Source organism: Halorussus sp. MSC15.2 (assembly GCF_010747475.1).
Classification (GTDB): domain Archaea; phylum Halobacteriota; class Halobacteria; order Halobacteriales; family Haladaptataceae; genus Halorussus.
Map to the genome: position 1 here is coordinate 1 of NZ_VSLZ01000005.1, position 113033 is coordinate 113033.

The 113033-nt window shown below is 66.8% G+C and carries 104 protein-coding genes, 2 tRNA genes and 9 pseudogenes (1 of these 115 running past the window's edge); 64 read left to right on the forward strand and 51 right to left on the reverse strand.

Features of this window, described 5'->3' with window-relative positions; translation table 11 throughout:
• A pseudogene (locus FXF75_RS16840) lies at positions 1-650 on the forward strand (hypothetical protein); the annotation flags it as partial.
• Positions 651-669: 19 nt separating this feature from the next.
• Here the strand turns inward: FXF75_RS16840 and FXF75_RS16845 are convergent.
• Positions 670-1364, reverse strand: a pseudogene (locus tag FXF75_RS16845) (SOUL family heme-binding protein).
• Between the two features lie 161 nt (positions 1365-1525).
• Here FXF75_RS16845 and FXF75_RS16850 point away from each other — a divergent pair.
• From FXF75_RS16850 to FXF75_RS16860, 3 genes are all read left to right on the forward strand, one after another.
• Positions 1526-1930 carry a 30S ribosomal protein S6e gene (locus FXF75_RS16850; RefSeq protein ID WP_163523021.1) on the forward strand — a complete coding sequence of 135 codons (405 nt, stop codon included), beginning with the start codon at positions 1526-1528 and terminating at the stop codon, positions 1928-1930.
• A gap of 60 nt (positions 1931-1990) precedes the next feature.
• On the forward strand, positions 1991-2437 hold the full coding sequence (locus tag FXF75_RS16855) for a hypothetical protein (RefSeq protein ID WP_163523022.1): 447 nt from the start codon (positions 1991-1993) through the stop codon (positions 2435-2437).
• 146 nt (positions 2438-2583) lie between these two features.
• Positions 2584-3210 (forward strand): hypothetical protein, encoded by a 627-nt coding sequence (locus FXF75_RS16860; RefSeq protein WP_205427796.1) that lies wholly within the window; start codon positions 2584-2586, stop codon positions 3208-3210.
• A 21-nt stretch (positions 3211-3231) separates the two neighbouring features.
• Here the strand turns inward: FXF75_RS16860 and FXF75_RS16865 are convergent, their stop codons facing one another.
• The gene (locus tag FXF75_RS16865; protein ID WP_163523023.1) at positions 3232-4182 is read right to left on the reverse strand and encodes an FAD-dependent oxidoreductase; all 951 of its coding nucleotides are present in this window, start codon (positions 4180-4182) and stop codon (positions 3232-3234) included.
• A 221-nt stretch (positions 4183-4403) separates the two neighbouring features.
• The gene (locus FXF75_RS16870; RefSeq protein ID WP_163523024.1) at positions 4404-5243 is read right to left on the reverse strand and encodes a DUF5806 family protein; all 840 of its coding nucleotides are present in this window, start codon (positions 5241-5243) and stop codon (positions 4404-4406) included.
• A gap of 105 nt (positions 5244-5348) precedes the next feature.
• Here FXF75_RS16870 and FXF75_RS16875 point away from each other — a divergent pair, with 105 nt between their 5' ends.
• Positions 5349-5717 carry a universal stress protein gene (locus tag FXF75_RS16875; protein ID WP_163523025.1) on the forward strand — a complete coding sequence of 123 codons (369 nt, stop codon included), beginning with the start codon at positions 5349-5351 and terminating at the stop codon, positions 5715-5717.
• Positions 5714-6235: a GNAT family N-acetyltransferase gene (locus FXF75_RS16880; RefSeq protein WP_163523026.1), complete on the forward strand. Its 522-nt coding sequence runs from the start codon at positions 5714-5716 to the stop codon at positions 6233-6235. Before FXF75_RS16875 ends, FXF75_RS16880 begins: the two co-directional genes overlap by 4 nt.
• A gap of 78 nt (positions 6236-6313) precedes the next feature.
• Here FXF75_RS16880 and FXF75_RS16885 read toward each other — a convergent pair whose 3' ends face one another.
• Positions 6314-6769: a universal stress protein gene (locus tag FXF75_RS16885; RefSeq protein WP_163523027.1), complete on the reverse strand. Its 456-nt coding sequence runs from the start codon at positions 6767-6769 to the stop codon at positions 6314-6316.
• A gap of 161 nt (positions 6770-6930) precedes the next feature.
• Between FXF75_RS16885 and FXF75_RS16890 the strand changes: the two genes are divergently transcribed.
• Positions 6931-9288: an ATP-dependent DNA helicase gene (locus FXF75_RS16890; protein WP_309221853.1), complete on the forward strand. Its 2358-nt coding sequence runs from the start codon at positions 6931-6933 to the stop codon at positions 9286-9288.
• Between the two features lie 25 nt (positions 9289-9313).
• Here the strand turns inward: FXF75_RS16890 and FXF75_RS16895 are convergent, their stop codons facing one another.
• Positions 9314-10126: a class I SAM-dependent methyltransferase gene (locus FXF75_RS16895; protein ID WP_163523028.1), complete on the reverse strand. Its 813-nt coding sequence runs from the start codon at positions 10124-10126 to the stop codon at positions 9314-9316.
• 170 nt (positions 10127-10296) lie between these two features.
• Here FXF75_RS16895 and FXF75_RS16900 point away from each other — a divergent pair, with 170 nt between their 5' ends.
• Both FXF75_RS16900 and FXF75_RS16905 read left to right on the forward strand, forming a co-directional pair.
• Positions 10297-10467 carry a hypothetical protein gene (locus tag FXF75_RS16900; RefSeq protein ID WP_163523029.1) on the forward strand — a complete coding sequence of 57 codons (171 nt, stop codon included), beginning with the start codon at positions 10297-10299 and terminating at the stop codon, positions 10465-10467.
• Entirely contained in the window at positions 10464-10694 is a 231-nt protein-coding gene (locus tag FXF75_RS16905; RefSeq protein ID WP_163523030.1) for a hypothetical protein, read from the forward strand. The genes FXF75_RS16900 and FXF75_RS16905 overlap by 4 nt, the downstream gene beginning before the upstream one ends.
• A gap of 4 nt (positions 10695-10698) precedes the next feature.
• Here FXF75_RS16905 and FXF75_RS16910 read toward each other — a convergent pair whose 3' ends face one another.
• From FXF75_RS16910 to FXF75_RS16920, 3 genes and pseudogenes are all read right to left on the reverse strand, one after another.
• Positions 10699-11751 (reverse strand): ABC transporter ATP-binding protein, encoded by a 1053-nt coding sequence (locus tag FXF75_RS16910; protein ID WP_163523031.1) that lies wholly within the window; start codon positions 11749-11751, stop codon positions 10699-10701.
• A gap of 61 nt (positions 11752-11812) precedes the next feature.
• Positions 11813-13539 (reverse strand): annotated as a pseudogene (locus tag FXF75_RS16915) (ABC transporter permease).
• 223 nt (positions 13540-13762) lie between these two features.
• Positions 13763-14908 (reverse strand): thiamine ABC transporter substrate binding subunit, encoded by a 1146-nt coding sequence (locus FXF75_RS16920; RefSeq protein ID WP_163523032.1) that lies wholly within the window; start codon positions 14906-14908, stop codon positions 13763-13765.
• Positions 14909-15011: 103 nt separating this feature from the next.
• On the opposite strand from FXF75_RS16920, the gene FXF75_RS16925 reads away from it, so the two are divergent.
• A complete protein-coding gene (locus FXF75_RS16925) occupies positions 15012-16016 on the forward strand; it encodes an AI-2E family transporter (RefSeq protein ID WP_163523033.1) in 1005 nt (334 codons plus the stop codon).
• Positions 16017-16197: 181 nt separating this feature from the next.
• Here FXF75_RS16925 and FXF75_RS16930 read toward each other — a convergent pair whose 3' ends face one another.
• A complete protein-coding gene (locus FXF75_RS16930; protein ID WP_163523034.1) occupies positions 16198-16980 on the reverse strand; it encodes a sulfurtransferase in 783 nt (260 codons plus the stop codon).
• A 253-nt stretch (positions 16981-17233) separates the two neighbouring features.
• On the opposite strand from FXF75_RS16930, the gene FXF75_RS16935 reads away from it, so the two are divergent.
• The 5 genes from FXF75_RS16935 (at position 17234) to uvrB (ending at position 22779) form a co-directional block, all read left to right on the forward strand.
• Positions 17234-18100 carry a sulfurtransferase gene (locus FXF75_RS16935; RefSeq protein WP_163523035.1) on the forward strand — a complete coding sequence of 289 codons (867 nt, stop codon included), beginning with the start codon at positions 17234-17236 and terminating at the stop codon, positions 18098-18100.
• 523 nt (positions 18101-18623) lie between these two features.
• Complete coding sequence (locus tag FXF75_RS16940) at positions 18624-19136, forward strand: hypothetical protein (RefSeq protein ID WP_163523036.1); 513 nt, start codon at positions 18624-18626, stop codon at positions 19134-19136.
• 345 nt (positions 19137-19481) lie between these two features.
• A complete protein-coding gene (locus FXF75_RS16945; protein ID WP_163523252.1) occupies positions 19482-20114 on the forward strand; it encodes a rubrerythrin family protein in 633 nt (210 codons plus the stop codon).
• Positions 20115-20244: 130 nt separating this feature from the next.
• Positions 20245-20610 (forward strand): hypothetical protein, encoded by a 366-nt coding sequence (locus tag FXF75_RS16950; protein WP_163523037.1) that lies wholly within the window; start codon positions 20245-20247, stop codon positions 20608-20610.
• A 105-nt stretch (positions 20611-20715) separates the two neighbouring features.
• Positions 20716-22779 (forward strand): excinuclease ABC subunit UvrB, encoded by a 2064-nt coding sequence (gene uvrB / locus FXF75_RS16955; protein ID WP_163523038.1) that lies wholly within the window; start codon positions 20716-20718, stop codon positions 22777-22779.
• Between the two features lie 76 nt (positions 22780-22855).
• Here the strand turns inward: uvrB and FXF75_RS16960 are convergent, their stop codons facing one another.
• On the reverse strand, positions 22856-24022 hold the full coding sequence (locus tag FXF75_RS16960) for an SPFH domain-containing protein (protein ID WP_163523039.1): 1167 nt from the start codon (positions 24020-24022) through the stop codon (positions 22856-22858).
• Positions 24023-24089: 67 nt separating this feature from the next.
• On the opposite strand from FXF75_RS16960, the gene FXF75_RS16965 reads away from it, so the two are divergent.
• A complete protein-coding gene (locus tag FXF75_RS16965) occupies positions 24090-24416 on the forward strand; it encodes a hypothetical protein (protein ID WP_163523040.1) in 327 nt (108 codons plus the stop codon).
• 12 nt (positions 24417-24428) lie between these two features.
• Here FXF75_RS16965 and FXF75_RS16970 read toward each other — a convergent pair whose 3' ends face one another.
• Positions 24429-26243: an excinuclease ABC subunit C gene (locus tag FXF75_RS16970; protein WP_163523041.1), complete on the reverse strand. Its 1815-nt coding sequence runs from the start codon at positions 26241-26243 to the stop codon at positions 24429-24431.
• Positions 26244-26252: 9 nt separating this feature from the next.
• A complete protein-coding gene (locus FXF75_RS16975) occupies positions 26253-26861 on the reverse strand; it encodes a hypothetical protein (RefSeq protein WP_163523042.1) in 609 nt (202 codons plus the stop codon).
• Between the two features lie 210 nt (positions 26862-27071).
• Between FXF75_RS16975 and FXF75_RS16980 the strand changes: the two genes are divergently transcribed.
• Positions 27072-27335 carry a hypothetical protein gene (locus FXF75_RS16980; RefSeq protein ID WP_163523043.1) on the forward strand — a complete coding sequence of 88 codons (264 nt, stop codon included), beginning with the start codon at positions 27072-27074 and terminating at the stop codon, positions 27333-27335.
• 51 nt (positions 27336-27386) lie between these two features.
• Here the strand turns inward: FXF75_RS16980 and FXF75_RS16985 are convergent, their stop codons facing one another.
• The gene (locus FXF75_RS16985; RefSeq protein WP_309221854.1) at positions 27387-28313 is read right to left on the reverse strand and encodes a lamin tail domain-containing protein; all 927 of its coding nucleotides are present in this window, start codon (positions 28311-28313) and stop codon (positions 27387-27389) included.
• Positions 28314-28467: 154 nt separating this feature from the next.
• On the opposite strand from FXF75_RS16985, the gene FXF75_RS16990 reads away from it, so the two are divergent.
• Both FXF75_RS16990 and FXF75_RS16995 read left to right on the forward strand, forming a co-directional pair.
• Positions 28468-29394, forward strand: a complete 927-nt coding sequence (locus FXF75_RS16990) for an ABC transporter ATP-binding protein (protein ID WP_163523044.1) — start codon at positions 28468-28470, stop codon at positions 29392-29394.
• Positions 29391-30275 carry an ABC transporter permease subunit gene (locus tag FXF75_RS16995; RefSeq protein WP_163523045.1) on the forward strand — a complete coding sequence of 295 codons (885 nt, stop codon included), beginning with the start codon at positions 29391-29393 and terminating at the stop codon, positions 30273-30275. The genes FXF75_RS16990 and FXF75_RS16995 overlap by 4 nt, the downstream gene beginning before the upstream one ends.
• A gap of 32 nt (positions 30276-30307) precedes the next feature.
• On the opposite strand, the pseudogene ligA reads toward FXF75_RS16995, so the two are convergent.
• Positions 30308-32381: pseudogene (ligA, locus tag FXF75_RS17000) on the reverse strand (NAD-dependent DNA ligase LigA).
• Positions 32382-32499: 118 nt separating this feature from the next.
• On the opposite strand from ligA, the gene FXF75_RS17005 reads away from it, so the two are divergent.
• Complete coding sequence (locus tag FXF75_RS17005; RefSeq protein ID WP_205427798.1) at positions 32500-33321, forward strand: hypothetical protein; 822 nt, start codon at positions 32500-32502, stop codon at positions 33319-33321.
• A 15-nt stretch (positions 33322-33336) separates the two neighbouring features.
• On the opposite strand, the gene FXF75_RS17010 is transcribed toward FXF75_RS17005, so the two are convergent.
• A complete protein-coding gene (locus FXF75_RS17010; protein WP_163523046.1) occupies positions 33337-33573 on the reverse strand; it encodes a PRC-barrel domain containing protein in 237 nt (78 codons plus the stop codon).
• Between the two features lie 97 nt (positions 33574-33670).
• On the opposite strand from FXF75_RS17010, the gene FXF75_RS17015 reads away from it, so the two are divergent.
• A complete protein-coding gene (locus FXF75_RS17015; RefSeq protein ID WP_163523047.1) occupies positions 33671-34840 on the forward strand; it encodes an alanine--glyoxylate aminotransferase family protein in 1170 nt (389 codons plus the stop codon).
• 59 nt (positions 34841-34899) lie between these two features.
• Positions 34900-35073: a hypothetical protein gene (locus FXF75_RS17020; protein ID WP_163523048.1), complete on the forward strand. Its 174-nt coding sequence runs from the start codon at positions 34900-34902 to the stop codon at positions 35071-35073.
• A 55-nt stretch (positions 35074-35128) separates the two neighbouring features.
• On the opposite strand, the gene FXF75_RS17025 is transcribed toward FXF75_RS17020, so the two are convergent.
• Together FXF75_RS17025 and FXF75_RS17030 are read right to left on the reverse strand one after the other, a co-directional pair.
• Complete coding sequence (locus FXF75_RS17025; protein ID WP_163523049.1) at positions 35129-36337, reverse strand: MFS transporter; 1209 nt, start codon at positions 36335-36337, stop codon at positions 35129-35131.
• A gap of 55 nt (positions 36338-36392) precedes the next feature.
• Positions 36393-37457: a S66 peptidase family protein gene (locus FXF75_RS17030; protein WP_163523050.1), complete on the reverse strand. Its 1065-nt coding sequence runs from the start codon at positions 37455-37457 to the stop codon at positions 36393-36395.
• 92 nt (positions 37458-37549) lie between these two features.
• Between FXF75_RS17030 and FXF75_RS17035 the strand changes: the two genes are divergently transcribed.
• Entirely contained in the window at positions 37550-37786 is a 237-nt protein-coding gene (locus tag FXF75_RS17035) for a hypothetical protein (RefSeq protein ID WP_163523051.1), read from the forward strand.
• 3 nt (positions 37787-37789) lie between these two features.
• Positions 37790-37996: a hypothetical protein gene (locus FXF75_RS17040; protein ID WP_163523052.1), complete on the forward strand. Its 207-nt coding sequence runs from the start codon at positions 37790-37792 to the stop codon at positions 37994-37996.
• Positions 37997-37998: 2 nt separating this feature from the next.
• On the opposite strand, the pseudogene FXF75_RS17045 reads toward FXF75_RS17040, so the two are convergent.
• Positions 37999-38925: pseudogene (locus tag FXF75_RS17045) on the reverse strand (family 43 glycosylhydrolase); the annotation flags it as partial.
• A 633-nt stretch (positions 38926-39558) separates the two neighbouring features.
• On the opposite strand from FXF75_RS17045, the gene FXF75_RS17050 reads away from it, so the two are divergent.
• Positions 39559-40875, forward strand: coding sequence for an O-acetylhomoserine aminocarboxypropyltransferase/cysteine synthase family protein (locus FXF75_RS17050; RefSeq protein WP_163523053.1), 1317 nt, complete (start codon positions 39559-39561; stop codon positions 40873-40875).
• Entirely contained in the window at positions 40872-42119 is a 1248-nt protein-coding gene (metX, locus tag FXF75_RS17055; protein ID WP_163523054.1) for a homoserine O-acetyltransferase, read from the forward strand. The genes FXF75_RS17050 and metX overlap by 4 nt, the downstream gene beginning before the upstream one ends.
• Before the next feature lie 2 nt (positions 42120-42121).
• Here the strand turns inward: metX and FXF75_RS17060 are convergent, their stop codons facing one another.
• Positions 42122-42517: a hypothetical protein gene (locus tag FXF75_RS17060; RefSeq protein WP_163523055.1), complete on the reverse strand. Its 396-nt coding sequence runs from the start codon at positions 42515-42517 to the stop codon at positions 42122-42124.
• Positions 42518-42687: 170 nt separating this feature from the next.
• Here FXF75_RS17060 and FXF75_RS17065 point away from each other — a divergent pair, with 170 nt between their 5' ends.
• Positions 42688-44040: a S1C family serine protease gene (locus tag FXF75_RS17065; RefSeq protein WP_163523056.1), complete on the forward strand. Its 1353-nt coding sequence runs from the start codon at positions 42688-42690 to the stop codon at positions 44038-44040.
• A gap of 21 nt (positions 44041-44061) precedes the next feature.
• On the opposite strand, the gene FXF75_RS17070 is transcribed toward FXF75_RS17065, so the two are convergent.
• The 3 genes from FXF75_RS17070 to serB form a co-directional block, all read right to left on the reverse strand.
• Positions 44062-44343, reverse strand: coding sequence for a hypothetical protein (locus FXF75_RS17070; RefSeq protein WP_163523057.1), 282 nt, complete (start codon positions 44341-44343; stop codon positions 44062-44064).
• An 80-nt stretch (positions 44344-44423) separates the two neighbouring features.
• Complete coding sequence (locus tag FXF75_RS17075; protein WP_163523058.1) at positions 44424-45461, reverse strand: NAD(P)/FAD-dependent oxidoreductase; 1038 nt, start codon at positions 45459-45461, stop codon at positions 44424-44426.
• A gap of 69 nt (positions 45462-45530) precedes the next feature.
• Positions 45531-46169, reverse strand: a complete 639-nt coding sequence (gene serB, locus FXF75_RS17080; RefSeq protein WP_163523059.1) for a phosphoserine phosphatase SerB — start codon at positions 46167-46169, stop codon at positions 45531-45533.
• 142 nt (positions 46170-46311) lie between these two features.
• Between serB and hisA the strand changes: the two genes are divergently transcribed.
• Complete coding sequence (gene hisA, locus FXF75_RS17085) at positions 46312-47040, forward strand: 1-(5-phosphoribosyl)-5-[(5-phosphoribosylamino)methylideneamino]imidazole-4-carboxamide isomerase (RefSeq protein ID WP_163523060.1); 729 nt, start codon at positions 46312-46314, stop codon at positions 47038-47040.
• On the opposite strand, the gene FXF75_RS17090 is transcribed toward hisA, so the two are convergent.
• Positions 47037-47216 (reverse strand): hypothetical protein, encoded by a 180-nt coding sequence (locus FXF75_RS17090; RefSeq protein ID WP_163523061.1) that lies wholly within the window; start codon positions 47214-47216, stop codon positions 47037-47039. The two genes, hisA and FXF75_RS17090, sit on opposite strands and share 4 nt — an antisense overlap.
• 110 nt (positions 47217-47326) lie before the next feature.
• On the opposite strand from FXF75_RS17090, the gene hisB reads away from it, so the two are divergent.
• The 5 genes from hisB (at position 47327) to FXF75_RS17115 (ending at position 52366) form a co-directional block, all read left to right on the forward strand.
• Positions 47327-47914, forward strand: a complete 588-nt coding sequence (gene hisB / locus FXF75_RS17095) for an imidazoleglycerol-phosphate dehydratase HisB (RefSeq protein ID WP_163523062.1) — start codon at positions 47327-47329, stop codon at positions 47912-47914.
• A 293-nt stretch (positions 47915-48207) separates the two neighbouring features.
• Entirely contained in the window at positions 48208-48711 is a 504-nt protein-coding gene (locus FXF75_RS17100) for an ACT domain-containing protein (RefSeq protein ID WP_163523063.1), read from the forward strand.
• 363 nt (positions 48712-49074) lie between these two features.
• Complete coding sequence (locus FXF75_RS17105) at positions 49075-50427, forward strand: sorbosone dehydrogenase family protein (RefSeq protein ID WP_163523064.1); 1353 nt, start codon at positions 49075-49077, stop codon at positions 50425-50427.
• Between the two features lie 123 nt (positions 50428-50550).
• Positions 50551-51732 (forward strand): AI-2E family transporter, encoded by a 1182-nt coding sequence (locus tag FXF75_RS17110; protein WP_163523065.1) that lies wholly within the window; start codon positions 50551-50553, stop codon positions 51730-51732.
• Positions 51725-52366: a YigZ family protein gene (locus FXF75_RS17115; RefSeq protein ID WP_163523066.1), complete on the forward strand. Its 642-nt coding sequence runs from the start codon at positions 51725-51727 to the stop codon at positions 52364-52366. Before FXF75_RS17110 ends, FXF75_RS17115 begins: the two co-directional genes overlap by 8 nt.
• Before the next feature lie 13 nt (positions 52367-52379).
• Here the strand turns inward: FXF75_RS17115 and FXF75_RS17120 are convergent, their stop codons facing one another.
• Positions 52380-53639, reverse strand: a complete 1260-nt coding sequence (locus tag FXF75_RS17120; RefSeq protein ID WP_163523067.1) for a sodium:calcium antiporter — start codon at positions 53637-53639, stop codon at positions 52380-52382.
• 160 nt (positions 53640-53799) lie between these two features.
• Between FXF75_RS17120 and hisI the strand changes: the two genes are divergently transcribed.
• The gene (gene hisI, locus FXF75_RS17125; RefSeq protein WP_163523068.1) at positions 53800-54237 is read left to right on the forward strand and encodes a phosphoribosyl-AMP cyclohydrolase; all 438 of its coding nucleotides are present in this window, start codon (positions 53800-53802) and stop codon (positions 54235-54237) included.
• A 28-nt stretch (positions 54238-54265) separates the two neighbouring features.
• Positions 54266-55414 carry a hypothetical protein gene (locus tag FXF75_RS17130; protein WP_163523069.1) on the forward strand — a complete coding sequence of 383 codons (1149 nt, stop codon included), beginning with the start codon at positions 54266-54268 and terminating at the stop codon, positions 55412-55414.
• Positions 55415-55419: 5 nt separating this feature from the next.
• Here FXF75_RS17130 and glmM read toward each other — a convergent pair whose 3' ends face one another.
• Positions 55420-56784 (reverse strand): phosphoglucosamine mutase, encoded by a 1365-nt coding sequence (glmM, locus tag FXF75_RS17135; protein WP_163523070.1) that lies wholly within the window; start codon positions 56782-56784, stop codon positions 55420-55422.
• A 662-nt stretch (positions 56785-57446) separates the two neighbouring features.
• Here glmM and FXF75_RS17140 point away from each other — a divergent pair.
• From FXF75_RS17140 to FXF75_RS17150, 4 genes are all read left to right on the forward strand, one after another.
• Positions 57447-58229 (forward strand): hypothetical protein, encoded by a 783-nt coding sequence (locus FXF75_RS17140; protein WP_240334754.1) that lies wholly within the window; start codon positions 57447-57449, stop codon positions 58227-58229.
• A 107-nt stretch (positions 58230-58336) separates the two neighbouring features.
• Positions 58337-59194, forward strand: a complete 858-nt coding sequence (locus FXF75_RS17145) for a ribose-phosphate diphosphokinase (RefSeq protein ID WP_163523071.1) — start codon at positions 58337-58339, stop codon at positions 59192-59194.
• A 182-nt stretch (positions 59195-59376) separates the two neighbouring features.
• The gene (locus FXF75_RS22220) at positions 59377-59526 is read left to right on the forward strand and encodes a hypothetical protein (protein WP_205427800.1); all 150 of its coding nucleotides are present in this window, start codon (positions 59377-59379) and stop codon (positions 59524-59526) included.
• Between the two features lie 159 nt (positions 59527-59685).
• Positions 59686-60120, forward strand: a complete 435-nt coding sequence (locus FXF75_RS17150) for a hypothetical protein (RefSeq protein WP_163523072.1) — start codon at positions 59686-59688, stop codon at positions 60118-60120.
• Between the two features lie 193 nt (positions 60121-60313).
• On the opposite strand, the gene ileS is transcribed toward FXF75_RS17150, so the two are convergent.
• Positions 60314-63511, reverse strand: coding sequence for an isoleucine--tRNA ligase (gene ileS, locus FXF75_RS17155; RefSeq protein ID WP_163523073.1), 3198 nt, complete (start codon positions 63509-63511; stop codon positions 60314-60316).
• A gap of 122 nt (positions 63512-63633) precedes the next feature.
• A complete protein-coding gene (locus tag FXF75_RS17160) occupies positions 63634-65304 on the reverse strand; it encodes an alpha-amylase family protein (RefSeq protein WP_163523074.1) in 1671 nt (556 codons plus the stop codon).
• A 105-nt stretch (positions 65305-65409) separates the two neighbouring features.
• Here FXF75_RS17160 and FXF75_RS17165 point away from each other — a divergent pair, with 105 nt between their 5' ends.
• Both FXF75_RS17165 and FXF75_RS17170 read left to right on the forward strand, forming a co-directional pair.
• Positions 65410-65778, forward strand: a complete 369-nt coding sequence (locus FXF75_RS17165) for a sensory rhodopsin transducer (protein WP_163523075.1) — start codon at positions 65410-65412, stop codon at positions 65776-65778.
• Positions 65779-65793: 15 nt separating this feature from the next.
• On the forward strand, positions 65794-66753 hold the full coding sequence (locus FXF75_RS17170) for a TIGR03885 family FMN-dependent LLM class oxidoreductase (protein ID WP_163523076.1): 960 nt from the start codon (positions 65794-65796) through the stop codon (positions 66751-66753).
• 40 nt (positions 66754-66793) lie between these two features.
• On the opposite strand, the gene FXF75_RS17175 is transcribed toward FXF75_RS17170, so the two are convergent.
• Positions 66794-67444: an HAD family hydrolase gene (locus FXF75_RS17175; RefSeq protein ID WP_163523077.1), complete on the reverse strand. Its 651-nt coding sequence runs from the start codon at positions 67442-67444 to the stop codon at positions 66794-66796.
• A 130-nt stretch (positions 67445-67574) separates the two neighbouring features.
• Between FXF75_RS17175 and FXF75_RS17180 the strand changes: the two genes are divergently transcribed.
• The 5 genes from FXF75_RS17180 to FXF75_RS17200 all read left to right on the forward strand — a co-directional run bounded on the left by FXF75_RS17180 (position 67575) and on the right by FXF75_RS17200 (position 71326).
• On the forward strand, positions 67575-68357 hold the full coding sequence (locus FXF75_RS17180; RefSeq protein ID WP_163523078.1) for a winged helix-turn-helix domain-containing protein: 783 nt from the start codon (positions 67575-67577) through the stop codon (positions 68355-68357).
• A gap of 85 nt (positions 68358-68442) precedes the next feature.
• A complete protein-coding gene (locus FXF75_RS17185; protein WP_163523079.1) occupies positions 68443-68874 on the forward strand; it encodes an HIT family protein in 432 nt (143 codons plus the stop codon).
• 92 nt (positions 68875-68966) lie between these two features.
• Entirely contained in the window at positions 68967-69755 is a 789-nt protein-coding gene (locus FXF75_RS17190; RefSeq protein ID WP_163523080.1) for an AAA family ATPase, read from the forward strand.
• A gap of 223 nt (positions 69756-69978) precedes the next feature.
• Positions 69979-70818, forward strand: coding sequence for a hypothetical protein (locus tag FXF75_RS17195; RefSeq protein ID WP_163523081.1), 840 nt, complete (start codon positions 69979-69981; stop codon positions 70816-70818).
• A gap of 82 nt (positions 70819-70900) precedes the next feature.
• Positions 70901-71326: a hypothetical protein gene (locus FXF75_RS17200; RefSeq protein WP_163523082.1), complete on the forward strand. Its 426-nt coding sequence runs from the start codon at positions 70901-70903 to the stop codon at positions 71324-71326.
• A 15-nt stretch (positions 71327-71341) separates the two neighbouring features.
• On the opposite strand, the gene FXF75_RS17205 is transcribed toward FXF75_RS17200, so the two are convergent.
• The gene (locus tag FXF75_RS17205; RefSeq protein ID WP_163523083.1) at positions 71342-71866 is read right to left on the reverse strand and encodes a hypothetical protein; all 525 of its coding nucleotides are present in this window, start codon (positions 71864-71866) and stop codon (positions 71342-71344) included.
• 172 nt (positions 71867-72038) lie between these two features.
• Between FXF75_RS17205 and FXF75_RS17210 the strand changes: the two genes are divergently transcribed.
• Entirely contained in the window at positions 72039-72914 is an 876-nt protein-coding gene (locus FXF75_RS17210) for a transcription initiation factor IIB family protein (RefSeq protein ID WP_163523084.1), read from the forward strand.
• Here the strand turns inward: FXF75_RS17210 and FXF75_RS17215 are convergent.
• Positions 72903-73583 carry an AAA family ATPase gene (locus tag FXF75_RS17215; protein ID WP_163523085.1) on the reverse strand — a complete coding sequence of 227 codons (681 nt, stop codon included), beginning with the start codon at positions 73581-73583 and terminating at the stop codon, positions 72903-72905. The two genes, FXF75_RS17210 and FXF75_RS17215, sit on opposite strands and share 12 nt — an antisense overlap.
• Here FXF75_RS17215 and FXF75_RS17220 point away from each other — a divergent pair.
• Positions 73543-74256 (forward strand): hypothetical protein, encoded by a 714-nt coding sequence (locus tag FXF75_RS17220; RefSeq protein ID WP_163523086.1) that lies wholly within the window; start codon positions 73543-73545, stop codon positions 74254-74256. The genes FXF75_RS17215 and FXF75_RS17220 overlap by 41 nt on opposite strands.
• A gap of 21 nt (positions 74257-74277) precedes the next feature.
• Here the strand turns inward: FXF75_RS17220 and FXF75_RS17225 are convergent, their stop codons facing one another.
• The 10 genes and pseudogenes from FXF75_RS17225 to FXF75_RS23525 form a co-directional block, all read right to left on the reverse strand.
• Positions 74278-75183, reverse strand: coding sequence for a hypothetical protein (locus tag FXF75_RS17225; protein ID WP_163523087.1), 906 nt, complete (start codon positions 75181-75183; stop codon positions 74278-74280).
• Positions 75180-75518, reverse strand: coding sequence for a hypothetical protein (locus FXF75_RS17230; RefSeq protein ID WP_163523088.1), 339 nt, complete (start codon positions 75516-75518; stop codon positions 75180-75182). Before FXF75_RS17230 ends, FXF75_RS17225 begins: the two co-directional genes overlap by 4 nt.
• 93 nt (positions 75519-75611) lie before the next feature.
• Positions 75612-76247 (reverse strand): DUF835 domain-containing protein, encoded by a 636-nt coding sequence (locus FXF75_RS17235; protein WP_240334755.1) that lies wholly within the window; start codon positions 76245-76247, stop codon positions 75612-75614.
• Positions 76248-76365: 118 nt separating this feature from the next.
• Entirely contained in the window at positions 76366-76644 is a 279-nt protein-coding gene (locus tag FXF75_RS17240) for a hypothetical protein (RefSeq protein ID WP_163523089.1), read from the reverse strand.
• 5 nt (positions 76645-76649) lie between these two features.
• On the reverse strand, positions 76650-78746 hold the full coding sequence (locus FXF75_RS17245; RefSeq protein WP_163523090.1) for a minichromosome maintenance protein MCM: 2097 nt from the start codon (positions 78744-78746) through the stop codon (positions 76650-76652).
• Between the two features lie 109 nt (positions 78747-78855).
• Entirely contained in the window at positions 78856-79566 is a 711-nt protein-coding gene (locus tag FXF75_RS17250) for an ABC transporter ATP-binding protein (RefSeq protein ID WP_163523091.1), read from the reverse strand.
• Complete coding sequence (locus FXF75_RS17255) at positions 79563-80381, reverse strand: ABC transporter ATP-binding protein (RefSeq protein WP_309221855.1); 819 nt, start codon at positions 80379-80381, stop codon at positions 79563-79565. The genes FXF75_RS17250 and FXF75_RS17255 overlap by 4 nt, the downstream gene beginning before the upstream one ends.
• A complete protein-coding gene (locus FXF75_RS17260; protein ID WP_163523092.1) occupies positions 80374-81549 on the reverse strand; it encodes a branched-chain amino acid ABC transporter permease in 1176 nt (391 codons plus the stop codon). The genes FXF75_RS17255 and FXF75_RS17260 overlap by 8 nt, the downstream gene beginning before the upstream one ends.
• Position 81550: 1 nt before the next feature.
• Positions 81551-82447 carry a branched-chain amino acid ABC transporter permease gene (locus FXF75_RS17265; RefSeq protein ID WP_163523093.1) on the reverse strand — a complete coding sequence of 299 codons (897 nt, stop codon included), beginning with the start codon at positions 82445-82447 and terminating at the stop codon, positions 81551-81553.
• A 6-nt stretch (positions 82448-82453) separates the two neighbouring features.
• Positions 82454-83745, reverse strand: a pseudogene (locus FXF75_RS23525) (ABC transporter substrate-binding protein).
• A 194-nt stretch (positions 83746-83939) separates the two neighbouring features.
• On the opposite strand from FXF75_RS23525, the gene FXF75_RS17275 reads away from it, so the two are divergent.
• On the forward strand, positions 83940-84767 hold the full coding sequence (locus FXF75_RS17275) for a proline dehydrogenase family protein (RefSeq protein ID WP_163523094.1): 828 nt from the start codon (positions 83940-83942) through the stop codon (positions 84765-84767).
• A 29-nt stretch (positions 84768-84796) separates the two neighbouring features.
• Here FXF75_RS17275 and FXF75_RS17280 read toward each other — a convergent pair whose 3' ends face one another.
• Positions 84797-85516 (reverse strand): helix-turn-helix domain-containing protein, encoded by a 720-nt coding sequence (locus FXF75_RS17280; protein WP_163523095.1) that lies wholly within the window; start codon positions 85514-85516, stop codon positions 84797-84799.
• 185 nt (positions 85517-85701) lie between these two features.
• Here FXF75_RS17280 and FXF75_RS17285 point away from each other — a divergent pair.
• Positions 85702-87221: pseudogene (locus FXF75_RS17285) on the forward strand (aldehyde dehydrogenase family protein).
• A 376-nt stretch (positions 87222-87597) separates the two neighbouring features.
• Here the strand turns inward: FXF75_RS17285 and FXF75_RS17290 are convergent.
• The 4 genes from FXF75_RS17290 to FXF75_RS17305 all read right to left on the reverse strand — a co-directional run bounded on the left by FXF75_RS17290 (position 87598) and on the right by FXF75_RS17305 (position 92140).
• Positions 87598-87670: transfer RNA gene (locus FXF75_RS17290), tRNA-Pro, on the reverse strand.
• Positions 87671-87735: 65 nt separating this feature from the next.
• A complete protein-coding gene (locus FXF75_RS17295) occupies positions 87736-89577 on the reverse strand; it encodes an SLC13 family permease (protein WP_375335548.1) in 1842 nt (613 codons plus the stop codon).
• A 58-nt stretch (positions 89578-89635) separates the two neighbouring features.
• Entirely contained in the window at positions 89636-89935 is a 300-nt protein-coding gene (locus FXF75_RS17300; protein ID WP_163523096.1) for a HalOD1 output domain-containing protein, read from the reverse strand.
• A gap of 150 nt (positions 89936-90085) precedes the next feature.
• Complete coding sequence (locus tag FXF75_RS17305) at positions 90086-92140, reverse strand: DEAD/DEAH box helicase (protein ID WP_163523097.1); 2055 nt, start codon at positions 92138-92140, stop codon at positions 90086-90088.
• Between the two features lie 301 nt (positions 92141-92441).
• Between FXF75_RS17305 and FXF75_RS17310 the strand changes: the two genes are divergently transcribed.
• Positions 92442-92612 carry a hypothetical protein gene (locus FXF75_RS17310; protein ID WP_163523098.1) on the forward strand — a complete coding sequence of 57 codons (171 nt, stop codon included), beginning with the start codon at positions 92442-92444 and terminating at the stop codon, positions 92610-92612.
• A 71-nt stretch (positions 92613-92683) separates the two neighbouring features.
• Here the strand turns inward: FXF75_RS17310 and FXF75_RS17315 are convergent, their stop codons facing one another.
• Both FXF75_RS17315 and FXF75_RS17320 read right to left on the reverse strand, forming a co-directional pair.
• Positions 92684-93058, reverse strand: a complete 375-nt coding sequence (locus FXF75_RS17315; RefSeq protein WP_163523099.1) for a cupin domain-containing protein — start codon at positions 93056-93058, stop codon at positions 92684-92686.
• Positions 93059-93140: 82 nt separating this feature from the next.
• Complete coding sequence (locus tag FXF75_RS17320; RefSeq protein ID WP_163523100.1) at positions 93141-94352, reverse strand: RNA-guided endonuclease TnpB family protein; 1212 nt, start codon at positions 94350-94352, stop codon at positions 93141-93143.
• A gap of 144 nt (positions 94353-94496) precedes the next feature.
• On the opposite strand from FXF75_RS17320, the gene FXF75_RS17325 reads away from it, so the two are divergent.
• The 4 genes and pseudogenes from FXF75_RS17325 (at position 94497) to FXF75_RS17340 (ending at position 102130) form a co-directional block, all read left to right on the forward strand.
• A complete protein-coding gene (locus FXF75_RS17325; RefSeq protein WP_163523101.1) occupies positions 94497-95684 on the forward strand; it encodes a CBS domain-containing protein in 1188 nt (395 codons plus the stop codon).
• Positions 95685-96012: 328 nt separating this feature from the next.
• Complete coding sequence (locus FXF75_RS17330) at positions 96013-96402, forward strand: hypothetical protein (protein WP_163523102.1); 390 nt, start codon at positions 96013-96015, stop codon at positions 96400-96402.
• On the forward strand, positions 96383-101380 hold the full coding sequence (locus tag FXF75_RS17335; protein WP_163523103.1) for a choice-of-anchor D domain-containing protein: 4998 nt from the start codon (positions 96383-96385) through the stop codon (positions 101378-101380). The genes FXF75_RS17330 and FXF75_RS17335 overlap by 20 nt, the downstream gene beginning before the upstream one ends.
• 52 nt (positions 101381-101432) lie before the next feature.
• Positions 101433-102130: pseudogene (locus tag FXF75_RS17340) on the forward strand (SOS response-associated peptidase).
• 426 nt (positions 102131-102556) lie between these two features.
• Here FXF75_RS17340 and FXF75_RS17345 read toward each other — a convergent pair.
• A tRNA-His gene (locus tag FXF75_RS17345) sits at positions 102557-102629 on the reverse strand.
• Between the two features lie 153 nt (positions 102630-102782).
• Between FXF75_RS17345 and FXF75_RS17350 the strand changes: the two genes are divergently transcribed.
• Complete coding sequence (locus FXF75_RS17350; RefSeq protein ID WP_163523104.1) at positions 102783-103238, forward strand: DUF5814 domain-containing protein; 456 nt, start codon at positions 102783-102785, stop codon at positions 103236-103238.
• 7 nt (positions 103239-103245) lie between these two features.
• Here FXF75_RS17350 and FXF75_RS17355 read toward each other — a convergent pair whose 3' ends face one another.
• Positions 103246-104526, reverse strand: a complete 1281-nt coding sequence (locus FXF75_RS17355) for a trypsin-like serine protease (protein ID WP_163523105.1) — start codon at positions 104524-104526, stop codon at positions 103246-103248.
• 218 nt (positions 104527-104744) lie between these two features.
• On the opposite strand from FXF75_RS17355, the gene FXF75_RS17360 reads away from it, so the two are divergent.
• Positions 104745-105167: a hypothetical protein gene (locus tag FXF75_RS17360; RefSeq protein ID WP_163523106.1), complete on the forward strand. Its 423-nt coding sequence runs from the start codon at positions 104745-104747 to the stop codon at positions 105165-105167.
• A gap of 31 nt (positions 105168-105198) precedes the next feature.
• Here FXF75_RS17360 and FXF75_RS17365 read toward each other — a convergent pair whose 3' ends face one another.
• Positions 105199-105606, reverse strand: a complete 408-nt coding sequence (locus FXF75_RS17365) for a ribbon-helix-helix protein, CopG family (RefSeq protein ID WP_163523107.1) — start codon at positions 105604-105606, stop codon at positions 105199-105201.
• A 241-nt stretch (positions 105607-105847) separates the two neighbouring features.
• Here FXF75_RS17365 and FXF75_RS17370 point away from each other — a divergent pair, with 241 nt between their 5' ends.
• The 4 genes and pseudogenes from FXF75_RS17370 (at position 105848) to FXF75_RS23390 (ending at position 109138) form a co-directional block, all read left to right on the forward strand.
• Positions 105848-107296, forward strand: coding sequence for a cytochrome ubiquinol oxidase subunit I (locus FXF75_RS17370; protein WP_163523108.1), 1449 nt, complete (start codon positions 105848-105850; stop codon positions 107294-107296).
• A complete protein-coding gene (locus tag FXF75_RS17375; RefSeq protein ID WP_163523109.1) occupies positions 107289-108281 on the forward strand; it encodes a cytochrome d ubiquinol oxidase subunit II in 993 nt (330 codons plus the stop codon). Before FXF75_RS17370 ends, FXF75_RS17375 begins: the two co-directional genes overlap by 8 nt.
• Before the next feature lie 285 nt (positions 108282-108566).
• Positions 108567-108833: pseudogene (locus FXF75_RS23530) on the forward strand (mechanosensitive ion channel domain-containing protein); the annotation flags it as partial.
• Between the two features lie 119 nt (positions 108834-108952).
• Entirely contained in the window at positions 108953-109138 is a 186-nt protein-coding gene (locus tag FXF75_RS23390; RefSeq protein ID WP_375335549.1) for a hypothetical protein, read from the forward strand.
• Positions 109139-109216: 78 nt separating this feature from the next.
• On the opposite strand, the gene FXF75_RS17385 is transcribed toward FXF75_RS23390, so the two are convergent.
• The gene (locus FXF75_RS17385; protein WP_163523111.1) at positions 109217-109861 is read right to left on the reverse strand and encodes a helix-turn-helix domain-containing protein; all 645 of its coding nucleotides are present in this window, start codon (positions 109859-109861) and stop codon (positions 109217-109219) included.
• A gap of 88 nt (positions 109862-109949) precedes the next feature.
• Here FXF75_RS17385 and hutU point away from each other — a divergent pair, with 88 nt between their 5' ends.
• The 3 genes in view from hutU to hutI are tightly spaced (each overlapping or abutting the next) and all read left to right on the forward strand, a layout consistent with a single transcriptional unit that may run on beyond the window.
• A complete protein-coding gene (gene hutU, locus FXF75_RS17390) occupies positions 109950-111803 on the forward strand; it encodes a urocanate hydratase (RefSeq protein WP_163523112.1) in 1854 nt (617 codons plus the stop codon).
• Positions 111800-112780 carry a formimidoylglutamase gene (hutG, locus tag FXF75_RS17395; RefSeq protein ID WP_163523113.1) on the forward strand — a complete coding sequence of 327 codons (981 nt, stop codon included), beginning with the start codon at positions 111800-111802 and terminating at the stop codon, positions 112778-112780. Before hutU ends, hutG begins: the two co-directional genes overlap by 4 nt.
• Positions 112777-113033 carry the start of an imidazolonepropionase gene (gene hutI / locus FXF75_RS17400; RefSeq protein WP_163523114.1) on the forward strand. The gene runs 1012 nt beyond the window's last position, so 257 of the gene's 1269 nt are visible here — the first part of the coding sequence; the start codon lies at positions 112777-112779; its stop codon lies off the right edge, out of view. Before hutG ends, hutI begins: the two co-directional genes overlap by 4 nt.

Consider the following 113033-nt stretch of genomic DNA (forward strand, 5'->3'; position numbering starts at 1 on the left):
CGTTCGACTCCGAGACCGACGCCCACCGCCGGGCCAGAGAACTCTCGGACGACGGCGACTCGCCGGTCAAGGTCCAGCGGGCCGCGCCGCAGGACCCCGACGACGTGGACGGCTATCTGGTCGCGTGGCCGGAGCGCCGGACGCGGACCCCGGAGGGGTCGCCGACCGAGGGACTGACGTTCGACACCGAGGCCAACCAATACGGTGCGCTCGGCGAGGCGCTCGTCTGCACGCCCGCGGTGAACCCGCCGCTGTTGACCCACTTCGCGCAGGTAGACGCCGACCTCGCCGAGAGCGAATTCGACGCCGAGGACCTGCGGGTCGAACTCGACACCGACCCCGACCCGGTGTCGGTCCGGTCGGACCGGCGGTGGGAACCCGACTGCCGCGCGGTCGTCCGGACGGGTCCCGGCCGGCCGGTCCTCACCGAGTACTGGTGCGAGGTCAAGGCCGGGGACGGGTCGTTCGAGCGGAGTCAGCGCGAGGCCATGCGGGCGAAGGCCCGCGAGGCGACCGTCCTCAAGATTCGCGTGGAGTTGGACGACCTGCCCGACAGGTACACCGCGTGGGTCAGGAAAGTGAGTCCCGAAGGCGGCGAGGCAGACGAGAGCGAGCGGTATCGCGTCAACGCCAGTCTGGACAGTTTCTGAGCGTCGGTCGCCCGCGGACTCACTGGCGCTCCTCGCCGAGTTCCACCTCGACCGCGACCTCGTTGCGGCGCATGAACGGCGGGGTCCACGGGTCGTCGTACTGGAAGACCACGGCGCCGTGGGGTTCGACCTCGCGGCCGTCGAGCGCGTCGCGCATCTCCCGGAGGTTCCGCTCGACGCGGTCGTCGGTCGCGTACCACGAGAACCGCCGGACCGCGAGCGTTCGGGGCGGTTCGACCACGAGTCGGACACGGGGGTCGGTGGGCGTCGGCGCGCTCCCGGGCGTGTACTCGGCCGGGAGGTAGAACGCCATGGTGACGCCGCCGTCCGGCCCGTCCGACCCGGCGGACGTGCGGACCGGCGCGGTCATCGGCACGTTCTCGCCGCCGGTCAGCGCGGTGCGGACCGGGGCCGTCGTCGGCACGTCGGTGCCCGCCGCGTCGGTCGCCACGGGCGCGGTCATCGAGAGTTCCTCGTCGGCCGCGTTCTCGCCGGAGATGTACCGGAAGAGGCGACCGAAGGCGGTGGACTGGTCGTCGGCCGTCGTCTCCACGAGGACCGTCCGGGGGTATCGACGGAGTTCCACGCCGTCGAACGTGTCGATGGTCTCGGCGGGCACGCGCTCGGTCGTGCGACGACGTAGGCTCCCCAACCGACCCACGCGGCGAGGAGTCCGCCGGCGCCCGCCAGCAGCGCCTTGGTTCTGGTGCGCATACGTCGGGTACGACCGAGAGGGTGAAAAGTTCGCGCGACGAGTTCACGCCGACCGAAGCGAAATCTACGCGCCGAGTCGCCCGACGCCCTCCGCGTCCGGCCCGGGGACGGACCCGTGGCACTTCGACGTATTTTTAGGTAGCGTCCTCTTTCTGACCCGTATGGCAGACTTTCAGGTCGTCGTCGCGGACCCCGACTCCGGGGCGACCTACCAGCGCGACGTGGACGGACAGGACGCGAACCGATTCCTCGGCAAATCCATCGGCGAGGAAGTCGACGGCGGCGCGGTCGGTCTCGACGGCTACACGGTCGAGATTACCGGCGGCTCCGACGACGCGGGTCGTCCGATGCGCGGCGACGTCGCGGGTCCGGACCTCAAGGAAGTCCTCCTCGACGGCGGCGTCGGCTACGAACCCAAGCGCGACGGCGAGCGCAAGCGCGTGACCGTCCGCGGCGCGGAAGCCAGCGACGCGACGGCCCAGCTCAACGTCAAAATCACCGAGCGCGGCGACGAGTCCGTCGAGGACCTCTTCGGCGAAGGCGGCGACGAGGAAGACGACGAGTAGAGCGCAGTTCGACCGTAGCGGTTTTCTCTCTCACGCTCAAATTCTCAGTCAGCACTTGCTATGGCCGACCGCATCTCCAGCGACCACTCCTCGCTGACGACAGTCCGCGCGACGCTCGTCCGAAGCGGCGGACTCGACCGCCCGAAAGTCGAGATTCCCGCGGAGCACGCCGCCGACGACCGATTTCCGGACGGCGAACTCGTCCGCGTCGTCGCCGACGACACCGAGTACCGCGCCCACATCGAGTCGCCGCTGACCGACGACGGCCGCGAGATTCGCGGTCTCTACGAGTCGCCGACCCTCGCGCGCAACCCCGAAGACGGCGAGAACCACCTCTCGACGTGGGCCGAGGGGACCGGCGTCGAGTTCGGCCAGTCCGTCCTCGTGGACGTCATCGAACCCGGATTCAAGTACGGCCTGCGCGAACCCGGCGAGCGAACGTTCTACGAGGCCACCGAGTCGCCCGACGAGAGTCTGAGCGACATCGCAGAGCAACTCGACGGATGAGCGAGGAGCGTTGGGCGAGGAGAAGCGGCGACCGACGAGACACGCCGGATTCTCACTGATTCTGATTCTCCTGCGTACTCCGTCCCGTATCCTCGTCCCGACACCGAGTACCAAGACTTTTAGCCCGTAACGTCCCGTGTGAAACCATGAGCGACGACGCCGAGGACCACGCGGAGTTGGAGGACGACGGGCCGGTTTCCGAGGACCTGACCGACGAGGAACTCGAAGCACTCGCCGAGGAGGACCCGGCCGCGGCGTTCGAGCAGACGGGCGACGTTCCCGGCACGCACCTCCGCGCGGCGGAGTTCTGGGACGACATCCTCGCGGACATGGAGGCGACTGCCGGAGAGTACGAGAGCGACGGGTGGGACACCCTGCAACTCCACCCCGGCGACGTGACCGCGCTCGTGCCAGACGAGGACGACGAGCGGTTCGGTATCGACGTGCTGGTCCCGGACGACGAGTTCGGGGAACTCGAAACGCTGCTCGAAGACGAGGTGACCTTCGACGCCTACGAGGTGTTTCAAGCGACGGGAGACGGACTCGTGTTGTTCGTGGTCGCCATGGAGGACTCCGACGCGGAGACGGCCGTCCTCTATCCGGCCTACTACGACGCCCAGAACGCGCAGGGGATGCTCGCGGCCGCCCGGACCGCCGGAGAGATGCGGACCTACGTTCGGACGCTGACGAACGAGCAAATCGAGTTCACCCACGACGAACCCGGGAACTTCGGACCGCCGACGGGCGAGGGCGACGACGCCGTCGAGCAGTGACGCTCCGGCAGCGACCCGCGTTCAGTTTTCCGCGGTCGAAGGCTCCGATAACTGTTCTGCGCGCCGACGGATTACCTCGTCGTCGAGTGCGGCGAGGAGCGCGTCGTCGTCCAGATGCTCGGCGAGTCGCCGCTGGCCGCGCGCTCGGCGGGTCGCTATCTCGTCGGAGTCGAGGTACGTCTCCAGCGAGCGGTCGATGACCTCCTCGCGGACGCGTTCCACCGTCGCCTCGTCGCGGTCGAGGTCGTCGGGGACTCGGTGGTCGTGGAACCACTCCACCCACCGGTCTCGGTCGTCCCACTCGGCGTCGAGTTCGGCGGCCCGACGCCGCCAGTCGTACGGTTCGAGCGCCTCGTCCCAGTATCCCCGCTCTCGGCGGACGTCCCTGATGACGTTCTGGCCGACCGCCGCCCCGTGGCCGGCGGCGATAATCGCTTGGTCGGTGCGGTCCGCGAGTACCCCGGCGACGTAGAGGTTCGGGACGGGCGTCCGCCCGTCGTCGTCCGGGTAGTCGCGGGCGAACCGTTCGCGCTCCTCGCCGTGGTGTTCGTCCTTCTCGAACAGCGCGGCGTCGTCGTCCAGACCGCGGAGGTACTCGCCGTCGTACTTCGTCGCGGCGACGACTCGACGCGCCGTCATGTCGCGTCCTTCCGCCGTCTCGACGCGAAAGCCAGCGGCGTCCGAATCGACGCGACCGACGGTCGTGACGCGTTCGGAGACGAGAGTGCAACCGACCTCCCGGACGTGGTCGTGCATCAGCGCGTACAGCGTCTCGACGTCGATACCCGCTGGGAATCCGAGGTAGTTCTCCAGATGCGCGCAACTGGCGATGGACGACCGACCGCGGTCGAAGAGGACCGTGTCGAGTCCGTACCGCGCCGTGAACACGCCCGCGGAGCAACCGGTCGGGCCGCCGCCGACGATGGCCACGTCGTACTCGAAGTCCGCGTCTGAGCCTACGGAATCTGTCATACGATGTAGGTGGGCCGAAGAACCACTTAGATATTTTGGTCGGCCTAAAAATCGGCGCGTCTGCGCTTCGCGGTCTCGACACGGCGGCCGCTCCGCTATCAGGTTCGTCAGTAACGGTCCCGAGTGCGGACGAACGGAAGCAATCGCTCAGCGGGAGAATACCGTCGAGAGAGCGTCGCCAAGAGGAGTTGGGTCACTCCCGTTCACAGGTTCGGCGGCGCTCAGTCGTCGGCCTGCGCGCTCGCGTCGGCGTCGTCTTTGGCCTCCATCTCGTGGCCGCAGTTCGGGCACGCTAGTTCGTCGTGACGGAGTTCCTCGCTGGCCGACCGGACTTCGCGCATCACGTCGGAGATGCGGTCTTCGGCCTCTAGTTCCTCCTCGACCGAGAGGTCCACGCCCTCGACTTCGAGCAGGAACTTGGCGACTTCGGTCACTTCGTACATCATGTCGTCGAGTTCCTCGGCCGTGAAGAATCCCGACATCGCGCCGTAGAGGAACGTCGCACCGGCCTGCCGCACCTTGTCCTCGAACGAGGACCGGGCCTGATTGACCGCCTGCGGGGTGTAGGTGTCGGTCATGAACGGGACGAGTTCCGGCAGGTTCTCGCCGATTTTGGTCATCTCGACGCCGGTCTCGGTCCGGAAGTCGGCGCAGAGGCGGGCGATGGCCCACTCGCGGGCGGTGATGTACGTCCGGTCGCGCAGGAACTCGTTGACCCGGTCGTACTGCGCGCCGTCCATCTTCTGGAACCTCGCGTACTTCTGGACGTCGGCGGGGACGTCCGCGGACGGCGTCTCGGCGGACTCGTCGCGCTCCTGCTCGGGCCGAGTGGTCTCGGACTCGTCGGTCACGGCGTCGGTGTCGGGGTCGTCGCGCTCCTGCTCGGCGTCGGCGGTCTCAGCGTCGTCGGTCGCGGCGTCGGCCGGTTCGGTCTCCGAGTCGGTCGCGGAAGAATCGTCGTCGGACCGTCGGACCTCGCTGTCGGTTTCCGGGGTGCGAGGCGTTTCACCGCGGGCGTCCTGGTTGTCGTTTTCGGTCGGACGCGGTTGGTCGTCTGCCATGAATCGGGGTTACGAGTGGAGGTGGAAAAGCGTGTCGTCTGGCGGTTGTTCACACACTGTAGCGTCCACACAACTGTTTTGACGCCGGGGCCGGTTGGGGCAGGTATGAACGTCTTACTCGGCATCGGCGGCAGCGAAGACTCCCTCCGCGCGCTCGACGAGACCATAGAGCGCGCGAAGGCCACGGGCGACGACCTGACGGTAGTCATCCTCGAAAACCCCGAGAGCGACCGCGATACCGAAGACATCGAGTCGGCGGTGTTCGAGGCGCTGGAATCCGCCGAGTTCACCGCCGGGGTCCGGCACCTCTCGGGCGACCCCGGAAGCCAACTCGTGGACCTCGCCGAACGCGAAGGGTTCGACCAGATTGTCCTCGGCGGCGGCCAGCGCAGTCCGATGGGGAAGATACAGCTGGGCCACATCTCGGAGTTCGTCCTGCTGAACTCCCCGGTCAGCGTCAAACTGGTACGATGACTCGCGACGACCGCGAGTACCCCGACGGGGAGGCCGACTCCTTCCGGGAACCGCCGGTGTCGTTCACCGACAAGGAGGACCGCGAGATAGAGATTCGACCGTACGAGGACGGGGACTTCGAGGCCCTCGTGGAGATGTACACCGACTTCGACCCCGCGGACCGCGCGCAGGGCATCCCGCCGGCCACCGAGTCGCAGGTCCGCGACTGGTTCGAGAACCTGCTGGAGGGCCTGAACGTCGTCGCGTGGCACGACGACCGAGCGGTCGGCCACGCCACGCTGGTCCCCGACGAGGAGTCCTACGAACTCGCCATCTTCGTGCATCAGGAGTACCAGCGCGCTGGCACCGGGTCGAGACTCATCCGAGCGCTGTTGGGTCACGGACAGGCCAACGGCGTGGAGCAGGTCTGGCTGACGGTCGAACGCTGGAACCACGCCGCCGTCAACCTCTACGAGTCGGTCGGGTTCGAGACCCACGGCACCGAGAGCTTCGAGTTGGAGATGGTGCTGCGGTTGTAAGACGGTCTCTCGCTCGCGCTGCTCGTTCCAGTCCTCTCAGTCCGCTCGCTCACGTTCGTTCACTCGCGGTAGAACAGTTCACACCGACAGCACGGGCTGGCTCGCGTACAGCAGGACGTACTCGGCGGCCTTCTCCAGCACTTCGCCGGGTTCACCGCTGAGGGGTTCGCGGGGGATGACGAGGAAGTCCGCGTCGATGTCCTCGGCGGTGTCGAGGACCGCGCTTCCGGGATGCTGGGTCTTTCTGACGGTCGAGAACCCGTACGCGTTCGAAGTGGAGACGCTCACGTCGGAGTCCGCCGCGAGGTCCCGCACTCGGTCCAGAAACGTCTCGGTCTCCGAGACGACGTCCTCCTCGGCGACCGCTCCGCTCTCGATGCTCCGGACGAGTTCCTCGCCGAGGACGTACATCGCGTGGACCGAAGCGCCGTACTGTTCGGCGATGGCGACGGCGTACTCGACGGCGTCGGCCGACTCGTCGCTCCCGTCGACTGGGACGAGGACGCTATCGACTTCGAGCGGCGGTTCGGTCATGTGCGTACGTGTGAGGCCGCCCGGCAAAAATCCTCGCTTCGCAACGCGGCCGAGGAGCGACTCGGTTTCCCCGGAACCGACGCGCGTTCCGGCCGGCCGCGTCGGCGCTTCGATTCCGCGATTCCAAACGTTCAAACCCGAAGACGACCAACCTCGCCCCAGTGACGTCCAGCGATTCGTGGCTCGACGTGTTCGGTCACCCGGAACCCTACGACGAGCAGGTGGACGGCATCGAGACGGCCATCGACACCGCCGGGGAGGGCGGGTTCACGGTCGTGGAGGGTGCCTGCGGAACTGGCAAGACCATGCTGGCGCTGACCGCGGGCATCCACCTCGTCCGCGACCCCGACAGCGACTACGAGCGCGTGGTCGTCCTCACCAGCGTCAAGCAGCAACTCCGGCAGTTCGAGACGGACCTCCGGACCATCAACTCGAACCTGCCGACCGACTGGGACCCCGTGACCGGACTCACCCTCGTCGGGAAGGCCGACGTTTGCCCCTACAACCGCGAGAACGCGGGCGGCATCGACGACGGCAACGTCTACGAGCGGTGCGAGTCGCTCCGGGAGGACACCCGCGCGATAACCGGGGAGGGTGGCTCGACCACCGCGGAGAACCTCGTCTCGCGCGCCCAGAGCCAGCAGACCGGACTGGCCGACTCCGGCGCGCAGGGCCGGGCCGCGGCGTCGTACCTCGAAACGGCGGGTGAACCGACGCCCTACCCGCCGGAGATGCCCGAGTACGACGACGTGGAGTACTGCCCGTTCTACGCCCAGTTCCTCGAAGACGTGCCCGAGGACGGCGACCCCGTGGAGGCCGTCCCCTTCGACTTCGACGGGATGGGACACATCGACACCGAGGAGTTGGTCTCGCTCTCGGTCCAGCACGGCACCTGCCCTCACTCGATGATGGGCGCGATACTGGGCCACGCGGAGGTGGTCGTTGGGAATTACTACCACGCATTCGACCCCGTAACGACCGGCGGATTCACGGGCGCGCTGCTGGACGACTCCACCTTCGTCGTCTGCGACGAGGCCCACATGCTCGAACCCCGCGTCCGGGACCTCGTGAGCGACGCGGTGGGCGACAAGACGCTGCGGGACGCCGAGTCGGAACTCACGCGGGTCGTTCAGCCGCTCAAGTTCGACGGCGACAAGGAGACCCACACGACCGCCGACGCCGACCTCGTCCGGGGCGAACTCGAAGACAGCGACGTGTCGCTGTCGGACATCGAGGCGACCCGCGACTTCTTCCGGGACCTCCGCGAGGAACTGGACCGCCGGGTCACGGCCCACCTCGAACGCGAGCACCGGGGCTGGAAGTCGAACCTCCACGACCTGCCCGACGACGAGATTCCCCTGCGCGACCCTACGGAGCCCCAACCCGACGAAATTTCGGAGTGGGCCGAGTCGGCGGGCCACCACGACGGCGTCTGGGTCAAGGCCGAAGCCGTGGGCGCAGTGGTCGCGCGCATCCTGAACGAGGCCGAGGACGAGGAGAAGGAGCGCGCCGCCCCCGCCGCGGGCAGGGTTCTCGGCGAGTGGTACCGCAACGACCACGAGCGCTACTTCCGGGAGATAGAACTCGAACGGACGTGGAACGAGAAGGAACCCGACACCTCGTGGCGGCGGGCGTACAACGCCAGCCTCGCCATGCAGAACTGCGTGCCCAGCGACGCCATCGGCGAGCAGCTCGCGGAGTTCGGCGGCGGCGTCCTGATGAGCGCGACCCTCGAACCCATCGACGTGTTCGAGGAGGTGACGGGCCTGAATCATATGGCGGGCGAGGAAGGTCGTCCGGTCGTCGAGCGGACCTACGGGCTGAACTTCCCCGAGGAGAACCGCGAGAGCTTCGCGGTGGACGCCCCGAAGTTCACCTACGACAATCGAGGGGCACCGGGAGAAGAGACCCAAGCCCGGCGGATGTACGCCGACGCGCTCCGCGAGGTGGCGACCGAGACGCCGGGCAACGTCCTCGTCGGGATGCCCAACTACGCCGAGGCCGAGTGGGCCGCCGAGACCCTCCGGGAGAACTCGCGCGTCGAGAAAGCGGTCCTGCTCGACGCGAGCACCGACGACGACGTGACCGAGGACCTCAAGGCCGAGTTCTTCGGGGGCGACGGCAAGGTCCTCGTGACGAGTCTCCGGGGGACGCTCACCGAGGGCGTCGATTACGAGGGCGACAAACTCAGCGCCGCGGTGGTCTGCGGAGTCCCCATCATCAACACCGCCAGCCCCCGGACCAAGGCGGTTCGCACGGCCTACGACCGCGCGTTCGGCGACGGCTTCGAGTACGCGCTCACGGTCCCCGCCGTCAGGAAGGCCCGGCAGGCGCTCGGCCGGGTGATTCGCGGCCCGGAGGAGGTCGGCGTTCGCGTCCTCGTGGACTCGCGCTACGCCCGCGACTCGTGGGACAGCGTCCGGAAGTACTTCCCCGAGACCGAGCGCGAGGAGTTCCAGCCCGTGAGTCCCGACATGCTGTCGCTCGGACTGGAGCGGTTCTGGCGCGGGCAGGAGTAGGTGTTCTCGGTCGGGAGCGCTCCGACTACGCCCGCCCCGAGGTCACGTCGATTTCAGCGGTCTGCGAGAACGTCCTGTCGTCACGTTCGTCGCGGCGTTCGCGCAGACGCTCGCGGAGGTCGGCCTCGAACGCGTCCTTCTCGTCGCCGAACCGCTCCGGCGAGCAGAACGACAGCGAGAAGACGTAGCCCACGGCTTCGTCTATCGTCCACTCGCGCTCGACCCGGAGCGTTCGGACCTCCACGTCGGCGAACCCGCGGGCTTCGAGCAGTTCGTCCCACGGGTCGTCATACTCCTCGACCGGACCGGTTCGCTCAGGCAGGTCGTCGAGGTACTCGTCGGCGACGTCGTACGCCGCCGCCTCCCAATCCTCCACTCCCCTCGTGAGCCACTCGGTGTCGGCGACAGTGGCTACGCCGCCGCCCGGTTCGGTCATCCGATGGACGCAGTCGAGGGTCGCGCCCTGCTGCATCCAGTGGAACGACCGGCCCATCGTCGTGAGTCGGACGGTCCCGAGGTCGCTCCAGAGGCCCTCGCGCAGGTCGGCGTCGGACCCGACGACCCACTCGACGTTCTCCACCCCGGCCTCTCTGGCCTTCCGGCGGGCCTCTCGAAGCATCTCCTCGTTCGGGTCCATCCCGACCACCTCGCCGACGCGGGCCGCGAGGGGGATAGCGAGCTGGCCCGTCCCACACCCGAGGTCGAGGACGCTGGCGGACTCGTCTAACTCGAATCGGTCTTCGAGGTACCGGACGACGCGCTCGCCGTAGTCGGGGCGATACTCGGCGTAGTACTCCTCGGTCCCGTCGAACCGAGAGGTCGAATCGTCGTCGCTCATAGTTCGCCTTCGTGACCGCGCTCGGAGAAAGCGTCGCTCGATGACGGTTCTCGCGTCGCACCGCTACCGCGCCCTCGGCCACCTCGTCCACTTTCACTTTCACCGCGCCCATGGCTCGCGTTTAACCCCGTCAGGCGACTATCCTGTATCACCCAACGGGAGGCAATTAAATGAAACAACCAGCCACCCCACCCGCCGACGAAGCGGCCGTCCGAATCGAGTCGTACGAGCGTACCAACAGCGACGGGAACCCGGAACTCGTCCTCTACAACCCCGACGAGAGCCACGAGTGGATAAACGCCGCACCGGCGAGTACCGTCGAACTGGAGGACTGGCGATGAGCGCGGAACGCGACGCGGCGGAGAGCGACGCGCCCGAACGCACCGCGGAGTACTACGTCGTCAGTCCGTCGCCGACCACGAAGAAGCGCCACCGACCGGACGAGACCGGCGACGAACCTGCGTGTCGGGCGTTCCTCCACCGGGACGACGCCGAGTGGCGGAAACTCACGCCCCGCCAGACGGTCTTCTACGACGACTGCACGAACTGCTTCCCTCGCGAGTCGTAGTCCGTCACCGCTCCTCGACGACCTCGCGCTCCCGCCCGCCACCGGACACGACGTGCGCGTCCTCGGGGGCGAACCCGACCAACAGGCGTTCGGTCTCGGGTCGCTCGGCCATCCGGAGGGTCACGTCCCGGCCCTGCCACTCCAGATGCACGCGGAACGACTCGCCGAGGAACTCCACCGTCTCCACGCTCGCCTCGAAGGCGTTTCGATTGGCGTCGCGGACCAGATGCTCCGGGCGGACGCAGAAGACGACCTCGCTCCCGTCCGGGGCGTCGAGGGCGAGGTGGAAGGAGGTCCCGCCGACGCGGACCGCCCCGTCGTCGGCCTCGCCCGCGAAGACGTTGTTCTCGCCGAGGAACTCCGCGACGAACCGGGTGTTCGGGCGGCGGTACACGTCCTCCGGCCGACCGACCTGCTCGACGCGGCCGTCGCTCATCACCGCCACCCTGTCGCTCACCGCGAGGGCCTCCTCTTGGTCGTGGGTGACGTAGACGGTCGTAATCCCCAACTCGGACTGGATGGCCTTGACCTGCGTCCGGAGGGTCTGGCGGAGTCTGGCGTCGAGCGCGCTCATGGGTTCGTCGAGCAGGAGCACGTCCGGGCCGGGCGCGAGCGCCCGCGCCAGCGCGACGCGCTGGCGCTGTCCGCCCGAGAGTTCGCCCGGAGCGCGGTCCTCGAAGCCCGGTAGGTCCACCAGTTCGAGCAGGTCGGCCACGCGGGCCGCCTTCGACTGACCGCCGGGCGGGTCCCGGAATCGTAGGCCGTAGCCGACGTTCTCGCCCACGGTCATGTGCGAGAACAGCGCGTAGTTCTGGAAGACGATGCCCACGTCGCGGTCCTCCGGGGGAACCCCGGTCATCTCCCGACCGCCGAATCGAACCGTCCCCGAGTCCGGCGACTCGAACCCGGCGATGGCTCTGAGTGTGGTCGTCTTCCCGCACCCCGAGGGACCGACGAGCGTGAAGAACTCGCCGTCGTCCACGTCGAGGCTCACGTCCCGCAGGGCGGTCACACCGTCGAACGACTTCGAGATGCCGTCCAACCGCAGGTCACTCACGCCTCCCACCTCCGGCGGCGTTCGTGGCTTGCGCCGCCTCGCCTCGGGAGGCGTTCGTCCCTCACGCCTCCCACCTCCCACCGAGTCGGTCCACGACGACGAAACTGAGGCTGGTGACGACCAGCAGGACCGTCCCCATCGCGGTCGCGGGACCGAGCGTGCGGTTGCCGATATAGCGCTCGACGGCGACTGGCATCGTGTAGCTACTGCTTCCGGTGGCCAAAATCACCGTCGAATCGAACTCGCCGATGCTGATGGCGAAGGCGAAGGCGGCCCCGGCCGCGACGCCCGACGCCACGAGCGGGAGTTCCACGTCGAGCAACGCCCGGACGCGGGTCGCGCCGAGCGCCCGCGCCGACTCCACGACCGAGCGGTCCACCCCCGCCAGCAGGGGCGAGACGTTCCGGACCACGAAGGGGTAGGCCGCGACGGCGTGGGCCGCGACGATGGCGACCGGTCCCGTGACCTGCAGGCGGTGACCGAACAGTTCGACCCCGAAGACTAGTCCCCGGAGCATGCCGAGACCGACGACGACGCCGCTGACCGCGAGCGGGGCCATCGCCGCGGCGTCCGCGAGTCTGCCGCGCTCGCCGCCCCGCGAGGTGAGGACCGAGACGGTGACGCCCATCGGGAGCGCGACCAGCAGGGCGGCGACGCCGAACAGGAGGGAGTTGCGGACCGCGACGCCGGGCTTGGTCTGAAACGACGCCCCTTCGACCTGTCGCTGGACGAGGAACTGGTAGTACTGGAGGGTGACGCCGTTGGGTCCGGTCAGGCTCTCGGTCACCATGGTCGCTATCGGACCGACGAACACCACGGCGACCACGAGCGCGTAGGTGACGACGCCTGCGCGTTCGAGCGCGGCGAGCGCCGAGGGCGACTCGGGGAGGAGTCGCTTGCGGGGCGGCGGGTTCGCGGCCCGGCCGCCGCCCGACTGGCGCGCCTCGTACCGGAGGTAGCCGTAGGTCAGCGCGAGCGAGACGACGGTCTCGGCCACCGCGAGCGTCGCGGCCTCCGCGTACTCCAACTCCTGCACAAGCGAGTAGACCCACACCTCGACCGTGGCGAGTCGGAACCCGCCGAGCGCCAGCACGATGGGGAACGACATGAACGTGAAGACGAACGTCAGGAGCGCGCCCGTCAGAACCGCGGGCAGGAGTTGGGGTGCCAGCACGTCCCGGAACGCGCGCCACGGGTTCGCGCCGAGCGACCGAGCGGTCTCGACCATCCGGGCGTCCACGCTCTCCCACGCCGCCGTCGTGACGCGGGCGACCAGCGGCGCGTTGTAGAAGGCGTGGGCGACCACGATGGCTTCGAGCGTGAACAGCAGGTTCACGCGGCCGACCCCGAGCGCCGCGAGCAGGTCGTTCAGCGGGCCGTTCGTGCCGAAGAAGGCGACGAAACCGATGGCGACCATGATGGAGGGCATCACGAACGGGAGGATGGTCAGCGACCGGAGCGTCCGCCTGCCGGGGAACTCGTAGCGCGAGAGGACGTAGGCACCGGGCAGGCCGAGCAGGACGCTCGCAATCGTCGAGAGGAGCGCCTGATACGCGGTGAACCCGAACAGGCCGAGGGGCGAGTCGGCGGCGACCGACGCCACGTCGCCGAACTCCCCGGCGAAAACCGGGGCGAGCGCGCCGAAGTAGAACGGGTCGGTCAGCACGTCGGCGACCACGTCGGGGGTCCACTCGCCGCGACCCGAACCGCGTCGGCGAACACCGTGAGGACCGGGTAGTAGAAGACGACCGCGAGAACGACGGCAGTCGCGACTCCGAGGAGACCGATGGCGTGGCGTTCGAACCATCGGGCAGACCCACCGCGCCGCGTCGGTGCGCGCGGTTCGCCGGAGCGGGGCGTTCCGGAGGGGTCGGCGCGCTCGGCGGCGTCGCCGCGCCCGTCGGTGAGCACCCGACGACTTCCGTCTGAAGTCGTGTCCCCGCCGACCTCATCTCCGGATGTGTTCCCGCCGACCCCGTCTCCGGGTCCGTCGCCTCGGGTCACGCGCCGCTTACGACCCGCCCGCTATCTGGCGCGCCCACTCGTCCACCCACTGGTCCACGTTCCCCTGCAGTTCCTCGTAGGTGAAGGTGACGGGGTTCTCGGGCACCTTGGCGTACTTCTCGAACTCGTCGCTGAGCGGTGCCCAGTCGGTCGCGGGGAACTGGACGTTGAGTTGCGCTATTTTCTTCTGGGCCTGCTTCGAGAGCAGGAAGTTCATGAACGCTTCGGCGAGTTCCGGGTTGTCGGTGTCCGCGAACTTCGCCATCCCTTCGGGGTTGGCGTACCCCTGATTGTTCAGGAAGCCGACCTGATGCTTCGACAGGTCCTTGTCCTGCCGGTTCGCGTACACTTGGTCGGTCGAGTACGAGACCACCATCGGAGCCTCGCCGTTCTCGTAGGCGGTGTAGGCGTCGCTCCACGACCCCAGAATCGTGATGCCGTTGTCGTCGAGTTTCTTCCAGTAGTCGAGGTACTGGTCCTCGCCGATGGTGTTGACCGTCCACAGGAGGAACGCCCGGCCCGTGGCGGCGGTCTTGGCGTTCTGGACGATGAGGTCGCCCTGATAGCGGTCCTTCAGCAGGTCCTGAAACGTCTCGGGGGGTTTCTGTATCTCGTTGCCGTTGTAGACGAGACTGATGTATCCCGTGTCGTAGGGAATCGCCCGGTTCTCGGGGTCGAACTTGAGACCCTCCTTCACGTGGCCGTAGTGCGAGAGACCGTCGGCCACCGGTTCGAACAGACGCTTCTGGCCGAGTTTCTCGTCGATGCGGATGAGGTGGTCCACGTTGAGTCCGACGTACACGTCGGTGTCGATATCGACGCCCTGTGAGGCCTGCTGGATGTAGTGGTTGAGTTCGTTCTCGGGCGTCTCCCACTCGACGGTCACGTCGGGGTGGCGCTCCTCGAAGGTGTTCTTGAGCCACGCGCCCGGCGAGGAACTCGGCGCGTCCACGAACGAACTGTAGGTCGCGACCTTCAGCGTCCCGCTCAGACTGTCCTGCGTCGTGGTCTCGGCGGTCGTCTCCTCGGTAGTCGTCTGGGTCTCCGTCTCCGTGGTGGTCGTCGCCTGCTCGCTCTCGCCGCCACCCACGCATCCGGCGAGACCGAGAAGCGTCGTCGTCGCGCCGCTCTTCAGCACCGTGCGTCGTTTCATTACCGGGTGGTTACAGCCGGTGATACTTAATTGGCGTCATCCGCGCCGAGGGCGCGCGGTCGATAGCCGAAAGACTTTGACATGGGGGTTCGACGTGCGGAGTATGTCCGCTCGGCGACAATGGGTGTTAGCAGGTGTCCTCGTGCTGCTGGGCCTGCTCTCTGCCGCAGTGCTGTTCGACGTTCTCGGCACCGTCTTCTTCGCCGTTACGGTGGCGTACGTCCTCGTACCGCTTCACCAGCGTTTCGTCGAGCGAGGGATGCCGTCGTGGTGGGCCAGCGCCGCCTCGACGGTCGTCGCGTTCGTCGGCGTCCTCCTGTTCTTCGCGTCGTTCGGCTTTCTGGTCTACCGGCGACGAGACGACCTGCTCCGATTCCTCGTCGGACTCCCCGAGAGTTTCACCGTCGAACTACTCGGCGCGGCGTACACCATCGACGCCGGGGTCCTGACGGAACTCGCCCGCACGTACCTCGGGGCCGGAGTGATAGCACTGGCGCGACTCGCTCCGGTGCTGGCCCTCAAGGGGACGCTGTTCGCGCTGTTGGTGTTCGCACTGCTGGTACGGCGTCGAGAGGCGCGTCGTGCCCTGCTCGCGCCGATTCCCCACGCCTACAGGGACGTCGTGGCCGCGCTACACGAGCGCACCCGAGAGACGCTCTCGGCCATCTACGTACTGCAGGCCGCGACCGCCGTGGGCACCTTCCTCGTCGCGCTTCCGGTGTTCTACGTGCTGGGTTACGAATTCGTCTTCACGCTCGCGCTCGTGGCGGGGTTCCTCCAGTTCCTGCCCATCGTCGGCCCGTCGTTTCTGGTCGTCCTGCTGGCAGTTTACCGCCTGACCGCCAACGACGTGGTCGGGGCGGCGCTGGTCCTCGTCCTCGGCGGGGTCGTCGTCGGATGGCTCCCCGACGCGGTCATCCGGACGCGTCTGGCGCGCCAGACGGCCAACCTCCCGGGGAGTCTCTACTTCATCGGATTCACCGGCGGTCTGCTCAGTGTCGGTCCAATCGGGTTCATCGCGGGACCGCTGGTGGTCGCGCTCCTCGCTGAGGCCACCGAGTTGCTCGCCGCCGAGGTCAACGGGTACGACCGCGCGCAGACCGAGTAGGACACGCCGAAGTGGGAGAGTTCGTCGAGGGGAGTTCTCCGCTGTCGCAGTCCGCCAGATTCGAGTAGTAGATGGCTTCCCCGGTATCGCCGCGTTCGGGTCACGGCGGATGGAAGCGGGGTATCCCACCGCGCGGAACGCTCCGCAACTCGGAGGTGACTACCTCGACACCGCCGACGCTTCACGACCCCGTCTCGATGGGTCCGCCGACCGTCTCCCACTCGGTCAAACTCCCCTCGTAGAACCCCACGTCATCGTAGCCCAGCGACGAGAGGACGACGTAGGTGTGGCTGATTCGCCGGGCGGTGTTGCAGTAGAGGACCACCCGCTTGTCCGGCGTGATGCCGTGGGCGGCCAGAATCTCCGCCAGTTCGTCACGGGGTTTCAGCCCACGGGTCTCGTCGTCTACGAGTTCCTTCCAGTCGAGGTTGACCGCGCCGGGGACGTGGCCCTCCTCGTACTCCCAGTCGTCGCGGGTGTCCACGATAACGCTGTCCGGGTCCTCGATGGCCGCCTCGACGTCCTCGTGGTCCACGAGCGGCGAGTCGGTCGGGTCCCGAACCTCGTAGTCGGCGGGTTCGACCGCGGGTGGTTCGCTGCTCGTCTCGTACTCGCGCATCCACGAACTGAAGTCGCCGTCGAGCAGTCGGAGGTCGGTGTGTCCGTACAGTTCCGCGGTCACGAGGAACCGCGCGGCGAACACGCCGTGGGTGTCGTCGTAGGCGACGATGGTATCGTCGGCGGTGATGCCTGCCGCGCCCAGCAGGTCAGCCCACGCGTCCGCGCCGGGCAACATCCCCTCGCTCTCGTCGGTGTCGCTCCGGAACTCGTCGAAGGGGATGCTGACCGCGCCGGGGACGTGGCCGATGCCGTCGTACTCCCACCCGTCGCGCACGTCCACCACCGTCACGTCGTCGAGGTGGTCCGCGAGCCACTCGGCGCTCACTACGACGTTCTCGTTCATGCCCGGGACGTAGACGTGCGGGGAGTAAATGCGCCCGGGTTCGGTCGTCTCTCGCCCGAACTCACAGGTACCGGAAGGAATTGCGGGTTCCGGACGCGGCGGTTCGGAGCGTTCGCGCCCGGGACTGTATCAGTTCGGGGATACTTCTCGGACAGGAGAGACAACCGGCAACAGTTTCCGGTAGGGCCGACAGAAGGCGTTACCTACCGTTAGTAAAGAGGATATAACGTGAGGGCGTCTACGTCTAGACGTAATGAGCGACACCGAGTACGCAAACGACGTTCTCGTCTCCGCCGACTGGGTGGAGAATCACCTCGACGAGTTCCAGAGCGACGACCCCGAGTACCGACTCGTGGAAGTCGACGTAGACACCGAAGCCTACGACGAGGACCACGCACCGGGCGCTATCGGCTTCAACTGGGAGACCCAACTGCAGGACCAGACCCAGCGCGACATCCTCGAGAAGGGCGACTTCGAGGACCTGCTCGGGAGCCACGGCATCACCGAGGACTCGACGGTCGTCCTCTACGGCGATAACTCGAACTGGTTCGCGGCCTACGCCTACTGGCAGTTCAAGTACTACGGCCACGACGACGTGCGCCTCCTCGACGGCGGCCGCGAGTACTGGCTCGACAACGACTACCCGACCACCGACGAGGTGCCGGAGTTCTCCGAACAGAGCTACGACGCCGGTGGCCCCCGCGAGTCCATCCGCGCGTACCGCGACGACGTCGAGAAGGCCATCGACCGCGGCGTCCCGCTCGTGGACGTCCGGTCGCCCGAGGAGTACAGCGGCGAGGTCCTCGCCCCGCCGGGACTCCAAGAGACCGCCCAGCGCGGCGGCCACATCCCCGGCGCGAAGAACATCTCGTGGGCCGCGGTCACCAACGAGGACGGCACGTTCAAGACCCGCGACGAACTCGCGGACCTCTACAGCGAGGAGGGCATCGACGGCGAGGGCACCACCGTCGCCTACTGCCGCATCGGCGAGCGCTCCTCGGTCGCGTGGTTCGCGCTCCACGAACTGCTCGGCTACGACGACACCGTCAACTACGACGGGTCGTGGACCGAGTGGGGGAACCTCGTGGACGCCCCCATCGAGACCGGTAGCGGAGAATAAGGTCGGGTTTCGGGACAAAAGACGTGCCGCTGGCGGTTCATCTGCTCCGACCGCTCAATACCAAATGGATTTCTTTAGACGCACCGGAGATTCGACAGTACTGTAGTCGCCTTTTCGTCGGTTCCGGACCGTTCCTGTTCGTGAACCTCGGCGAAAATTGACCCGCTAATAACCTGCGTATAAATACATATAAACAAGGACTGGGAATCGACACGATACGATGCGAAGAACGGTATTAGCAGTCTGTTTGTTCGGCATACTCGTTCTCTCAGGATGTGCGGGTTCGCTGAGCGGAACCACCGATTCGAGAACGTCAGTCCCGCTCGAGAAGGTGAGTTTCCCGGAAGGGACGAACGAATCCGGAATCGAAAATCGGCAGACAGTCGTCAACAATCACGACGACTTTCTCGCCGACAAGAACTACGAAGCGACGTTCGAGATTCGAAGGGACCGAGGCGGAAACACTACCGTCATTCGTTCGGTCACGGAGAGCAATCTCGATACGAGACGGCTCAGAGTTCGGATGGAACGAGGAGACGGGACCGCGCCCGCCCTCTTCGTCAACGAAACGACCGTGTTTCGGAAACAGGACATGAGCGGGACGTCCCCGTTGTACATCGTCAAACCTCGGAAGGAGGCCGGTTTCGACGACGCGAGCCACCGAGAGTGGCACCGGAAAAACACGTGGGCCAACGACACCGTTTCCATCTTGCCGACTTCCGCGACAGAACTCCTTCGGACGGTGAACTACACGGAAGCAGAAGCCTACCGCCGGGACGGCCGAACGTTCATCGAGTACCGATTCCACCAAGAGAACTACACGTGGTTCCCGGTAGACGCGACAAACTTCACCAGTACGGCGGTAATCGACGAGCGAGGTCTCATTCATCGAATCACCCACCGATACACCCTGTCGAAGGGGAACGAGACGGTGAGCGTTCGCCGACAGTATCGGGTCGAAGTAGGTGGCAACGTGACGGTGGAACAGCCGGACTGGCTCGGGGAAGCGTACGAACAGTCGAAGGGCAGGTCGTAGCGTCGGCGTCCGCAAGTCCCGAGTCGCAGACAGGGAGCGCGCCGGAGGCGAGACCGAGCGAACGCTCTCGACGGGTCACACCGTCGAACTTCCCCTGAAAGTCGAGTTCGCGACGGCGGGTGGCCTGTTTCCGGCCTCGGCCCGGCGACTCTCGGCGCGGCGTTTCTACTCCCGCACGTGTTCGGGCCAAGGACGAAGGAATTTACGCGACATCTGCCAGATGGGCGACACGCCCGGCTTCTACCATTCCCTTCCATCGTCCGCGGAGCAGGACGTACTCCTCGACCGCTCCGACGTTTCGCCGCAGACGCTACTTACAAGCGACTGGTGTCCGTAGACCCGGACATGAACGCCGACGAGTTCCTCGACACCGTTCGTGACGAGAACGAGACTGCGCTCTCGCGGCTCGGGTCCTCGAAGTCGCTCTACGCCGAGACCGAGGGCGAGATGGAACCGGAGACCGTGTTCCGCGCCGCCGCGGAGGCCGAGTACGCCGCCAGCGAGACGTTCCAGCAGTGGGCCGACGACGAGGAGAGCGACCAGCGAGTTCGCGACGCCTTCGAGGAGTTCGCCGAGCAAGAGCGCGACCACTACGAGCAGGTCGTGGCGAAACTCGACGAGGACCACGAACCGAGCGAGGTGCCCGCGATTCACGAGTACCTCCGCGGCGTCGAGGGCGACCCCGGCCGCGTCGGTGGGTTCTTGGGGCGGACGCTCGCCAGCGAGAAGTCCAAAGAGCAGATGGTCGGGTTCTTCGTCGGGCAGGCCGACCCCCAGACCGCCCAACTGTTCCGCGATTTGGGCGACGACTTAGACGGGCAACTGGAGCACGGAAGGGAGCTTCTGGAGTCGGTCTGCGAGAGCGACGAGGACCGTGACGCCGCGCTAGAGGCCGCCAACGGCGCGATTCAGGTCGCCTACGAGGAGTACACCGAGACGTTGGAAGGGATGGGCGTGAATCCGAAACCGGTCTGTTGACGCACTCCTATCGGTCAGCGTCCGATTTACTCTAGCAATACTTTGACATTTTCCCGTTCGGCGCCCGATTTACTAGAGAAACGTGCCGGAATACGAGACTTAATCAGGATACCCGCGTCTCGGTCGTAACGTGACAGGTTCAGACTGGGAGCTATACACCCAAGAGAACGTCTTGGTCGCGAAGTTTCCCGAAGGGATGCCAGCGGACGAGGAGGAGTTCGCAAAGGTCAACGAACGCTTCGAAGAACTTGCCGCGAGAGACGGCGTGACGTCGCACATCTCGTTCGTCCAGATGGACGACGCGTTACACGAGGGCGTGTACGAGAAGGCGGCCGAGGCCGCACGCGTCGGCAAAACCTACGGTATCACGAAGTGGGCGATGGTCTCGGAGGGCATCAAGAAGATGGCCATCGCGAGTTCCATCAAGGAGATAGATGGGGTCGAGACGACGACGACGTCGAGTTTCGACGACGCGATGGAGTGGGCGCGGGAGTGACGGCGGTCTCTCGGTAACCCTGCGTGAACGGTCCTCTCGCAGGACGTCACCCCCCGAAGTTGCGACGAGAGGGTAAAGTAGCTTCAATCCCTACCTCGCGTTACAATGAGCGACGCCGACTCCGGGCCGCTTTCGCCGGACAGACCCGAGGCCGAGAGCGACTTCCGGGTCGATGCCCCCTTCGACCCCGCGGGCGACCAACCCGACGCCATCGAGCAGTTGGCCGAGGGGTTCCAATCGGGCATGGACAAGCAGACGCTGCTGGGGGTGACGGGGTCCGGGAAGACCAACACCGTTTCGTGGGTGGTCGAGGAGATTCAGAAGCCCACGCTGGTCATCGCACACAACAAGACGCTGGCGGCGCAGTTGTACGAGGAGTTCCGCAACCTCTTCCCGGACAACGCCGTCGAGTACTTCGTCTCCTACTACGACTACTACCAACCGGAGGCCTACGTCGAGCAGACCGACAAGTACATCGAGAAAGACGCCTCCATCAACGAGGAAATCGACCGCCTCAGACACTCCGCGACCCGGTCGCTGCTGACCCGCGACGACGTCATCGTGGTGGCCTCCGTCTCGGCCATCTACGGGCTGGGCGACCCGCGCAACTACGAGGAGATGAGCCTCCGCCTCGAAGTGGGCGACGAAATCGGCCGCGACGAACTCCTCGCGCGACTCGTGGACCTGAACTACGAGCGCAACGACGTGGACTTCACGCAGGGCACCTTCCGGGTTCGGGGCGACACCATCGAAATCTTCCCGATGTACGGCCGGTACGCCGTGCGCGTGGAGTTGTGGGGCGACGAGATAGACCGCATGATGAAAGTGGACCCCCTCGAAGGGGAGGTCCAATCGCAGGAGTCGGCGGTCCTCGTCCACCCCGGTGAGCACTACTCGATTCCGGAGCAGACGATGGCCGACGCCATCGCCGAAATCGAGTCGGACCTCGACGACCGCATCCGGTACTTCGAGCGGAACAACGACCTCGTCGCGGCCCAGCGCATCGAGGAGCGCACGACCTTCGACTTGGAGATGATGAAGGAGGCCGGCTACTGCTCGGGCATCGAGAACTACTCGGTCTACCTCTCGGACCGCGAACCCGGAGACGCGCCGTTCACCCTGCTCGACTACTTCCCCGACGACTTCCTCACGGTCATCGACGAGTCCCACCAGACCGTGCCCCAGATAAAGGGCCAGTTCGCGGGCGACAAGTCGCGCAAGGACAGCCTCGTGGAGAACGGCTTCCGCCTGCCGACCGCCTACGACAACCGGCCGCTCACGTTCGAGGAGTTCGAGAAGAAGACCGACAAGACCCTCTACGTCTCGGCGACCCCCGCCGACTACGAGCGCGAGCAGAGCGACCAGATAGTCGAGCAAATCGTTCGGCCCACGCACCTCGTGGACCCGAAGGTGGAGGTGTCGGACGCCGAGGGCCAGATAGACGACCTGATGGACCGCATCGAACACCGGACCGCGAACGACGAGCGCGTCCTCGTGACGACCCTGACCAAGCGCATGGCCGAGGACCTGACGGAGTATCTGGAGGAGGCGGGCGTGGCGGTCGAGTACATGCACGACGAGACCGACACGCTCGAACGCCACGAACTCGTCCGGGGCCTCCGACTCGGCGAGTTCGACGTGTTGGTCGGCATCAACCTCCTGCGCGAGGGCCTCGACATCCCCGAGGTCAGCCTCGTGGCCATCCTCGACGCCGACCAGCAGGGGTTCCTGCGCTCGGAGACCTCGCTCGTCCAGACGATGGGTCGGGCCGCCCGGAACGTCAACGGCGAGGTGGTCCTCTACGCCGACGAGGTCACGGACGCGATGGAGGCCGCCATCGGCGAGACCCAGCGCCGCCGCCGCATCCAGCAGGAGTACAACGAGGAACACGGCTTCGAGGCGACGACCATCGAGAAGGAGGTCTCGGACGCCAACCTGCCGGGAAGCAAGACCGACACCTCCGGCGTCACCGACGGCGAACCCGAGACCGACGACGAGGCCGAGCGCAAAATCGAGCAACTGGAGGAGCGCATGGAGGAAGCCGCGAACAATCTGGAGTTCGAGTTGGCGGCGGACATCCGCGACCGCATCCGGGAACTCCGCGAGGAGTTCGAGGTAGACGTGGACGTGGAGGGCGACGGGGTACCGGAACCGACCGACGGGTTCTGAGAGTTTTCCCGGCTAACGTCGGTCAGACTGGTTTTGGAGTTGTCGAAGAGAGGCAGCCCGGTCGCCCGACACGAACTCACTCCGTCTCGGATTCGGGCGCGTTGGTCAGTTTCTCGCCCGCGTCGTCCGCGTCCGCGCCGTCCAGGTCCATCTCGCCGTCCCCGTCCGCATCATCGAACTCCGCCAGCATCTCGTCCATGTCGTCCAGTCCGAGCAGTTCCGCCGTCTCGGCGTCGAAGTCGAGGCTCTCCAGCGATTCGCCGTCGCCGACGGGACTTACGTCGCTCCCGGTCAGGTGCTTGCCGTACCGACCCACGAGCGATGTGAGTTCCTGCGGCAGGACGAAACTCGTCGAGTCGCCCTGTCCGATGGCGTCCAGCGTCTCCATCCCCTTGTCGATGACCGCGCGCTCGCCCATCGACTCGGCGGACTTCGCGCGGAGCACGGTCGAAATCGAGTCGCCCTGCGCCTCCAGAATCTGGCTCTGCTTCTCGCCCTGCGCGCGGATGACGTTCGACGCTCTCTCGCCTTGGGCCTTCTCGACCGCGCTCCGGCGCTCGCCCTGCGCTTCGAGAATCATCGCCCGGCGGCGGCGCTCGGCCGCAGTCTGTTGCTCCATCGCGCTCACGACGGTCGGCGTGGGCATCACCGACTGCACCTCCACCGCCTCGACACGGACGCCCCAGTCGTCGGTCGGCCGGTCGAGTTGGTCGTGGATGCGGGAGTTTATCTCCTTCTGCTCTCGCAACGTGTCGTCGAGTTCCATGTCGCCGACCACCGCACGGAGCGTGGTCTGGGCGAGGTCCGAGACCGCCTTCTCGTAGTTATCGACCTCCAGATACGCCTTCTCGGCGTCCATCACGCGGATGTAGATGACCGCGTCGGCGGTCACGGGCGAGTTGTCCTCCGTGATGGCCTCCTGCTGGGGCACGTCGAGCGTCTGGGTCCGCATGTCGAAGGTGTGGGTCTCGCTGACGAGCGGCGGAATCACGTTCAGACCGGGACCCAACAGTCCCCGGTACTCGCCGAACACCGTCAGCGCGCGCTTCTCGTAGGGACCGACGATTTCGACAGCGCTGGCGAGGACCGCGAGGACGAGTCCCAGCGCGAGGAGTCCCAGTACGGTCACGAGATTCAGGGACGGGAGGAGGAAGAGGACCGCGAGGACCGCGAGGACGCCCGCCAGCGCGCGAGAGAGGTTCGCGCCCGCGGTGAGTCGCCCCAGTTCGTAGAAGGGATTCATGTTTCTCAGTCGATGCTATAGGGGCTTAACGTTTGACGTTTATGTTGCTCGCCGGACAATGGGACGTATGGCGAACACGCGCGTCGCTGTCGCGAAGGGGTTCTCGGTCGCGGTGGTGGTCCTGCTCGCGGTCATCGGAGCGTACGTCCTCCTCGCGCTCGGCGGCTTCTCGGACTCGGGACTGCTGGTCTACCTGCTGACGCTCTCGTTCGCGCTCACCGGCACCCGGGGCGTCTGGACCGGCCGGTACAAGGTCGCGGCCGTCGGCGCCGTCGGGATGGCGGTCGCGGCGGCACTGCAGGCCGCGTTTCTGGTCGGTCTGGCGGCGATGCTGGTGGTGGCGGTGGTGCTGGGGTACTCCGGACGGGCGCGGGAGCATCTCGACTCGGAGTAGTCCGGGAGCGACCTACAACTGCGTCTCGATGGTCTCGGCGGTCTTCTCGCCGACGCCCTCCACTTCCCGCAACTCCGCGGCCGACGCGGCCCGAATCCCCTCGACGCTCCCGAACCGCCGGAGGAGTTTCCGGCGGGTCTCCGGGCCGATGCCCGGCACGTTGTCGAGTTCGGTCGAGACGTCGTCGCGCAGGGTCTGGTGGTACTGGACCGCGAACCGGTGGGCCTCGTCGCGGACGCGCTGGAGGACGTGGAGGTGGTCGGCGTCGCTCGGCCAGTCGAAGGTGCCGTCCGGCGTAATCACGACCTCCTCGTCCTTGGCGAGCGCGATTGCGGGCACGTCCCAACCGGCCTCGGCCAGCGCCTCTCTAGCCGCGGCGAGTTGCCCCTCGCCGCCGTCGATGAGCAGGAGGTCGGGGTCCGGTCTATCGTCGCGGCCCTCGACCGCGCGAGTGGCCCGCCAGCGCACGAGGTCGTACATGTTGGCGTAGTCGTCGTTCTCGTCGGTGAGTTTCTTCCGGCGGTAGCCCGACTTGTCGGCCGACCCGTCCTCGAACACCACGTCGCTCCCGACCGCGTGCTTGCCCTGCGCGTGACTCACGTCGAAGCCCTCGATGCGTCGCGGAACCCGGTCGAGGTCGAGAGCGTCGCGGAGCGCCGCGAGGGCGTCGGGTTCGCTCGCGCCGCGTCGAGCGTTCTTCAGCGCGAGGTCCACCAGCGTCGCCTCTCGACCGGCACCGGGGACGCGGGCCGCGACGCCCTCGCGTTCGAGCCAGTCGAGGACGTCCGCGTCGTCCGGTCGGTCGGAGAACAGGAGCGCGTCGGGCAACTCGCGCTCGGTGTAGTACTGGGTCACGAACGCCGAGAGGACCGCGCCCGGCCGGGTGTCGGCGTCGGGCGCGTCGGTCTCCGCGTCGCCCTCGGGGACCGTCACGGCGTGGCGCTCGCGGGCGACGAGTTGGCCCGACTCGCTGTGGAGGCGCGCCACGGTCGCGGTGTCGCCCTCCAGCGCGACGCCCAGCACGTCCACGGTGCGCTCGTCGCTCTCGCTGGCGACCACTTGGCCCGCGCCGCCGTGGAACCCCTCGACGGCCTCCAGTTTGTCCCGGAGGTTGGCCGCGCGCTCGAACTCCTGATTCGCGGCGGCCTCCTCCATCTCCCTGCGGAGCGGGTCGGCGAGGACGCCGGTCTCGCCCTCGAAGAACCGGACGACCGACTCCACGTCGGCGACGTAGGAGTCCCGGTCGATTTCGGCGGTACAGGGACCCGTACAGAGACCGATGTCGTAGTCGAGACAGGGTCGGTCGCGGTTGGCGAACTTGTGGTCCGAACACCCCCGGACGCCGTAGGTCTCCCGGAGCGCCTTCACGACCGTCTCGACCCGCGTCTTCTGGGTGAACGGACCGAAGACTCGCGGACCCGCGGCGTCCGGACCGCGGACGCCGCCCCCGTCGCTCCGGGCGCGGGCCTCCGGGTCGGGGTCGCGGGTTATCTCGATGCGGGGGAACTCGTGGTCGGTGAGTTGGACCAGCGGGTAGGACTTGTCGTCCTTCAGTCGGACGTTGTACTTCGGCTGGAACCGCTTGATGAGGTTGGCCTCCAGCAGGAGCGCCTGCGTCTCGGTGTCGGTGACCGAGTAGTCGATGCTGTCTGCGCGCTGGACCATCCGGCGGATTCGCTCGCCCCGCGGGTCGGCGTACGACCGAACCCGGTCGCGGAGGTCCACGGCCTTGCCGACGTAGACCACCGTCTCACCGTCCTCGAACTGGTAGACCCCCGGTTCGCGTGGCAACTCCGCCGCGCGCTCGCGGACCGCGTCCCCGTCCATCGAGCGCGGCTAGTCGCTACGTGGCTTTGAACCTGTTCCTACCGCCGCCCGAAGCCGTCGGGCGACGTCCTCGGCGTCGTCGTCGCGGACCGGCACTCGCATCGGGTCGTCGCCGGCGCGTTCGATGACGAGTTCGCGCTCGCGGGAACTGAGGTAGAGCGCGACGAGCGCGAGGGCCGCGAGGACGAGTAACGCGCCGCCGACGAGCAGGCCGGTCGTGAGGGTGCCGAGCGCCTTCGGGAGAAGAGAGACGAGTTCCGTGACGCCGGTCTCCGGCGTGTTTTCGGGCGGGTTCGCGGCTCCGAGTTGGTCGAGGATACCGCTTGTCTTCAGGAGGAAGCCGCCGCCGAACAGGACCGCACCGTAGACGCCGGTCCGGACGCCCCACTCGACGTAGGAGTCCTGTCCGGTGGTCTCGACGTTCGCGTCGAGGACGTTGGGCCGGTCGGCGTGGTCGAACCGCCGCCCGTCGCCGTCGGGGGTGAACACGAGGACCCGGTGGGTCGTGACCGCGACGCGTGCGCCTTCGACGGTGAACTCGTCTTCGACCTCCTCCCCTTGGAACAGCATCTCGGAGAGGCGGTCGTCCGTCGCCTCGGACAGCGGAGACTGACTCATCTTCATTACGTCGCCGAGAGAGAACTACGACGGTCGTGGCCGATACTTCGTACTCCGTGTCCCCAGCGTTCCTGCCACCCGTAGTCCATCATTCACAGACTAATACGCCGCTTTCCGTCTTAACACTACTGGCACGTCAGGAGCAAAAAGTAGAGACTGGTCGGGGCGTGAACCCGGTGGATTCAACTCGCTCGCCGAGAAGGTGTGGACATGGACGACGAGCGACTCTGGCTCGTAGAGCGCACGTACACCGACAAAGGACTCGTCTCGCTGGTGTACGCCACGACCGACGGCGAATACAGCGTGCAGCGCCAGCGCTCGATGAACATGCTCCGGCAAGGGGCGGGCGTGACCGCCGCCACCGACGCCGACCCCGAGAGCCTGAACCCCGTCGAGGACGACGAGACTCGCGACCGATACGCCGACGAAGCGACCCGGATGGCCGAGAAGCACGACCCCGACGAGACGGTGTGAGAACCGACGCTCCGAACGACTGCAAAGAAAGAGACTGCGGCAGGGAATCGGTCAGTACGACCGACTATCGACTTCGTTTCCGTTCTCGTCGTAGAGGTGCGCGGTGTCGCCGTAGTCGTTCCAGATTTCGTGACCGAACGCGGCGTAGAGGTCGTCGGCGTCGTCGGAACCGCTTCCGGAATGGACCCAGACGGACGCGCCGGACGCGAGGGTGAAACCGCTCGGGAACGTGTAGCTGTTCCCGGCCTCGTCCACGAGAGTGTAGCCCGAGAGGTCGAGTTCGCCGCTTCCGGTGTTCTTGATTTGGACGCGCTCGTCGTTCGTGCTGCTGGCCTCGGCGTAGACCCACTCGATGGAGGCCGTTCCGCTGTCGCTACCACCGTCACCGCCGTCACCGCCGTCGTCGACGGTCCGACAGTGCCAGAGGCCGCGGAGGTTGGCCTGCGACTCGTTCTCGGCGCTGTAGAACGACTCGCTCTGGCTGAACGTACTGTCGTAGACGCGGGCGTGGCCCTTCTCCACGAGACCGAGGTTGAAGTTCTGGCCGTCCACGTAGACGTACGCGAGCAGGCGACCGTAGTCGCCGCGTCGGTCGGACTGACTGTCGAACTTCAGCGTGACCGTCCGTCCGACCAGCGTGTTCTTGGTGTACTTACTCGCGTTCTCGCCCGCACTGCGGAGACAGTCCTTACCCGCCTGCGTGTTCGGGACGCCCTCGAACTCGCCGGGCGTGTTCTCGACGTTTACTTCCGGGGTATCCACGCCGAGGAGTCTGACCGTCTCGGTGGTGCCGTTCTCGTAGCGGACGTCCACCGTGTCGCCGTCCGCTACGCCGGTGACGGTCACGGTCACTGAGCCACTGATACTACTCGTCGTCGCGTCTTCGGTCGTCGAAACGACCGCCGCACCCGCGGGAAACGCCATGCTCCCGACGAGCGCGACGACCAACATCGCCGTAAGGAATCGTTTTCGTGCCACGTCCTCCAGATTAGACTATTAATTGAAAGTCTTTTCTAATAAATTTAGTTCCCTTACGTTCGAGTATAGTTCGCAAACCGACGCGTCACCGAATCGCGTCTCGCCTCGTGAGATAAGACAAGGGTTTACGTAGGGGAACGCAAAAAGCGCGACTATGGCTGCCATCGAAATCGACGGCGTAACAAAGCGGTACGGCGACGTGGTCGCCGTCCGCGACCTCTCCTTCGAGGTCGAAGAAGGCGAGGTGTTTGGCTTCCTCGGCCCGAACGGCGCGGGCAAGTCCACGACTATCAATATGCTGTTGGACTTCGTACGCCCGACCGAAGGAGAGATACGGGTACTCGGGAAGGACGTCCACGACGAGAGCGTCGCGGTCCGCGAACACCTCGGCGTCCTCCCCGAGGGGTTCTCGGTGTACGACCGACTGACCGGGAGACAGCACCTCGAATTCGCCATCGAGTCGAAGGAGGCCGACGAGGACCCCGACGCCATCTTGGAGCGCGTCGGTCTCGACGGCGACGGCGACCGGAAGGCCGGTGGCTACTCCAAGGGGATGGCCCAGCGCCTCGTCCTCGGGATGGCGCTGGTCGGCGACCCCGACCTGCTCGTCCTCGACGAACCCTCCACGGGACTCGACCCGCAGGGCGCGCGCCAGATGCGCGACATCGTCCGCGAGGAGGCCGACCGGGGTGCGACCGTCTTCTTCTCCAGTCACATCCTCGGACAGGTCGAGTCCGTCTGTGACCGCGTGGGTATCCTCCGCGACGGGCAACTCGTCGCCGAGGACTCCATCGAGGGTCTCCGCGAGACGACCAGCGCCGACACCGTCCTCCGGATTACGGTTGGCGACGTGCCCCAGCAGGCCATCGCCGACGTGGGCGCGCTCGACGGCGTCTCGGAGGTCGAACGCAACGAGAGCGGCGACCGCCTGACCGTCTCCTGCCAGAGCGACGTGAAGACCACCGTCCTCTCGACGCTGGAGGAGGCGGGTGCAGAGGTAATCGACTTCGAGACCGAAGAGGCCTCGCTGGAGGACCTGTTCATGGCCTACACCACCGACGGACAGGAGGTGACAGCATGACGTGGCAGGCCATCGCCCGGAAGGACTTCCGGGACGCGGTGCGCTCGAAGTGGCTGTGGGGCCTGTCGGCCGTCTTCTTCGGCCTGTTCGTCGGGAGCGCCTACCTCATCGGGTCGGGCGTCCAGTCGAACGGCAACCAACCGCTCACCTCAGAGGTGTTCGTCCCGACGCTCGGCAACCGCGTCGTCGCGCTCGTGGTGCCGATAGTCGCCATCGTCGTCGCCTACAGTTCCATCATCGGCGAGCGCGAGTCCGGGTCGCTGAAGTTGCTGCTCTCGCTGCCCCACTCCCGACAGGACGTCGTCGCCGGGAAGGCGACCGGACGGAGTACGGTCCTCGCGCTCCCGGTGCTCGTCTCGATGCTGCTCGCGGCCGTCGTCCTCGCCATCTACGGCATCGACGTGGAACCGCTGAAGTATCTGGCGTTCGTCGGCCTGACGCTGCTGCTCGGGGTCGTGTTCGTCAACCTCGCGGTGGGCGTCTCCGCCGCGGCGTCCTCGAACCGCCGCGCCATGCTCGGCACGGTCGGTCTCTACGTCGTCCTGACGATGCTCTGGACGCAAGTACGACGCGTCCTGCTCGTGTTCAACGACAAACTCGGTCTCGGGTGGGAGCAGATGACGCTCGTGAAGTACGGCCTGTTCATCAAGTACTTCAACCCGGTCCGGGCCTACGAGAGCCTCGTCACCCGCCTGTACACCGACAGCGTCCTCGGCGCGCGACTCTACGGTGTTCCCAGAATGCAACAGCAGATAATCTCCCAGCGACTCGGCGAAGCGCCGTTCTACCTCTCGGACTGGGTCGTACTCGCCCAGTTCCTGCTGTGGTTGCTCGTCCCCGTCGCGCTGGGCTATCTGGTGTTCCGGGAGTCGGACCTCTAACCCGGACGTAACTCCCCACCGGCGACGGACCGCTATTTCTCGATGCCGCGCTCCGCCAACAGTCGGTCGAACTCTTCGCCGTCCAGCACCGGCACGTTGTTCTCCTCGGCCGCGTCGAGTTTGGTCTGGCCCGGACTGTCGCCCGCGACGAGGTAGTCCGTGTTGCCAGAGACGCTGCTGGTGGCGTTCCCCCCCGTGGTCTTCGACCAGTTCCTGCGCCTCGCTCCGGGTGTAGCCGTCGAGCGACCCCGTGAACACGAACGTCAGACCCTCCAACTCGTCGCCGGTCTCGGTCTCGCTCGGGGTTTCGAGGGGTCCGACGGCGTCGAGCAGGTCGTCGATGACGCGCTCGTTCTCCGGCGAGTCGAAGAACTCCGCAATCTGGTCGGCGACCTTCGGGCCGATGCCGTCGACCGACTCCAGTCGCTCGCGGGACGCGGACTGGACGGCGTCCAACTCGCCGAACTCGCGGGCGAGGTCGGCCGCCGTCGCCGGGCCGACCTTCGGGATGCCGATGGCCGAGAGGAACTCCCGCAGGCGAGGGTGCTTCGAGTCCTCGAGTTCGCGCAGGAGGTTCTCGGCGCTGGTCTCGCCCCAGCCTTCGAGGTCGGTCAGGTCGGACTCCTCGATTCGGTAGAGGTCCGCGAGACTGTCCTCGATTAGCCCGGCGTCGATGAGTTGGTCCACGCGCTCGCCGCCGAGACCTTCGATGTCCAGTCCGTCCTCGCTGGCGTAGTACTCGACCGCGCGCCGCAACTGGGCGTCGCAGGCCAGTCCGCCGGTGCAGTAGGCCATCGGACCGTCGAACTCTACCGCGCTCTCGCAGACCGGGCACTCCTCGGGGAACTCGTAGTGACCCTCGGCGCGCTTCTCGACCACCTCGGCGACGTAGGGAATCACGTCGCCCGCGCGCTCGACTCTCACCTCGTCGCCGACGCCGACGTTCATCTCCGCGATTTCCTCCGGGTTGTGGAGGCTGGCGCGCGAGACGGTGACGCCGCCGACGTCCACGGGGTCGAGGAGCGCGACAGGGGTAAGGCGGCCGGTCCGGCCGACCTGTACCGTGATGTCGGTGATGGTCGTGACCTCCGAGCGCGCGGGGAACTTGTAGGCGTACGCCCAGCGGTAGTGGCGCTCGGTGGTCCCCAGTTGCGCGCAGGTGTCGAGGTCGTCCACCTTGATGACGACGCCGTCTATCTCGTAGTTGAGTTCGGGCCGGTCGTCCATCAGGCGGTCGCGGTAGTCGAGCGCGTCCTCGATGTCGTCGGTGCGCTCCGACCGGTCGTTGACCCGTAGCCCCCACTCGGGCAGGGTCTCGTGTTGCTCCCAGTGGGAGTCGAAGTCGTAACTAGAGTCGAGGACGTCGAAGAAGAACACGTCGAGCGGTCGCCCGGCGGTCACGGAGGGGTCCAACTGCCGGAGGGTTCCGGCCGCCGCGTTCCGGGGGTTGGCGAAGGGGTCCTCGCCGCGCTCGACGCGCTCGCGGTTGAGTCGCTGGAACGCGTCCTCGGGGATGTGGACCTCGCCCCGGAGGACCAGATAATCGGGGTAGTCGCCCCGGAGTCGGTGGGGCACGCTGGCGATGGTCCGGACGTTCTCGGTCACGTCGTCGCCCTCGTAGCCGTCGCCGCGCGTGGCGGCCCGGACGTACTCGCCGTCCTCGTAGACCACTTCGACCGAGAGGCCGTCGAACTTGGGTTCGCAGACGTAGGTCACGCCGTCGCCGACCGACCGGCGAACCCGCCGGTCGAACTCCCGCACGTCCTCGGCCTCGCCGCCGGAGTCGATGGAGAGCATCGGCGCGACGTGTTCGACCGTGTCGAGTTCGTCCAGCGGTTCGCCGCCGACCCGACGGGTCGGACTGTCCTCGGTCCGAACGTCGAAGGCGTCTTCGAGGTCCTGCAGGCGGGTGAACAGCGCGTCGTAGGTCCGGTCGGCGATTGCGGGGTCGTTCTCGACGTAGTAGCGGTAGTCGTGGTACCGAATCGCCTCCCGGAGCAGGCGGGCCTCCTCGGCGGCCTCGGTCTCACTGAGTTGCTCGACGGGGTCGAAGTCGGTCGGCGGGTCCTCGACGTAGGGGTTCTCGTCGGCGCTGACGGTGGTCATTACCGGGAGTTTGTCGGGTATCCCGTAAAAGTTCCAGTCTTCGACCACCGGTGGACGGCGCGAGTTCTCTCGGTCGGATTCCCAACCCCGCCGAATCCAAAAGGACTATCAGTGGTGCGTGAAAGCACCATCCAAGCCGATGCCCTCCCCGGATTCGACCGACTCCGCGAACCCCTCCGACGACCGACCTGACTCCGCAGACGACCGAACAGAATCGCCAGACGACCGGCCCGACTCCGCCGACCCCCGGATGAACGACGAGTACGTCCGCAGACTTCCCCACGTGGGCGTAACTCTCGTCGGCGTCGTCCACGACCACCCCGCGAGCGTCCACCGCGCCCGCGAGGTCGTCCGCGAGCGCGACCCCGCGGTCGTCGCGCTCGAATCGCCGCCGCTGGCGACGCCGCTCTACGAGACCTACGCCCGCGAGTCGCGGACGCCGCCCTCGTTCGGCGGCGAGATGAGCGCCGCGGCGCAGGCCGCCCACGAGTGCGACGCCGAGGTGGTCGGCATCGACGCGCCGACCGGCAGTTTCTTCGTCCGACTCGCCCGCAACTGCTGGCGCGACGGCGCGTCGCTCGGGACGCTCCGGAAGGTCGCCTCGGGCGTCACCTCGGTGACCTGCCACGCGCTGGTCTGCCGGGTCGCGGCCGCCGTCGCCGACCGGACGTCACTCCGAGTCGAGGTGGACCACCCCGTCGAACACGACTGCGACGTGACCGACCCGCCCGCGATGCAGGCCCGCGACGAGGTGTCGCAGGCCCGGCGCTCCCAGTCGCTCCTCCGGGCGTTCGACCCGCCCCGTCCGGTCCGCCTCCGCGACGAGACCCGCGAGGAGTGCATGGCCGCGAATCTGAACTCGCTCCGGCGTCGGGGCGAGACGGTCGCCGTCGTCGGTCTCGACCACCTCGACGGAATCGCCGAACAGTTGGACGAGTGAGCACCCCGCCGAGGCCTACAGGTCGGTGCGAAGCAGCACCTCGTCGTCGGTTATCGCGTCGATTTCGGTCTCGTCGAGGGGGTAGAGTCGGTCGTCGCGGTCGCCCCAGTCGAGTTTCGCCAGCACGCGGTCCGGCGCGTCGGCGCTCGGGTCGACGTAGGCCGTGTCGTCGTCGCCGATGACGACCGTGCCGACGGTCTCGCCGTCGAGCGTGACGGGCTTCCCCTCGTCCTGCGTCGTGAAGTCAGCCATCGCCGTGCGCTACGGTCGCGGGGGCAATCACCGCTGGGGCCGGCGGGAATTGTGAAGACCCCGCTTATTTAAGCCGAATCCGACGTAGTGTGTAGGTATGCGCGAGGACTTCCTCCTCCTGAACCCCGGACCCGTCCCCGTGACCCGCGACGTACGGCAGGCGATGAACGAACCGATGGTCTCGCACCGCTCGGCCGAGTTCGAGGCGGTGTACGAGCGAGCGCAGGACGCGCTCGACTACGTCTTCACCGAGTCCACGCTCGACGGGTCGTCCACCGCGAGCGACGGTACAAGCCTCATCTTCAACGGGACCGCGACGATGGCGATGGAGGCCGCGGTGGCGAATCTGGTCGGCGACGGCGGGAACGTCGTCCCGCTGGTCAACGGCAAGTTCGGGCGGCGGTTCAAGCGAATCGCCGACCGGTACGCCTCGGTGGACCCCGTCGAGACGACGTGGGGCCAGTCCATCGACCTCAACGCGGTCGAAGAGGCCGTGGACGACGACACCGACGTGGTGACGATGGTCCACAACGAGACCAGCACCGGCCTGCTGAACCCCGTCGAGGAAGTCGGCGGAATCGCCGCGGAGTACGACGCCACCTTCGTCGTGGACGGCGTGACCTCCATCGGCGGCGACGAGTTCCGCATCGACGACTGGAACGTGGACGTGGCGGTCACCGACGCCCAGAAGTGCCTCGCGGCACCGCCGGGCACCTCGGCGATGTACGCCACCGAGGCCGCACAGGAGCGGTTCGACGGGGACGCCGCGCCGTTCTACGAGGACCTCGACTGGCACCTCCGGAAGGCCGACTCCCACCAGACCCCCTTCACGAGCGCGGTGCCGCTGTTCCGGGCGCTCGCGGTGGCGGTCGAGAACATCGAGGAGGAGGGGATGGCCGAGCGAATCGAGCGCCACCGCCGCCAGTCGCGGGCGTTCCGCGAGGCGTTCACCGCGATGGGACTCGACCTGTTCGCCGAGCGCAACGAGGCGACCGAGTACTCCAACACCCTGACCGGGGTGTCGCTCCCGACCCACACGCGCGAGAACCCCGACGCCTTCTTCGAGGCCATCGAGGAGCGCGGCGTCTCCATCTCGGGCGGACAGGCCCACCTCGGCGGCGAAATCTTCCGCGTGAGCAACATGGGGAACCTCTCCAGCGAGCAGATTCTCCGCGGCGTGCGCACTATCGGCGAGGCCTTTGAGGAGACCGGCGAGGACGTGGATACCGAGGCGGGCGTCGAGGCGGCCCGCGCGGAACTGCGGTAAGCCCGCGATTGCGGGCCGAAGAACGGCTTTTTTCAACGCGGTCTGTGAATCGTATGCCGATGTCCCGAGACGGGTCCCCGGACCTCGCCGCGAAACTCGACCGCATAACCTACCTGCTGGTCGTCGTCGTCGTCCTCCAACTCGTGAACGCACTCGACCTCGGCGTGAACGGACTCGCTCTGCTCGCCGTCGTCGGGTTCTTCTTCGGCATGCTGTACAACGCCGACCTGTAGCCGAGAGAGCGGGAGTCCCGGACCGTCGTTCGACTCCCCACCGAGTGGCGTTCGATTACCCGCCGAACACGCTCGCCCCGCCGGTGTCGATTCGGAAGAACGCCGGAATCGAGACCAGCGCGATGGCGGTCTCCAGCGCACCGGCGACGAGGAACGCTGCGAGGAAGCCGAACTCGTCGGCGACCGTCCCGCCGACGAGGATGCCCGCGAGGAAGCCCAGACTCCCGAAGACGTTGAACCCTGCCATCGCGGTCCCGCGGGCGGAGTCGTCGGCGAGATCGGTCACGAGCGCCATCGTCGCGGGGGCCATCAGCGCGCCGATGACGCCCACGAGGACCATCGCGCCGCCCGCGATTTCGACGGTGGGCGAGAGACCGACGCCGACCACCGCGAGACCGTAGAGCGCCGACCCGGCCGCGATGGGAATCGCTCGTCCGATGCGGTCCGAGAGGACGCCGAAGGGGTACTGCAGCAGGGCGAACGGACCGAAGAACAGGCCGAGCATCAGCCCCGTCGCCGCGGCGTCGAGACCGAACGCCTCTCGGAAGTAGACCGTGCCGACGAGCGCGAAGAAGCCCGCGGTGAATCGGTCGAGGAATCCAAACGCGTACGGAATCCCGAGCGACGGCCGGTCCGAGAGGGTGGCGAGCGCACGGGAGACGCGCCCGCGGCGGTCCGAAGACGCGCCGTCGGCGGGCGCGCGGTCGGGAATCAGAAGCGCCAGTCCCGCGGCGCAGACCAGCAGGCCGCCAGCCGCGTACAGCGGAACGAACGGTCCGAATCCGTAGAGTTGACCGCCGAGCGGCGCGCCGACGGCGGTGCCGAGACCGATGGCGATGCCCGCCGCCCCCATGTTCTTGCCGTGGCCGCCCTCCAAGTCCATCAGCATCGTCATCGACAGCGAGAACGCGCCGATGGTGGTCGCGCCCTGAAGCACGCGAATCGCCAGCACCGCCGGGAACGACAGCGACAGCGCCGCGGGCAGCAGCGCCAGCGCGAAGTATCCGACGGCACCGCCGAGCGCGCCCGCGACGACGAACGGGACGCGGCGTCCGGCGGTGTCGCTGACCGCGCCCCAGAGACCCGCGCAGACGACGAACGCCGCGAACTCCGCGGCGAGGAACCACATGCTCGCGTCGAGGGCGGTGGTCGCGCCGACCGCCGCGACGAGGTCCGGGACGCCGGGATAGAGCAGTACCTGCGCGAGCAGGACGGCGAACACCACGGCGGCGAGTATCGGTCGGTCGCGTCGAGCGAGCGTCACGGTGAGACGGTCGGAGATGGGGACCGCTCGGCCTTATATGCCGGTGAATCCGGACTCACCCGCCGACAGTGACGGTCTCGTCGGTCGGGTCGAGTTCGACGTGTCCGCCGACGGGAATCGGCGCTATCGGCGCGGTGTGGCCGAACTCCGCGTCGAAGACGACCGGCGCGTCCGGGTTGTACTCCGCCAGCACGTCCGCGATGGTCTCGCGCTGGTCCTCGCGGTAGTCGGCGCGGCCCTCCGGGCCGGGGTCCTCGAAGAGGCTACGGGCCTTGGCGCGACCGACCAGCACGCCCGCGAACCGCTCCAGCAGGCCGCGCTCGCCCATCCCGATGAGGAACTGTCGAACGTCCATCGCGGAGGGGAGTTCCTCGGAGGTCTCCAGCAGGAGGATTCGACCGTCGAGGTCCTCGGCCGGAGGGAGGTACCGGTCGGTGCGCAACTGCATGTCGAGCGTGCTGACGCACCCGCCCCACGTCCGGCCCGAGACGGCGCGGTCGCCGCCCCGCCACGTCCGCCCCGGACTCGGTTCCGTCTCGCGGTGGCGGTCCAGATTGTCGGGGTCCGCCCAGTCGAGGTCCTCGTCGGTGAACTCGTCGGCGGGGCGAATCTCGCCGAACGCGTCGAGGTCCTCCGCGAAGAACGCCGTTTCGAGGTACTCGACGGTGTAGTCGTGCATCGACCCCTGCATGGCGAGGTCGGTCATCACGGTGCCGCCGTAGAACGAGACGACGCCGAGGTTCCAGAGGTAGCACGCGAGGTTGGTGTTGTCGCTGATGCCGTAGAATCTGGTGGGGTTCTCCCGGAGGACTTCGGGGTCGAGGTGCTTCAGGATGCGAACCTGTTCGAAGCCCCCGATGACGGTCACGACGCCCGAAATCTCGGGGTCGGCAAAGGCGTCCATCACGTCCCGGGCGCGTTCCTCGGAATGGTCGTAGAGGTAGTCGGTGTCCTTCGTCGCGGTCGGGAACTCGACCGGTTCGAGGTCGAACACCTCCCGCAGGCGCTTCAGGCCGAGTTCGTAGACGTGCGGGTACTCGGTCGCTCGATTGGACCCGGGCGCGACGACCGCCACCCTGTCGCCGCGGTCCAGCGCGGGCGGGACGACGAAGTCGTTCATGGTTGGGAGTTGGGTGTCGGGCATGCTATGATTTTCGGAGGGGAGAGAGCGAACCCCACACGTTGATGTTGAGTCGCTGCCAGCACTCGCGCATGGCCGACCCCGAACTGCTCGCCTCGCTCACGGTTTCATCGTTCGCATTTCGAGACGCGAAGCGTCTCGCCCGCCTCGACAGAATCGCCCTCCTCCTCGTCGCCCTCCTCGCGGTCGAACTGCTCGAACTGCTGAACGTGGACGCCCTGCTGGCCAGTGTCGCGGTGTTCGTCTTCGGCTTCGCGTACCTCTGGGGCAGGTCGGTCGTCGGACTGCTGTCCGGGGAGGGTATCTGACCGATGACCGATTCGGACGAGCTCGCGGCCGAACTCGACGCGCTCGGCGACAGACTCGACCGCGTCACGGCCCTGCTGGTGGTGGTACTGGTGGTCCAACTCTTCCACGTTCTCGGCGACGTGATGGTCGACCTCACGCTGGTCGCGCTCGGCGTCGGGTTCGTCGGTCTCGTCGCCGTCTTCCTCGTCGCCCTCGGCGAAGGACTGTAGAGTCACTCCTCGACCGGCGGGACTCTCCCCGTCGCGCTCGGCGTGCCGTCCTCGCCGACCACGGGCCACCCGTTCTCCCACCGAATCCGGTCGAGCATCAGCAGTCGTCTCGGGGTGTCGCCGACCCACGCGTTCCCGGCGACGTAGGCGTGGTAGAGCATCCACCACCCGCCGTTTCGGTCGCGGACCACCGCACAGTGACCCGGCGCGAGGAACCGCTCGCCGCCCTCCAGTATCGTCGTCCCGGTCGCGTCGGCGAGCGTGAGTCGCTCCCCGGCGCGGTTGCGGTACGGTCCCCGGAGATTCTCGGACCGGCCGACGACGACGTAGTAGGTGCTCTTCGCGCCCGCACAGCAGGTGCCCCGGGAGCCGAAGAAGTAGAAGTAGCCGCCGCGCTCGACGACGTAGGGCGCTTCGACGCCGCGGGCCGCTATCTGGAACTTCTCGCCCGCCACGGAGAGTCCGTCCCCGGCGAGTCGAATCCCGTAGATTCCGCGGTGGCTCCCCCAGAACAGGTACGGCGTCCCGTCGCGGACGAACAGCATCGGGTCGATGGAGTTGGGCACCCCGATTCGCTCGCTCCGGAAGAGACCGCCCCGCGGTTCGAAGGGTCCCGTGGGGTCGGGCGCGGTGGCGACCCCGATTCCGGGGTTGTCGGCCCCGAACTCGGAGTCGGAATAGTAGAGCGCGGTCCGGCCGTCGAGTCGCCCCACGCCGGGTGCCCAGAGGCCGCGGTACTGCGACCACGGTGGTTCCTCCTCGAAGGCCGGACCGACCGGCGTCCAGTCCACGAGGTTCGGCGACCGCAGGATGGGGACGAGTTCACGCTCGGGACCCTCGTCCGGTTTCCACGGGTGGTACGTTCCGTAGGCGTAGTAGGTGCCATCGACGTGAAGCACGTCGGGGTCCGGGAAGACGTGCTCGTAGACCGGGTTGCGGTAGGTGTCCTGCGACTGCCCTCGGGAGTAGTTTCGGTCGCGGTGGTCGTCGTGGTCGCGGAGTCATCTGTCTCGAAACGGGGGACGTCGCTGAAAGGAGCGACGCCGCCGAGACAGGCGACCCCCGCGCTGGCGAGGAGTTCGCGCCGGTTCACGCCGGGGGTACACCGACGTCGTGGAAAAGTGTTCTTGCGCAATGGTTCTGGTCGGTCGAATCGGTGGTGGATGCCGGAATTGGCGGAGTCGATGGCAGAATTGGGGACGGAACAGGACGGCTAATAGTCGAAGTGAGAGACAGAATGGGAAAGGACGGCTAGCTACTGCTTGAGCCACGGAGTCACCGCAACCGCACCGCGACAGCCTCACACCTCCCCAACCTCCTCGCTCACTTCGTTCGCTCGTCCCTCGCACGCCTCGGCGGACCACGCGGGTCCGCCGGAAGACAACCCGCGTCTTCCGAGCAATCGCGCCACGGCGCGATGACGCCAGCACGCGCCGAGCAGAAGGTACTCCGAGGTCAGCAAACGACGAACAGCGGGTGACAAATCACCGTCATCCCCTCCGTCTTGCAAGCCTTGCCGTAACTCTCGGTTATAACTCTCCGTAGAAATATGAGTGTAGTACATGACCTCCGAGGACGACCAGCCGCGCTTCGACACGCGAAGCCTCCACGCGGGGTACGGGGCCGACCCCGCGACCGGGGCGCGAGCGCCGCCCATCTACCAGACGACCTCCTACCAGTTCGGCGACGCCGACCACGCCGCGGACCTCTACGCGCTCGACGCCGAGGGCGACGTCTACTCGCGCATCTCGAACCCGACGACTCGCGCGCTCGAAGACCGCGTCGCCTCGCTGGAGGGCGGCGCTGGGGCGGTCGCCACCGCGAGCGGGATGGCCGCCTTCGACTCGCTGGTCCTCGTCCTCGCCGGGCAGGGCGACAACGTGGTCTGCTCGACAGACACCTACGGCGGGACCACCGCACACCTCAGACACACTGCCAGCAGGCGCGGGGTCGAACCCCGATTCGTGGACACGCTGGACTACGAGGCCTACGAGGAGGCCGTGGACGAGGACACCGCGTTCGTCCACGTCGAGACCATCGGCAACCCCTCGCTGGTGACGCCGGACTTCGAGCGCGTCGCCGCCATCGCCCACGACGCCGGAGCGCCTCTCGTCGTGGACAACACCTTCGCCACGCCCGCGCTCTGTCGGCCCCTCGAACACGGCGCAGATGCGGTCTGGGAGTCCACCACGAAGTGGCTCCACGGGAGCGGCACCACGGTCGGCGGCGTACTGGTGGACGGCGGAAGCTTCGACTGGCAGGCCCACGCCGACGACTACCCCGAACTCGCGGGGGAGAATCCGGCCTACCACGACACCGACTTCTCGGCGGACTTCCCCGACGCGCCGCTCGCGGCCGCGGTCCGGTTCCGCGCGCTCCGGAGTCTGGGCAACCAGCAGTCGCCGTTCGACGCGTGGCAGACCATGCAGGGCATCGAGTCGTTCCCGCTCCGGATAGAGCGCCACTGCGAGAACGCCGCGATTCTGGCGGAGTACCTCGCGGACCGCGACGACGTGGCGTGGGTCGCCTACCCCGGACTGGAGGGCCACGAGACTCACGACAACGCCAGCGAGTATCTGGAGGGCGGCTACGGCGGCATGATAGCGTTCGGACTGGAGGAGGGGTTCGAGGCGGGCAAGCGGTTCTGCGAGAACGTCGAACTCGCCAGTTTCCTCGCCAACGTCGGCGACGCCAAGACCCTCGTCATCCACCCCGCCAGCACGACCCACGCCCAACTGTCGCGCGAGGAACAGCGCGACGCCGGGGTCTCGCCCGACCTGATTCGGCTCTCGGTCGGCATCGAGGACCCGGCCGACCTGCTGGCCGACGTGGAGCGCGCCATCGAGCAATCGACGAGCGACGCGACGGGCGGAACATGAACCGCGTCCGCGACACCGCCGACCTCGGGGCATTCGAGTTCGAGTGCGGCCGGTCGGTCCCGCTGGAGGTCGCCTACGAGACCTACGGCGAGTACGACGGGAACAACGCGGTGCTGGTCTGTCACGCCCTGACCGGGAGTCAGCACGTCACGGGACCGGCCCGCGACGACGCGACCGACGGGCAGGCCGCGGCGTGGTGGAGCGACGTGGTCGGCCCGGGCAAGGCCATCGACACCCGCGAGTACTACGTCGTCTGCGCGAACGTGCCGGGGTCGTGCTACGGGACGACCGGTCCCGCCAGCATCGACCCCGAGACCGGCGACCCGTACGGCACCGACTTCCCGGCCGTGACGGTCGGCGACTGGACCGAGGCGCAGGCCCGCCTGCTCGACCACCTCGGGGTCGGCCCGCTCCATGCCGTCGTGGGCGGGAGCGTCGGCGGGATGAACGTCTTGGAGTGGGCCAAGCGCTACCCCGAGCGCGTGGACCGCGTGATTCCGGTCGCCACCGCGGCGCGACTCGACCCCCAGATGCTCGCCATCGACGCCATCGCGCGCCGGGCCATCACGACCGACCCCAACTGGAACGGCGGCGACTACTACGGGACCTCCGAGGACGAAGCGACCGGGGACTCCTCGGACGAGTCCGCGGCCGATGGACGGGGCGAACCCGACGACGGTCTCGCAGTCGCCCGTCAGTTGGGACACGTCAGCTACCTCTCGAAGGAGTCGATGGACCGGAAGTTCGGCAGGCGGTCTGCGGGCCGTGCCGCGATGGCCGACGCCTTCGCGCCGGACGACCCCGCGGGCGACTTCTTCCCCTACCGCGAAGTCGAGTCGTACCTCGACTATCAGGCCGAGAAGTTCGTGGAACGGTTCGACGCCAACAGTTACCTCTACCTGACACGGGCGATGGACGACTACGACCTCTCGTCGGGCTACGACTCGGACGCCGACGCGCTCGCCGGGTTCTCCGGCGAGGCGCTGGTTATCAGTTTCACCGGCGACTGGCACTTCACCGTCGAACAGGCCGAGCGCCTCTCGGCGGCGTTCGAGACGGCGGGCGTGGACGTCGCCAACCACGTCGTCGAGAGCGACCACGGCCACGACGCCTTCCTCGTGGAACCCGAGGAGGTCGGCCCGCCGATTCGGGACTTCCTCGCGGCGGGCGTCGAGGGCCGGGCGGTCAGCGACGCCGACGAGCGCGAGTTCGCGCCGGTGCACGCGAGTCTGTTCGGCGACTGATTCTACGGCCGCGACACGTTCGCGTGGCGTCGCGCCTCCTCGCGCGAGTGGTACTTCGGGACGTATCCGGAGACCCCGCTCTCGTCGACGACGAACACGAAATCGAGCCACGGCAGGTCGTGGAGCGGGCTATCCGACGACGCCGCGACTCGGTCGGTTCCGAGCGTCAGCGAGTCGCCGGACGCTCGAACCGTGGTCTCGTAGCGCGCCAGTTCGTCCATCCACGGGGCCGAGACACGGTAGGTACCCAGTTTCGAACCGTCGGCCGCGTCGATTTCGACGGTCCGGTCGAACACCGGTTCGCCGTCCTTCTGAACCGTCACGTCTACCGAGAACGGTCTTTCGACGCGGTTGCCCACGTCCACCACGTTGAGACGGAACCGTTCTCTGTCGGTCAAGTCTTCGACGTCCGTCGAACACCCCGCGAACGGGACGAGCGCGCACCCGCGAGGAGTTTGCGCGCGAGATGGGCGTCACAGCGGGATACGTTCGACCGGGACGCAATAAGTCGTTCGTCTGAAACGAATCCGGATATTCATTGCCTCCGCCGTCGTGACGGCAGTCGGGAATGGGGAACCGACTGCTCGCGGGGCTTCTCGTCCTCGCACTGGTGAGCGCGGGGTCCGTCGGCGGAGTGACGAGTCCGGGAGTACAGCACGCGCAACCGAGCGACGCGACCGGCGGAGCGAGCGCGGAAGCGAGCGTCGCATCGCAGGCACCGGCGAGCGACGTGTCGGCGTCTTCCGGTGCGGTCCGTACGGACGCGGCGGCAGACCGGCGGCAAGCGACCTGTAACTACCGGCAGTTGTACGACAGGGTGTCGAACGGAACCGTCGCCATCAACGCCTCGAACGAGACGGGCGTCCTCGGCGGCGGGTCGGGATGGGTCTACCGAATCGAGGACTCGACGGCGTACGTCGTCACGAACTGGCACGTCGCGTTCAACGCGACCGAGTACGACGTGCAGTTCGCCGGCGGTCGGTGGCGCGAGGCCGAACTCGTCGGGGCGGACTTAGCGACCGACCTCGCGGTGCTCAGAGTCGAGAACGCGCCCGAATCGGCCACCGCGCTCGAACTCGCGCGACAACCGGCCGAGCGCGGGCAACCCGTCGCGGTGTTCGGGAACCCGCTCGGTCTCGAAGAGTCGATAAGTACCGGCGTCGTCAGCGGCACCGAGCGGGCCGTCACGGTCCAGTACCCGCACAACCTCACCAGCGTCATCCCGAACACGATACAGATAGACGCCGCCGTGAATCCGGGGAACAGCGGCGGACCGCTGGTCAACTGCGAGGGGCGGGTCGTCGGCGTGAACTACGCCGGTGCGGGTCCCCTCGACGCGGGCATCAACTTCGCCATCGACGCCACGGTCGTCCGCGAGGTCGTTCCGGCGCTCGTCGAGAACGGGACCTACCGACACTCGTTCCTCGGGATTCGACCCGTGACCGTCGGGCCGACGTTGGCCGAGGTGAACAACCTCAGCGTCGTTCGGGGCGTCATGGTGGCCGACGTCGTGCTGGGCAGTCCGGCCGCCGAGGAGTTGCAACCGGCACCGGCCATCGACAAGCGGACCGGTCTGCCGTACGACGGCGACGTCATCCTCGCGGCCGACGGGCAGGCCATCGAGGACAAGGAGGACCTGCTGACGTTCCTGCTGCTCGAAACGCGACCGGGCGAGACGGTGAACCTGACAGTGCTCCGGGACGGCGTGAATCGGACGGTTCAGGTGACGCTCGGCGAGCGGCCGTCGATTCCGGCGCAACCGCGGACGACCACGCCGGGCACGACCGCGACTACGACGGAGACGACTACGACCACCGAGACCACGACTGAAACGCCTACGACGGAGACGACCGTCGTCCAACCCGCGTCGGCGGCGGACGCCGCGCGGACGAACGCCACGAGACAGGGGACCACCGAGTGAGAACCGAGACCGCCGACGGACTCAGAAGTCCAGCACGTCTTCGCCGCGTTCGAGTTTCTCGTCGGCGGTTAGCCCCTCAGTGTCGAACGACCCCTGCGAGACCCACCCGTCGAGTTCGTAGAGCAGGACGTGGGCGGTCCCGCTCGTCTCGATAACCCACGCATTGACCATGTTTCGCCGCGGGCCGTTTCCGGTCCGCAGGGTCTCGACCCAATCGACCGCGTCGCTGTCGCCGAGTTCCTCGACTTCGGACCGCTTCATCGAACGGTCGGGAAGCGACTCCAAGACGGCAGGTTCGGACATGGCCGTCGATTGACGCGGCGGCCCAAAAAGGTCCGCCATTCCGAACAGTTCCGAGCGGAGTCGAGACTGAAGGGAGTCGTTCAGAGCGTCTCGGCGATTCGCTCGCCCGTTTCGAGACCGCTGCGGAGCGCGGCGTGAACTCGGCCCTCGCCGACCACCCAGTCGCCCGCGAAGAAGAGGTCGGCCTCGGCCCCGCGGTCGAGGACTGCGCGGTCGGCCCCCGAGTCCGGGAGCGCGTCGCGCCACCGCACCACGTCGGCCCAGTCGAACTGGTAGCGGTCGGGGTCGTCCAGCAGTTCGGCGACCCGGTCGGCGGCCGCCATCGCGATTTCGTCGTCAGCGTCGTCGTAGCGGTTCCGCGACCACTCGGGGGAGGGCTGGACGATTAGCAGGCTCTCGCCTCCGGGGACGTGGCCGGGCTTGCACTCCTCGCGGGAAACCCAGCCGAGTTCGTGGTCCTTGTCGGCGTTCACGAGAGCGTAGTAGGGTAGGTCAGCGCGGGAGGGGTAGTGGAGCGCGACCGAGAGCAGGGTCCGGTAGGGAACGTTGGCCGCGGTCTCCACGAGGTCCCCGCACAGCGACTCGTCCCAGTCGGCCCGGTCGAGCAGGTAGGCGGTCGTCGGCGCGGGCGGGGTCAGGACGAGCGCGTCCGCCGCGAGTTCGTCGCCGGCGTCGGTCTCGACGTGCCACCGGTCGCCGGTAGCCGCGCTCTCACGCGTGAGCGTCCTGACCTCGGTCCCGGTTCTGACAGTCGCTCCGCCGGCCCCGCGGAGTCGGTCGCCCAGCGTCGCCAGTCCCTCGCGGTAGGTCCACTTCGGGGCGTCGTCGCCTCGGCCCTCGGATACCTCTCCGTCGGCGTCGAAGGTCCAGACCGGTCCCTCGGTTTCGACGAGTCCGTCGGCGAGTTCCTCGGTGAGGAGTCGAGAGACGCGCTCGTCGTCGTCCTTGCAGTAGTTCGCCCCCACGTCGTAGACGCAGTCGTCGCGGCGGCGGGTCGCCGCCCGGCCGCCGACCGACTCGCGGCGCTCGAAGACGGTGACCTCGGCGTCGGTCTCGCGGAGCGCGTAGGCGACCCCGAGTCCGGCCGCGCCCGCGCCCACGACGGCGATTCGGGTCATGGTGAAGTCGTCGGAGTCCGGCGGGAAAAGGGTGTCTGCCTCGAGTCGGCGGTGTGTCCGGATAGCGACTCAGTCCAGCAGTCCCTCCTCGTCGAACACCTCTCGGAGTCGCTCCATCGTGGAGACCGTCACGTCGCAGGAGGGCCGAACCGCGGGCTTGGGCGAGAAGCCGACCGCGAGACCCGCCACCTCCAGCATCGGGAGGTCGTTCGCGCCGTCGCCGACCGCGACGGTGTCGCGGATGTCGATTTCGCGCTCGCCGGCGAGGCGTTCGAGCGCGTCGTCCTTCGTCCCCTCGATGAGCGGGCCTTCCACCTCGCCGGTGAGTTCGCCGTCCGCGACCGGCAGACGGTTGGCGACGATGGTATCGACCGAGACGCCCTCGCGCTCCAGCGCGACTTCGACGCCGCGCTCGAACCCGCCGGTCAGGATGGCGGTGGTCACGCCCGCCTCGTTCAGTTCGCGGATGACCGTGCCGGCGTCGGGGCGGAGGTACACCTCCTCGAAAGCGTCCTCGGCGTCGGCCTCCGGGAGACCCTCCAGCAGGGCGGCCCGGTCGCGCAGGCTCTCGGCGTAGCTGATTTCGTCGTTCATCGCTCGCTCGGTGATGTCGGCCATCTCGTCGGCCACACCCTTCTGCTCGCCGAGCAGGACCGTCATCTCCGAGTCCGACAGCGTCCCGTCGAAGTCGAACGCGACCAGTGACATGGCCGGGGGTTCGTCTGCCGGGGGCTTGAAACGACCGGAAGGCGCAGGTAGCGCGAGACGGACGACGACGGGCGAACAGCACGGGAAGAAGGACGACGGGCGAAGGGTGAGCCTTTAACCGCCGCTCCGCCTATCGACGCCCATGACGCACTTCCCCGAGTTCGAGGTCGTCCCCGCCGTCGATATGCAGGACGGCGAGGTCGTCCAGTTGGTGCAGGGCGAGCGCGGCACCGAGAAGAGCTACGGCGACCCCGTCGAGGCGGCCCGGCGGTGGGTCGAGCAGGGCGCGGAGACGCTCCACCTCGTGGACCTCGACGGCGCGTTCGAGGGCGAGCGAGCGAACGCCGCGGCGGTCGAGGCGGTCCTCGACGCGGTGGACGAGGACATTGACGTGCAGTTGGGCGGCGGGATTCGGACCGTGGCGGACGCGACCGACCTGCTCGAACGCGGGGTGGACCGCGTGATTCTGGGCACGGCGGCGGTCGAGAACCCCGAGATAGTCGAGGAGATTTCCGCGGAGTATCCGGGGTCGGTGACGGTCAGCCTCGACGCGAAGGACGGCGAAGTCGTCGTCTCGGGGTGGACCGAGGGGACGGGTCTCGACCCCGCAGAGGCCGCGGCGCGCTACGAGGAACTGGGCGCGGGAGCGATTCTGTTCACCGACGTGGACGTGGAAGGACAGCTCGCGGGCGTCCAGACCGACCGCGTGCGCGAGGTGGTCGAAGCGGTCGAGATTCCGGTCGTGGCGTCGGGCGGCGTCGCCACGCTCTCGGACGTGCGGGCGCTCCGCGACGCGGGGGCCGCGGCGGTCGTCGTCGGGACCGCGCTTTACGAGGGCGAGTTCACGCTCGAAGAGGCCAACTCGGCTTAGCGCGACCGGGCAGTCGCCGCGGTCGTACCGCGCTCTCTGGTCCGGCGCGCTCGCGGTTTCGCCAGCAGGTAGGCGCTGGCGAGGAGCAGCGGAACGCCCACGACCGCGCCGTCGCCGAGCGACAGCAGACTCCCGTGGAACAGGGCGAGCAACATCAGTACGTCGATTTTTCGCATTGGTTACGGACGACTCTACCGTGAGCAAACACAAATAACTTTGTCAGACGTTCGTCATCTCCGGCGCGCCCGAAGGTAACGACCTTGTGCGTGGGGGCTAACTGTCGAGTATGAGCGACCGAACCGCCGCGGTGACCCGCGAGACCGCCGAGACGGACATCGAGGTGACCCTCGACGTGGACGGCGACGGCGACGCCACGGTCGAGACGGGCGTCGGCTTCTTCGACCACATGCTCGAAAGCTTCGCCAAGCACGGCCTGTTCGACCTGACGGTGCGCTGCGACGGCGACCTCGAAATCGACGACCACCACACCGTCGAGGACGTTGCCATCACGCTCGGCGACGCCCTCGAAGAGGCGCTGGGCGACAAGCGCGGTATCGTGCGATTCGCCGACCGGAAGGTCCCGCTGGACGAGGCCGTCGCGGGCGTCGTCGTGGACGTGAGCGGGCGACCCCTCTTCGAGTTCGACGGCGAGTTCTCGCAGGCCAGCGTCGGGGACATGACCAGCCACATGGCGAAGCACTTCGCGCGTTCGCTGGCCACGAACGCCGGACTGACGCTCCACGTCGAGGTCTCGGGCGAGAACGCCCACCACGAAATCGAAGCGATGTTCAAGTCGCTGGCGCGGGCGCTGGACGACGCGACGCGAATCGACGATAGGCGGAGTGACGTGGCGAGTACGAAGGGGAAGTTGTAGCGCGCTATCGAATTTTCGGACCGGCGCGCGCTGCGCGACCCTCGTGTCGCGCCAATTCCGTGCGAGGGATGAGGACCGCAGGTCGGAGCGGAGCGAAGACCGAGGACCGCAATCGGTTGGGGAGGGTGTGGCCCGCTGTGGCGGTGCAGTCGCGGTATAATAGGCTCAAGCCTGTCGCTAGTTCGCTCAGCCCACGGTACCTTTACCCGATTCGGACAAATCCTGCATTCTCGACGGGACACGTTGCGAGAGACAACGACTAAGCACCCTGCCATCCCATTATCTGCCAACAGATGTTCGACGAGATTATGCAGAAGTTCGAGGGGAGTCCCTCCCAGCAAGCCGTGATACGACTCCTCCTCGAACGCGGGTTCTCGGTCAACGACGAGGGCCGGGTCGTCTCCGGGTCCATCGAGATTCCGAACACCCAGATAGCCCGCGAAATCGACGTGGACCGCCGGGTCGTGGACTCGACCACCGACGCCATCCTCGCCGACGAGGAGTTGCGCCGCATCTTCCAGAACATCTCCTCGATTCCGAGTCTGATGGACCTCGCGCCCGTCCTCGACCTGAACGTCCTGACCGTCAACGTGAACGACGCCGACCAACCCGGCATCGTGGCGACGGTCACGACCATGCTGGCCGAGAACGACATCTCGATTCGCCAAACCGTCAGCGAGGACCCGGAGTTCACCGACGAACCCCGCCTCTACCTCGTCACCGACGACGACGTTCCCGGCGACGTGCTGAACGAGTTGAAGAACCTCGAGTTCGTGCGCAAAATCGAGTTGAAGTAAGGGGTCGGTTTCGGGGGCAGTTGCGAATCGCCGGGGAATCGTCTCGTACTGGCGAAGTGGAGGAAGCCGAACCGAGAAGCTAGCCATTGCCGACACCGAGGAGTTACCGCGACCGCACGGCGCCGCACCGCGGCAGCCTCACGCCTCCCCAGCCTCCTCGCTCACTTCGTTCGCTCGTCCCTCGCACAGCGTTGGCGGACCACGAGGGTCCGCCGGAAGACAACCCGCGTCTTCCGAGCAATCGCGCCACGGCGCGATGACGCCAGTACGCGCCGGAGATGGCTGTGTCAGTAAGTGTTTCGAGAGGTCAGTGTCTCACCCAGCGCGCCCAACTATTTCCGTTTCCGACCCCACACCACTCCTATGACCTTCGGTTCGACGCGACGACAGTTCCTCGCGTTCGCGGCCGCGAGCGCGACGGCGGGACTCGCCGGTTGCTCGCAGTTGGCCGACGGACCGGCGGAGAGCGAGCAGACGACGACCGATTCGGGCGCGACCGGAACCACGACAGCAGTCGAGTCGCTTCCCGATTCAGTCGGTCTCGAAACGCTGGCGTCCGGGTTCGGGGTACCCCTCGACGTGGCGTTCGCGCCCGACGCCGACCGGCGGTACGTCGCCGACCAGCAGGGTCTCGTCCACGTCCACGAGTCGGGCGGCCTGCGCGACCACCCGTTCCTCGACCTGCGCGAGACGGTCGTGTCCGGGGGCGAGACCGGTCTGCTGGGTATCGCTCTCCACCCTGAGTTCGCCGAGAATCGCCGGATGTTCGTGCGCTACAGCGCGCCGCCGCGCTCGGGCACGCCAGACGACTACGACCACACGTTCGTCCTCTCGGAGTTCGAGGCGACCGACGACGGGACGCGAGCCGAGCCGGACTCCGAGCGGACGCTTCTGGAGATTCCCGAACCGCAGGGCAACCACAACGCCGGGTCCGTCCTCTTCGGGCCGGACGGCTACCTCTACGTCGGCGTGGGCGACGGCGGGTCCGCCGGCGACCGAGGCGAGGGACACGTCGAGGACTGGTACGACGCCGTCCCCGGCGGTAACGGGCAGGACGTGACCCGGAACCTGCTCGGGAGCGTCCTGCGACTCGACGTGGACAGCGAGGCGTCGGGGAACCGAAGTTACGCCATCCCCGACGACAACCCCTTCGCGGACGGCGGCGAGAGACTCCCCGAACACTACGCGTGGGGGTTCCGGAACCCGTGGCGGATGGCGTTCGACCGCGGGCGGTTGCTCGTCGCGGACGTGGGGCAGAGCGGGTACGAGGAGGTGAGTCTGGTCGAGAAGGGCGGTAACTACGGCTGGAACGTCAAAGAGGGCACCCACTGCTACTCGGCGGACGACTGTCCGGACAGCACGCCAGACGATGTGCGCGGCGGCGAACCTCTTGTAGACCCCGTCATCGAGTATCCGCACTCGGGCGACGGCGTCAGTGGCGTCTCGGTCATCGGCGGCCACGTCTACCGCGGGGCGGCGCTCCCGGACCTGACCGGCGCGTACGTCTTCGCCGACCTGTCGGCCGAGGGGCGGTTGTTCGTCGCGATTCCCTCCGACGACGGTCTCTGGCCGACACGCGTCCTGCCGGTGGCCGGGGACGACGCCCAGAAGGTCGGTCGCGTCTACTCGTTCGGCCGCGGCCCCGACGGCGAACTCTACGTCCTCGGCGGCGGGAGCGACGCCGACGGACTCCACCGGGTCGTCCCCGCCGAGTGACGGTCGCGCCGACCCGGCGATTCACTCAGTCTGTTCTGAGTACTCGGCCCACCGCCGCACGCTCGGCCCGCTACCCGGAGGTCGGCCCGCGCTCCTTTACCGCTCGACTGACAACAGTAGCCCATGGCGATTCTCCCGGAGGACCGAGAGCGCCTCGCGTGGTGGGTGTTCACCGCCGCGATGCTCGGACTCCTCGCGTTCGTCCTCTGGTCGTTCGTCGGGACGGTCGTGTTCGGCGTCTTCCTCTACTACGGGATGCGACCGCTCGACAGGCGGTTGCGCCGCCGACTCTCCTCGGACACCGCCGCCGACCTGACCATGGTTCTGGTGACGGTGCCCGTGGTACTGCTGGTCGGCTACACCGCCGTGGTCGGGATACAGGAGTTGAGTCAACTGACCGGGAGCGACCCCTCGTCGTTCGCGCGGTTCGTCCCGTGGTCGCCCCAGAATCCGACGGCGTTGGTCGAGGACCTCCAGAAAGTCCTCGGTCCCGAACCCGCCCGGACGAACAGTCAGGAGTTGCTCTCGGCGGTCGTGTCGGGCCTCTCGACGGCGGCGACCGCACTGGCGCACTTCTTCCTGTCGCTGCTGCTGGCGTTCGTCCTCCTGCGCGAGGACGGCCGACTCGCGGCGTGGTACCGCGACCAGTTCGGGTCCGAGGGGTCGGCGGCCTACACCTACGCGCTGGCGGTGGACCGGGACCTCCACTCGGTCTACGTCGGCAACGTCCTGACCGTCTTCGCGGTCACGGTGCTGGGTCTCGTGGTCTACAACGGCCTGAACCTCGTCGCGCCGCCGGACCTCGCGGTCCCGGCCCCGGCGCTGGTCGCGCTGTTGACCGGGTTGGCGACGCTGGTTCCGCTCGTCGTGGGCAAGATAGTCTACGTCCCGGTCGGCCTCCTGCTGACGTATCAGGCGACGAGGGGACCGGGGTCGGGGGCGCTCTGGTTCCCGATGCTGTTCTTCGCGGTCTGCTTTCTCGTCCTCGACCTGCTCCCGGTGGCGATACTCCGACCGATAATCGCGGGCCGGAACGTCCACGGCGGACTCATGGTGTTCGCCTACATCGGCGGCACCATGCTGTTCGGCTGGTACGGACTGTTCCTCGGCCCGCTGTTGGTCGTCCTCGGCGTCCAACTCGCGCGAATCGTGGTGCCCGAACTGATTCACGGCGACCCGGTCACCCGGGAGGTCGAGGCGGCCGAGTCGCTCGGGACGACGCCCGAGAACGCCGCGTCCGACGACGTGACGACCGACGGAGGCAAGTCGGACGAGACCGAAGCCGACGGCGAGACGAATGGGTGAAGACACCTTCCGGACGGTCGCTGGCCGGGGCCGAGCGACGTTCGAGATTCGCGGGTCGGAGTTTATCGGTCACGCCGCGCCCGCCGCGGACCGCGAGGCGGCCGAGGCGTTCATCGCCGAGATTCGCGAGCGGTACGACGACGCGACCCACAACGTCCCGGCCTACCGGGTACGCGAGTCGAGCGACGACGGCGCTCGCGGGTCCGGCGGCGGACTGCTCCGGGAGTACGGCGACGACGACGGCGAACCCTCCGGGTCGGCGGGCAAGCCCGCGCTCAACGTCCTCCAGCAGGAGGGCGTGGAGAACGTCGTCGCGGTCGTGACCCGGTACTACGGCGGGACGAACCTCGGCGTCGGCGGGTTGGCGCGCTCGTACTCCCGCGGCGTCAAGGACGCCATCGAGGACGCCGAAATCGTCGAGGAGCGCCCCCGCGAGCGGTTCTCGGTCGCGGTCGAGTACGACGACTCGGGGACCGTGCGCGGGATTCTGGAGAGCGCGGAGACCGAGTTCGACGCCGACTACGAGGAGCGCGTCGCCTTCGAAGTCCGGGTGCCGGTCGAGGAGGCCGAACCGCTCCGGGACCGTATCCGGAGCGCGACGAGCGGTCGGGCCGACATCGACGGCGACGAGTGAACGAGACGTCGGTTCACCCGCCCAGCGGAACCCCGCCGAACACGGTGAGCGCAATCGCCCAGTAGGCGACGTAGCACCCGCCGAGCAGGAGCCCGTGCCACCGCTTCATTCGGCCCCCGCGGAGGAAGTAGGCCGCGAGCGCGGTGACGACGACGACCGCGGGGAGGTGGAACGTCAGCACCGACCGCGAGATAGTGAGGTCGCTCACCAGCATGATGACCCCGACGTTGCCGGTCAGCGAGAAGAGGACGCTCCCGAGGACGTTGCCGACGCCGATTTCCGGGACGCCGCGCCGGACCGGTTCCAGCGTGAGCATCACGTCCTCGAAGGTCAGGATGGCGGTCAGGACGGTCGCGCCGAAGACGGTGCCCGCGATGCCAGTTTCATCCACGACGACGCCCGACCCCGTCTCCAACAGCATCGAGGCCAAGACGATTCCCCCGAGCGCGACGAGCGCCAGCGTCACCCAGAGCCACCCGGCCCCGGTGCGACCCGCGACCACCCGGTCCTCCGGAATCTCCGCCACCGAGGAGGGCACTGAGACCCCGCCGTCGGTCCGCTCCGCTTTTCGACGAGAATCGCGCTCGCTTCGCTCGCGCTCACCCCCGTCGGAGCGTATCGACGCGCCGAGGTCGGTGGTCCGGAAGACGGGCGTGTCGCGCCGGTACTCTCGGACGAGGATGTAGCCGAACGCCAGAGCGAACGCGCCGACGAGCAGGAGTCCGTGGACGAACGTCAGCGTGCCAGCGAAGACGAACGGCACGACGAACACCGGCGCGAGCGCGAACAGCACGAGGTAGTCGGTCGGCAGGTCGACGGAGAACGGTCGCACGACGGCGGCGACGGCGAGCGTGACGCCGACGATGGCGAGCGCCGTCCCGAGCGCGGTTCCGAGCGCAGCGCCTTCGAGGTTCCCGCCCGAGAGGACGAGCGCCAGCACCGTGTCGTCGAGTTCGACCCCGGTGAACAGGATGGCGAGACCGAACAGCGACACCCGCAGGCCGAACGCCGCGCGAGTCAGGTAGCTGATGAGTCGGTTGACGCTAGCGGTCAGCAGGAGACCGCCTGCAGCGAGCACGAGTACCGCGCCGACCAGTCCGTGTCCCGCGACGACGCTCTCGACGAGACCCTCGATACCGCCCTCGTCCTCGTCGCCCTCCGCGGCGTCGCTCGCCTGTCCGTCCTGCGCCAACGCGGGCGCGACCGGACCCGCGACGACCGCGACGAGCAACGCGACTACGGCCACCCCGACGCCGACCCCCCAGCGTGACATGCGCCTTCCTACCACGCGGAGCCACATGTAGCTTCGAGTCCGCGTAGACGAGTCCGTTGAAAAGTTCTACACGCGTCCGGCGAACGCGCCGGGGTCGTCCGCCTCCGACCCGCCGACCGACACACAAAACATATCGCCGGGAAAGCCGAACTACTTCGTCATGACCGACGCCCACAGCGCCGAGGCGGACGCGAGCGCCGAGGCGGAACCCGGCGACGACTCCGAAGCCGAGGCGAGCGCCGTCGAACTCGATTTCGGGGAGACGGGTCGCATCCCCACGATTGCACAGGACGCCGACACCGGCGAGGTGTTGATGCTCGCGTACGTCACCCCAGAGGCCGTCGAGCAGACCCGCGAGACGGGACTGGCTCACTACTACTCGCGCAGTCGCGAGGAGTTGTGGCAGAAGGGCGCGACCAGCGGGCACGTCCAGCACGTCCGGGAAGTCCGGGCCGACTGCGACGGCGACGCGCTGCTCTACCTCGTCGAACAGGAGGGCGGCGCGTGCCACACCGGCCACGAATCGTGTTTCCACCGGACGCTCGACGGTGAGGTCGTCGGCGAGAAAGTCTTCGACCCGGACGACGTGTACGAATGACGGACACACGAGCGCACCACCGACAACGATGAGCGAATCACAGACCGCGACGACAGCGACCGACCTGCCCGCCAAGTTCGCCGACGCCGACGCCGCCTACCGCGACGTGGACGCCGAAATCGCCGACTACGGCGAGGAGACCGTCGAAGCGGTGGCCGACGCCTACGACCGGGCGACCGACCTCCTCGACCGCTACGAGGGGCAGGCGACCGGCACGGGTAAGGAGAACTTCAGGAACTTCATCAAGTTTCAGGAGAAGTTCGCGTCGCTGGTCGAGGGCCTGCCCGACGACCTCCCCGAGCGCGACGCCTTCGAGGCCGCCAACGACCGATTCGACAAGCGCCGACTCAGCGACGAGGACTTCGAGCGCGCCCGCGACGACCTCAAACCCGCGGGCGAGGTCGCCGGACTCCTCGCCGAGCGGGCGGCGGCGCTCGAACGCTACCACGAGGTGCGACGCGACGTGGGCCACGCCATCGCGGACCTCCGCGACGAAATCGCCGAGCGCGAGCGACTGGTGGAACTCGGCGACGCCGACCTCGACGCGCCGGTCGAGGAGATTCGAGACCCCATCGAGCGCTACGACGAGTCCGTGAGCGAGGCGTTCGAGGCGTTCAAGTCGGAGGCCAGCGCCCGCGAGGTGCTGGAGTTCGTGGCTACGACAGACGACTACCCGCTGGTCGAGTTCGACGACCCGCCCGAGACGCTCCGAGAGTACGTCCGGAACAACGAGACCGGGACCGAACCCATCTCGGAGTTACTGAAGTACGCCCGGTACTCCAACTCGAAACTCGACCACTACGTCGAGAGTCCCGCCGCGCTGAAGCGCGCGGTGGCGACTAACGAGACGTATCTCGAACGACTCGACGCCGAACCGCTGCAACTCGAATGGCCGCCCCGGCCCGCCGCGGAACTGCGCTGGCGCGTCGAGGAACTGGTGTCGGTCGTCTCGCGGTTCGCGCCCGACGAGGTAGTCGCGGACCTGCGCGAGGTCCTGTCGGTGGTCCACGACGCCGAGCGGTTCGAGCGCCTGCGGACCGCCGCGGAGGCGAAGACCGAACTCTCCGACGCGGAGCGCGAGAAGGTGGCGAGCGGTGCGGTCGAGGACGAACTGGCCGACCTGCGCGAGCAGAAAGAACTGTTAGAAGAGGCGCTGGCGGAGTATCCCGAGCGATAGCGGTCTCAGACCTCTGCTTTCGCCGCCCGCAACTGGCCTTCGAGTTCCTCGGCCAGTTCCTCGGCGCGGGCCTCGTCGCGGGCCTCGGCGTAGATGCGGACCATCGGTTCGGTGCCGCTGGGCCGGGCCAGCACCCACGCGTCGCCGTAATCGACGCGATAGCCGTCGAGCGTCGTGGTGTCGGCCTCCGAGTTCCGGGCCTCGCGTTCGGCCGCGTCCAGCAGGGCCTCGCGCTCGGCGTCGTCGTCGTACTCGATGTTGATGCGGACGTTGTGGTAGCCGTCGTAGGGCGCGACGACCTCGCTTGCCGGGCGGTCGGCGAGGAGTTCGAGGAACTGCGCGGCGGTGTAGGCACCGTCGCGCGCGAGTCGGTAGTTCGGGAAGAAGATGCCACCGTTGCCCTCGCCGGCGACCGGGACGGACTTGCCCTGACTCTGGAGTTCGCGGATTCGGGTGATGATGTTGGTCGAACCGATGGGCGTGAGTTCGAGGTAGGCGTCCCGCTCGTCGGCCACGTCCACGAGGCGCTGGGAGACGTTGACCGCCGAGACGACCGAGTCGCCGGCGTCGAGTTTCGCGGCGGCGAGCGCCGCGAGCGTGGCGTCGCCCTCGACGTACTCGCCGTTCTCGTCGTAGAAGATGGCGCGGTCGGCGTCGCCGTCGTGGGCGATTCCCACGTCGGCGTCGGTCGCCTCCACGAGTCGGCCGAGGTCGCCGAGGTTCTCCGGGACGGGTTCGGGGTCCCGACCCGGGAAGTGGCCGTCGGGTTGGCTGTTGGCGGTGACGACTCGACAGCCAAGTTTGCGGAAGAACTCCGGGGTGGTGAGCGAACCAGCGCCGTGGCCGGGGTCCAGCGCGACCGTGAGGTCGGCGTCGGCGATTTTCTCGCGGTCCACCGCGTCGAGCAGGCCGTCGACGTACGCGCGGCGAGCGCCCTCGACGTGGCGGCTCTCGCCGGTCTCGCTCCAGCGGGCGGTGTCGAACTTCTCGGCGAGGAACTTCTGTTCGATGCGCTCTAGCTCTTCGACCGCGAGTTCCACCCCGTCGTCCCCGATTAGCTTGACGCCGTTGTACTGCGGCGGGTTGTGCGAAGCGGTTATCATCACGACGGGAGTCTCCTCGCGCTCGGCGTAGGCCTGCGCGCCCGGCGTCGGGATGATTCCGAGTCTGTCAACGTCTGCGCCGACGCTGGCGAGACCGCTGGCGGCGGCGTCCGAGAGCATCTTTCCGGTCGCGCGAGTGTCCCGAGCGACCCCCACTCGGTCGGCCCGCCACACCGTCCCCGCGGCCTTGGCGACTTTAAGTACGAACTCGGGGGTCAGCGCCTCGTTGGCGACCCCGCGAGTACCACTGGACCCGAACACTTTCATGTCCGAGGGTGAGGACCCGCGGGCAAAAGTTATTCCGGAGCGCGACGCGGTGAGGGAGTGGTTCACGGTCGGGAGATAGGCCCACCTCACCGGCGAAAATACCCCGCAATCGAGCGTGAATCGACGGTTTCCGAGGGCGGCGACCGGGAGAGTGAAATCGGTCTAACGTTTCCCGGAACGTCCGCCCGCACCCGGACCGCGCCGCCCGGGACTACCGACCGGTTCACTTCTCCGCAAACCTCGAATTACGCCGACCTCAGCAGACCCCGGGTTGCCCGACCTCCGCAAACCACGGGACGCGCCGCGAGCGCGGTCGTGCGCTCGCAAGCGGGGAGGCACGGGGCGCGGTCGCGGTGCCGTGTTGTCCGGTGCAGTTGCGGTCCGATTCGCTCAAACGGTAACTAGCCGTCCCGATAGAACGGTTCCGGTCGCGCGTTGGCGGTCGCCGCGGTCGTCAGGGGACTCGCCGAGTGGAGCGTCGGACGCAATCCGAACGTTTTCACTCCCCCGCGACGCCCGTTCGAGCATGGGCATCAGCATCGACGAGAAGCGGGTGTACGACGCCAGCGAGGGACGACGCCGGTGTACGTCGTCGGCGAGTTCGGCGTCGCCCGCGTGAACACCTCCGACGACCTCGTGGGCGAGTTCGGACTGGCCCACCAGTGTTCGGCCCGCGACGCGCGGGCGCGGACGGTCGCCTCGCGGTCGCGACCGACGAGGACGTGCTGGTCGGCGTGTTCGGCGACGGAGACGCGGACGAAAGTGAGAGTACGGGCGACGCGGAAAGCGAGAGCCAGAGCGAGGCCGACGCGGACCCGGAACCCGAACGGTTCCACGGTCTCGGCGTCGGCCCGGCCGCGGCGGTCGGATTCGTCGGGGACGGCGGACTGCTCGTCGCCAGCGACGACGGGACCGTCCTCCGCGGCGGCGAGGGCGATTGGACCGAACTCGGCGAACTGGCCGACGTGCGGGCCATCGACGGCGAGTTCGTCGCCGCGGCGTCGGGCGTCTACCGGGCGACCGGCGACGAACTGCGCCACGTCGGTCTCGAAGACGCCCGGGACGTGGCCGGGGGTGCAGTCCCGCTGGCGGCGACCGGCGAGGGTCTCTACCGACTCGGGAACGGGTGGCTGGACGAACTCGACGGCGAGTTCCGCGCGGTCAGCGCCGCCGCCGAACCTCGAACGGAGGACGCCGGGACGGAGACCGGCGGAACGGGACCGCTCGGGTGGGCACACGCCGCGGGCGAGAACGGCCTGTTCGCCCGCGAGAACGGCGAGTGGGCCGAGGCGGCGCTACCGGTCGAGGAGCGCGTGGTCGCGGTGGACCACGGCGAGGGGGCCTACGCGGTCACCGCGAACGGGACGTTCCTGCTGTCGGTCGGTGACGGGTGGCGACACCAGATACTCGGTCTCCGGGGCGTGCGTGCCGTCGCCGCGCCGTAGGCAGAGCGACAGTCGGGGTCCGAGGCCGCTCCGGCCGCGTTCGGCGACGGAAGTGAGACGGTCTCGGATTGAAAACCGATTTACCCGCCGACGTACACCCCTCGCACATGATTATCAGCGGGTCAACCTCGCAGGTCCTCGCGGCCGAACTCGCGGCCGAGTTGGACGAACCCCTCGCCAGCGTCGAGTACGACCGATTCCCGGACGGCGAACTGCTGGCGGCCGCGCCCGGGTTCGCAGAGTCCGACGACGACCGGGCCGTCGTCGTCGCTTCGACCGTCTCCGCGGAGGCCCATGTCGAACTGCTCCAGCTGCAGGACGCCGCCCGCGAGTGGGGCGCGTCGGAGGTCGTGACCGTCCTGCCGTACATGGGCTACGCCCGGCAGGACGAGGCCTTCGAGGCGGGCCACCCGGTCTCGGCCCGGGCGGTCGCCCGCGCCATCTCCTCGGGCACCGACCGCGTGCTGACGGTCAACCCCCACGAGAACGCGGTCTGTGACTTCTTCGAGGTGCCCGCCGAACCCGTGGACGCCGCCGGACGACTCGCCGACCCGCTCCCGGCCGACCTCTCGGACCCCGTCTTCCTCTCGCCCGACGAGGGCGCGCTCGACATCGCCGCGACGGTCCGGGACGCCTACGGCGCTGGCGACACCGACTACTTCGAGAAGACGCGCCACTCCGGCACCGAAGTAGAACTGACTCCGAGCGACACCGACGTGTCGGGCCGCGACGTGGTCGTGACCGACGACATCATCGCCACCGGGTCCACGATGTCCGGCGCGGTCGAGATTCTGGCGGCGAAGGGGGCCTCGCGGGTGTTCGTGACCTGCGTCCATCCGATGCTGGCGTCGAACGCGGTGACGAAGCTATCGAAGGCGGGCGTCGAGGCGATTTGCGGGACCGATACGATTGAACGACCTGTGAGCGAGGTGTCGGTCGCGCCCGCAATCGCGGAGCAGTTGTAGGAGCGCTTCGGTGGCAATTTGGGGAGATAGGGGAGGGCCGTGGTGATGGGCCAGTGGCATTCGGGTCTCGTGAGATTCGGAACGATTCGATTGCAGTCATGCTAACTCTTCGCAGTCGCCCGGAAGGTTATTCGAGACATGGGGGTCAACAACTCCTTGTTCGTAGACCGAGTAACGGAGCTATGGGCATCTCGGACAACTTGGAGGAAGTGGAACCGACGATACTCATCGGAATCGGGTTTATCCTCTTTCTAATTCCCGAGCCTGCGACCTCTACGCTCGGTATCGGGTTGATGTTGTTGGGTATCGTCTGGTGGATTCAGTGGGCGTAATCGAGGGAACAGCCGTTGCTGGATACGCACTCGGAAATGCATCGGTTGCCGGACGAACGCTCTACGCGTTTCGTGGCGGCGAGACGAGCGCCGAATCTGTGGTGCGAACGTAGCGAACTCCTCGGAAGAGTTTGGGGCATGGGAGAAATCTTATTGAGAATGACTGACGGCTCGGTAATAATGCCCTCCTCTCGGCGGACGTTCCTGACCGCGGTCGGTACGGGTCTAACGGTCGGGCTAAGTGGATGTACTGACGCGGGAAACCGACCAGTTTCTCTTTCCGTGTCGAATCTCACGCAAGAGAGTTACTCACTCTTTATCGAGATTCTCCCAGCGGATATAGAGCAGGACCTCTCTGAGAAGCAGTTGTTTGCAGAATGGATTGACGTCGGTAGAGACGACGAAGCATATACGGAGAGAGAGAACGTCTTCGACGCGGTAAAGGCGCTCGTTCGAGTGAAGAACGAGAGTGGATACATTTGCGAGTACACCTTCGTTCCCGACTGTCCCGATTCAGAAACGGGTGAACACATCGAAATCACCCTCGTCTCGGAGAACACGGCAACGGTGACACAGAACTGGTGCAGAACATAATAGTCTCCGCTGAGATATTCCAAGTAACTACCGAGAATACGAGTCGGTTAGCATACGCTCTGTATTTAGCACGCCGTTCTAGATAGCCACTCGCGGATATCTCCAAAACGGCAAGTACGCCCTCGCTTACTCGAACTTCACCCCCTCCGAGAGCCGCCGGAGCCGAAACGGCGGGACTCCGTCGGCTCCGACCCTACGCCTCGGCTTCCGCCAGCGGCGCGACGGCAATCTCCATCTCGACGCCTTCCACGTCCCACGTCTTCCGGTGGCCGTCCTCCACGTCGCCCACCTCGTCGGCGCGGACCTCGCCCTTCACGAGGTCAATGCGCTCGGCCACGAGGTCGGCCACGCGCTCGTCGTCCACGTCGAGTTCGACGCGGACGCGCTCCTCGATGTCGAGGTCCATCTGCTTGCGCATCTCCTGCACGCGTCGGATGACCTCGCGGGCGTAGCCCTCGCTCTCGATGTCCTCGGTGAGTTCGGTGTCCACGTAGACGACGCCGCGCCGGTCGCCGTCGGTGTCGAAGCCGACGCCCGTGACGCCCTCGGGCGTCTGAGTGACGAACTCGACCATCTCGTCGGTCAGGTCCACGTCCATGCCGGTCTCGGACTCGACCGCCGCTTCGAGCGCGTCGAGGCTGGGTTCCTCGACGCGGGCGGCGTTGAGCGCCTGCATGACGCGTCCGGCGTCGTCGCCGAACGCCGGGCCGAGGACGCTCATGTCGGCCTCGGCGCTGTACTGGAGTTCGCCCCAGTCGTCGCCGGGCGCGACGACCTGAATCTCGCGGGCGTTGAGGCGGTCGGCCAGCAGGTCGCGGTGGCGCTCGACGGCTTCCACCGTGCGGTCGTCGTCTGCGTTGACGACGACGCGCGTGACCGGCCAGCGGAGCTTGCGCTCGGCCTGCTGGCGGGCGTTCGACCCGGCCTCCTCGACGGCCCGCAGGAGCGCCACGTCGGTCTCCAACTGCTCGTCGGCCCAGTACTCGTCGGCCTCGGGCCAGTCGCACATGTGGACCGTGTCGTAGCCCGAGTCGCCGGTGAGGTTCTGGTAGACCTCCTCGGCGACAAACGGAGCGTAGGGCGCGAACAGCGTGGCGAGTTTCGACAGCACCTCGTAGAAGGTGGCGTACGCCGCCTGCTTGCTCGCGCTGTCGTCCTCCTCCCACATGCGCTCGCGGACCACCTGAATGTAGAACCGCGACACGTCCTCGACGACGAACTCCAGCAGGACCTCCAGCGCCTTGTCCTGTCGGAACTCCTCCCAGTGGTCGGTCATCTCGCCGACGACCGACTGGAGGCGCGCCAGCACCCACTCGTCCACGAGTTCGAGGTCCTCGTCCACCGCTTCGAGGGTCGTCTCGTCCGGGTCGAAGTCGTCGAGACGCATGTACGGCAGCGGGAACCGGAACACGTTCCAGAGGATGTTGAGGTCCCGCTGCATGTTCTGCATCTCGTCCCACGAGAACCGCATGTCGTCGCCCTGCGGGTTCTGGTGGAGGAGGAACGTGCGCATCGGGTCCGCGCCGTGGCGCTCGATGGCCTCGTCGGGCGCGACGATGTTGCCGATGGACTTCGACATCTTCCGGCCGTCCTCGGCGAGCGCCCACCCGTGCATCACGACGTCGTCGTAGGGGACTTCGCCGACGGCGGCGGTGCCCATGCCGAGTTGCGACCAGAACCACCCGCGGGTCTGGTCGTGGGCCTCCATGATGAGGTCGGCGGGCCAGAGTTCCTCGAACTGCTCTTGCTCGCTCGGGTAGTTCAGGGTACCCCACGAGGCGACCGAGGAGTCGAGCCACACGTCGAACACGTCGTCGACGCGAGTGTAGGTCGTGCCGTCCTCGGTGATGGTGAGGTCGTCTACCGTCCCCTTGTGGAGGTCCACGTCCTCGGGGTCCACGTCCTGGTCGACGCGCTCGGCCAGTTCCTCGCGAGTGCCGACGACGACCACGTCGTCCATCCCGCCGTCCCAGTTCTCCGGCGTCCAGATGGGGATGGGGATGCCCCAGTAGCGCTGGCGCGAGACGTTCCAGTCGGGCGCGTCCTCCACGAAGTCGCGGAAGCGGTTGTCCCGCGCCCATTCGGGGTGCCACTGGCTGTCCTCGACGTTGTCGAGCAGTTCGTCCTTGATGTCGGTGATGGTGATGAACCACTGGTCGGTGACTATCTGGATGATACCCGTGTCACAGCGCCAACAGTGGCCGTAACTGTGGGTCACGGTGCCCGACGAGAGCATCAGCCCCTTCGCTTCGAGGTCGGCGACGATGTCCTCGTCGGCGTCCTTGACGTACTGTCCGGCGTACTTCCCGGCGGAGTCGCCGTAGACCCCGTCGCTCCCGACCGGACAGAAGATGTCGAGACCGAGTTCCGTGCCGCGCTCGAAGTCCTCCTCACCGTGGCCCGGCGCGGAGTGGACGAGACCGGTGCGGTCCACTTCCACGTAGTCGGCGGTGTAGACCTGTAGGGCGTCCTCGCCGGTGGCGTGGTCGGGGACCTCCTCGTCGAGCGGGTGGTCGTACTCCCAACCGACCATCTCCTCGCCGGTGAACTCGTCTTCGACCTCGTAGTCGTCGTAGCGGCCCTTCTTCAGGACCTCCTCGACGCAACCGTCCGCGAGATAGAGCACTTCTTCCTCGCCGTCTCTGGTCGCGCGGACCTGCTGGTAGGTCACGTCGCCGTCCACCGCGACGAAGGTGTTGGCGGGGATGGTCCACGGGGTCGTGGTCCAGATGACGAGGTGTCCCTCGCGCTCGCGCAGGGGGAACTTGACGTAGATGGAGGGGTCCTCGACGTCCTCGTACTCGACCTCGTTGTTGGCGATGGCGGTCTCACAGCGCGGGCACTGGGAGATGGAGCGCTGGCCCTGCTCGACAAGTCCGCGCTCGTGGGCCTGCTCGAAGCCCCACCACGCGGCCTCCATGTACTCGGGGTTCACCGTCTTGTAGGGGTCGTCCCAGTCCATCCAGACGCCGAAGGACTTGAAGTCCTCCTGAAGCCCCTCCAACTGCTCCTCGGCGAACTGCTTGCACTCCTGAATGAAGTTCTCCTCGCCGAACTCCTCGATGTCCTTCTTGTTCTCGAAGCCGAGTCGCTCCTCGACTTTCGTCTCGATGGGCAGGCCGTGCATGTCGTAGCCCGGCCGGTCGGTCACGTCGTGGCCCTGCATCCGCAGGTAGCGGATGTAGGCGTCCTTCAGCGTCTTGTTCCACGTCGTGCCCATGTGGGCCGCTCCGGAGGTGTACGGCGGCCCGTCCACGAAGAAGTACGGCTCCCCGTCGGCGCGATGCTCCTTGGCCTTTCGGTAGGCGTCCACGTCGTCCCAGTAGTCGAACACCCGGTCTTCGACCTCGTGGGGTTCGTACTGGTCCGCGACTTCGCCGAACCTGCTCATACCTGTTGTGTTCTTCCCCGAAGTTAAATCGGGTTCGGTTGTGCAGTCGCGTCTGCGCGGGCAGACGCAGTGTCGATGGACTCGTGGTCCCCTCCGGGTCGCGACCTACCTCCGCCGACCGACTACTGGCCGGTACTGTCCCACTCGTCGAAGCGAGACGGTTCGCCGCGAGCGCCGCGGAGCCACCGGTAGCCGTAGGGCGAGACCGCGAACTCGTGGGTCGTCCCGTCGAGCGGTTCGTAGTCGCGGTCGGCGAACATGTCCACGAGTTGGGTGGTTTCGGGTAACTCGAACGAGACCGTCGTCTCCTCGTCGGCGAGATTGTGGACCGCCACGACGCTCCGCCCGTCCCACGTACACCGGTGGACCATCACGCCCGGCGGCGTCGTCTCCACGAGGTCGAACTCCCCCCAACCGACTTCCGGATTCTGCTTCCGGAGGTGGACGAGTCGCTGTACCCAGTTGAACAGCGAGTCCGGGTCGAACTGCTGGTCCAACACGTTCACGTTCTCGTAGCCGTACTCTCCCTCGTCCACCACCGGCGCGACGAGTTGCTCGGCGGGCGCGTCCGAGAACCCGGCGTTCACCTCGGACGACCACTGCATCGGCGTGCGCACGGCGTCGCGCCCCGCCAGCGAGAGGTCGTCGCCCATCCCGATTTCGTCGCCGTAGACGACCATCGGTGTCCCCGGTAGCGAGAACAGGAGACTGTAGGCGAGTCGGAGTTGCCGCCCGTCGTCGAGCATCGGCGCGAGTCGGCGGCGGATGCCCCGGCCGAAGATGCGCATGTTCTCCTCGGGCGCGAACGCCTCGAACACGTCCCGGCGCTCGGACTCGGTGAGGCGTTCGAGGTCCAACTCGTCGAGGTTGCGCAGGAAGTTAAGCCACTGGCCTTCGGTCGGCACCGAGGGGAGCAGTCGCAGTCCCTCGACGACGGGTTCGACGTTCTCGCGGGCGAGACCCAGAAACAGGTAGTTGTCGAGCAGGAAGTTGAACAGCAGGTTGAGTTCGTCACCGTCGCCGAAGAACTCGCCGAGTCGGCGCGGTTCCTCGTCCACCTCGCCGAGGAGGACGGCGTCGCCCTTGCGCTTGGTCACGAAGCTACGGAAGTTGCGCACGATTCCGTGCGGGTCGTCGGGTCTCGTGGATTCGAGGCCCTTCGCTTCGACCATGTGGGAGGCGGCGTCGAGGCGGAACCCGTCCACGCCAAGTCGGAGCCAGAATCCCATGATATTGCGTATCTCCTGACGCACGTCCGGGTTCGAGAGGTTCAGACCGGGTTCGTAGTCGTAGAAGCGGTGGAAGTAGTAGGCGTCGGCGACTTCGTCGTAGGTCCAGACGCTCTCCTCTTGCCCGGGGAATATCGTCTCGGCGTCGACCGACGCCGATTCGGGGTCGTCGGTCCAAGCGTAGTAGTCGCGGTACTTCGAGTCGGGGTCCTCGCGGGCCTTCTGGAACCACGGATGCTGGTCCGACGTGTGGTTGACCACGAGGTCCACGAGGACGCGGATGCCGCGGTTCTCGGCCCCGTGGAGGAACTCGGCGAAGTCGCCCAGCGTGCCGAGTCGGTCGTCGATTCCGTAGTAGTCGGCCACGTCGTAGCCGTTGTCGCGCATCGGACTCGGGAAGAACGGGAGGAGCCAGATGCAGTCTACGCCGAGTCGCGAGAGGTAGTCCAGTCGGTCCGTGAGACCGTGGAAGTCGCCGACGCCGTCGCCGTCGGAGTCGTCGAACCGTTTGACGTCGACGGCGTAGACGACGCTGTTCTTGTACCAGTGGTCGCTTCCCCCCATCGTTCGCTACGTGTACGGGACTGAGTGGTAAGTTCTCTGTGGCGGCATCGACGGCCGCCACGACTTTTATGCGACTGTCCACCGAGAGACGCGTGGGGGAATAGCATGGTCGGGAAGAAGCGATGGGCCATCGCGGAGGGGTACGTCCCCGAAACGAGCCACGGTCCGGAACCCGAGATGACCAGCCACGAGACCGTCTGCGTCCTGAACGCGACCGGCGAGGACGCGCACGTCGAGATAACTGTCTACTACACCGACGAGGACCCGGTCGGTCCCTACGAGGTGACGGTGCCCGCCGAGCGCACGAAGCACGTCCGGTTCAACGGACTCGACGACCCCGAACCAATTCCGAAGGGGACGCCGTTCGCCAGCGTCGTCGAGTCCAATGTGCCGATAGTCTGCCAGCACACCCGCCTCGACTCGCGACAGGCTGAGAACGCGCTGCTGACGACGGTTCCGTACGGGGCCGAGTAGAACGGGAGCGAACTGATGACTGACATCGGTTACCACGCCTCCCACGAGCAGTTCGCGCCCAGCGACCTCCTGGAGTACGTCAGGCGCGCCGAGGAGGCGGGGTTCACGGACGTCCTCGCGTCGGACCACTTCCACCCGTGGAGCGAGCGGCAGGGCGAGGCGGGGTTCGTCTGGTCGTGGCTGGGCGCGGCGATGGAGACCACGTCGATGACGTTCGGCACCGTGAACGCGCCGGGGTACCGCTACCACCCGACCATCGTCGCGCAGGCCGCGGCGACGCTCCGGTCGATGTACCCCGAGCGGTTCTGGCTGTCGGTCGGCAGCGGCGAGTTGCTCAACGAACACGTGACCGGCGAGAGGTGGCCGGGGAAGGACGAACGGAACGCGCGACTCGAAGCGTGCGCCGAGGTCATGCGACGGCTCTGGGACGGCGAGACGGTGACTCACCACGGGCAGGTTACAGTGGAAGACGCCCGACTCCACACCCTGCCCGACACAGCGCCGCCCCTCGTCGGCGCGGCGCTGTCGGAGCAGACCGCCCGCTGGCTCGCGGAGTGGGCCGACGGCATGGTCACGGTCGCCACGACCGACCACGAGTCGCTGCAGCGCCGCATCGAAGCGTTCCGGGAGCGAGCGCCCGACGCCCCGGTCTACCTCAAGGTCCAACTGTCCTACGCCGAGGACGAGGAGACGGCGCTGGAGGGCGCGTACGACCAGTGGCGGACGAACTGCGTGCCCGGACCTGTGACCCAGAACCTCCGCACCACCGAGCAGTACGACGCGGTGGGCGAGACGGTCACCAGAGAGGAGGTGAAGGAGAACGTCCGAGTGTCGGCCGACCTCGACCGGCACGTCGAGTGGTTGCGCGAGGACCTCGCGCTCGACGTGGAGAAGGTGTTCCTACACAACGTCAACCGGGAGCAGGAGCAGTTCGTGGACGCGTTCGGCGAGCGGGTGCTGCCGGAGTTCGAGTGAACCGCGTCGGACGGGCGACGCCGTGGAAACCGAACCGCACTCAGAGGACGTCTGGGAGTCGCCAGAGGGTCGATAGCTCGTAGGTCGGTGAGACCGCCACCTCGCGCTCGGGCCGGCGCTCGCGTCGCAGGAGCGCGGAGTCGATACCGGCGTTGTCGGCCGCCTTGACGTCTACCGGGCGGTCGCCGACGTACAGGGCGGTGTCGGCGTCGAGCGTCTCCATCGCGGTCTCGATGTTCTGCGGGTCGGGTTTGCGGCGTTCGAGTCCCGACGGCGTGAACCGACAGCCGTGGACCGTCTCGAAGCAATCCGTCAGGTCGAACTGACGCAGCAGAAACGAGAGCACGCGGGGGTGGTTGTCACTGACGATACCGAGCGAGTAGTCCAGGTCGCAAATCGCGGTGACGTCGTCGTAGTGCGAACGGACGCCGGACCGAATCTCGGACAGTTGCGCCCGAATCGCCTCCCGCGCGGCCTCCGTGCAGAAGGTGTCGCGGTCGATGTCGGCCGCCCGACAGCGGTCGGTGATGGCCGAGAGGTTCCCCCGGAAGAAGTCGGCGACGATATTCTCCGGCGGGGCGGACAGTTCGAACCGTCGCTGGACGCGCCCCATCGCGTCCGTCATGGTCTCTCGGTCGGGCATCTCCGCGATGACGCCGTCGCAATCGAACAGTACCGCGTCGTAGGTCATCGTGTCCGGATGGTCTCTCTTCGAGACGTAAAACGCTATCCGGTGGGAGGCGTTCAGGGGGTGAGCGACGCTCACGGGGTGAACGCGCCGTACCGAAACACGCAAGTATCATACATTTGAGGGCAGAGCCATGGAGAACCCCGCCGAGGCTGCGCTAGAGCGACTCGGGTTCCTGACCGCGTCACCGAATCGCGTCCGCCTGTTGCGGTCACTCTCCACGAACACGGCACCGCCGGACGCGCTGGGAGAGGATTTGGACCTCCCTCGCTCGACACTCCAGCGAAACCTCACCGCCCTCGAAGAGCAGGGATACGTCTCTCACGAGGTCACGGAGAACCGATACGAGATAACCGTTGCCGGGGAACTCGCTTTCAAAGCGGTCGAAGACGCGCTCTCGACGGTCGAACTCGCGGCGTCGCTCGGTCCGTTCTTCGAGCGTTTTCCGACCGAACTTCCCGTCGAGACGGACTCGTTACGGTCGTGTGACGTGACGGTGTCCACGACAGACACCCCGTTCGAACCGCTCTACCACGTCCGACGGAACGTGATGGACGCGACGAGCGTGAAAGGGTTCGTGCCGACGCTCAATCCGCTCTACCTCGAAACGCTCCGTGATTGTGTCCCCGAACAGTTGACCCTCGACGTCATCGCACCGCCCACCGCGTACGAATCGGCGAATCCCGATTACGACGAGACGTTCGCGACGCTCGAAGCGGCCGACGACGTGACGCTCCGCGAAGCGAGCGCGGTACCGGAGTACGCGCTCGGAATCGTCGACGAGACGGTTCTGCTCGGGGCGTTCGACGAACGGATGCGAACGCATTCGGTGCTGGAGGCACCGTCGCAACCGGAACTGCTGGAGTGGGCCGAAGCGAAGTACGACGAAGTCGAGGCGGCGTCGATACCTCGCTGAGGAACCCTCCGCAGAAGCGAGAGAGTTCCCGACGGACGGTAGCCTCAAGCTTATACGCCGCGCCGTCGAACCGCCACGATACAGCATGAGTCGAGACGACTGCATCTTCTGCCAGATAGTCGAAGGCGACATCCCGAGTCGAACCGTCTTCGAGGACGACACCGCGATGGCCTTCCTCGACGCGAATCCGCTCGCGCCGGGCCACACGCTCGTCATCCCGAAGGAACACCACGAGACGCTCGAAGAGACGCCAGAAGACGTGGCCGCCCACGTCTTCGGCGCGCTCCACCGCCTCAACACCGCGGTCGAACACGCCGTGGACGCCGACGGGACCAACGTCGCGTTCAACAACGGCGAGGCCGCCGGACAGGAAGTTCCCCACGTCCACGGCCACATCATCCCGCGGTTCGAGGGCGACGGCGGGAACCCGATTCACGCGGTCGCGGGCAAGCGCCCGGACCTCACCGAGGATGAACTGGACGAAATAGCCGAGGAGATTCACAGCCAGCGCGACTGAACGGCGCGAGTGGGACCGTCGCAGCGAACCGTCGTCCGGGGGACTCGACCGAAGCGCACTCTTTTATATCAAGCCGTAGCAACCTCGAACCAATGGCCTACTCGACTGCCGCGCTCGTCGGCGCGACCGGCGGCGCGGGCACGACCCGACTCGCCGTCGAACTCGGGGCGACGCTGGCCCGCGACGGCCGCGAAGTGGCGATTCTCGACGCCGCGTTCGCCACCGAGGGACTCGCTCGCCACGTCTCGGGCCGCATCGACGCCGACGTGACCGCGCTCCTGACCGAGGACGAAACGGTCCAAGCTGACCGACTGCCCGCGGAGGGTCTCCGAGAACACCCCGCGACCGCCGACCTCGCGGGCCGACTCGCACTCTGTCCGGCCCACGCGCCCTTCGAGCGACTGGCTCGCGCGAAAACCACCGACGCCGCCCGGCGGTTCGAGACCCTGCTCGGCGAGACCGCCTCGGCGTACGACCACGTGCTGGTGGACGCGCCGCCCGTCGCGTCGAATCAGGCCGTCGCCGCGGTTACCGCGGCCGAGTGTGTCGCGGTCGTCGCACCCGCGAGCGAGCGTGGCGTGGACGCGCTCCAGCGCGCTCGCGGCCGGGTCGCCGACGTGGGTGCGAGCGTGGACGCCGTAGTTGCCAACCGCGCCGAACCCGAGCATCCGGTCCGGAGCGCGGACGCCGCAGTTCCGGAGAGCGAAGTGCGGACCGTCGAGGGGGTTCCGGCCAGCGCCCCGGACCCGGAAACGGCCTTCGCGCCCGCGGTCGCTCACGTCGCGGAGGTCGTCTTCGACGCCGAACTAGGACTGGAGTTCGAGGAATCGGGACTACTCGACTTCGACGCCGAGGAGTTGCTGCCGGACGCGCTCTCTTGACGGCAGTCCGCGACTTCCGGAGCGACACTCCGTCGCCACTCTGACGGGGCGAGCGCGGACCGTCTCTGCCCTGTTGCCGAAAGTTCAAGGAGGAGGGAGACGGCCGTCTCTCGGGTTTGCGGCAGGCGTCCTTCTAGTCGGGACCGGCCAACATATTTTATTCACCACTATATATTAGAAATATAAGGCCTTAACCGCAGAGTTATTAATTTTTGACTGCAGCATGACGAAGGAAAACGAATCCGGGCGTGGACGTAACGAAACGGTAAACCGGCGGACGGCCCTCAAAGCACTCGGAGCGGCGGGCGCGGCCGTCACCGGAACCGGTGTCCTCGGGACCGTCTCGGCGGCGGACCCGAACCAGAAGTACATCGCGATACAGCGGGCGGCCAACGAGATTCGCGAGAAGCAGGGCCGACAGGCGATGCTCCGGTTCCTCCGGAAGCAGGGCATCGACTACGCCACCGTGCGGAAGCCGATGGCCATCGAGGGCGAGGACGGAATCTCCACCAACGAATTCAGCAACGTCGACGGCGGAAGCTATTGTGACATCTGCTTGGACTTCACGCTGTACACCAACTCCAACAACACCATCTACACCATCGACATGGAGTGGACGTACAAGCTCGAAAACAGCGACTACGGCCAGCAACCAAACGACGGGGCCGCGCTCTACTACACCGACAGCGCGTGGGACTACTACTCCAACTCCCTGAGCGAGACGACCTACACCAGTAGCAACGTCTCGACGGAGGACGACAACAACAACGACGGCGTCGCCTACTCCGTGAACGACGTGTCGGCCGGTGACGGTGACCGACTCTACTGCGGGCTGAACATCGAACCCATCGGCGACTACAGCGCCAGCGAGCGGGAGGTCTTCGGCCAGTACATGCACACGTGGACGGACGTGGAGGTCAACTCGTCGTTCGGCGTCTCGTTCCCGGCCGGAATCTCGGTGAGCTACTCGGTCGATACCAACGTGAATCAGGAGAAGACGGGAACCGAAGGAGACGGCGACACCCTGATGACCCTCGACCAGTCCGAGGCAACCCTCGACTGAGCGGAATCGCCGAGACGCTATATTTTGACCGACCGGCCGCTACATTAAAAATGATACTACCCGGTAATACGTTCGTGAGAACATGAAGCGGCGTCAACTACTCGAAGCCGCGTTAGTCGCCAGCATCGGGAGCGCAGGTTGTCTAGACCGCCTGTCGGGGACCACGCGCACCCCGGCACACACCGTTTCGGTGTACCACGTGGACCAAGCGGTCACGCGAGACGTGAACGTCGTCGTCCGGAACGACGCTGGCGAGACGCTCTTCGAGCGGTCGTACACGATGTCCGAGTCGAACGAGGCCCACGAAGACGCCACGTTTCCGGAGTCGAGCGACCCCTCCACCGTACTCGTCACTGTAGACGGGAGGGAGTTCGAGAGACAATGGCCGAACCCCGACTGTTCCGGGGACAACTGGGCCGGCGTCGAGGTGTGGATTCGCGGACCGTCGGGGTCAGCCCCCAGCGTCGAGGTGAAAGGAAACTGCCAACACGTGTACGTGGAGACGTAACCCGACGAGAGCGTCTCAAAGGAGTTCGCCAGTGCCGCTCATCGTCCCGGCCAGCGCGTCGCGTTTCGCGACCGCGGCGTCCCCGTCGCGGGCGAACGCCCCCTCCACGAGGTCGCTCGCGCCCGGAATCGGGTCGTGAGTCTCGACGAACGTCGCCAGCGCGAACTCCGTCTCGTTCGCGCCTGAAAGTTCGCGTGCCTCGGTCCGCGAGAGGTCGGCCGAGAGCCAATCACCGATAATCCGGTGGGCCTCGGTCGTCAGCGGGGAGACGCCCTCGCACCCCAGCAGGTGGAGCGTCTTGGCCGCGGTCATCGGGGCGACCCCCGCCTCGTGGGCGCTGTCGCCGACCGACCGGCCGGAAGTGTGACCTTCGACTATCACGGCCGCGGAGGCGGCGTCACAGGGTAGGTCGTCGGCGAACTCGGCGAGTCGCTCTCGGAGGTCGGCGTCGCTGGTCGCCGTGGCGTCCACCGAGGCGACGCCGCGGTCGCGCTGCTCGGTGGTGACTTCCAGACCGTCGGCGATGTCCGAGAGCGGCATGCGAGGAGATTGTCACGTCATCGACTTAAATTCGGCCGTTGAGAATCGGAATCGATAACGCCACGGTCGGCAGAGCCTACCGATTACCGGTACGTTCCTCGGCGGAGAGCGGGAGGTTTCGCACCGCTCCGGCCTTCCTTTAAATACGATATCGGGCGAAGTTTCGACTGTAATGAGCGAAGCACACGCGACGGCACGAACCTGCCCCGAATGCGACGGCCGACTGACTCCCGACAGCGACGAGACTGTCTGTACGGACTGCGGTCTCGTCGTCTCGGAGGACCGCATCGACCGCGGCCCGGAGTGGCGGTCGTTCGAGGACGACGACACCTCCGAGAAGCGCACCGGCGCGCCCCTCACCCGGTCGCGCCACGACCGCGGACTGACGACCGAAATCGGCCACGACGGCGACTTGCGGTTGACGGGGCGCAAGCGACGGCGAGTCGCGCGGATGCGCAAGCACCACGAGCGCTCCAAAATCGGGTCGAAGACGGAGCGAAATCAGGTCTACGCGTTTACCGAGATTCGGCGACTCGTGAGCGCGCTCGACCTCTCGCGGAACGTCCGGGACCGGGCCTGCGTCCTGTTCGAGTCGGCCCAGTCCGAGGACCTGCTCCGGGGGCGGTCGCTGGAGGGGTTCACGGCCGCCGCGGTGTACGCGACCTGTCGGACCGCCTCGGTCTCCCGTACGCTCGACGAAGTGCTGGAGGTGGCGCGGGCGAGACGCGGCGAACTCAAGACGGCGTACGACGCGATGAACCGCGAACTCGGACTGCCGACCGGTCCCATCGACCCGAAAGAGTACCTGCCGCGGTTCGCCAGCAGACTCGGCCTGCCGACCGACATCGAGCGCGAGGCGGCCGAACTGGTCGAACGGGGCTACGAGGAGAATCTGGTCTCTGGCCGGAACCCCGGCGGGTTCGCCGCGGCGTGTCTCTACACCGTGGCACGCGGGACGCGCCACCGGATGACCCAGAAGGAGGCCGCCGAGGTGGCCGACGTGACCGCCGTGACGCTCCGGTCGTCGTACCGGGACCTACAGGACTGACGACTGTTCTTCGGTCGCGAGACGTGTCTCTTCTGCGAGTTCGACGAAGCGCTCAGCGACGTGGCTCCCCGTCGCGAACGCCGATACCGGCGAGCAGTTGCGCTGTGCCCGGCGAACGCGTTCGTCGTCGGGAATCGGCACGACCGGCGCACCGAGCGCCCGGCGGACGCGTTCGGTCGGCGGCCGGTCGCCGGTCCGGTTGAGCGCGACGGCGGCCAGTCCCGCGTCGAGTTCGCGGGCGAGTTCACGCGTCCGGAGGGCGTCGGCCAGCGCGAACTCGCGGGGCGACGTGACGAGGACGGTCGCGTCTCCCGCGAGCAGAGGCATCCCCGCGTCGGCGGCCATCCCCGCGGGACAGTCTACGACGACGGTCTCGTAGGCGTCTTCGACCGCTTCGACCGCCGCGACGAGACCGGTCACGTCCCCGGCGCGCGCTCCGGCGAGCGTACGACCGCACGGGAGCAGGCGCACGGGACCGCCCTCGCGAACTGCTTCGAGGGGGTCGGCCCGGTCGGCCAGTACGTCGTGGAGGTCCGGGCCGCGCCGCGCGGCGAGGTCGGCCATGGCGAGGTCGGCGTCCACGACCACGGCATCGAGTTCCGCGCCGAGATTGAGCGCGACGGTGGACTTGCCGACGCCGCCTTTCCCGCCTGCGACGGCCAGTATCACGGCGACCTCCGCGAGGGCCGGTCCCGAAGACGCTCGACGCGACGAGCGACGGCCGCGAGCGCGTCCCGGTCGTCGGGCGTCGTCGCGGGGGCGCGACCGAGTCGGTCTCACCGTCGGAGCGCGCTTCGACGGCCGAGAGCCACACTTCGACCGCGTCGGGTATCGGCGGTTGCGAAGTCGGCGACTCACGCTCGGGGTTCGACTCCGCGGCGGGAACGGCGTCGGCGGGCGGTCGGGGGTCTCCGAGCGCACGGACGACGCCCTCGGGAGTCGCGTCGTCCCCGAAGGTGTCGGGGTCGGCCTCGCACTCGGATTCTCCGGCGCGTTCGGTCCAGACGAGTTCGGCCGGAGGACGACTTTCGGACGGTGGTTCGGCCTCGGTCGAGGATTCGAGTTCGACCGCGGACTCGGCGGACGCGGGACTCGCGTATCCCAGCGCCCGCCGGTCCTCGGCCGCGACGACGCCCTCGAACCCGCCGTCGTCCCACCCCGCGGCGGGAACGCCTTCGCGGCGGGGTGGCCAGACCGGACCGTCGAGGCGGTTCCCGACCCTGACACGGCGGGCGGTGGCCGACGGGTTCCGGACGACGAGTTCCACGAGCGTGACTCCGGCGTGCGACTCGGCGCGGCAGTCGAGTTCGACCATGGCCGGGGTTCGTCGCGTCCTCGGTGATAAAGTTGGGCGAGGAGCGTGCTAGAGTCGAATCACGGGACCGTCCAGCCACTCGGCGGCCTCGGCCGCGCTCTCGAAGGGGTCGGTCTCGCGGGCCAGCACGACCGGGGCGTCGTACGCCGCCACGCGGGCGACGGCGAGCGCCGACTCGACCGACTCCCCGATGTCGCCGTCCGGAACAGCGTCACGGGCGTCGGCGAACGCGCTCCGTACCTCGTCGGCGAGGTGTTCGCGGGCGGCCCGCCGGAGGTTGTCCGCGCGGTCCGCGAGTCGGAGACGCTCGCGTCTGCGCTGGCGGTTAGCCCGCGCTCGTTCGCGGGCCTCGGTCAGTGCCTGCTCGGCCGCGATGCGCTCGGTCTGGACCTCCGAGAGGCGGCGAGTCGCCTCGGCGAGGTCGGCCTCCGCGTCGGTGGGGTCCGCGTCGGCGTCGCGGAGCGCCTGCACCCGACCGCGGAGGGTGGCGACGCGCTCGCGCATCTCCTCTGTGGCGTCGTTGGCGTCCGCGACTCGGCGGCGAGCGCGTTCGAGGTCGAGTTCCGGCACGTCGAGCGCGTCGCGGCGGTCCCGAACTGCGGCGAGTTCGTCGGCCTGCGGTGCAGTGTGGCCCCGCGTTCGGGCGGCCGCCGCGAGTGCGGGCCGGACCGAGAGGTCCATCTCGGCGCGAATCACGCCGACGTGGTCGTGGACGGGACCGGGGTCCGGGCAGTCGATAGCGAGCGCGCCATCGTACTCGCCACCGCAGTCGCTCCCGACGGTACAGTCACGGTCGAAGTCTCGGCCGCCATCGCCACGAACTTCACGGGCGACGTCGCGTAAGGAGAGAGCCTCAGACCGCGATTCGCCGACGTCCTCGGCGTGAGAGTGGAAGAGACGCCGAAGGTCCATCGCCCGACCGGTCCGAACCGCTCCGGCGACGCGAACCTTCATAGCTTGGCGTCGCGCATCGAGTCGAGGTCCGGATGGTCGGTTCCGACGGCGAACTTGGCGTACGGCGTGCTCGGGTGCTCGCGGTCCTCGTAGGCGGTGGCCGCGTTCCGAACTCGTTCGGACACGGCTTCGAACTCGTTGAACGGCGCGGTCTGCTCGACCTGTACGTCGGCGGCGTGCTTGGCCCGGAGACGGAGCGCCAAGAACGCACCCAGTTGGGTCGCCTCCAGCAGTGCTGCCCGGCCGAACCGCTGGACGACCGTCTCTTCGTGTCCGTTACAGACGTTTCGGAGGGTCTGGCGCGCGGCCTGCGAGTACGTGACGACCAACAGCACGGCGGTAGATTTCCTCCCGCATCGGTATAAAATTACGGCATCTGTCTTCGAGTATCAACCGGAAGTTGCCGAACTCGGACGACCGACGGGCAGTTATCGACTTCGCACGCTCCACTCGCCGTCGTCGAACTCGACCACGGTGTCGAACAGGGACGTGAGCGTACTGACGGTCTGGGTGTCGCACGCGTCGGGGTCGAGGTGGAAGTGCGCGGTCACGTCGGCCGCGGCGAACCGACCGGTCAGCACGTGAAGGAACTTGTAGACGGTCTGGAGGTCGGCGTACTGGAGCAGGGCGGTCAGCGAGTCGAAGCAAGCGACGGTCCGCCCGTCGAGCGCGTCCCACTCTCGGAGAATTTCGCTCAGTTTGATTCCGAGACCCGTCAGGTCGCCCGGGTTCGACAGCGTCTCGACGACCTCGTCGCCCGTCGCTGAAGTGGTGTCGCTACCGGCGCGGGCCGTCGCCGAGCGAGTCGTATCGCCGACACTCACTAATCGCATGTTCCGGGGACGCTCCCCCGTGCGTGTGAGCCAGTCACGGATACACGTGTCCGGCGACCGAGTGTACGTGACCCACAGGACGTTCTCTTCCGAAGCGTCGTCGAACGCGAGGAGGTCGAGACACGCGTCCTCGGTCGCCGAGTGAATCGACGGCGCGAGTAGCAGGACGCAGTCTCCCTGCGCGAGGTCGGATTCGAACGACTCGTCTTCGTCGTGACCCTTGGTTTGCATCAGTGTACTCGTAGTTTTGCTCCGTTTCGGCCGCGATGTAGCGGTCCGTCTGAACGAGTTTTCCTAAGGGAACCTAGTTTATTTATTTTCCCCTCTGAATTACCCGATTAGTGACCTATCAGTCGAGTTGCTCGACTTCGAACGTCACGTCGGCCGGGTCGAGTCGCTCGTTCACGCGCTCTCGGGCCTGGGCGGGCGACTCGGCGACGACCACGAGACCGTCGGCGGGTTCGGCACCCGAAGCGCGATAGGCGGTCAGGTCCCCGTCCTCGAATTCGGTGGCGTAGGTCCGCAGCACGTTCACGACGCGACGCTCGGTCGCGCCGAGGTCGGTCTCGCCCGACTCGAAGTCGGCCAGCGCGTCCTCGACGTTTCGGAGGGCGGAGATTCGGTCCATGGACCTCAGGTCGTCCGCAGGTGGTCGGTCGAGGGTTCGTATACCTCGCCCTTCTGTTTGAGTTTGTCTATCTCGTGTTCGGCCTTCGACTGCTCCATGCCGATTTCGTCGGCGCGAGCCATCACCTCGTCCACCGGCGCGCCCTCCTCGTAGTCCTCCTCGATTTCGCCGATGAGCTGTTTCAGGTTCTTGATGCGGTCTCGCTGGGACTTCGACTGGCCGGTCTCGACCACGTCGGCGTCGAACTGTCCGGTCTCGGGGTCCACGCCGATGTCTTGGAGACACGAGCGAGTGATTCGCACGGAGCGCTCGGCGTCCTCGATTTTCACCTCGTCCGAGAGGCGGACGCGGGCGCTAGCCTCCGCGAGACGGACCAGCGCCTCCAGTTTCCGGGCGGTCACGGGGACGGGCGCGTCCTCGTCGGCCCCCTTCGTCCGGAGGTCCACGTAGAAGTCCCGGATGCGCTCCATCGCCTCGTCGGTCATCGTCGGGAAGCAGTTGCGCTTCGAGTAGGCGATGTACTTCCGCAGGAGGTCGGGTTCGATGGCGGGCGCGACCTCTTGGGTCTCGTTGTCCACTTCCGCCTGCGAGATGTTCGGCGCGCTCATCTCCGTGCGCTGGGTGTTCAACTGCCCCGCGTAGTTCGTCTGCAGGATGTGTTCGGCCAGTCGCTTGTCCTCCTCCTCGTCGGGTTGGTCGGTGACGGTGAAGATGAGGTCGAACCGCGAGATGAGCGCCGGTTCGAGGTCTATCTGCTCGCCGATGGGTTCGTACTGGTCGAACCGGCCGTACTTGGGGTTCGCGGCCCCGAGCAGCGAGCATCGGGATTTGAGGGTGGCGTTGATGCCGGCCTTCGACACCGAAATCTTCTGCTGTTCGAGCGCCTCGTGCATCGCGCTCCTGTCGTCCGGGGCCATCTTGTCGAGTTCGTCCACCGCGGCGATGCCCTTGTCCGCGAGGACGAGCGCACCCGCTTCGAGGGTCCACTGCTGGCCGTCGCCGAAGTCGTCGCGAACCGCGGCGGCGGTGAGACCGGCGGACGAGGACCCCTTCCCGGAGGTGTACACCGAGCGCGGCGCGATGTTCTGGACGTACGAAATCATCTGCGACTTACCCGTACCGGGGTCCCCTATCAACAGCATGTGGAGGTCGCCCCGAATCCGGGACTCGTCGGGGAGGTGCTTGGTCACGCCAGAGAACAACTGGAGAATCATCGCCAGTTTCTCCTCGTCGTAGCCGTAGATGGCCGGGGCCATCGAATCGACCATCTGCTCGTAGATGTCGTCCTTTTGGGAGAGTTCGACGATTTCCTTCTTGTCCTCGTCGGTGATGTCCATCTCCTCGAACTCCTCGTCCTCGATGGTCACCGAGATGCCGTCCATGTACACGTCGAACACCGCGGACTTGTCCTGCTCGCTGCCCTGCTGTTCGAGGTGGAGGATGCCGGTGACCCTGACGTGGTCGCCGGGCGTCACATCGCCGGTGATGTCGTCCTCGATGTGAACGTCGAGGCTCTTCGGCGTCTCGCCGCCGCGGAGTCCTTCGGGACTCTCCTGAATCCGGAGCTTCTGGGAGTCAACGAACTCGGACTGGTCGAAGTTTATCTGGAACGGTCCCTGTCGCTCACAGCCCTGACACTCGTGGGGTTCCTGAAAGTCGCCGCTGCTCTGGGGGATGTACGTCAGCGTGCCGCAGCGCTGGCACTCGAAGGCGGCCTCCTGAATCTTGGGTCGGACGTCGGTCGCCTTCCGGACGATGCCCTGCACGCTGACCAGCGTGTTGACGTGCCGGGCGCGAATCTCGCGGATGTCGGTCTGCTGGTCCAGATTCTCGATTCGGACGTGGGCCTGCCCCAGACTCACGTCCACCGGGAGGTCGTAGAGGCGGAGCGCTTCCTCGGCGTACTCGCGCAATTGCTCGGGTTTCGAGACGAAGTCGTCTGCGAGGTCGGCGTCGTACCGATAGAGGTCGGTCCAATCGACGTGGAGCGAGCGCTGTTCGTTCGGATAGTTCTGGGCGAGTTCGCCGATTTCGTCGCTGTAGTACCGCCGGTAGAACTGCTCGAAGTTATCAATCAGCTCCGTGTTCTCCGCGCGAGCCATTCAAGGAACTCGTAGTTCTTCCTTCGATAAGAACCTTCGTAAAGCAGAGCGGAAGTGAAGCCGCCGTCTCTCCGACGGAGGGCGGCGCTACCCGCCGAGGAGGACGACGTTATCCCCCGAGATAGAGCTGCGAGACTTCCTCGTTGTCGATGAGGTCGGCCGCGGCGTTCTCGAAGCGGACGGACCCTTGGTCGAGGACGTAGCCGCGGTCGGAGATGCCGAGTCCCTTCGTGGCGTTCTGCTCGACCATGAGAATCGCGGTGTCCATCTCGTTGACCGCCTGCACGTGGCCGAACACGTCGTCGGCGGTGTTCGGCGCGAGTCCGGCCGACGGTTCGTCGATGAGGAGGACGTCCGGTTCCATCACGAGCGCCCGAGCGAACGCCAGCACCTGTCGCTGTCCGCCCGAGAGGGTGTTGGCCTTCGCCGACCGCTTCTGGTCGAGGATGTCGAATCGGTCGTACAGGTCCGCGATGACCTCCGAGAGACCGTCTTCGCGGGCGACGCCGCCCATTCGGAGGTTCTCGTCGATGGTGAGCGTCCCGAACACGTTGTCGGTCTGGGGCACGTAGCCGATGCCCTCGCGGACGATGTCCTCGGGTGCCATTCCGCCGATTTCACGGCCGTGGTACTCCACGGTTCCCGCCCACGGCGTCAGCATGCCGAAGGCCGTCTTGAGGACCGTCGATTTCCCCGCGCCGTTCGGGCCGATGAGACAGACGATTTCGTCGGCGTCCAGATGCATCGAGCAGTCGTCGAGCACCTGCACCTCGCCGTAGCCGCTGTCCACGCCCGACAGTTCGAGGACGTGGTCGCTCACGCGCCACCTCCCAGATACGCCTCGACGACGCGGTCGTCGGACTGCACCTCGTCGGGGGTTCCCTCCATGAGAACGCTCCCGCGGTCTAACACCACTACCGGGTCGGCGAGATTCATGACGAACTCCATGTCGTGTTCGATGAGCAGGAACGTCGTCCCCTGCTCGTTGAGTCGGCGAACCTGCTCGGCGAGTTTGTTCCGGAGCGTCGGGTTGACGCCCGCGACCGGTTCGTCCAGCAGGAGGACCTCCGGTTCGGCCAGCATCGCGCGGGCCAGTTCGACCAGTTTCATCTGTCCGCCCGAGAGGTCCGTCGCCGGTTGCGTGGCGAGGTGGTCGATTTCGAACTCCTCCAAGATTCGCTGGGCGTCGGCGAGGTTGCGCGACTCGGTCTCGGCGACTTCGCCGGGCGAGGTGAACAGTTTCACGAACGACTCGCCGGGTTGCTTTCTCGGTCCCACCAGCATCGCCTCGCGGACCGTCATCCCCTCGAGTTTCCGGGGCGTCTGGAACGTCCGAATCAGTCCGTGGTCGGCGACTTGGTACGGTTCCGCGCCGGTGACGTCGGTCCCGTTGACCTCGACGCGCCCAGCGTCGGGTTCGTAGAAGCCCGAGATGAGGTTGAAGAGCGTGGACTTGCCGGCACCGTTCGGACCGATGAGACCGGTGATGGTCCCGCGTTCGACCTCGAAGGTGGCGTGGTCGGTGGCGACCAGTCCGCCGAACGACTTCTGGAGGTCGTCCACGCGCAGGACGACGTTCTCCTTCGAGAGGTTCGCGCCCAGACGCGGGTCGTTCGGGGATTCGAGGTCACTCACCGTCGCCACCTCCCTTGGCGTCGCGGACGCCGGAGTCGGGCCGGGACGGCGCGCCGTCGACGGCGTCGGGCCAGATGAGTTCGCGCTGGGGCGGCAGGATGCCCTCCGGACGGAACCGCATCAGCGCGATGATGAGGACGCCGATGAGCAGCAGTCGGAGCGGAGCCACGTCGACGGGAATCCACGAGAACTCGTTGAGGAACCGGGTCCCCTCGCGGATGGCGACGATGACGAACCCGCCGAACAGCGCGCCGCGGTTCGAACCGCTGCCGCCGAGGATGACCGCGACCCAGACGTAGAACGTCGTCACGGGGTCGAGGTCGCCGGGGCTGACGAACAGGTTCAGGTGGGCGTAGAAGACGCCCGCCAGCGCCATTATCAGACTGCCGAGGACGAACGACTGCATCTTGAACGAGTAGGTGTTCTTCCCCAGCGCCCGCGCGAGGTCCTCGTCGGACCGAATCGTCCGGAGGACGCGACCCCACGGCGAGCGGTGGGCGCGCTTGAGGACCGCGTAGGTGACGCTGACGAACGTCACGACGAGCGCGACGTTCAGCAGCGCGTTCCAGAACGGCGTTTCGAGGACGAGAGTGGTGCCGGGGAGCGCGACCTCCAGTCCGGGCATCGCGCTCGGGAACGTCTCCAGCAGCGGCCACCCCTCGAAGAAACTCGGGATGCCGCGGACTCCCGCGCTGCCGTTGGTCCACTGGCGTTCGTTGAGGACGACGAGTCGGACGACCTCGGCCAGTCCGAGCGACGCGATGGCGAGGTAGTCCGCGCGGAGACGGAGCGTCGGCACGCCGATGAGGACTGCGAGGAGGCCCGCGACCACGAGCGCGACCACGAGTCCGACGAGCGGGCTGTACCCCCCGGCGATGGGGGACGTACTCGCGCTCATGAGCGCGGTACCGTACGCGCCGATACCGAAGAACGCCGCGACGCTGAAGTTAATCAGTCCGGAGAACCCCCACTGGGAGTTCAGTCCGAACGACAGCAGCGAGTACATCCCCGCGAGACCGACGAGATACAGGAAGTACGTCGGCGCGAGTCCGCCCGAGAGCAGGCCGAACAGCAGCAGCGCTGCGAACCCGACGATGAAGGCGAGGACGCCCTGTTCGGGTCGCGTGAGGTCCGCCCAGTACTCGGTCGGGTCGGTGAGTGCGTTCATCTCAGGTCGCCTCCTGTGCGATTCCGTTGGGACGGACGAGCAGCACGGCCACCATGATGACGAACGCGATGGCGTTGGCGTACTCGATGCCGACGGGAAGCACCGGCGTCAACTGGTTTATCATGCCGATGAGGAGTCCGCCGAGCATCGCCCCGTAGACGGAGCCGATACCGCCGAGGATGACGGCCGCGAAGATGAGCAGCAGCAGGTCGAACCCCATCCGCGGCGCGAGCTGGTTGTAGAGACCGAGGAACACGCCGCCTGCACCGGCCAGTCCGGCCCCGATAATCCACGTCCATAGTTTGATGCGGTCGGTGCGGATGCCGCTCACGCGGGCGAGGTCGGGATTGTCCGCCATCGCGCGCATCTTCCGACCGAGGTCGCTGTGCTGGAGCAGGACGTGAAGCCCGCTCACCAACACGAGCGCCGAGACGGCGATTGCCACGTCGTGTTGGGTGACGCGGACTCCGTAGGGGACGAGCCACTCGATGGGCCGGAGCGATTGGATGTCGTATCGAGTGAAGTCCGCGCCGAACCCCATCTGAATCACCGCGCGGTAGACGAAGGCGACGCCGATGGACGTTATCAGCAGTCCGATGGAACCGACGTCGAGCGGTTCGTAGACGACCTTCTCGGTGACGACGGCGACGACCGCCGCCACGGCGATACCGACCAGCAGCGCGACGAAGAAGCCCAGCGGAAGTCCCAGCACTGCTCCGCCCAGACCGCCGACGGCCCCGAACGTGACCAGCGCCGTGTACGCCCCGATAGTCATCGTGTCGCCGTGGGCGAAGTTCGCGAAGTCGGCGATGCTGTAGACGAGCGACAGCCCGATACTCCCGAGGATGATGATGCTGCTGAATATCAGCCCGTTGACGAAGTGTTCTAGAAGGGCCATTGGGGCTTACGACTCGATGAAGCCGGTTCCGACGTAGTCGTGGTTCTCGACGGTGAGAATCTGGAGGTAGCCCACGGGGTCGCCGTTCTCGTCGAAGTCGATGGGGCCGCTGACGCCCTGATAGTCCACGTCGTCCACGCCGCCGCCGTCGGCGAGAATCTTGCTCGCGGCCTCGAAAGAAGTCACCTTCTCGCCCTCCGGTCGAGTCACCTCGCGGACGGTCTTCTGGAGCGCCTTGCCGGTGAACTCGTCGGCGGCCTGTATCGACAGCGCCGCCGTGACGACGCAGTCGTAGGCGTAGGCCGACCACGCGGTCGGTTCCTCGCCGTACTCCTCTTTGAACGCGCTGGCGAACTCCTTGTAGTTGTCTTGGTCCACGGGGGCCGACGGCACCACGATTTTCATGCCGTCCATGCTCCCTTCCGGGGTGTTCTTGAGGACGTTGTCGCCCGAGACGGAGTCGGCACCGTAGAACTGCGCCTCGTAGCCGCTGGAGTAGGCCTCGTTCACCATCGTGGCGAACTCCGCCTGATAGGTGATGAACAGCCACGCGTCGGCACCGGAACTGTTCATCTCCGAGACGACGCCCGAGTAGGACTGCTGCTTCTGGTCGTGAGGGTTCTTGTAGGCTATCTCGCCGTCGTAGGACTGCTCGAACGCGTCGGCGAGGCTCTGGCCGTAGTCGTTGTTGACGTAGGTGACGGCGACTTCGTCGTAGCCGTCGTCCGCGATGATGTTCGAAAGCGCAGTCGATTGGGTGCGACCGGTCGGCGACATCCGGAGCAGACCGGGGAAGTCGGTGAGGCTCAGTCCAGTGGAGTTCTGCTCAGTTGAACGACGTCGGTGCCCTGAACGACGCTCTCGTAGATGGCCAGCGAGACGCCGGAGCCGACGGACCCGATGAGGAAGGGGACCTGATTCTGGTTCACCAGCTTCTGGGCGGCCGAGACGCCGCCCTGACTCTCGGACTCGGAGTCCTCGACGATTATCTTGAGGTCACGCCCGTTGATTCCGACCTCGTTCACCCGCTTCAGCGCGAGGTCCTTCCCGCGCTGGTTGCGCTCGCCGAACGCCGACAGCGAACCGGTGAGCGAGTCCACCATCCCGATGGCGTAGGGACCGCCGTCGCTCCCGCTTTCGGTCTCGGTTTCGGTCGTCCCCTCGGTTTCGGTCTCCGTCGTCTCCTCGGACCCGTCGTCCGTCGAACTCACGCAACCGGCCAACGCGGTGACGCCCGCCCCACCCGCCGCCTTCAACAGCGTTCTCCGGTCGATGATATCCACGATGTTTCGTGACATTACGTCTATGGGGAGTTGTACCACGAGGGGGTTAACCCCGACCCTACCATGGTCGGGTGCCTCGGTAGAGCAACTGAGAGCCGCGAAAACGCTGTTGTCGTGTATTCAGAGGGCTGCCACTTATACTCACCGGCCGTTCGGCGTAACTTATGGTCGGGTCGCCGTATAGGTGGGTCGCGTCTCTAGTGTGCGTCGTGATACCACCGATTGCCAACGACTTCGTCGCGGGCGAGACGCCCGAGGCGGCGCTGACCCACGTGGACGGCGTGAACGACCGGGGCGTGTCGGCCATCCTGAACCTGCTCGGGGAACACTACGAGGACCGTTCGCCCGCGGACGCCGACGCCGACGCGTACGTCGAACTCGCGGCGGCCATCGCCGACCGGGGGTCCGACGCCTGCATCTCCGTCAAGCCCAGCCAAATCGGACTCGGCGTCGGCGACGCCGTCTTCCGGGAGAACCTCGCGCGAATCGTGGACGCCGCCGACTGCTTCGTCTGGATAGACATGGAGGACCACGAGACGACGGACGTGACGCTGGACGCTTTCGAGCGACACGCCCGCGAGACGGACGGCCGGGTCGGCGTCTGCGTGCAGGCGAATCTGAAGCGGACCCGCGACGACCTCGAACGACTCGCCGACGTGCCGGGCAAGGTTCGCCTCGTCAAAGGCGCGTACGACGAGTCGGCGGAAATCGCCTACAAGAAGAAAGCGCGGGTGGACGAGGCGTACCGAGAACTCCTCTCGTTCATGTTCCGCGAGTTCGACGACGGCGTCGCCGTCGGCAGTCACGACCCCGCGATGATAGAACTCGCGCGAGAACTCCACGACGAACACGGGACGCCCTACGAGGTGCAGATGCTGATGGGTGTCCGCGAGCGAGCGCAGTTCGACCTCGCCGAGGACGTCGCGGTCTACCAGTACGTCCCCTACGGGAGCAAGTGGTTCTCCTACTTCTACCGCCGCATCCGGGAGCGGAAATCGAACGCGCTGTTCGCGCTACGGGCCATCGTCGGGCGTTGAGTCGCAGACCGCGGGTTGGTCACGGGCGACTACGGGTCGAGAAGTTTCGACTCGGCCTTCCGGAGGTGTTCGAGCAGCGTCGTCTTCGAGACGTCGAGGTCGTCGGCGAGTTCGCGGGTCGAGGTCCCGCGGGGCCACTCGTAGTACCCCGTCTCCCGGGCGTGTTCGAAGACCTTCCGCTGGGTGGTCGTGAGCGTGTCGAGTCGCTGGTCGCGCGGGGACCGGCCGTTGGCGTCGGCCGCCGTGATGGAGTCGATGCTCACTTCGGCACCCGACTGCTCGCGGACGTTCTGTAGCGCGTCCTCGATTCCAGACCGTTCGCCCGCGAACCCGACGTGCCACTCCTCCTTGCCGTTCTCGATTCGGACCGGCGCGCTGTGGACGAACCCGTTTTCGAGTAACGTGGGACAGACCATGTCGTCGGGGTCGTACTCCAAGAAGAACTCCCGGACCACGTTGCCCGGCGCGTTGCGCGCGCGGCCGAACCGCTCCTGTAGTTCGAGCAGTTCGCCGGCGCGGTCGGACGCGCGGATGGCGTCGAAGAGGCGTTCGACCTCCGCCTCCGTCTCGCCGAAGGCCGTGAAGAGACCGTTGACCGACGACGGTCGGTCCCCGGTCGTCGGCGAGTTGTAAATCGCGTGCGCCAACACGCCGCCGGCGGTCCGTTCGGTCGCCTCGATGGCCCAGCAGTTCGGATGCCACAGGTCGAGCGTCAGTCTCGTTCCCGGTATCTGTTCCGCGATAGTCATCCCTGATATAGGCCTCACGCACTATTGCGTGTGTCGGTTCAACGAGGATGCACCCGACCATGGTCGGGTGCGCGTCGGGCGGGCTATCGACCCCACTCGCGACGCGACGGACCCGGACGCCGCGCCCGCCCATGGTCGGCGGGGGAGTTTGGCGCTCTCCCACTGGACGAACATCACGAACACCGATGGCAGAGACACACCGACACTACATCGACGGCGAATGGGTCACCGGCGAGAGTTCCGACACGTTCACGAGTCAGAACCCCGCGACCGGCGAGGCGCTCGGCGAGTTCTATCACGGGACGCCGGCGGACGTAGAACGCGCTGTCGAGGCCGCCGACGAGGCGTTCGAGGAGTGGCGCGAACTCTCCCGCATCGACCGCGCGGAGTACCTCTGGGACGTGTATCACGCGCTCAAGGAGCGGACGGACGAACTCGGCAGAATCGTGAGCCAAGAGTGCGGCAAGGAGATTTCGGAGGGGCGCGCGACGTGGTCGAGGCCGCCCACATGGTCGAGTGGGCCGCGGGCGACGCCCGCCACCCCAAGGGCGACATCGTCCCGTCGGAAATCGCCGCGAAGGACGCCTACATGCGCCGGAAGCCCCGCGGCGTCACGGGATGTATCACGCCGTGGAACTTCCCGGTCGCCATCCCTTACTGGCACATGGCGGTCGCGCTGGTCGAGGGCAACACCGTCGTGTTCAAACCCGCCGAGCAGACGCCCGAGTGCGCCCACGTCGTCGCGGAACTGTTCGCCGAGGCGGGACTCCCGGACGGCGTGTTCAACATGGTACAGGGCTTCGGCGACGTCGGCAACGCCATCGTCGAGTCCGACGACGTGGACACGGTGCTGTTCACCGGGTCGGCCGAGGTCGGCCACAGCATCGCGGAGTCGGTCGCGGCCGACCCCGGCAAGCGCGTGGCCTGCGAGATGGGCGGGAAGAACGCCGTCGTCGTCACCGACGAGGCGGACCTCGACGTGGCCGTCCACAGCGCGGTGATGTCCTCGTTCAAGACGACGGGCCAGCGCTGCGTCTCCAGCGAGCGCCTCATCGTCCACGAGGACGTGTACGACGAGTTCAAGGAACGCTTCGTCGAAGCGGCGTCGCGAGTCGCGGTCGGCGACCCGCTGGACGAGGACACCTTCATGGGGCCGCTAGTCGAGGCCGCCCACCGCCAGAAAGTGGCGAACTACAACGAACTCGCCCGCGAGGAGGGCGTGAACGTCCTCGTCGATAGGACCGACCTCGACGCCGACGAGATTCCCGACGGCCACGAGGACGGCCACTGGGTCGGCCCGTTCGTCTACGAGGCGGACCCCGACGCCGACCTGCGGTGTACCCACGAGGAGGTGTTCGGCCCGCACGTCGCGCTCCTCGAATACGAGGGCGGTATCGAACGCGCCGTCGAAATCCAGAACGACACGGAGTACGGACTGGCGGGCGCGGTCATCTCGGAGAACTACCGCCAGATACACTACTACCGCGACCACGCCGAAGTCGGTCTCGCGTACGGCAACCTGCCGTGCATCGGCGCGGAGGTCCAACTGCCGTTCGGCGGCGTCAAGAAGTCCGGCAACGGCTACCCCAGCGCCCGCGAGGTCATCGAGGCCGTCACCGACCGGACCGCGTGGACGCTGAACAACAGCAAGGACATCCAGATGGCGCAGGGTCTCTCGGCGGAGGTCACGACCGATGACGAGTGAGTCCGCCGACGGTTCACGGCCCCCGTGCCCGCAGTGCGACGCGGCGGTCCGATTCCGAACCGGAATCGAGACCTGCGAGCAGTGCGGGTGGGTTCGGGTACAAGGTGCCGACTGAAGCGGAGTAGTCCCGGCCGCGGCCCGACTCCGAATCTGCGTATCGGAGGTGTTTTGTGTCGATGCGCGAAATGGACATGTAGACGGCACGGTCAGCAGTACCTTTCAGCCCGCGTGGTTTCCACGTGTGGTCACCGCTGACTGACCTACTCCGTCTGTTGAAAGACCGCGAGCGGCGGCTATTACTGTATCCGGAGTACTCTACAGTGCCAGCATCAGGTATTCACAGTATCTTCCGCAAGAAAATCGGTTTCAGACGAGATGGGACCGCCCGGATTCGAACCGGGGTTATCGGCACCCAAGGCCGAAAGGATACCAAGCTACCCCACGGTCCCGCACCAGTTAGTAGCGCGCCAGTGTATGTAAAGGATTTCGTTTGTGGCGTATCGTCACAGATACGTCACGGCGTCACGCCCCAAATAGCGGCGATACCGAGCGTCGTGGTGATAGCGAACAGGATTTGGAGCGGTGCGCCCACCCGAACGTAGTCGGTGAACTTGTACCCGCCCGGCCCGTAGACGAAGAGATTGGTCTGGTAGCCGACCGGCGTCATGAACGCCGTCGAAGCCGCGAACGTGACCGCGAGGACGAACGCGAAGGCGTTGGCGTCGAGTTGGGCGGCCGCCTCTGCGGCCACCGGAATCATCAGCACGACGCTGGCGTTGTTGCTGACGATGTTCGTCAGCACCGCGGTCACGACGTAGAACAGGCCGAGAACCGCTATCGGCGGGAAGAAGTCCGCCGACAGCACGAGCAGGTTGGCTATCAGGTCGGCCGCGCCGGTCTCCTCCATGGCGATGCCGAGCGGGATGACGCCGGCGAGCAGGAAGATGACCTCCCACTCCACGGCGTCGTAGACCTCCGGCGGTTCGAGGACGCCCGTCACGACCATCACCAGCGCGCCCGCCAGCGCCGAGACCATGATTGGGAGCACGTCGAGGGCGGCCACCGCGACCACGGCCGCGACGATACCCACGGCGAGCGGAATCTTCGATTCCCGATAATCTGGTCGTTCGACCTCCTGAGCCACGATGAAGTCGCGGTTGACGTTCAGACGCGAGATGCTGTCGGGGGTCGCGTAGACGAGCAGGGTGTCGCCGACCTGCAAGTCGGCGTGGTCCATGCGCTTGCGGATGAACTCGGGACCGCGCCGGAGCGCGAGAACCGTCGCGTCGTAACGCTCGCGGAAATTCGCAGTCGCGAGCGTCTTGCCAATCAGCGACGACCGGGGCGCGACGACCACCTCCACCAGATTCCGTTCCTCGTTCGTGCTTTCGAGTTCCTCCTCGGTCACGTCGACGTTCGGGACCAGCGCCAACCCCTCGGCGTCGATGAGGTCGAGGAGCGTGTCGCGGTCGGTCCGGACCGCGAAGATGTCGTCGGCCTGAATCTCCTTGGGACCGAGCGGTTCGGCGAACGACTTCCCCCCGCGGATGAGTTGGACGAGGTCCACGTCGAAGTCGGTGTCGGCGAGCGCGTCCTTGACGGTCCGACCGACCAGCGGCGAGTCGCCGCGGACGACCACTTCGGTCAGGTACTCCTCCAACTCGAACTCCTCGGTCAGGTCGTCCTCCGGCGGGATGCGAGCGGGCGTGAGCCACCGGCCGAGGGTCATCAGATACGCCGTACCGACTATCGAGACGAGGATGCCGAGCGAGGTAAACTCGAACATCGAGAAGGCGTGGAGGTCGCCGAACGCCGCCGGGTTCTGCTCGCCGAGGCGGGCCGCGAGGTCGCTAGCGAGGATGTTGGTCGAAGTCCCGATGAGCGTGAGCGTCCCGCCGAACATCGAGGCGTAAGAGAGCGGAAGCAGCAGTTTCGAGGGGGAGGTGTTGCCCTCGTGAGCGAGGTCGGTCACCATCGGCATGAGGATGGCGACCGCCGCGGTGTTGTTGATGAACCCCGAGATGGACCCGACGACGCCGATGGTCGCGCCGAGTTGTCGGGTCTCGTCGTCCTTCGTGAACGCCGCTATCTTGCGGCCCAGAATCTGGACGACCCCGGTCCGTTGGACGCCGTAGCTCAAGATGAACATCGCGAGGACGGTGATAGTCGCGGAACTGGCGAACCCCGAGACGCCTTCCGTGGGCGAGACCCGCGTCCACGGTTCCAGCACCATCAGCGCCACCATGATGCCGATTGCGGTGATGTCGATGGGGACCGGTTCCGTGGCGAACAGCACCAGCGCTACGAGGATGACGAGAAAGACGATAGCGATTCCGGGCGTCAGCGAGAGTACCACGTCGGAGTACAAGTCGGGGCGAGGTCAAAAAAGACACGACCGCCGACCGCGGCCTTCGCTATCGGTTTTCCCACACCGCGACGCGACCGGCACCCGTGACAACGACTAGATAGTCGTCGATGGAGAACTCGAACTGCCAGTGGCCGTCCGACGACCGGCGCTCGAACAGCGCGTCGAGGGCTTCGAGGTCTACCGCGTCGTACAGTTCGAGGTCGCAGTCGGTCGGGTCCACGCCGTGAGCGGTGGCCACCGCGTCGATTACCGTCTCGCTGAGTGCGGCCGAACCGTCTGCGTCGTGGGTCGTCTCGTACGCCACGGACCGTTCGCGACGCGGCCGGTCGTCGTGTGCTGTCGCCATCGATACGGATTTGCATGTTCCGGTACATTAAAACCCGTCAGACTGGCGTCAGACGGAACGGTAAAAAGGGTGGAGCGGCCCGTCGGACGACAGAGTCCGAAGCGTCCGTTCGCGTCCGAGACGACCGTCGCGCGGTCCGTCGGGGAGGAGTCACTCCTCTTCGCCGTGGAGTTCGAGTTCGGCCACGATTTCGAAGGGGTGGCTCTCCTTGCGAATCCCGTCGAGAATCTTGAACGCCTCGTCGGGCGCGAGGAAGTGGCTGGTGACGACCCGACCGAGGTCGGTGGGTTCCAGTCCGTCGATGAAGCCGTACTCCAGCAGTTTGCCGAGGGCGTGCTTGGTCGGGATTTCGCCAATCATCCGGTCGCCGAGTCGCTTGGCCTGCGTTCCGGCGACCGTGATGTTCGCCAGCGTCTCCTCGACCGCGGCGCTCTCGTCGTAGAGGGTCTGGACGTCCTCCATCTCGCCTTTCAGGAGCTTGAAGGCCACTTCGTCCTCGCTCATCTCCATGCTGTTGTGGTACGCCGCGTCGGGTTCGACGAGGACGTACACTCTCCCGCGGTCGTGGTAGTCCGGACGACCCGCCCGCCCGAGCATCTGGTGGAACTCCTGTACGGAGAGCCACTCGATGCCCATCGCGAGCGTGTCGAAGATGACCTGCGAGGCGGGGAAGTCCACCCCGGCCGCGAGCGCCGCGGTCGTCACGACCGCCGCGAGGTCCTGGTCGGCGAACATCCGCTCGACCTTCTTCCGGCGGCCGTAGTCGAGACCGGCGTGGTAGGGCGCGGAACTGTACTCCAGTTGGCGGGAAATCTCGTGACACCGCCGCCGGGAGTTGGTGAAGATGATGGTCTGGCCCCGATAGCCCTGCGAGGACTTGGTGTCGTACTCGCGCTTGACCAGTTTGTTCTCGATATCGGGTTTCTCTTGCCCGTCGGCGAAGGTGACGTGGCGTTCGAGCGGGACCGGACGCTCTTCGTACTCCACGAGGTTGGCCTCCAGCGACGCCGCGAGACTCGACGGGTTGCCGACCGTCGCCGAGAGGTAGACCCACTGCGCACCCCCGTAGTCGTCGCGCCGACTGGCGCGCGTCTCGGCGTAGTGCTTGAGGCGCGCGATGAGACCGTCGAGGCGGTGTCCGCGCTCCTGTTCCTTGAGGGTGTGGACTTCGTCGATGACGACGGTCCCGATGTCGCCGAGGTCCCGGCCGGTCCGGAGCGCGTGGTCGATGCCCTCGTAGGTGCCGACGATGACGTCGGCGTTCGGGTCGAAGGCGTGGCCGTCGTCCCGGACTCGACTCGCGCCCACGCGGATTGTCACGTCCACGAGGTCGCCGTACTCCTCCTCGAAGTCCTCGTGCTTCTGGTTGGCGAGCGCGACGAGCGGAACCAGAAAGAGCATCTTGCCCTTCCCGTTCAGCACGCGGTCGATGCCGGTCATCTCGCCGACGAGCGTCTTGCCGGTCGCGGTGGCGCTCACCACGAGTTGGTCCTCACCGTCGAGTAGTCCGTTCTGTACCGCGAGGCTCTGGACCGGGAGCAGTTCCTCGAACCGGGGTTCCAGCAGGTCTTGGATGCCCGGATGGAGGTTCAGCGAATCGACGCGGATGTTGTCCACGTCCTCGACGTTGGCGCTTATCTCGTCGAACTTGGTGAGGTCGGGGTCGAGTTGGCCCTTCAGCAGGTTCGTGATGCGTTCGAGGTCCTGCACGTCGAGCAGGAGGTCTTCGAGGCGGTCCTGCGCTTCGCGGGTCATGTCGCCGCGGAACGAGAGTTCGCGCTCTAACTCCTCTTTCGCGCAGTCGGGGCAGATGTACTCGCTGCCCGCGTCGATAGCCGTCTCGCTCGTGATGGGCGAGTAGTAGCCGCTCGACGCGCAGAACCGGCAGGTGCGGACGGCCTTGGCGTCGAGTTGGTAGGCGTCGAGCATCTCCTGTAGCTCCTCGCGGCCCTCCGCGGAGGTCTGCTGAGAGATGCGGATGCGGTCGGCTCTGCGTGCGATTTCCACGAACTCGTCGGGGCTTCGCGGTTCCTCGCTCGTTCCGCGCTTGATGCGGAACCGGCCGGGCCGCGGCCCGGCGCTCGTCTCCTGCAGTTCGAGTTTGGCTCGGAAGACGCGTTCGCCGTCCCGGTTCACGACCGCGGTGTAGTGACCGGACGACTCGTGGAGGAACAGCGCGTCCACCTGTGGGACCTGCTTCGACACGGTACTGGATAATAGCTCGCGCTATTTGAGCAGTTCGGAACCGCGGATTCGGTCGCCCCTCCCGCGCCGTCCGGGATTTCCATCGGGAAGGTTCCTTCACGTCGAGCGTTCGGCCGTAGCGAGAGGCGGTCGCCGGGGGTTTGGACCGTGGAGAGAAAGGCGAGGAAACGCGGCCACACCGGCGGTTAAGCTCGCAATAACCGACGAGACGGAGGCGTTATTCCCGCAATACCGCGCGGCAACCGGCAAATAACAAAGGCTCCATCGTGGTAAGCCCCGACCGCGACCAGACCGACTAACTATGAGGGGGAGACACAACACGCGGTTACCCGAGCGGTTCGACGAGCAAGTGACGCTTGAGATAGACGACGCGGACGGCACGCCGACGGTCCGAATGCAGGACGAGTCGGCCGCCGACGCGTGGATTTCCGCTGACATTCAGGCCCTCGTCTCGCTTCCGGAGTACGAGTAAGGAATCGAGGCTCTCCGCTACGGTTCGGCGCGACGCCGCACGCTTCCGAGTTGCCTTCGAGAGGTTACCGATTACTCCACGAGTTCTATCTCGTCGTCGCCGTTCGGCACGGCGCAGATGAACGCGCCCGGTTCGTCGCCCTCGTTGCGGTACCAGTGAACGACGCCCGCGGGGATGAGGAGCGAATCGCCTTCGCTGACGGTGTGTTCTTCGTCTCCAATTCCCACCGTGTACTCGCCCGAGAGGACGTACTGCTCGTGTTCGACCGCGTTGGTGTGTTCGGGGACTTCCGCGCCGGGGTCGAGTTCGAACCGCCGGATGGCGAAGTTGGGTGCGCCGCGACTCTCGTCGACGAGGACGCCCTTGCGCATCCCGTCGGCCGCACCCACGTCTTCGTATTCGACGTCTTCGCTCCGGCGAATCAGTGGCTCGGTCTGCTGACTCATGCGCGAGGCTACGCGCGGACGTCGTAAAAAGCTACGTCGAATCGGCACCTGAAGGTCGAAAAGAGGTCCGAGAGGACCGGCGTTAGTCCGACCGCGGCGCTTCCGACAGTTCCGCGTAGGGCGTGAACCCGTCGTCGGGAGTCACGAGTCCCGACTGGAGCGCGCACGCCGCCGCCCCGAGACCGCGCGACGACAGCGGTCCGCGGCGCACGCACCGGAACGCGATGTTCTTGGCCGCGTTGTAGTCGTCGTGGGCCGACGCCTCGCACTTCAGGCACTCGAACTGGTTCGCGTCCAGATTCCGGTTCTGCGGGTGCGTGAATCCGCACTCCATGCACCGCTGGCTCGTGTATTCGGGGTTCACTTCCACGACTGCGATGCCGCGCTCGGCCGCGCGGTACTCCACGAACGAGAGGAGTCGCTCGAACAGCCACTCCTGAAACGGTCCGGCCTCGGGGAGCATCTCGACGACTTCGCTCCGCTCGCCGAACGCGATGAGTTCGCAGTCGTACCGTTCGGCCTCGGCGACGATGCCGTTCGCCACCTCGTGGAGGCGCTGGCGGACGAACCTGTCGAGGCGGTTGCCCGTCTGTCGGAGTGTCCGGGCCGCGCTCCTCGTGCCGGTCGCCTCCAGCGACGCCTGCACGCGCTCGAACTCCTCGCGGCGGTGGTTCAGTTCGCCCGCGTCGAAGAACTGGGCGGTGCTGGTGACCGCGAGGTTCTCGACGCCGAGGTCAACGCCGAGCACCGTCGCGCCCTCCGTCGGCGGGTCGATGGCGGGCTTGGGGGTCCGGAACCCGACGTGGAAGTCGAACGCCCCGTCGCGGTAGTGGAGCGTACTCTTCGCCGGTTCCCAGTCCTCGTCGTCGAGATACTGGGACTGATACCCGCCGTCAGCGGGGAGTTTCAGGTCGCATCGGACGCGCTCGCCGGTCGTGGTGAGGCTGACCGTCCGGTCGTCGAACACCGTCATCGTCCGGGTGTCGAACGCCACGGTCGGACTCGTGAACTCGGGCTTCTGGCCCTCGCGCTGGCGGGCGCGCTTGATGGCCTCGGCCGCGCGGTGGGTCGCCAGCACCGCGTGTTGACTGCCGAGGGCGGTCTCCTCGCGCAGGCGGTCGTACGTGAGCTGTTGGACTTCGCTTCTCGTGTGACAGACACCCCACGCCTCGTTGACCGCGAGTTGACAGCCGCGTTTCCACTCCGCGACCAACTCCCGAAGCCGTGTGGCGTCCGTCGGAGACACGGAAAGTCCGGTGACTGCCGTCCGTCTGCAATATTCGGTGTCTGCCACGTTGTACGTCAGTGTCTCAGGGGGCCTCTTGAATACTTTGGCTTGGCCGTAAAGCCTAAGTTAAGCGCGTTGATGGCTTCCGAAATCCAGCGGGGAGAATCCTCTGGCCCCACTGTTAATAGTCTGCCACGGGTACTCACACGTATGAGAAGTTTCACCGTCGGTCGGGCGTTCGGCATCCCCATCAAACTCGACCTGACGTTTCTCCTCATCCTGCCGGTGTTCGCGTGGCTCATCGGCTCGCAGGTCGGGCTCTGGGTGGATAACCTCAATCTGTTTCTCGACCCGAGTCTCAGCAGCGAGACGCTCACCGAAGGAAACTTGGAGTGGATACTCGGGGCGGTGGCCGCCGTCGGCCTGTTCGTCGGGGTCGTCCTCCACGAACTCGGCCACTCGCTGGTCGCCATGCGCTACGGGTTCCCCATCGAGTCCATCACGCTGTGGATTTTCGGCGGTATCGCCCAACTCACGGACCAGCCAGAGGACTGGCGGGAAGAACTCCTCATCGCCATCGCGGGTCCCGCGGTCAGCATCGCGCTGGGCGTCGTCTCGTACCTCGCGGTCCTCGTGACTCCGGGCGAGTTTTCGACCGTCAGGTTCCTCTTCGGCTACCTCGCGCTGATGAACTTCACGTTGGCGGCGTTCAACCTCCTCCCGGGGTTCCCGATGGACGGCGGCCGGGTCCTCCGCGCGCTCCTCGCTCGCAACCGGGGGTTCTCCGACGCGACCAAGACCGCCGCCGAGGTGGGGAAACTGTTCGCCATCCTGCTCGGACTCGTCGGCCTGTTCGGCGGTAATCTCATCCTCATCGGCATCGCGTTCTTCATCTACATCGGCGCGACCAGCGAGGCCCAGCAGACCGTGATGAACGCAGCGTTTCGGGACGTGCGCGTCCGGGACGTGATGACCGGCGTGGACGACCTGCGGACGGTCGAACCCGACACCTCCGTCGCCGACCTGATGGAGACGATGTTCCGCCAGCGTCACACCGGCTATCCGGTCGTCGAGAACGGCGAACTCGTCGGGATGGTCACGCTCGAAGACGCCCGGGAGGTACCGGAAGTCGAGCGCGACGCCTACACCGTCGAAGACGTGATGTCCACCGACCTGAAGACGATTCCGGCCTCAGACGACGCGATGTCGGCGTTCGAGCGAATTCAGGAACACGGCATCGGTCGCCTGCTGGTCATCGACGCCGACGGCGACCTCGCGGGACTGATATCCAGAACCGACCTCATGACCGCCTTCGACATCATTCAGAAGAGCGGTCGGGCCGACCGTATCACGCCGAGTGACCAGCCCGTTACCGAGCGCGAACAGCCCTCACAGTAACCGACGCGGCATCACGGATGGTACGGACTGAAACTGTACGGGGCTAGAGACTCGGAAACGTATTCTTTTCGTAACATCCCCCTACATTCTGATATCATTTCTACATTTATAGTGCCGATACTCAGGGTCAAGTAAGAGACCTACCTAGGAAATTTTATATAACATCGGTAGAAAGCCACGCGCTGTGACTGATACGCCCGGTGAGACACGTCGCGAGCGAGGCGACCGTTCGTGGCGATTGACCAGTATCGTAGCGGCGTTGTTGCTACTAACTGCCGGGTGTACTGCGGGTCCGTCCGCGAACCCCTCGGATACGACTCCGTCAACCGTGACCTCGGCGACCGCGACGACGACCCCAGACGGACCGCCGACGGACGACGGCGAGAACGCGACGAAGAAACATCCCTCCCTCGATTCCCGCCTCGTCAGGCTCCTGAACGCGACCAACAGGAGCGCGTACGCGGCGCGTAACGGCCTGACGTTCGGGAACGGTAGCGTCCTCGTCGTCGTCGAACTCCGTCAGAATCGGACGCTACCTGCCGGGTTCGCCGCCGACGTGCGAACGCGCCACGGCCGCCTCGTTCAGGCCAGCGTCCCCGCTTCGACGCTCCGCTCGCTCGCCGAGCACACGAACGTGAGCTACGTCCGCCCGCCCCGCCAGCCAGTGACCGAAGCCCCTCCTCAGGAGACCCCCGGAAATGACACGACCCACTCGTAGCTACGCGGCAGTCGCCGTGGTACTGTTGTTGATTACCGCGACGTTCGCGCCCGTCGTGACCGTCAGCGCGTTACCGTCGGTCGGTCCCGGTCCGCCGGTGACCCACGGCGTGGCCGCGTCGACGGTCGGTAACGACGTGACGACTACCCCGACGGAGACTACTTCGACCACGACGACGGAGACCACCACGGCCACCGGCGGGGACGGAACGACGACCGACGTCACGGAGACGACCACTTCGACCGCAACGTCCGGTGGAGACGGCCTGCCCGGCATGGAGGACTCGCGGCGGTCGAACGAGTCGAAATCGAACCGCAAGGTGTCTTCCCGAGTCGCCGATATCGTGGCGAACGCCGGGTCGGGTTCGACGGACTCCGACATGGTGACCCAGAGTCGGGACGGTACGACCTTCGTCACCGTCGTCCTCGAAGCCGAGTCGGGTCGCGGCGACGACGCTGCCGACGCAGTCCGCCGAATCGGCGGCGGCGTCGAACAGCGTTACGGCGACCTCGTCAGGGCGCGACTTCCGGCCCCGGCGGTCGGGACGGTCGCGAACGCCTCGGCGATTCAGTTCGTCCGCACGCCGCGGCGCCCGGAGGTGACCGACCTGACCAGCGACGGGGGACTGGGCGACATGAACGTCGGAGGCGTCCACCAGAAAGGATTCAGTGGGGAGAACACCACGGTGGCGGTCGTCGACCTCGGATTCAATTCACAGAACTCCGAGATAGCCGACAACGTGGTGAAGACGATGGACACGTACGACGGGGACTTTCAGGACACCTCCAACGCGCACGGGACCGCCGTCGCCGAACTCATCGTGGATACGGCACCGAACGTCTCGCTCGTCCTCATCGACGTCTCGACATCGATGGGCATCATGGAAGCCGCCGACTACGCGGACAACCACTCCATCGACGCGGTGTCGATGTCGCTCGGCTTCCGTAGCGGTCCCTTCGACGGGAGTTCGACGCTCGACCAGCGCATCGCCACCTCGGTAGACCGCGGGACCCCGTGGTTCATCTCGGCGGGGAACGCCGGCGGCGGGAAGCACCTCGACACCACGTGGAGCGACAGTGACGGCGACGGATTCCTGAACTTCGCCGGGGGAGACGAGACGCTGAACGTCACGGCTCCGTGTACCGGGTGTAGCGTTAGCGTCTCGGTCAACTGGGACGACTACCCGGACAGCGACCAAGACTACGACGTGATACTGTACGACGACAACGGGAACGTCCTCGACAAGAGTCGGACCTCGCAAACCGGGAGCCAACCCCCCGAAGAGTTCGTCTCCGGGTCCTCGTCGGCGGGGCCGCTACACGTCGCAGTGAAAGCGGAGAGCGCCAGCGGTAACGCTAGGTTCCAGATATTCAGCAACGACGGCACGAGCCTCGAGTACAGTTCGAGCGCCACGAGTCTGACCCGCCCGGCGACCGAGGAGAAGGCGGTCACGGTCGGCGCGATGTACTACTACGACGACAACCTCGAAACCTTCTCGTCGCGCGGTCCCACGGTGGACGACCGACGAGGCGTGGACATCACCGCACCCGACGGCGTCCAGACGACGGTCTACGACCAGTTCTTCGGCACGTCGGCGGCGACCCCCTACACCGCGGGAGTGGCGGCGCTCGTCGAAGGCGCGACGGAGAGAGACCTCGGCCCGTCGGAGATAGAGAACGCGCTCACGAGTTCGGCGGTCGAACTGCAGGGCGACGAACCTAACCCGCGGACTGGGTACGGACTGGTGAACGCCGAGGCGGCGGTCGAGGCGACCACCGAACCCGAGGCGTCCGCCCCCGACAAGTTCGACTTCGGCGCGTTCGACACCGGGAGCGTCGAGTCCGACAACGTGACCGTCGTGAATACCGGGATAGCACCGCTGAACCTGACCGACGTGTCGCTGTCGGCGTCGAGCGCGTTCACCGTGACTGGCGGCGGGTCTGGCGGCGTCGTTCGACCCGGCGAGTCCCACAACGTCACCGTGGAGTTCGCGCCGAGTTCGTACGGCGAGAAGTCGGCGACGCTCAGCGTCTCCCACAACGACACCGACGCGTCCCCGACGGAAGTGAACGTCACGGGGACCGGTCTCACGCCGGTCGCCACCGTCGGCAAGACCAGTGTCGGCTACGGCGACGTCGGAGTCCTCGACGAGAGTCGGTCCGCCGACGTGGTCCTCACGAACGACGGCAACGTTCCGCTGAACGTGACGACTCTGCAGGTGTCCGGAACCAACGCGAGCGAGTTCCGAATCAGCGACGGCGACGCGACGCCCGTCGTCGCTCCGGGCGAGGGCCACGCGGTGACGGTCTCGTTCGACCCCGAGACGATGGGGGAGAAGTCCGCCACGCTCTCGTTCGAACACAACGACTCGGACGATTCGCCGACAACCGTCTCGCTCGCCGGTACGGGGGTGGACGCGAGCGGACCCGTGCTCGCGAGCGCCGCGGCCACCGACGCCACGGACGGTAACGGCGTCATCGCCGACGGTGATACGGTTTCGATTGGGGTGAACGCGTCCGACGTACTCGGCGACGTGAGTTCGGTGACCGCGAACGGGTCGGCGTTCGGAGTCGGGAACGTCTCCCTGACTGACGGCGACGGAGACGGGCGGTACGACGCGACGGTCACCGTGAACGCGTCGGAGGGTACCACAGACGGCGAGTACGTCGTCGAAGTAGCCGCGAGCGACGGCGTCGGCAACTGGAACGTGACCGCGGCAGGGAGTCTCACGCTCGACACGACGGCCCCCGAACTGACGATAGGAGACCCGGCGAACGGGAGCGCGACCAACGCCAGCGCGATATCGCTCGTCGGAACGGTCGGCGACGACCACTCGAAGGTCGCCGGAGTCGAGTTCGACGCGAACGGGACGTGGCACGACGCCGCGGTGGACGCGGACGGAACGTGGGAGAACACCACCGAAACCCTCGGGAGCGAAGGAACCTACGTCGTCCGCGTTCGAGCGACCGACGTCGCCGGGAACCTCGCTTCGGAGAACGTGACCGTGTTCGTGGACCGAACGAACCCGACGCTCGCCGACGCGTCGCTCGGCCGGACCGGTCAGATTCGGCCGGAGGAGAGCGTCTCGGTGGCGGCGAACGCGTCCGACTCGTTCACCGGAGTCGCCGAAGTCGTCACGGGCGACGGTGCGCTCTCGGCGTCGAACGCCGCAGGGAACGAGTGGAACGGGAGCGTCGAAGCGAACGCGAGTCTCGGGAACCACTCGGTCACCGTCACGGTCCGCGACGCCGCAGGGAACACCGACGAGAAGACGCTCCCGTACGAGGTCGGCGTCCGGGCGAATCTGACCCCGAGCGACGCCGCGAACGACAGCACGCTCGTCGCGCGCCCGGAACGGGGTGCCGTCGAGAACGTCACCATCGACGCGACCGGCGCGTCGGACAACGAGTCGCTGATAGCCGGGGCCGCGAGTACCAACCCCACCGGCGTCGCCGCGCCCAACGCGACCGGTCTCTCGTTCCCGCAGGTCGAGACCTCCGTCGCCAACGCGAACATCTCGAACGCCTCGTTCGCGGTGACGGTGCCGCGGTCCCGCGTCGAGTCGCAGTTCGCGCTGCTGGACACGGTGACGTTCTGGGTCCACGAGGACGGGACGTGGACCCGGACGAACGGGACGCTGGTCGAACAGAACGAGACGAGTCTCACGTACGCGGTGGCGACGCGTCACTTCTCGACGTTCGCGGTCACCGCGGATGCGGACTCAACGAAGCCGACGATTTCGTCGGTCGGACCCGCGAGCGATAGCACCGCCGAGAGTCACAACGTGACCGTGACCGCCGATTACGCAGACGACTACGCGGGCGTGGACCCCGCGAACGTCACCCTCTCGGTGGACGGCGAGGCGGCGACGAGCGAGGCGACCATCGACGCCGACGGACTGGCGTACGACGCGAACCTCTCTGACGGGAGCCACAACGTGACGCTCGGCGTGCCGGACCGAAACGGCAACGTCCGGACGCGGAGTTGGTCGTTCGAGGTGGACACCTCCAACGATGGCGGCGGTGGGGGCGGTGGTGGTGGCGGCGGCGGTGGCGGCGACCCGCCGGAACCGATGGTGCAGGTGAAACTGACCGACGTGACCGCGGACAGCGTCCGGGCCAAGGTCGTCAGCGCCCGGGCGGGAGCGGCCGGGGAGGTGTCGATAGACGGCGGCATCGGCGCGGGCGCGGTGACCGTGCGCTCGGTGTCCGTCCGACCGAAGAGCCGAGAAGCGACGTCGCGATTCTTCGTGGACGCCAGCGTCACCGAGACCCCGCCAGACGGTGCGAGCGCGCCGGACGTCGCCGCCCTCGGCTACCTCCGCGTGGGGACGACGTACATCTCCGACTCGGCGCTGTCGGCGGTCGGCGTCGAGTTCGCGGTGCCCGCGGACGCCACCGCCGCGCCCGAGAACGTCGCGCTTTACCGACTGTCGGACGGCAGTTGGACGCGGGTCGAGACGTCGGTCGCTGGCGAGCGCGGTGGGCGCTACGTCCTCGACGCGAGCGCGTCCGGAACCGGCCTGTTCGCGGTCGGCGTCGCGTCCGCTGAGACCGCCGTCGCCGACGCGTCCGTGGACGCCGACAGCGTGGCATCCGGCGAGAGCGTGACCGTCACGGCCACCGTGGAGAACGCGGGGTCCGGGACGGGGACGACGACGGCGGAGTTGACGGTCGACGGGGAGACGGTTCGGACGAAGCAGGTATCGGTGTCCGCTGGCGGTTCCGAGACCGTCACGTTCGAGGTGACGCTCGACTCGGCGGGCGACCACGAACTGGCGGTCAACGGCGTCCCGGCCGGGTCGGTTTCGGTCGCCGGAGCCACGACCGAAGCGGGACTGAACGGGTCTGACGAGCGCGAGAGCCGGGCGGACGGAATCGGCAGCGAAGGCGCTATCCCCGGATTCGGTCCGGTCACTGCGCTCGTCGCGCTGCTCGCCGGACTGCTGGCGGGTCGGTGGGACGGACGTTCCTCGTAGCCGACTCCCCGCGGTAGGGGGCTTTATCCCCGCGACGGTCCCAGTGGTCACCATGTGCGGCAGAACCTCTCTGTTCGCTCCGCCGGACCTCGTCGCCGACCGCTTCGACGCCGAACCGGTCCGACCGCTGGAACCCCGATACAACGTCGCGCCCGGACAGCGACATCCCGTCGTCCGCAACGACGACACCGACGCCATCCGGTTCCCGACGTGGGGGTTAGTCCCCGAGTGGGCCGACGGGTCGCCGTCGTCGGGCCACATCACGCCCGCGCCGGGACGCTGGCCGAGAAGCCGAGTTTCCGCGAGGCGTTCGCCGAGCGCCGGTGTCTCGTCCTCGCCGACGGGTTCTACGACTGGAAGGAGACCCCGACCGGCAAGCAACCGTACCGCATCGAGCGCGCCGACCGTGACCCGTTCGCTTTCGCTGGCCTGTGGGAACCTCGGGGCGACGGGGGCGGAACCGACGCCACGTTCACTATCGTCACGACCGAACCGAACTCCGTGGTCGAACCGATACACCACCGGATGCCGGTTATCCTGAACCGCGCGGAGGAACGTCGGTGGCTACGGGGCGGTGACGAGGGGACCGATACCGAGGAACTCGCGGACCTGCTCGACCCCTACCCCGCTTCGGAGATGCGCGCCTACCCGGTCTCGTCGGCGGTCAACGACCTGGACAACGACGACCCGACGGTAATCGAGGAAGTCGCCGCCGAGGAGGACGTGCAGACCGGACTCGACGAGTTCTGAACGCTGACGTCGGACCCCCTTCGTTTCGAGTGGAGGTTTCTGCGCGACGCGAAGTCGAAAACGGAGAACCGAACTGCGTCCGCGTCGCAGAACCGAAAGAGGATAGCGAGACTGTACGGCCTCCCGGAACGAGAACTTTCGTGGGAGGGTTGGTGACACGACGGCGGGAAGCCAACCCGCCACCAGGGCCTCCGGCGTCGCCGGGTCGGGCCGTACCCTTGCACGCTCTGCGCCCAAGTCGCCGGGCGCATCTACGTCTAATGCCCGTTTCGGACTTTGTTATGGGCCGTGTTCGCACCCGAAGGAGGTGGTTGTAAAGAGTGTAGCAGGTGGCTGAAACGCAGTTCCGGTCCCTCGGGGGACTGCCCGCTCGCGGTGGGGCGAGTACACGCTACGCGGTACTCGTCGTGTTGCTCGCGGAAGAAGGTCCAGGTGCGAGAATCGAACCCGCGTCTCAGCCTCCACAAGGCTGAAGGATGGTCCACTACCCCAACCCGGACACGCAGGTGGTGGTAATGTCCTGCGATTAAAATACGTTACGACTCTGCGCGATACTGCCAGACGGTGACAGACGCGCGTCGGAATCGGGGGCGTCGGCGTCGCTCCGGCGACGACACGCTTTTCAGCGCCAGCGCCCTATCCACGCCCAAGCGTGGCCGTCACCGACAAAACCTACGTCAAGAACCACCGCCAGATTGGCTCCCAGTTGGAGACCAACATCCCCAAGGGAGCCTTCAAGGGGGCGACCCTCGACATGCTGTTTCAGGGCGAGAACCTCGCGCAGTTGGACGACACGACACAGGAGCGTATCCTCGACTTCGCGGAGGACTTCCTCGACTGCGACTGCCAGAGCAACCCCTACTGCGGGTGCGCCGAGCGGAAGTTCATGCGCTACCTCCTCGACCTGCGCGAGCAGGGGTTGGGTCCCGAGAGCATCGTGGACGTGATGACCGACGACTACATGGTCTACGCCTACCCCGGCGACATCCTCTCGTTCCTCGACAACTCGGTCCGGACCCTCGAAGCGGTCGAGGAGTTGGCCGACGTGGAGGGCGACGACGAGATGGCCGAACAGGCGCGACGGAAGAAAGAGAGCCTATCCGGATAGGCTCAGGTCAGATAGTGACGTTCATCGCGCTCTCGGCGTTGCCGATGTGCGGCCCGCCGAGAACCGACGAATTACCGTATGACACCACCCCGGCGACGGACTTGAAGCTGGTCCCGGACTCGTAGTAAGTCTCGGTGAATCGCGGCCCGCCGGAGTCACCGCTGTTACTCGTCGTGTCGGTTTGGAATACGTTGTAGTTGCTATCGACGCAGGTGACCGAGCCGGAGGTGACACCCGTGCGAGCGCCCTGTTTCGTCAGCGAGGCGCCGTCCTTAATCTTGTCCCAGCCGAGGATGCCGTACACCTCCCAGCCGTTGTTGTAGGTGCCGTCGTCTGCCGCGAACTTGTAGGTGTGGCCGTCGGTGAACTTGGCTATCGCCGAGTCGTTCGAGCGACCGTTCGAGCTGTTGCATTTGGTCGACTGGCTGGTGAAGTTCTTCTTCAGCGTGTCGCCGCGGGTCCCGCCTTGCTTGTCGGGGTGGTCGGGGTTGTAGATGTCCTCCTTCTCGTAGCCCTCGTAGTTGTCGTCCACGACGTGTGCCGCGGTTAGCATCACGAAGCCGTGGTTATCGTGGTAGGCGGGACAGGCGACTGTTCCGGTTGCGATGGCCTCCTTGTCCGAGGTCTCGCCGCCGTACTTGACTTCGACTTGGGCACCGCACGGCGTCCCCTTCCCGGAGTAGTCGTAGTCGTAGTGCCACTCGTCGCCGCCGGCCAGCGTGGAGACCTCCTTCTTCTCGAAGGTGACGGGGACGTCCTGTACCTGTTCTTCATAGTCGCCTTGTCCGACCGAACCGGACATCGTCGCGGGGGACGCGTCTTTCAGTCGCTCGAAATCGACCTGCGGTTCATCGCCGTCGAACGTGACATGCTGGACGACGATGGACTTCTCGCGCTTGTGGCCGTTGACCCTGTCGGTCACTCCGGTCGTGACGTAACCGAGTCCCTTCTCGCCGGTGCAGTCCGTCCCAAATCGGCTACGGAACTGGGAGAACAGCCGCCGAGACGCCTCGTGAGCGCCCTCGGTCACGGCCCATTCGTCTCGCGGGATGGTGTAGTACACCGGCTTACGTTTGGGCTTCTCCTCGCCCGCGAGGACGGCGTCGTGGTTCTCGTGGTGGAGAGCTTTGAGTCGCGGAACCTCGTCTTTCGGGTTGTCGGTGAGCTGTGCGAGCGTGTCCTGTGACAGGTACTGAAGCGCACTCCCAGAGAGACCGAGGGTCGATAGTGCCTTCAGGAACTGTCGCCGACCGCCGCTTCGGAGCGTGCGTTTCAGTGTTTTTCTCATAGTGCACTTAGTTAATTTAAATTAGAAATCTATATATTTTACTCTGAGGGAGACTATCGCACCCATCCAGAAAAAACTTGTCTGTCGGCCAATAACCGTGTTCTATGGTCCCCGAGATAACACGTAGACGTATCACCATTGGACTTACCGGTGCGATAGTCCCCGGAAGCGGGTGTCTCGGTGCGAGCGAACCGGGGACGACGGACGGTCGAGGAACCGTGACTTGCCCCGACCGGGGCGACGAAAAGGCGGTCTCGTGCGTGACCGACCACCCGAGGATTGACCTCCGACCGACGATAGCGCCGTTGCGACCGGAGACCACGAATCAGTCGTTCGTGTTCCGGAACCGAATGCGAACGTCCGTGACGGTGAACACCGCCGGAATCGACATTTTCCGACGAGGGGACAGGTCGTGGAAAGAAATCGGTAATCAGAAGCGCAATCTGACCGCGTCGATAGTGAAACCGGGTGACGCGTTTTACTGGATAGTCAAGTTCCCGGAGTCTCGGGAGAGCGTCCTAATCCGGGACGGGGAAGTCAGGTTCCCGAAGGAAGCGTCAGGGCAGTACGCGGCCACCATCACCGCGACGGTCGAAGAGGGGCAAAAATTGCAGTGCGGGACGGTGTTCCGCATCGAATAGAACGGAACGCCGCCGGGACGGTCACTTCGACTTACCCGAGGCGGTACGTCTCATCGGTGTCGAGTTCGTCGTCGAGTTCTTCGAGGTGGACGACCTCCTCGGCGTCCTCGCTGGCGTCGAGTTCCTGCTGGAGTCTGCTGACGTACTCCTTGTACTCCTGCAACTGCTCGCGGAGGTGTTCGGCTTCGAGTTCGAGTCGCTCGTGTTCCCTGACGAAGCTCTTGGGCACCTCCACCTTCGGCGGGAACTCGTCACCGACCTCCTCGCCGAGTTCGCTCTCGGGGACGACTTTCACCCGGCCGTCGTGGGCCACCAGCAGGTCCACGTAATCGCGGAACACCGCCGACAGCGAGAGGTCGCGCTCCTCGGCTATCTCCCGGAGCGTCTCGAAGGAATCCTCGTTGACACGGAAGGAGATAGTTTTGTTCTTGTTGCCCATCTTGGTGAGAAGTCGCACGCGATACCACTTAAGGATTGGTCAGACGACGGAGAATCGAGAGTTCGGACTAACTGTGAACGTTCGAGTCGCAGGCACTTGAGTTCGACCCCGATTTCGTTCGGCCGAGAACGAGGTTGCTCGTCTTGAGTACCCGGTCCGTACCCGCGAACGTGATGACTCACGAGCGACGTGTCCGTCCTCTCGACCGACCCGGCGAACCGTGGAAATCGGAGGTGGAACGGTGGTAGACCCCGCGACCGCGAGCAGACTCCAGTTCGCGGTGACGACTATCGTCCACATCGTCTTCCCGGTGATGAGCATGGGTCTCGCGCCGTTCCTCGTCTACTTCACGTGGAAGGAGATTCGGACCGGCGAGACCCTCTACGAGCGACTCCGGCGGTTCTGGACCAAGATATTCGCGGTGAGCTTCGCGGTCGGGACCGTCACCGGACTCGTCCTCGAATTCGAGTTCGGCACCAACTTCGCGGCGTTCTCGGCCGCGGCAGGGGAACTGTTCGGCGGCCCGCTGGCGGTCGAGGGGATGATGGCGTTCTTCCTCGAAGCCACGTTCCTCGGAGTGTTCGTCTTCGGCCGCGAGCGCGTGGGCGACAGACTCTACTTCCTGTCGTCGCTCATGGTCGGTCTCGGGACGTGGCTGTCGGCGGTCTGGATTCTGGTCGCCAACTCGTGGATGCAGACCCCTCGCGGGTTCGAGGTCGCCCGCCAGAGCGGCGAGATGACGATTCTGCTGACCGACCCGATAGCCGCGTACGCCAACCCGCGATTCCCGTGGATGTTCGTCCACATGCAGAACGCGGCGGTCCTCTCGGTCGCGCTGTTCATGGCGGGCGTCGCGGCCTACCACGTCTACCGGCGCGAACACCTCGGCGTGGTGGACGGCGGGAATCTGGACGCCGAGTTCTGGCGCGCGACGCTCAAAATCGCGCTCGCGGTGCTGATTCTCTCCGCGCCCCTCCAAGTCGTCCACGGCGACGCCTACGGCCGCCATGTCGCCGAGACCCAGCCCCAGAAATTCGCCGCGATGGAGGCGGTCTGGGAGACCGACAGCTACGTCCCCGAGTACATCGTCGCGTTCCCGACGAGCGTGGACGACCTGTTGAACCCGCGAGCGAAGGACATCTTCGGCATCGGCATCCCCGGCGGGGCCTCGTGGCTCGCCTCGGGCGGGGACGCGCAGGCCGAGATAACCGGACTGAACGAGTTCGAAGGCTCGCCCCCGGTCGCCGTCGTGTTCTGGGCGTTCCGGGCGATGGTGGCCATGGGCTTCTGGTTCGTGCTACTCGCGTTCTGGGCGGGCTACCGCTGGTGGACCGGCGAACTCTTCGCGGACCGCCTGCTCCAGAAGGCGCTGATGGCGTCGTCGGTGCTGGGCGTCCTCTGTGTCGAACTCGGCTGGATAGTCACCGAGGTCGGCAGACAGCCGTGGGTGATTCAGGGCGTGATGAAGACCACCGAAGGCGTCTCACCCGGTCTCACGGCCACCGAAGCGACGCTGACGCTGGCGGGGTTCGTCGGGGGCTACGCCGTCCTGCTCTCGCTGTACACCTACGTCGTCGGACGACTGATTCGGCGAGGACCGGAGCGGCGAGAGTCGGACGCGAGCGAATCGACGCCCGACGGCGAGCGAGCGCCAGCGCCGACCCCGACGGGGGCGGGTGACGATGATTAACCCACTTCCCCTCCAGACGGTGTGGTTCGGGGTCGCGCTCTCGGACCTCTGGTTCGGCGTCGTGTTCGCGTTCCTCGCGGTCTTCCTGTTCCTCGACGGGTGGGACTTCGGCGTCGGGGTCATCTTTGCCACGCGCGATGACCACCACGAGCGCGAGCAGTGTCTCGCGGCCATCGGCCCGTTCTGGGACGGCAACGAGGTCTGGCTGGTCGTGTTCGGCGGCGGTCTGTTCGCGGCCTTCCCGCCGGTGTACGCCGCGCTGTTCAGTCGCCACTACCTCCTGCTGTTCGGGGTCTTGGGGGCGCTGGTCCTGCGCGGGATGGCCCCGGAGTTCTTCGAACAGCGCGAGGACCGGCGGTGGCGGACGTGGTGGGGCCGAGCGTTCGTCGCCGGGAGCGTCGGCGCGCCCCTCTTGCTCGGGGTGTTCGTCGGGAACTGGCTGCTGGGCGTCGAAGGTGTCGCGCCCGCCTCGATAGTCGTCGGTCTCGCAGTCGTCGCGCTCAACGTCGCGTCCGGGGCCGCGTTCCTCCGACTGAAGACCACCGGGCCGCTCGCCGAGGAGATGGCCGACGACGGCGCTCGCGCGATGGCGGGCTACCTCGGACTGGTCGCGCTGGCGCTCGGCCTGTTGGCGCTCCGTCCCGGCCCCCGCGGCGCGCTCCTGTCGCCGCTTCCGGTCGCGCTGGTCGTCGGGTCGCTCCTGCTCGGCGTCGGCTACGTCGTCGCGGCCCGCCGGGACCGCCCCTATCTCGCGCTCGGCGCGTCGGGGGTCGTGACCGGGGCGCTCGTCGCACTCGTGGCGGTGCTGATGTACCCCATCGTCGAACCGGCGACCGGACTGACCGTCGAGAAGGCCATCGTCGGGTCGCCCGCGGTCGAGTTGCTGACCGCCGGGGCCACGGTGTTGATTCCGCTGGTGCTGACCTACTTCGGCGTGCTCTACTCGGCGTTCAGCGGCCCCATCGACCCCGAGGAGTCGTACTGACCGGCCGGAACGTTCAGGGCCGTTCCGGGCGTCGCTCCGGGAGTGACTGGTCTGGGCCTGCAGGCGGTTCCGGACGTACCGGAGACCGGATACCTCGGCGTGACGTGGAGCGTTCTGGAGTTTCTCATCACGTTCGCGGTGGCGTACGCGGTCGGCAGGTGGGTGTTCGAACCGGGACTCGACCGCGCGCTCGACGGCTGGCGGGTCCCGAAGACCGCCGCGAACGCGTTTCTGAAGGTTCTCCACGTCGCGGTCGTCGTCGTCGCGCTCCGCCTCGCGCTCGACGTGGCCGACTACGGCTACCTGCTGTCGGTTCCGCCGACGGTCGTCGCCGCGCTGACCGTCGCAATCGGGTTCGCCAGTCGGGACATCGCCGCGAACCTCGTCGGCGGCGTCTTCATCGTGACCGACCCGGAGTTCAACATCGGCGACTGGATTCGCTGGCAGGACCGTGAGGGCGTCATCGAGGACATCAGTTTCCGGGTGACCCGGGTCCGCACGTTCGACAACGAACTCCTGACCGTTCCGAACTCCGAACTCGCCACCAGCGCCGTGGTCAACGCGGTCGCCAAGTCGCCGCGGCGCATCTCCCACACCTTCCACGTCGCGACGACGAGGACCTCGGGGAAGTGGCGTCCATCCTCGTCGCCGAAGCGAGGTCGCACGCCGACGTGCTCGACCGGCCGACGCCGACCGTCCGCGTGGTCGAACTCGACGACGGTCGGGCGGGCGTGCAGGCGCGCTACTGGATATCCGAACCGTCGCGCGAGGCGTTCGTGACCATCAGGTCGGAGTACTTCGAGGGGGTCAGTCGCCGGTTCGACGAGGCGGGCATCGAACTCCCGGAGAACTGGTAGTCCGTGGGCGGGGTTCGCCGACGAGTCGTGCCCTCTCTTTCTCTTCGCGAATCACAGTCACAGTACTCGGGGGCGAGGTCACAGGGTTTCCGCGAACGACCGCAGGAGTTTGTTCTCGGCGCGCCGGAGGTGTTCCTCGGCCGTCCGGCGCTCGACGCCCACCGCGGCCGCGATTTCGGCGGTCGTCGCGTCCCGAGGAATCCGGTAGTAGCCCATCTCGGTGGCGGTCACCAGCACCTCACGCTGGCGGGCCGAGAGGTCAGGGAGGGCCGAGTCGAGCGTGAGCAGCGGTCTGTCGGCCCTGACCGACCGCACCTCGCGCTTCGACTCCACGACGACCGGGAACTCCGCCGCCACGTCCCGGTAGAACGCGGTCAGGTTCGCGGGGTCGAGCGCCAGCACCCGACACCACTTCCGGCCCTCGGCGTACCTGAGCGGCGGGACGAGCAGGCAGTCGTGGGCCGCCAGCGTCGCCTCGATGGGGTCGTCGCCGCGCTCCTTCAGACAGTCGTCGGTGATGAGCAGGCGTTCGTCGTCCTCCACGATTCGCTCGCGGACCCCCACGGCGTCCTCGACGTGCGCGACGACCGCCTCGCCGCCCGCGCCGCCGACGTGCAGGAGGTCGCAGTGGTCGTTGCACCAGAGTTCGACCGTCGTGTCTGTGCCCGCGGTGGCGTCGGCGTACGCGCCGGGGTGTTCGATTCCGATGACCGCTTCGTGCATCTACCGAAGAAGCGGTCGCGACAGTACTTAAAACACCCTCCCTAAGGCGGTATTCAGCTATTTGCGTCTCGCGCCCGAACACTGGAGTATGAGCGAAGGCCAACCGGAACAGACCGACGACGAACGGGGAGACACCGAGCAGGCCACCGAAGCGGCCAGCGAGGGGACCGAGTGGAGCGTCGGCGAACCGAGCGACCAGTGGAAGGAGTACCGGGGTGCGCCGACCGGGACCGACATCGAGTGCGAGGGGTGGCGACAGGAGGCCGCGCTCCGGATGCTGAACAACAACCTCGACCCGGAGGTCGCGGAGAAACCCGAGGAACTCGTGGTCTACGGCGGCACCGGCCGGGCCGCGCGGTCGTGGGACGCCTACGACGCGATTCTGGACGAGTTGCGCGAACTGGACGACGACGAGACCCTTCTAGTCCAGTCCGGGAAGCCGGTCGGACGGTTCCGGACCCACGAGATGGCACCGCGCGTCCTCATCGCCAACTCCAACCTCGTCGGCAAGTGGGACGACTGGGACCACTTCCACGAGTTGGAGGCGAAGGGACTCATCATGTACGGCCAGATGACCGCGGGGTCGTGGGCCTACATCGGCACGCAGGGCATCATCCAAGGTACCTACGAGACCCTCGCCGAACTCGCCGAACAGCACTACCCCGACAACGACGGTCTCCGCGGCAAAATCGTCGTGACGGGCGGTCTCGGCGGAATGGGCGGGGCGCAACCCCTCGCGGTTACGATGAACCACGGGGTCTGCATCGCTGCGGAGGTGGACGAGGAGCGCATCGACCGCCGCATCGAGACCGGGTACTGTCAGGAGAAGACCGACGACTTGGACGAGGCCATCGAGAAGGCCCGAGAGGCCGCCGAAGCGGGCGAACCGTACTCGGTCGGCGTCCACGTCAACGCCGCCGACATGCTGGAGGGGATGCTCGAACGCGACTTCGTCCCCGACGTGGTCACCGACCAGACCAGCGCCCACGACGAACTGGAGGGCTACTACCCCTCGGGGTACACCGTCGCGGAAGCGGACGAACTCCGCGAGGAGGACCCCGAAACGTACGTCGAGGAGAGTCTCGACACGATGGAGCGCCACGTACGGGGAATCCTCGACATGCAGGACGAGGGCGCAGTCGCCTTCGAGTACGGGAACAACATCCGCGGACAGGTCGAGGACCACCGCGGGATGGTCGACGTTCCCGCGTCACACGCGGGAAGCAGCGAGACGGAGTCTCGCTCGCCGTTCGACTACCCCGGGTTCGTCCCGGCGTACATCCGACCGCTGTTCTGTCGCGGGAAGGGTCCGTTTCGGTGGGCCGCGCTGTCGGGCGACGAGGAGGACATCCACCGGACCGACGAGGCGGTGAAGGAGTTGTTCCCCGAGAAGGAGAACCTCCATCGCTGGATAGACCTCGCGCAGGAGCAGGTCGAGTTTCAGGGACTCCCCTCCAGAGTTTGCTGGTTAGGATACCAGTCCGGAGACGACGCCGACGACCTCACCGAGCGCGCGCGGTTCGCGCTCCGAATCAACGAACTGGTCGCCGAGGGCGAAATCTCGGCCCCGGTGGTCGTGACCCGCGACCACCTCGACGCGGGGAGCGTCGCCAGCCCCAACCGCGAGACGGAGGCGATGAGAGACGGGTCGGACGCGATTGCGGACTGGCCGATTCTGAACGCCCTCCTGAACTGCGCGGCGGGGGCCGACATCGTGTCGGTCCACGACGGCGGCGGGGTCGGCATCGGCAACGCGCTCCACGCCAACAACCACGTCGTGCTGGACGGCACCGACCTCGCCGCGGAGAAGGCCCGGCGCGTGTTCACCACCGACCCCGGAACGGGCGTGATTCGCCACGCCGACGCCGGGTACGACGAGGCGCTCGCGGAGGCCGACGAATCGAACGTCGCGGTACCGATGCGGGACAGGGCGGACGAATGACCGGACTCGAACGCACTTTCGACTGGATGGGACCCTCAAACGACTCCAACGACGAACAGTTCGGCCACGTGGTCGAACTCGCGAGCATCGCCGACGCCGACCGCTTCGACGCCGCACTGGTCGGCGAACCGTTCGACCGGGCGGTCATCGGCCGGAAGGGCGCGAGCGAGGGACCGGCCGCGCTCCGCCAGCACCTCGCGGGCACGAAGACCCACCACTTCGACGCCGGGCCGGTCGGGTCGGTCGCCGACCTCGGCGACGTGACGCTGGGAGACGGAGAGTCCGACTCGGGCACGGTCGCCGACCTGCAGGAGCGCGTCCGAACCATCACCGAGCGCGTCCACGACACCGACGCCTTCCCGGTGTTCCTCGGCGGCGACAACTCGATGACCTACCCGAACGCCGCGCCCCTACTCGACGAGGGGACGCTGGGCGTACTCAACTTCGACGCACACCTCGACGTGCGGGAGGTCCGCGAGGGACGCGGGCCGACCAGCGGGACGCCCTACCGCCAACTCTACGAGGACGGACTCGACGCCTACGCCTGCGTCGGCGCGCGCCACTTCGAGACCTCGACCGGATACGCGGAGTACGTCCGCGAGCAGGGCGGCGAAGTCGTCACCGCCGAGGAAGTCGGCGACGACGAGGTGGCGGCCATCGACCGCGCGCTCGACGCGATGGGCGACGTGGACCGCCTCTACGTCAGCGTGGACCTCGACGTGCTGGACGCCTCGGCCGCGCCCGGCGTGAGCGCGCCCACTCCCGGCGGTATCACCACCCGGGAACTGTTCCGGACCCTACGACTGCTCGGTAACGAAGACCGCCTCGCCGGGTTCGAGGTCGTGGAGTGTGCGCCGCCGCTCGAATCGGACGCGACGAACCTGACCGCAACCGCCGGGGCGCGGGCCATCGCGCACCTGCTGAGCGCCCGACCGAGCGAGTCGGACGAACCTCGCGACACGGAGGGGCGACGATGACGCTGACCGCAGTCGTCCACGACGCGGCCGAAATCGTCACGCTCGAATCGGGTGAGGAAGCCGAAGGCGAGGGAGACGCCGAAGACGGTGACCTCGGTGAGGACGAACTCGGCGTCTACACGGACGCCGCCGTCGCGGTGGAGGACGGGGAAGTCGCTCGCGTCGGGGCGACCGGCCCCGTCACTCGCGAGTTCCCGCCCGAGAACGCCGAGTTCGCCGTCGACGCCAGCGGGAAGTCGGTGATTCCGGGGTT

Excerpts from the sequence above, each read along its gene's own strand:
- FXF75_RS16850 (WP_163523021.1), top strand. The coding sequence starts at position 1,526 with ATGGCAGACTTTCAGGTCGTCGTCGCGGACCCCGACTCCGGGGCGACC.
- FXF75_RS16855 (WP_163523022.1), top strand. The coding sequence starts at position 1,991 with ATGGCCGACCGCATCTCCAGCGACCACTCCTCGCTGACGACAGTCCGC.
- FXF75_RS16860 (WP_205427796.1), top strand. The coding sequence starts at position 2,584 with ATGAGCGACGACGCCGAGGACCACGCGGAGTTGGAGGACGACGGGCCG.
- FXF75_RS16865 (WP_163523023.1), bottom strand. The coding sequence starts at position 4,182 with ATGACAGATTCCGTAGGCTCAGACGCGGACTTCGAGTACGACGTGGCC.
- FXF75_RS16870 (WP_163523024.1), bottom strand. The coding sequence starts at position 5,243 with ATGGCAGACGACCAACCGCGTCCGACCGAAAACGACAACCAGGACGCC.
- FXF75_RS16875 (WP_163523025.1), top strand. The coding sequence starts at position 5,349 with ATGAACGTCTTACTCGGCATCGGCGGCAGCGAAGACTCCCTCCGCGCG.
- FXF75_RS16880 (WP_163523026.1), top strand. The coding sequence starts at position 5,714 with ATGACTCGCGACGACCGCGAGTACCCCGACGGGGAGGCCGACTCCTTC.
- FXF75_RS16885 (WP_163523027.1), bottom strand. The coding sequence starts at position 6,769 with ATGACCGAACCGCCGCTCGAAGTCGATAGCGTCCTCGTCCCAGTCGAC.
- FXF75_RS16895 (WP_163523028.1), bottom strand. The coding sequence starts at position 10,126 with ATGAGCGACGACGATTCGACCTCTCGGTTCGACGGGACCGAGGAGTAC.
- FXF75_RS16900 (WP_163523029.1), top strand. The coding sequence starts at position 10,297 with ATGAAACAACCAGCCACCCCACCCGCCGACGAAGCGGCCGTCCGAATC.
- FXF75_RS16905 (WP_163523030.1), top strand. The coding sequence starts at position 10,464 with ATGAGCGCGGAACGCGACGCGGCGGAGAGCGACGCGCCCGAACGCACC.
- FXF75_RS16920 (WP_163523032.1), bottom strand. The coding sequence starts at position 14,908 with ATGAAACGACGCACGGTGCTGAAGAGCGGCGCGACGACGACGCTTCTC.
- FXF75_RS16925 (WP_163523033.1), top strand. The coding sequence starts at position 15,012 with ATGTCCGCTCGGCGACAATGGGTGTTAGCAGGTGTCCTCGTGCTGCTG.
- FXF75_RS16930 (WP_163523034.1), bottom strand. The coding sequence starts at position 16,980 with ATGAACGAGAACGTCGTAGTGAGCGCCGAGTGGCTCGCGGACCACCTC.
- FXF75_RS16935 (WP_163523035.1), top strand. The coding sequence starts at position 17,234 with ATGAGCGACACCGAGTACGCAAACGACGTTCTCGTCTCCGCCGACTGG.
- FXF75_RS16940 (WP_163523036.1), top strand. The coding sequence starts at position 18,624 with ATGGAACGAGGAGACGGGACCGCGCCCGCCCTCTTCGTCAACGAAACG.
- FXF75_RS16945 (WP_163523252.1), top strand. The coding sequence starts at position 19,482 with ATGAACGCCGACGAGTTCCTCGACACCGTTCGTGACGAGAACGAGACT.
- uvrB (WP_163523038.1), top strand. The coding sequence starts at position 20,716 with ATGAGCGACGCCGACTCCGGGCCGCTTTCGCCGGACAGACCCGAGGCC.
- FXF75_RS16960 (WP_163523039.1), bottom strand. The coding sequence starts at position 24,022 with ATGAATCCCTTCTACGAACTGGGGCGACTCACCGCGGGCGCGAACCTC.
- FXF75_RS16965 (WP_163523040.1), top strand. The coding sequence starts at position 24,090 with ATGGCGAACACGCGCGTCGCTGTCGCGAAGGGGTTCTCGGTCGCGGTG.
- FXF75_RS16970 (WP_163523041.1), bottom strand. The coding sequence starts at position 26,243 with ATGGACGGGGACGCGGTCCGCGAGCGCGCGGCGGAGTTGCCACGCGAA.
- FXF75_RS16975 (WP_163523042.1), bottom strand. The coding sequence starts at position 26,861 with ATGAGTCAGTCTCCGCTGTCCGAGGCGACGGACGACCGCCTCTCCGAG.
- FXF75_RS16980 (WP_163523043.1), top strand. The coding sequence starts at position 27,072 with ATGGACGACGAGCGACTCTGGCTCGTAGAGCGCACGTACACCGACAAA.
- FXF75_RS16990 (WP_163523044.1), top strand. The coding sequence starts at position 28,468 with ATGGCTGCCATCGAAATCGACGGCGTAACAAAGCGGTACGGCGACGTG.
- FXF75_RS16995 (WP_163523045.1), top strand. The coding sequence starts at position 29,391 with ATGACGTGGCAGGCCATCGCCCGGAAGGACTTCCGGGACGCGGTGCGC.
- FXF75_RS17010 (WP_163523046.1), bottom strand. The coding sequence starts at position 33,573 with ATGGCTGACTTCACGACGCAGGACGAGGGGAAGCCCGTCACGCTCGAC.
- FXF75_RS17015 (WP_163523047.1), top strand. The coding sequence starts at position 33,671 with ATGCGCGAGGACTTCCTCCTCCTGAACCCCGGACCCGTCCCCGTGACC.
- FXF75_RS17020 (WP_163523048.1), top strand. The coding sequence starts at position 34,900 with ATGTCCCGAGACGGGTCCCCGGACCTCGCCGCGAAACTCGACCGCATA.
- FXF75_RS17030 (WP_163523050.1), bottom strand. The coding sequence starts at position 37,457 with ATGAACGACTTCGTCGTCCCGCCCGCGCTGGACCGCGGCGACAGGGTG.
- FXF75_RS17035 (WP_163523051.1), top strand. The coding sequence starts at position 37,550 with ATGGCCGACCCCGAACTGCTCGCCTCGCTCACGGTTTCATCGTTCGCA.
- FXF75_RS17040 (WP_163523052.1), top strand. The coding sequence starts at position 37,790 with ATGACCGATTCGGACGAGCTCGCGGCCGAACTCGACGCGCTCGGCGAC.
- FXF75_RS17050 (WP_163523053.1), top strand. The coding sequence starts at position 39,559 with ATGACCTCCGAGGACGACCAGCCGCGCTTCGACACGCGAAGCCTCCAC.
- metX (WP_163523054.1), top strand. The coding sequence starts at position 40,872 with ATGAACCGCGTCCGCGACACCGCCGACCTCGGGGCATTCGAGTTCGAG.
- FXF75_RS17065 (WP_163523056.1), top strand. The coding sequence starts at position 42,688 with ATGGGGAACCGACTGCTCGCGGGGCTTCTCGTCCTCGCACTGGTGAGC.
- FXF75_RS17070 (WP_163523057.1), bottom strand. The coding sequence starts at position 44,343 with ATGTCCGAACCTGCCGTCTTGGAGTCGCTTCCCGACCGTTCGATGAAG.
- FXF75_RS17075 (WP_163523058.1), bottom strand. The coding sequence starts at position 45,461 with ATGACCCGAATCGCCGTCGTGGGCGCGGGCGCGGCCGGACTCGGGGTC.
- serB (WP_163523059.1), bottom strand. The coding sequence starts at position 46,169 with ATGTCACTGGTCGCGTTCGACTTCGACGGGACGCTGTCGGACTCGGAG.
- hisA (WP_163523060.1), top strand. The coding sequence starts at position 46,312 with ATGACGCACTTCCCCGAGTTCGAGGTCGTCCCCGCCGTCGATATGCAG.
- FXF75_RS17090 (WP_163523061.1), bottom strand. The coding sequence starts at position 47,216 with ATGCGAAAAATCGACGTACTGATGTTGCTCGCCCTGTTCCACGGGAGT.
- hisB (WP_163523062.1), top strand. The coding sequence starts at position 47,327 with ATGAGCGACCGAACCGCCGCGGTGACCCGCGAGACCGCCGAGACGGAC.
- FXF75_RS17100 (WP_163523063.1), top strand. The coding sequence starts at position 48,208 with ATGTTCGACGAGATTATGCAGAAGTTCGAGGGGAGTCCCTCCCAGCAA.
- FXF75_RS17105 (WP_163523064.1), top strand. The coding sequence starts at position 49,075 with ATGACCTTCGGTTCGACGCGACGACAGTTCCTCGCGTTCGCGGCCGCG.
- FXF75_RS17110 (WP_163523065.1), top strand. The coding sequence starts at position 50,551 with ATGGCGATTCTCCCGGAGGACCGAGAGCGCCTCGCGTGGTGGGTGTTC.
- FXF75_RS17115 (WP_163523066.1), top strand. The coding sequence starts at position 51,725 with ATGGGTGAAGACACCTTCCGGACGGTCGCTGGCCGGGGCCGAGCGACG.
- FXF75_RS17120 (WP_163523067.1), bottom strand. The coding sequence starts at position 53,639 with ATGTCACGCTGGGGGGTCGGCGTCGGGGTGGCCGTAGTCGCGTTGCTC.
- hisI (WP_163523068.1), top strand. The coding sequence starts at position 53,800 with ATGACCGACGCCCACAGCGCCGAGGCGGACGCGAGCGCCGAGGCGGAA.
- FXF75_RS17130 (WP_163523069.1), top strand. The coding sequence starts at position 54,266 with ATGAGCGAATCACAGACCGCGACGACAGCGACCGACCTGCCCGCCAAG.
- glmM (WP_163523070.1), bottom strand. The coding sequence starts at position 56,784 with ATGAAAGTGTTCGGGTCCAGTGGTACTCGCGGGGTCGCCAACGAGGCG.
- FXF75_RS17145 (WP_163523071.1), top strand. The coding sequence starts at position 58,337 with ATGATTATCAGCGGGTCAACCTCGCAGGTCCTCGCGGCCGAACTCGCG.
- FXF75_RS22220 (WP_205427800.1), top strand. The coding sequence starts at position 59,377 with ATGGGCATCTCGGACAACTTGGAGGAAGTGGAACCGACGATACTCATC.
- FXF75_RS17150 (WP_163523072.1), top strand. The coding sequence starts at position 59,686 with ATGACTGACGGCTCGGTAATAATGCCCTCCTCTCGGCGGACGTTCCTG.
- ileS (WP_163523073.1), bottom strand. The coding sequence starts at position 63,511 with ATGAGCAGGTTCGGCGAAGTCGCGGACCAGTACGAACCCCACGAGGTC.
- FXF75_RS17160 (WP_163523074.1), bottom strand. The coding sequence starts at position 65,304 with ATGGGGGGAAGCGACCACTGGTACAAGAACAGCGTCGTCTACGCCGTC.
- FXF75_RS17165 (WP_163523075.1), top strand. The coding sequence starts at position 65,410 with ATGGTCGGGAAGAAGCGATGGGCCATCGCGGAGGGGTACGTCCCCGAA.
- FXF75_RS17170 (WP_163523076.1), top strand. The coding sequence starts at position 65,794 with ATGACTGACATCGGTTACCACGCCTCCCACGAGCAGTTCGCGCCCAGC.
- FXF75_RS17175 (WP_163523077.1), bottom strand. The coding sequence starts at position 67,444 with ATGACCTACGACGCGGTACTGTTCGATTGCGACGGCGTCATCGCGGAG.
- FXF75_RS17180 (WP_163523078.1), top strand. The coding sequence starts at position 67,575 with ATGGAGAACCCCGCCGAGGCTGCGCTAGAGCGACTCGGGTTCCTGACC.
- FXF75_RS17185 (WP_163523079.1), top strand. The coding sequence starts at position 68,443 with ATGAGTCGAGACGACTGCATCTTCTGCCAGATAGTCGAAGGCGACATC.
- FXF75_RS17190 (WP_163523080.1), top strand. The coding sequence starts at position 68,967 with ATGGCCTACTCGACTGCCGCGCTCGTCGGCGCGACCGGCGGCGCGGGC.
- FXF75_RS17195 (WP_163523081.1), top strand. The coding sequence starts at position 69,979 with ATGACGAAGGAAAACGAATCCGGGCGTGGACGTAACGAAACGGTAAAC.
- FXF75_RS17200 (WP_163523082.1), top strand. The coding sequence starts at position 70,901 with ATGAAGCGGCGTCAACTACTCGAAGCCGCGTTAGTCGCCAGCATCGGG.
- FXF75_RS17205 (WP_163523083.1), bottom strand. The coding sequence starts at position 71,866 with ATGCCGCTCTCGGACATCGCCGACGGTCTGGAAGTCACCACCGAGCAG.
- FXF75_RS17210 (WP_163523084.1), top strand. The coding sequence starts at position 72,039 with ATGAGCGAAGCACACGCGACGGCACGAACCTGCCCCGAATGCGACGGC.
- FXF75_RS17225 (WP_163523087.1), bottom strand. The coding sequence starts at position 75,183 with ATGAAGGTTCGCGTCGCCGGAGCGGTTCGGACCGGTCGGGCGATGGAC.
- FXF75_RS17235 (WP_240334755.1), bottom strand. The coding sequence starts at position 76,247 with ATGCAAACCAAGGGTCACGACGAAGACGAGTCGTTCGAATCCGACCTC.
- FXF75_RS17240 (WP_163523089.1), bottom strand. The coding sequence starts at position 76,644 with ATGGACCGAATCTCCGCCCTCCGAAACGTCGAGGACGCGCTGGCCGAC.
- FXF75_RS17245 (WP_163523090.1), bottom strand. The coding sequence starts at position 78,746 with ATGGCTCGCGCGGAGAACACGGAGCTGATTGATAACTTCGAGCAGTTC.
- FXF75_RS17260 (WP_163523092.1), bottom strand. The coding sequence starts at position 81,549 with ATGAACGCACTCACCGACCCGACCGAGTACTGGGCGGACCTCACGCGA.
- FXF75_RS17265 (WP_163523093.1), bottom strand. The coding sequence starts at position 82,447 with ATGGCCCTTCTAGAACACTTCGTCAACGGGCTGATATTCAGCAGCATC.
- FXF75_RS17280 (WP_163523095.1), bottom strand. The coding sequence starts at position 85,516 with ATGACTATCGCGGAACAGATACCGGGAACGAGACTGACGCTCGACCTG.
- FXF75_RS17300 (WP_163523096.1), bottom strand. The coding sequence starts at position 89,935 with ATGGCGACAGCACACGACGACCGGCCGCGTCGCGAACGGTCCGTGGCG.
- FXF75_RS17310 (WP_163523098.1), top strand. The coding sequence starts at position 92,442 with ATGAGGGGGAGACACAACACGCGGTTACCCGAGCGGTTCGACGAGCAA.
- FXF75_RS17315 (WP_163523099.1), bottom strand. The coding sequence starts at position 93,058 with ATGAGTCAGCAGACCGAGCCACTGATTCGCCGGAGCGAAGACGTCGAA.
- FXF75_RS17325 (WP_163523101.1), top strand. The coding sequence starts at position 94,497 with ATGAGAAGTTTCACCGTCGGTCGGGCGTTCGGCATCCCCATCAAACTC.
- FXF75_RS17335 (WP_163523103.1), top strand. The coding sequence starts at position 96,383 with ATGACACGACCCACTCGTAGCTACGCGGCAGTCGCCGTGGTACTGTTG.
- FXF75_RS17355 (WP_163523105.1), bottom strand. The coding sequence starts at position 104,526 with ATGAGAAAAACACTGAAACGCACGCTCCGAAGCGGCGGTCGGCGACAG.
- FXF75_RS17365 (WP_163523107.1), bottom strand. The coding sequence starts at position 105,606 with ATGGGCAACAAGAACAAAACTATCTCCTTCCGTGTCAACGAGGATTCC.
- FXF75_RS17375 (WP_163523109.1), top strand. The coding sequence starts at position 107,289 with ATGATTAACCCACTTCCCCTCCAGACGGTGTGGTTCGGGGTCGCGCTC.
- FXF75_RS17385 (WP_163523111.1), bottom strand. The coding sequence starts at position 109,861 with ATGCACGAAGCGGTCATCGGAATCGAACACCCCGGCGCGTACGCCGAC.
- hutU (WP_163523112.1), top strand. The coding sequence starts at position 109,950 with ATGAGCGAAGGCCAACCGGAACAGACCGACGACGAACGGGGAGACACC.
- hutG (WP_163523113.1), top strand. The coding sequence starts at position 111,800 with ATGACCGGACTCGAACGCACTTTCGACTGGATGGGACCCTCAAACGAC.